The organism is Variovorax raffinosi, from assembly GCF_051216615.1.
In the GTDB taxonomy this organism is placed as follows: domain Bacteria; phylum Pseudomonadota; class Gammaproteobacteria; order Burkholderiales; family Burkholderiaceae_C; genus Variovorax.
This window is the reverse complement of record NZ_JBPJZR010000010.1, coordinates 109,676-222,432: the sequence shown is the minus strand read 5'-3', so window position 1 is coordinate 222,432 and position 112,757 is coordinate 109,676. Positions and strand designations below refer to the sequence as shown.

Here is a 112,757-nt window from a genome sequence, read left to right as displayed (position 1 = left end):
GGAACACGCATCCCGCGAAGCCTGCGAACAAGAGATGGAACGCGCCATCAAGGCCGAAGGCCAGGTGCTGCTGGGCTGGCGAGATGTGCCGGTCAACCGCGACATGCCCATGTCGCCCACCGTGCGCGCCAAGGAACCGCTGCTGCGCCAGGTCTTCATCGGCCGCGGCAACGATGTGATCGTGCAAGACGCGCTGGAACGCAAGCTCTATGTGATCCGCAAGACCGCCAGCGCCAACATCCAGCGCCTGAAGCTCAAGCACAGCAAGGAATACTACGTTCCGAGCATGTCCAGCCGCACTGTCGTCTACAAAGGCCTGCTGCTTGCCGACCAGGTCGGCACGTACTTCATGGACCTGCAGGACAAGCGTTGCGTCTCGGCCCTGGGCCTGGTGCACCAGCGCTTCTCGACCAACACCTTCCCCGAGTGGCCGCTGGCCCATCCGTACCGCTATGTCGCCCACAACGGCGAAATCAACACGGTCAAGGGCAACTACAACTGGATGAAGGCGCGCGAAGGCGTGATGTCTTCGCCCGTGCTTGGCGCCGACCTGCAGAAGCTCTACCCGATCAGCTTCGCCGGCCAGTCCGACACCGCCACCTTCGACAACTGCCTCGAACTGTTGACGATGGCCGGCTACCCCATCAGCCAGGCCGTGATGATGATGATTCCCGAGCCCTGGGAACAGCACGCCACCATGGACCCGCGTCGCCGCGCGTTCTATGAATACCACGCCGCCATGCTCGAGCCGTGGGACGGCCCGGCCTCCATCGTGTTCACCGACGGCCGCCAGATCGGCGCCACGCTCGACCGCAACGGCCTGCGCCCCTCGCGCTACTGCGTGACCGACGACGACCTGGTCATCATGGCTTCCGAATCGGGCGTGCTGCCCGTGCCCGAGCAGAAGATCGTGCGCAAGTGGCGCCTGCAGCCCGGCAAGATGTTCCTGATCGACCTGGAACAGGGCCGCATGATCGACGACGAGGAGGTCAAGGCCACCCTCGCCAACAGCAAGCCCTACAAGCAGTGGATCGAGAACCTGCGCATCAAGCTCGACAGCGTCAAGGCCGAGCCGGTGACCGCACCGCTGAGCCAGGTTGCGTTGCTCGACCGCCAGCAGGCCTTCGGCTACACCCAGGAAGACATCAAGTTCCTGATGAGCCCGATGGCGCAGGCCGGCGAAGAAGGCATCGGCTCCATGGGCAACGACAGCCCGCTGGCCGTGCTCTCGAACAAGAACAAGCTGCTCTACAACTACTTCAAGCAGTTGTTCGCGCAGGTGACCAACCCGCCGATCGACCCGATCCGCGAAGCGATCGTGATGTCGCTGGTCTCCTTCATCGGCCCCAAGCCCAACCTGCTGGACATCAACCAGGTCAACCCGCCGATGCGGCTCGAAGTGAGCCAGCCGATCCTGGACTTCGCCGACATGGCGAAGCTGCGCGACATCGGCAAGTACACGCAGGGCAAGTTCAAGAGCTACGTGCTCGACATCACCTACCCGCTCGCCTGGGGCGACGAAGGCGTCGAAGCCAAGCTGGCCTCGCTGTGCGCCGAAGCGGTGGATGCCATCAAGGGCGGCCACAACATCCTGATCGTCAGCGACCGCGGCGTGAGCCCGACGCAAGTGGCGATTCCGGCTGTGCTGGCCCTCTCGGCCGTGCACCAGTACCTGGTCCGTGAAGGCCTGCGCACCACCGCCGGCCTCGTCGTCGAAACCGGCTCGGCCCGCGAAGTGCATCACTTCGGCGTGCTGGCTGGCTATGGCGCGGAAGCCGTGCACCCGTACCTCGCGATGGAAACCCTGGCGGCCATGCACGCCGACCTGCCGGGTGACCTGAGCGCCGACAAGGCGGTCTACAACTACGTCAAGGCCATCGGCAAGGGCCTGTCGAAGATCATGTCGAAGATGGGTGTCAGCACCTACATGAGCTACTGCGGCGCGCAGCTGTTCGAGGCCATCGGCCTGAACACCGCCACCGTCAACAAGTACTTCACCGGCACGGCCAGCCGCGTGGAAGGCATCGGCGTCTTCGAGATCGCCGAAGAAGCCATCCGCATGCACAAGGCCGCGTTCGGCAACGACCCGGTGCTCGCCAACATGCTCGACGCCGGCGGCGAATACGCCTGGCGCACGCGTGGCGAAGAGCACATGTGGACGCCCGATGCCATCGCCAAGCTGCAGCACAGCACGCGCTCCAACAACTGGAACACGTACAAGGAATACGCGCAGCTCATCAACGACCAGAACCGTCGCCATCTCACGCTGCGTGGCCTGTTCGAGTTCAAGATCGATCCGGCCAAGGCCATTCCCGTGGACGAGGTCGAAGCTGCCGCGGAAATCGTCAAGCGCTTCGCCACCGGCGCGATGTCGCTCGGCTCGATCAGCACCGAGGCGCACGCCACGCTCGCCATTGCCATGAACCGCATCGGCGGAAAGAGCAACACGGGCGAGGGCGGTGAAGACCCGGCTCGCTATCGCAACGAACTCAAGGGTATCCCGATCAAGCAGGGCGACACGCTCAAGAGCGTGATCGGCGCGGCTAACGTCGAAGTCGACCTGCCGCTGAAGGACGGCGACTCGCTGCGTTCGCGCATCAAGCAGGTGGCCTCGGGCCGCTTCGGCGTCACCGCCGAGTACCTGCATTCGGCCGACCAGATCCAGATCAAGATGGCGCAAGGTGCCAAGCCGGGCGAGGGCGGCCAGCTCCCGGGCGGCAAGGTCACCGAGTACATCGGCAAGCAGCGCTACGCGGTGCCGGGCGTCGGCCTGATCTCGCCGCCGCCGCACCATGACATCTACTCGATCGAGGACTTGGCTCAGCTCATCCATGACCTGAAGAACACCGCACCGCACGCCAGCATCAGCGTGAAGCTGGTGAGCGAAATCGGCGTCGGCACCATCGCGGCGGGCGTGGCCAAGTGCAAGAGCGACCACGTCGTGATTGCCGGCCACGACGGCGGCACGGGCGCATCGCCCTGGTCGTCGATCAAGCACGCGGGCAGCCCGTGGGAAATCGGCTTGGCCGAAACGCAGCAGACGCTGGTGCTCAACCGCCTGCGCAGCCGCATCCGCGTGCAGGCCGACGGCCAGATGAAGACCGGCCGCGACGTCGCCATCGGCGCGCTGCTGGGTGCTGACGAGTTCGGCTTTGCGACCGCGCCGCTGGTGGTCGAGGGCTGCATCATGATGCGCAAGTGCCACCTGAACACCTGCCCGGTGGGCGTGGCCACGCAAGACCCGCTGTTGCGCAAGAAGTTCTCGGGTAAGCCCGAGCACGTCGTCAACTACTTCTTCTTCGTTGCGGAAGAGGTGCGCCAGATCATGGCCCAGCTCGGCATCCGCAAGTTCGACGACCTGATCGGCCGCGCCGACCTGCTCGATACGCGCAAGGGCATCGAGCACTGGAAGGCCTCGGGCCTCGATTTCAGCCGCCTGTTCGCGCTGCCGAACGTGCCGGCCGACGTGGCGCGCTTCCATGTCGAGAACCAGGACCACGGCCTCGAACGCGCGCTCGACGTCAAGCTCATCGAGAAGTCGCGTCCCGCCATCGACAAGGGCGAGAAGGTGCAGTTCATCGAGGTGGCGCGCAACGTCAACCGTTCGGTGGGCGCGATGCTCTCGGGCGCGCTGACCAAGGTGCATCCGCAGGGACTGCCCGACGATTCGATCCGCATCCAGCTCGAAGGCACGGGCGGCCAGTCGTTCGGTGCGTTCCTGGCACGCGGCATCACGCTGTACCTGATCGGCGACGCCAACGACTACACCGGCAAGGGCCTCTCGGGCGGCCGCGTCGTGGTGCGCCCCAGCCTCGACTTCCGCGGTGAAGCGGTGCGCAACACCATCGTCGGCAACACCGCGCTGTATGGCGCGACCACCGGCGAGGCTTATCTGTGCGGCGTGGCCGGCGAACGTTTCGCGGTGCGCCTGTCGGGTGCCACAGCGGTCATCGAAGGCACGGGCGACCATGGCTGCGAATACATGACGGGCGGCACGGTCGCGGTGCTCGGCAAGACCGGCCGCAACTTCGCCGCCGGCATGAGCGGTGGCGTGGCTTTCGTCTACGACGAAGACGGCGAGTTCGCCACGCGTTGCAACCTCTCGATGGTGTCGCTCGACAAGGTGCTGACCTCGGCCGAGCAAACCGCGAGCGTGCATCGCAAGATCTGGCACGGCGGCGAGACCGACGAAGCCCAGCTCAAGAAGCTGCTCGAAGAGCACCACCGCTGGACCGGCAGCAAGCGCGCGCGCGAACTGCTCGACACCTGGGCCGTGTCGCGCACGAAGTTCGTGAAAGTGTTCCCGAACGAATACAAGCGTGCACTGGGCGAGCTGCACGACCGCAAGGTCGAGCTGGCCAGCACCGGCAACAACGCGCATGTCGGCCTGGAGCCGCACGCACTGGCCGCCGCACCGCAAGCCGTGCCGGCTTCGGTCTGAGCGCCCACGAGAACGCAGAGAGAACAAAGGAAAGCACGATGGGAAAGATCACCGGCTTCATGGAGCATGAGCGCGTCGAAGAGGGCTACAAGCCCGTGGACGAGCGCGTCAAGCACTACAAGGAATTCGTTGTCGGCCTGAACACCGACCAGGCCAAGGTGCAGGGCGCGCGCTGCATGGACTGCGGCACGCCGTTCTGCAACAGCGGCTGCCCGGTCAACAACATCATTCCGGACTTCAACGACCTCGTGTACCGCAACGATTGGCAAAACGCCTTCGCGGTGCTCGACTCGACCAACAACTTCCCCGAGTTCACCGGCCGCATCTGCCCCGCGCCCTGCGAAGCAGCCTGCGTGCTGAATGTGAACGACGAGGCGGTCGGCATCAAGTCGCTGGAGCACGCGATCATCGACCGCGCCTGGGATGAAGGCTGGGTCGCGCCGCGCATCGCCAAGCACAAGACTGGCAAGAAGGTCGCCGTGGTCGGTGCCGGCCCTGCAGGCATGGCTGCCGCGCAGCAACTGGCGCGCGTCGGCCACGACGTGACGCTGTTCGAGAAGAACGACCGCATCGGCGGGCTGCTGCGCTATGGCATTCCCGACTTCAAGATGGAGAAGACCCACATCGATCGCCGTGTCGAGCAGATGAAGGCCGAGGGCGTGACCTTCCGCACCGGCGTGATGGTCGGTGCCGCGAAAGATCCGCTGGGCAAGGGCTCCAAGGTCACGAACCTGGCCAAGGAAACCGTCACGCCCGAGCAATTGCAGAAAGAGTTCGACGCCGTGCTGCTCACCGGTGGTGCTGAGCAATCGCGCGACCTGCCGGTGCCCGGCCGCGATCTCGACGGCATTCATTTCGCAATGGAGTTCCTGCCGCAGCAGAACCGCGTCAACGCGGGCGACAAGGTCAAGGGCCAACTGCGCGCCGATGGCAAGCACGTGATCGTCATTGGCGGTGGCGACACCGGTTCCGATTGCGTGGGCACCAGCAACCGCCACGGCGCTGCCAGCGTCACGCAGTTCGAGCTGATGCCTCAGCCACCCGAAGAAGAAAACCGCCCGATGACCTGGCCGTACTGGCCGATCAAGCTGCGCACCAGCTCCAGCCATGAAGAAGGTTGCGAGCGCGAGTTTGCGATCTCCACGAAGGAATTCATTGGCGAGAAGGGCAAGGTCACAGGCCTGAAGACGGTTCGCGTCGAATGGAAAGACGGTCGCATGCAGGAAGTGGCCGGCAGCGAGCAGATCCTCAAGGCCGACCTCGTGCTGCTGGCCATGGGTTTCATCAGCCCCGTTGCCACCGTGCTCGACGCCTTCGGTGTCGAGAAGGATGCACGCGGCAATGCCAAGGCCACAGTCGACTTCATCGGCGGCTATGCCACGAACGCGCCAAAGGTGTTTGCCGCTGGCGACATTCGCCGTGGTCAGTCGCTGGTTGTGTGGGCCATTCGCGAGGGCCGTCAAGCCGCGCGTTCAGTGGATGAATTTTTGATGGGTTTCAGCGACTTACCTCGCTGATTTTTGTTTCAATTTGGCGGCCGCTGTCATGGCGCCGGTATCATCCGCTGGAAAACCGCATGCCGGGATGCCCGAAAGGGCGCCCGGCTTTTTTATTGAGATGGACCCAGCCACCCAGCCACATCCCTTCGTAGAGTTTCGAGACGTCACGTTCGGCTACGGCGCGCGCGCGATTCTCGACAACGTTTCGTTCACAGTGCCGCGTGGCAAGGTGACGGCGTTGATGGGAGCCTCGGGTGGTGGCAAGACCACGGTCTTGCGATTGATCGGCGGACAGCAACGTGCACAGCGCGGTGAAGTCCTGTTCGATGGTCAGGACGTCGTCAGGTTTGACGCAAGCGCGCTCTATGCGGCGCGGCGTCGCATGGGCATGCTGTTCCAGTTCGGCGCCCTGTTCACCGACATGAGCGTGTTCGACAACGTGGCCTTTCCGTTGCGCGAGCACACGCAACTGTCCGAAGCGCTGGTGCGCGACATCGTGCTCATGAAGCTCGATGCAGTCGGCCTGCGCGGTGCGCGCGACCTGATGCCCAGCGAGGTGTCGGGCGGCATGGCACGGCGCGTGGCACTGGCGCGTGCCATCGCGCTCGATCCCGACCTCGTGATGTACGACGAACCCTTCGCCGGCCTCGATCCGATTTCGCTGGGCACGGCCGCGCGGCTGATCCGCCAGCTCAACGACACGCTCGGGCTGACCAGCATCATCGTGTCGCACGATGTCGAGGAAACCTTCCGCATCGCCGATCACGTGATCATCCTGGCCAACGGCGGTATCGCGGCGCAGGGCGCGCCCGCCGAAGTGCGCGACAGCGCCGATCCGCTGGTGCATCAGTTCGTGAATGCGCTGCCCGACGGGCCGGTGCGCTTTCACTACCCGGGTGCAAGCATCGAAGACGATTTCGGTCCCGTGGTCGGAGGTCGGTCATGAGCTGGTGGAAGCCTGCCGACATCGGCTATGCGGTGCGCAGCAAGCTGGCCGGCATCGGCTTTGCTGCGAAGCTGTTCATCCGCTTGTCGCTGCAGGGCGCGCAGAGCCTGCGCCGCTTCAGCCTCGTGCGCGACCAGATCCATTTTTTGGGCAACTACTCGCTCGCGATCATCGCGGTGTCGGGCCTGTTCGTCGGCTTCGTGCTTGGCCTGCAGATGTATTACGCGCTGCAGCGCTATGGGTCTTCCGAAGCGCTCGGCCTGCTCGTCACCCTGAGCCTCGTGCGCGAACTCGGGCCTGTTGTCGCAGCGCTGCTTTTCACGGGGCGTGCCGGTACGTCGCTCACTGCGGAGATCGGTCTCATGAAGGCCGGCGAGCAACTGAGCGCGATGGAAATGATGGCGGTCGATCCGGTCCAGCGCATCCTTGCGCCGCGCTTCTGGGCCGGCATCATCACCATGCCGCTGCTGGCGGCAGTGTTCAGCGCGGTCGGCATCATGGGCGGCTACGTGGTGGGCGTGCTGATGCTGGGCGTGGACCCGGGTGCGTTCTGGGGCCAGATGCAGGGTGGCGTCGATGTGTGGCGCGATGTCGGCAACGGCGTCATCAAGAGCATCGTCTTCGGTTTCACCGTGACCTTCATCGCATTGCTGCAGGGCTACGAGGCCCAGCCCACGCCCGAGGGCGTGTCGCGTGCGACCACGCGGACCGTGGTGATGGCGTCGCTGGCGGTGCTGGGTCTGGACTTCCTCCTGACCGCCATGATGTTCAGTATTTAAAGGGGCCAGGGCCTCATCGTTCTAGAGAGTGCAAACCATGCAACGTTCCAACAATGACATCTGGGTCGGCCTGTTCGTGCTGATCGGCGCGGCCGCATTGCTGTTCCTCGCGCTGCAGTCGGCCAACCTGCTGAGCCTGAACTTCCAGAAGACCTACGCGGTCACCGCGCGCTTCGACAACATCGGCGGGCTCAAGCCGCAGACCGCGGTCAAGAGCGCTGGCGTGGTGGTCGGTCGTGTGGAGTCGATCACCTTCGACGACAAGACCTTTCAGGCCAGCGTGACGCTGGCATTGCAAAACCGTTACAGTTTTCCCAAGGACAGCTCGCTCAAGATCCTGACCAGTGGCTTGCTCGGAGAGCAGTACATCGGGATCGAGGCGGGCGCCGAAGAGAAGAACTTGCAAGCCGGCGACACCATCACCGCGACCCAGTCGGCCGTGGTGCTGGAGAACCTGATCAGCCAGTTCCTCTACAGCAAGGCAGCCGAAGGAAATACGGCGCCTGGTACAGCGAATAAAAAATGAAAACACGATCTAATCTGTCAATTGCTATGAAAAATATAGCTAAATACGCCCATTGGACGGGCGCTGCAGCCGCTTTTGCACTCGTGGCCGGATGCGCCACCGGCCCGAATGCCAACCCGGCCGACCCGTTCGAGCCCATGAACCGTGGTGTTTCGCGCTTCAACGAAACTGTCGACGACGCGGTGCTGGTCCCTGTGGCCACCGTCTACCAGAAGGCCTTGCCCTCGATGGTGCGCACGGGCGTGAACAACTTCTTCAGCAACATCGGCGATGTCTGGAGCCTGGCCAACAACGTGGCCCAGCTCAAGCTGCAAGGCAGTGCAGAGACCTTCATGCGGCTCAACGTCAACACCTTCTTCGGGCTCGGCGGCCTGCTCGACGTCGCCAGCGACGCGGGCATCCAGCGCCACGAGGAAGATTTCGGCCAGACGCTCGGCTATTGGGGCGTGGGCCCCGGTCCTTATGTGGTGCTGCCGCTGCTGGGCCCGTCGACCCTGCGCGACACCGTGGCGAAACCGCTCGACTACTACGGCGACCCGCTGGCCCATGTGGAGGACGTCCCATGGCGCAATTCGCTGGTCGTCCTGCGCGTGGTGGACACGCGCGCGCAGTACCTGCGTGCGGGCCGCTTGCTCGGCGACGCAGCGCTCGACAAGTATTCGTTCACGCGCGACGCGTTCCTGCAGCGCCGCCGCAGCCAGGTCTACGACGGCAATCCGCCGGACGACGGCGCCGGAAAGTAAGGACGCGGTGAAGGCGGGTGATGAAGCTGCTTGCATCCGGTTGCAAGGCTTCACCCGCCAGACAGGAACCCGGTCGGCTCCGAGCGGCTCGAATCCGTTTCTGTCTCAGTACTGCGCTTCTTGCGCGTACTTCGTGGATTTTCAAATTTGATTGAGGGACTCACCATGAACAACAAGACCTTGCAACGACGCGATCTCGGCCGCCTGGTGCTGGCCGGTGCCCTGCTGTTCGGCGCCGCCGTTGCCTTTGTCCAGCCCGCGCACGCGGCCGACGAAGCACCCGATGCGCTGGTCAAGCGCCTGTCGACCGACGTGCTGGACACGATCAAGGCCGACTCGTCCATCAAGGCGGGCGACGTCAACAAGATCATGCTGCTGGTCGACAGCAAGATCATGCCCAACGTCAATTTCCAGCGCATGACGGCTTCCGCCGTCGGCCCGGCCTGGCGCCAGGCCACGCCCGAGCAGCAAAAGCGGCTGCAGGACGAATTCAAGACCCTGCTCGTGCGCACCTACGCCGGCGCGCTCGACCAGGTGACCGACCAGACCGTCACGATCCGCCCCTACCGCGGCGCGCCCACCGATACCGACGTGTTGGTGCGCACCGAGGTCAAGGGCCGCGGCGATCCCGTGCAGCTCGACTACCGCCTCGAAAAGACGCCGGGCCAAGGCGCTGGCTGGAAGGTCTACAACCTGAATGTGCTGGGCGTCTGGCTGGTCGACACCTACCGCACCCAGTTCGCGCAGGAGATCAACAAGAGCGGCATCGATGGCCTGATTGCCGCGCTGGCCGCGCGCAACAAGGGCAACAGCAAGGGCTGACGCCATGCTGGTCCTGCCCACCAAGCTCACCCACGACGAGGCCCCCGCCTGCATGCGCATGCTGCAGCAGGGGTTGAAGGGCCAGACGGATTCGTCGTCGACCGTGGTCGACGCCACCGCGCTGGCGCAGTTCGATTCGTCGGCACTGGCGGTGCTGCTCGAATGCCGGCGTGAGTCGAGCGCGCTGGGTCGAGGCTTTGCGGTCAAGGGCCTGTCGCCCCGGCTGCGTGAACTGGCCGCCCTGTACGGCATCGCGGGCCTTTTGCCCGCCGCGCCCTGAAAAAGTAACCGCCCCGTAAAATCACGGGCTCCCATGCCCGCGATCTCATTCCAATCGGTCTCCAAGACCTACCCCCCCTCTAAACAGCAAAAAGCCCAAGGCAAACAAGGGCTGCGCGCGGTCGACGAGGTCAGCTTCCAGATCGAGCCGGGCGAGTTCTTCGGCCTGCTCGGCCCCAACGGCGCTGGCAAGACCACCCTGATCAGCATGCTCGCCGGGCTCGCGCGCCCCACGGCCGGTGCCATCAGCGTCCACGGGTTCGACGTGCAGCGCGACTATGCCGAGGCACGACGCCAGTTGGGCATCGTGCCGCAGGAGCTGGTGTTCGACCCCTTCTTCAATGTGCGCGAGTCGCTGCGCATCCAGTCGGGCTACTTCGGCATCAAGAACAACGACGACTGGATCGACGAACTGCTGCACAGCCTCGGCCTGACGGACAAGGCCACGGCCAACATGCGCCAGCTTTCCGGCGGCATGAAGCGCCGCGTGCTGGTGGCGCAGGCGCTGGTGCACAAGCCGCCCGTGATCGTGCTCGACGAGCCCACGGCCGGCGTCGACGTCGAGTTGCGCCAGACGCTCTGGCAGTTCGTCGCCAAGCTCAACAAGCAGGGCAGCACCGTGTTGCTGACCACCCATTACCTCGAAGAAGCCGAAGCGCTGTGCAGCCGCATCGCGATGCTCAAGCTGGGCCGCGTGATCGCGCTCGACCGCACCAGCGAACTGCTGAAGTCGGCCGCCAGCAACGTGCTGCGCTTCAAGACCGACGCCATGCTGCCCTGGGCCATCGCCCAGCATGCACGCATCACCGGGCGCATCGTGCAGCTGCCGGCGCAGAACGCGCATGAAGTCGAACAACTGCTGGCCGCGATCCGCGAAGCCGGTGTCGCAGTGGAAGACGTGGAAATGCGCAAGGCCGACCTGGAAGACGTGTTCATCGACCTGATGGCGGGCGAGCAGACGCCTTTGGAGGTCGCACGATGATGGCGGTCACTGGCTGGCGCGCGCTGCTCTACAAAGAGACATTGCGCTTCTGGAAGGTCGGCTTCCAGACCGTCGGTGCGCCGGTGCTCACCGCGCTGCTGTACCTCATGGTCTTCGGCCATGTGCTCGAAGGCCGCGTGACGGTCTACGGCACGGTCGGCTACACCGCTTTCCTGGTGCCCGGCCTCGTGATGATGAGCGTGCTGCAGAACGCGTTCGCCAACAGCTCGTCGTCGATCATCCAGAGCAAGATCATGGGCAACCTTGTCTTCGTGCTGCTCACGCCGCTGTCGCACTGGGGCTGGTTCCTCGCCTACGTGGGCTCGTCGATCATCCGCGGGCTGGCCGTGGGGCTGGGCGTGTTCGTGGTCACGATGTTCTTCGCGATGCCGAATTTCGTGGCGCCGGTCTGGATCATCGTCTTCGCGCTGCTGGGCGCCGCGATGCTCGGCACGCTCGGGCTGATCGCCGGCCTGTGGGCCGAGAAGTTCGACCAGATGGCCGTGTTCCAGAACTTCCTGATCATGCCCATGACCTTCCTGTCGGGCGTGTTCTATTCGATCGGCTCGCTGCCGCCGTTCTGGCAGAAGGTGAGCCACCTGAATCCGTTCTTCTACATGATCGACGGCTTTCGCTACGGTTTCTTCGGCGTGAGCGACGCCTCGCCCTGGCTGAGCCTGGGCATCGTCGGCACCGCCTGGCTGGTGGTGAGCGTCATCGCCGTCCATCTCCTTCGCATCGGCTACAAAATCCGGGGCTGAACGCCCCTTTTCCAGACCCCATGACCGCCGAACAACTCCAGTCCCTGATCCAGTCCCACCTCCCCTGCGAGCACATCACGCTCGAAGGCGATGGCCGACATTGGTACGCGACCATCGTCTCGGCCGAATTCGAGGGCAAGCGCGCCATCCAGCGCCACCAACGGGTCTACGCCACCCTCGGTGCGAAAATGCACACCGACGAGGTGCATGCGCTTTCGATGAAGACCTACACGCCGGCCGAATGGGCGGCAGTGGAAAAATGACTTTCCGGCCCCTGCGGGCCCCCTGATTTCGCTGGAACTTCGATGGACAAACTTCTGATTCGCGGCGGGCGGCAGCTTCGCGGCGAAGTACTCATTTCCGGCGCCAAGAACGCCGCGCTGCCCGAGCTGTGCGCCGCGCTGCTGACCGACCAGCCCGTGACGCTGCACAACGTGCCGCGCCTGCAGGACGTGTCGACCATGCTGAAGCTGGTGCGCAACATGGGCGTGACCGCCGAGCGCGACGACAACGGCACGGTGAGCCTGAACGCCAGCGACCTGGCCAACCCCGAGGCGCCCTACGAGCTGGTGAAGACCATGCGCGCTTCGGTGCTGGCCCTGGGCCCGCTGCTGGCCCGCTTCGGCCACGCCAAGGTCTCGCTGCCCGGCGGCTGCGCCATCGGCTCGCGGCCGGTCGATCAGCACATCAAGGGCCTGCAGGCCATGGGCGCCGAGATCGTGGTCGAGCACGGCTACATGATCGCCAGCCTGCCGGCCGGCCGCACCCGCCTGAAGGGCGCGCGCATCCTGACCGACATGGTCACCGTCACCGGCACCGAGAACTTCCTGATGGCCGCCGCGCTGGCCGAGGGCGAGACGCTGCTCGAAAACGCCGCGCAGGAGCCCGAGATCGTCGACCTGGCCGAAATGCTGATCCGCATGGGCGCGAAGATCCAGGGCCACGGCACCAGCCACATCCGCATCCAGGGCGTCGAGAAGCTGCACGGCTGCGAACACGCCGTGGTGGCCGACCGCATCGAGGCCGGCACCTTCCTGTGCGCCGTCGCGGCCACGGGCGGCGACGTGTTCCTGCGCCACGCCCGCGCCGACCACATGGACGCGGTGATCGACAAGCTGCGCGATGCCGGCTGCACGGTCGCGCGGGAAGAGGGCGGCGTGCGCATCAGCTCCAAGGCCCCGGCCAGCGAGCACCTGAAGGCGCAGAGCTTCAGCACCACCGAATACCCGGGCTTTCCGACCGACATGCAGGCCCAGTTCATGGCCCTGAACGTGATTGCGCGCGGCGCCTCGATGGTCACCGAGACCATCTTCGAGAACCGCTTCATGCACGTGAACGAGATGGTCCGCCTGGGCGCGACCATCCACGTCGAAGGCAAGGTCGCGATGGTCGAGGGCGTGACGCAACTGTCGGGCGCCACCGTGATGGCCACCGACCTGCGTGCCTCGGCCAGCCTCGTGATCGCCGGCCTCGTGGCCGAGGGCGAGACGCTGGTCGACCGCATCTATCACCTGGACCGAGGGTACGACCGCATGGAAGCCAAGCTGCGCGGCCTGGGTGCTGACATCGAACGCGTGACCGGAGCCGCCGCATGATCACTTTGGCTCTTTCCAAAGGCCGCATCTTCGAAGAGACGATGCCCCTGCTGGCCGCCGCCGGCATCGAGGTCACCGAAGACCCCGAGAAGTCGCGCAAGCTCATTCTCGAGACCACCCGGCCCGACGTGCGGGTGGTGCTGGTGCGCGCGTCCGACGTGCCCACCTACGTGCAGTACGGCGGCGCCGACCTCGGCGTGACCGGCCTCGACGTGCTGCTCGAAAACGGCAACCAGGGCATGTACCAGCCGCTCGACCTGCGCATCGCGGCCTGCCGTCTGAGCGTGGCCGTGCGCGCCGACTACGACTACGCCTCGGCCGTGCGCCAGGGCTCGCGCCTGCGCGTGGCGACCAAGTACGTCGGCCTGTCGCGCGACTTCTTTGCCAGCAAGGGCGTGCACGTCGACCTGATCAAGCTCTACGGCAGCATGGAGCTGGCGCCGCTCACGGGCCTGGCCGACGCCATCGTCGACCTGGTCTCGACCGGCAACACGCTGAAGGCCAACCACCTCGTTGAGGTGGAGCGCATCATGGACATCAGCGCGCGCCTCGTGGTCAACCAGGCCGCGCTCAAGCTCAAGCGCGAGCCGATCCGCCGCATCATCGACGCGTTTGCGTCGGCCATTCCGTCTTCCTGACTCCCACACGAACCCCATGACTCTGAAAGCAGCCCCCGCCCGACTCTCCACGACTTCAGCCAGCTTCGATGCTGAATTCAAGGCGCGGCTGCATTGGTCTGCGGACGACGACGCGGCCATCGAGAAGGTGGTGGCGGACATCCTGGCCGACGTGCAAAAGCGCGGCGACGAGGCGGTGCTGGAGTACACCAACCGCTTCGACAAGCTGGGCGCTGCCACCTTGCCTGAGCTGGAACTTACGCAGGCTGAACTGAAGGCCGCCTTCGAGTCGCTGCCTGCCGCCCAGCGCGACGCGCTCGAAGCCGCCGCGCGCCGTGTGCGCAGCTACCACGAGGCCCAGAAGAAGGCGAGCGGCGAGAGCTGGAGCTACCGCGACGCCGATGGCACGTTGCTCGGCCAGAAAGTCACGCCGCTCGACCGCGTCGGCATCTACGTGCCGGGTGGCAAGGCCGCCTATCCGTCGAGCGTGCTGATGAATGCCATTCCCGCGCATGTCGCAGGCGTGGCCGAAATCATCATGGTCGTGCCGACGCCGAAGGGCGAGAAGAACCCGCTCGTGCTCGCCGCCGCCTACGTGGCCGGCGTGACGCGCGGCTTCACCATCGGCGGCGCCCAGGCCGTGGCCGCGCTGGCCTACGGCACCGCCACCATCCCCGCCGTCGACAAGATCACCGGCCCCGGCAACGCCTACGTGGCAGCCGCCAAGCGCCGCGTGTTCGGCACCGTGGGCATCGACATGATCGCGGGCCCGAGCGAGATCCTCGTGCTGGCCGACGGCACCACGCCGCCCGACTGGGTGGCGATGGACCTGTTCAGCCAGGCCGAGCACGACGAACTGGCCCAGAGCATCCTGCTGTGCCCCGATGCCGCCTACATCGATCGCGTGCAGGCCGAAATCGACCGCCTGCTGCCCACGATGCCGCGCGCGGAAATCATCGCTGCCTCGCTCAATGGCCGTGGCGCGCTGATCCACACGAAGAACATGGAAGAGGCCTGCGAGATCAGCAACCGCATCGCCCCCGAGCACCTGGAAGTCAGCAGCAGCGAGCCCAACCGCTGGGAGCCGTTGCTGCGCCACGCCGGCGCGATCTTCCTCGGCGCCTTCACCAGCGAAAGCCTGGGCGACTACTGCGCCGGCCCCAACCACGTGCTGCCGACCAGCGGCACGGCGCGTTTTTCGAGTCCGCTGGGTGTCTACGACTTCCAGAAGCGCTCCAGCCTGATCGAGGTCAGCGAAGCCGGCGCCCAGGTGCTCGGCCCGATCGCCGTCACGCTGGCCGAAGGAGAGGGCCTGCAGGCGCATGCGGAAGCTGCCCGCATGCGGCTGCGTAAGATCTGAGGCTCCATAACTCGCTTCGGGAGGAGCCAAGATGATTCATCGTCTCTATCGTTCGCGCCTGTTCAGGTTCGCCACCGGCCTCATCGCGGGTGCTGCCCTGCTCGCTGCCTGCGGCCAGCAGCCGCTTCGCGACCCGCCGGCCACTGCAACGCAGAGCGCTGCTGCACCTGCTCCCGCGCAACTCGGCACCCAATGGGGCGAGGGCATCGAGTCGAAGACCCGCTCGGTCTCGGCCAAGCGCCTGTCCGAACAACCCGACGACGTGGCCTCGCTGGGCTACAACGAAGCGAGCGCCGTGCGCCGCACGGTCGGCAACGATCCCGAGCGACGCCTGAACCTGCAACTGGCGCAGGGCGACATCGAGTGGTCGGTGCTCGACGAAAACGGTCGCCCGCTGCCGCTGCAGCGCGCACGCCGGGCCGAGGACATGTTCCGGCTGGCCGGCGTCGAAGGCTCGCGCTACACGCTGCGCTTTCGCAATCTCAGCGACCGCAGCTACGAGGTGATCGCCACGGTCGACGGCCTCGACGTGCTGAACGGCAAGCCCGGCAGCCTGCGCAACGGCGGCTACGTGCTGAGCCCGCAGCAGTCGCTGACCATCGAAGGCTTCCGCAAGAGCCAGAACGAGGTTGCGGCCTTCCGCTTCGCCGCCCCGGGCCGCGCCTATGCCGCGAACACCGAGGCCGGCGACGTGCGCAACATCGGCGTGATCGGTGCCGCCCTGTTCGAGCTGGAAGAGCCCAATGTGCCGCGCCGTGCCCGCCGCGACGCAACGCCGTCGCAGCCGAGCGCCTTCCCGGCCGATGGCGCCTACGCGCCGGCGCCGCGCTACCGCAAGTGATCCGCCGATGAAACGCACCGCCGTCCAGTTGCTGTTGCCGCGCCTGTCGGTGCTGCTACTCGCACTGGCGGCCGGTGCGGGTGCGCAGGCCATGAGCATCCGCGAGCTGCGCACGCTCGAAGCCGCCGAGAAAGACGGCAAGGCCTACGCCAGCTACTACCTCGTCGGCGTGCTCGAAGGCCTGCGCGAAGGCGTCGAATCGTCGCAGCGCAACGGCCAGAAGCCCTTGTTCTGCGTCGAGGGACGCCGCCTCGAACCCTCGATGGCCCGCTCGCTCTATCAAACCGAACTGACCCGCAACGCCGACAGTTACGAAGCCGACATGCCCGTGCAACTGGTCATGTCCGGCGCTCTACGAAACAGCTACCGCTGCACCCGATGACCACCGCTCCCGATACCGCCCGCCCCCTTCAACGCATCCGCGCCGACGTGCAGTCCATGCATGCCTACGCGGTGCAGGACGCGCGCGGCTTCATCAAGCTCGACGCGATGGAAAACCCCTTCGGCCTGCCGCCCGCGCTGCAGGCCGAACTCGGTGCGCGGCTCGGTGCGCTGGCGCTGAACCGCTACCCGGGCGACCGCGGCGCCGACCTGCAGCGTGCGCTGGCCGCGCATGCGCAGATGCCCGAAGGCTTCAGCCTGATGCTGGGCAACGGCTCCGACGAACTGATCTCGCTGCTGGCCATTGCCTGCGACCTGCCAGGCGCCACCGTGCTGGCACCCGTGCCCGGCTTCGTGATGTACGCCATGAGCGCGCAACTGCAGGGCCTGCGCTTCGTTGGTGTGCCGCTCACGGCCGACTTCGAGCTGGACGAGGCCGCCATGCTGGCTGCCATCGAACGCGAGAAGCCCGCCATCGTCTACCTGGCCTATCCGAACAACCCGACCGCCAATCTCTGGGACGACGCCGTCATCGAGAAGATCGTGCAGGCCCAGGGCGCGCAGGGCGGCCTGGTGGTGATCGACGAGGCCTACGAGCCCTTCGCCGCCCGCAGCTACATCGACCGGCTCGCCGGCCACAGCCACGTGCTGCTGATGCGCACGCTCAGCAAGTTCGGCCTGGCCGGCATCCGCCTGGGCTACCTCATGGGGCCGGCCGCGCTGGTCGCCGAGATCGACAAGGTGCGCCCACCCTACAACATCAGCGTGCTCAATTGCGAGTGTGCGCTGTTCGCGCTGGAGCACACCGAGGTGTTCGAGGCCCAGGCGGCGCAGATCCGCGAGGAGCGCGAGCGCCTGATGATGGGCCTGGGCCGGCTGCCGGGCGTCAAGACCTGGCCCAGCGACGCCAACATGATCCTTTTGCGCGTGCCCGATGCCGCCAAGACCTTCGAGGGCATGAAGGCTCACGGGGTGCTGGTGAAGAACGTTTCTAAAATGCACGAACTGCTTGCAAATTGCCTGCGCCTCACCGTCGGAACGGCCGACGAGAACGCGCGGATGCTGGCGGCACTCGAAGCCTCACTATGACCACCCCCACCACCCCGGGCAACGCCGATCGCACCGCGACGGTCACCCGCAACACCGCCGAGACGAAGATCACCGTCAGCGTGAATCTCGATGGCACCGGCAAGGCCAAGCTTTCCACCGGCATCGGCTTCTTCGACCACATGCTCGACCAGATCGCCCGCCATGGCCTGATCGACCTCGAGATCGACTGCCAGGGCGACCTGCACATCGACGGCCATCACACGGTGGAAGATGTGGGCATCACGCTCGGCCAGGCCGTGGCCCAGGCCATCGGCGACAAGAAGGGCATTCGCCGCTACGGTCATGCCTACGTGCCTCTGGACGAAGCACTGAGCCGCGTGGTCATCGACTTCTCGGGCCGCCCCGGCCTCGTGATGCACGTGCCCTTCACCAGCGGGATGATCGGCACCTTCGACAGCCAGCTCACCTACGAATTTTTCCAGGGCTTCGTGAACCACGCGTTCGTGACGCTGCACATCGACAACCTCAAGGGCGTGAACGCGCACCACCAGTGCGAGACCGTGTTCAAGGCCTTCGCACGCGCCATGCGCGGCGCGCTGGAGCTGGATCCCCGCTCCATCGGCGTCATTCCCTCGACCAAGGGTTCGCTCTGAATTCCTTTAGCGCACAGCCATGAAATCAGCAGCCAACACCGTCGCTGTCGTCGACTACGGCATGGGCAACCTGCGCTCCGTCTCGCAGGCCGTACAGCATGCGGCCGACCAGGTCGGCGTGCAGGTCTTCGTCACCTCCGATCCGGACGTGGTGCGCAAGGCCACCCGCGTGGTGCTGCCGGGGCAGGGCGCCATGCCCGACTGCATGCGCGAGCTGCGCGACTCCGGCCTGCAGGAATCGGTGCTCGAAGCCGCCGCCAGCAAGCCGCTGTTCGGCGTGTGCGTCGGCATGCAGATGCTGCTGTCGCGCAGCGACGAAGGCCCGACCGATGGCCTTGGCCTCATACCGGGTGAGGTCATCAAGTTCGACTTGGCTGGACGCCTGCAGCCCGACGGCAGCCGCTTCAAGGTGCCACAGATGGGCTGGAACCAGGTGCGCCAGGCCCAGCCACACGCGGTGTGGGCGGGCGTGCCCGACCTGAGCTACTTCTATTTCGTGCACAGCTTCTACGCCCGGCCGGCCGACGCCCGCCACAGCGTGGGCGAGGCGGATTACGGTGCGTGCTTTACCGCAGCCGTTGCACGCGATAACATTTTTGCCACCCAGTTCCACCCGGAGAAGAGTGCGGACCACGGGTTGCAGCTCTATCGAAATTTCCTCCACTGGAATCCCTGACCTACCATTCCCGCCCGGGCCGACCTTCCGACAGCCCGGATTTCGCATACTCGCGCCACTTCCATGCTCCTCATTCCCGCCATTGATCTCAAAGACGGCCACTGTGTTCGCCTCAAACAGGGCGACATGGACCAGTCCACTGTCTTCAGCGAAGACCCCGCCGCCATGGCCCGCAAGTGGGTCACCGCAGGCGCGCGCCGGCTGCACCTGGTCGATCTGAATGGCGCCTTCGCCGGCAAGCCGCAGAACCACGCGGCGATCAAGGCAATCCTGAAGGAAGTCGGCGACGACATCCCGGTGCAGCTCGGCGGCGGCATCCGCGACCTGGACACCATCGAGCGCTACATCGACGACGGCCTGCGCTACGTGATCATCGGCACTGCTGCGGTCAAGAACCCGGGCTTCCTGAAGGACGCCTGCAGCGCTTTCGGCGGCCACATCATCGTGGGCCTGGACGCCAAGGACGGCAAGGTCGCCACCGACGGCTGGAGCAAGCTCACGGGCCACGAAGTGGCCGACCTGGGCAAGAAGTTCGAGGACTACGGCGTCGAGTCGATCATCTACACCGACATCGGCCGCGACGGCATGCTCTCGGGCATCAACATCGAAGCCACCGTCAAGCTGGCGCAGGCGCTGACCATTCCGGTGATCGCCTCGGGCGGCCTGTCGAACATGGCCGACATCGACCAGCTCTGCGCGGTCGAGTTCGAAGGCATCGAGGGCGTGATCTGCGGCCGTGCCATCTATTCGGGCGACCTCGATTTCGCCGCCGCGCAAACCCGCGCGGACGAGCTGGCCGGGGCCTGACGCTTTCCTCCAGCAGCGCGTGCTCTCCGCGCTCGCCATCGCCAACTACCGTTCGCTGCGACAGCTGACGGTGCCGCTCGGCCGGCTCACGGTCGTGACCGGCGCCAACGGCAGCGGCAAGTCGAGCGTGTACCGCGCGATGCGGCTGCTGGCCGATATTGCCAACGGCGGCGTGATCCGTTCGCTGGTGCGCGAAGGCGGGCTTTCTTCCACGCTCTGGGCCGGGCCCGAGCGCTTCTCGGCCGCGATGCTGCGTGGTGAGGCGCCGGTACAGGGCACGTCGCGCAGCGAACCCGTCAACCTGCGCCTGGGCTTTGCGGGCGACGGCGCCGAAGACTTCGGCTATGCCATCGACATCGGCCTGCCGACGCCGCGCGACACCGTGTTCGGGCGTGACCCCGAAATCAAGCGCGAAGCCATCTGGAGCGGCCCGTTCTTGCGGCCCGCGACGCAGCTTGTCGACCGCAAGGGCGCCGCGCTGCGCCTGCGTGAAGACAAGAGCTGGCAGGCCGTCGGCCGCCCGATTCCCGCCTTCGCCAGCATGATGACCGAGTACGCCGATCCGCACGCGGCCCCCGAGATGCTCACGCTGCGCGAGCAGATGCGCTCCTGGCGCTTCTACGATCACTTCCGCTCCGACGCCGACGCGCCCGCGCGCCAGCCGCAGCTCGGCACCTACACGCCCGTGCTCGCCAACGACGGCGCCGATCTGGCCGCGGCCTTGCAGACCATCCGCGAGATCGGTGACGACCAGGCGCTCGACCGCGCTGTCGATGACGCCTTCCCCGGCGCCCGCATCGAGATCCGCGTGGCCGAGGACCGCTTCGAGACCCTGATGCATCAGCACGGCCTGCTACGTCCGCTGACGGCCGCCGAGCTTTCAGACGGCACGCTGCGCTACCTGCTCTGGATCGCCGCGCTGCTCACGCCCCGCCCGCCGTCGCTGCTGGTGCTCAACGAGCCCGAAACCAGCCTGCACCCCGACCTGCTGCCCGCGCTCGGGCGCCTCATCGCGCAGGCGGCGCGTGGGTCGCAGGTGATCGTGGTGTCGCATGCCGCGCGCCTGATTGCTGCGCTCGAAGACAGCGAAGACCTGCAATCGGTGGTGCTCGAAAAGCAGTTCGGCGAAACCCGCATCGCGAACCTCGACATGAGCGAGATCCCGCGCTGGGAGTGGCCTGCGCGGTAGCCGGGGGGTGCTGCTGGCCTACTCGGCCTTCACCTTCATCGTCTGGATGATCGTTTCGAGCTGCGCGCTCATCGGCAGGTCGATGCTTGCGCCCGAAGGCAGCTTGCGCAGGAACCAGCGCTTGTACTGCCGGTCGATCTCGCCGTCTTCCGCCAGCACCTGGAAGGTGTCAATGACGACCTTGTTCAGTTGCGCGTCGCCCTTGCGGTACATGATCCCGTAGGGGTCGTAGGAGAGAAAGTCGCCGACCACCTCGTAGTCGGCCTTGGCGGCGTCCTGCGCGATCAAGCCGTAGAGCAGCACGTCGTCGGTGGCAAAGGCGTCGGCCTGGCCGCTCTTCACGAGCCCGAACGATTCGGCGTGGTCGCGCGCCACCTGCAACTGGATGCCGAGCTTGAATTTCTCGGACAGGTCGCGCAGCGTCTTCTCGTTGGTGGTGCCGGCCGTCACTGCCACCTTCTTGCCGGCCAGGTCGCGGAAGGTCTTGATCGGCGAGCCCTTCTTCACCAGCACCTTGGTGCCCGAGACGAACATCGTCGGCGAGAAGCTCACGCGCTTCTGGCGTTCGAGGTTGTTGGTGGTCGAGCCGCATTCCAGGTCGACCTTGCCGCTGGCGACCGCATCGATGCGCGAATCGGAAGTCACGGGCACCCACTTGATCGCGAGGCTCTTGTTCACCGCGTCCTCGATGGCCGTGACCAATGCGCGGCAGAGTTCGATCGAATAGCCGATCGGCTCCTTGCGCGCATTGAGGTACGAGAAGGGCACCGACGATTCGCGGTAGCCGATGGTGATGGCGCCGGTCTCGCGCGCCTTGGCCAGGGTGCCGGTCAGCGTCGTCAGTCCCTGGTCTTGCGCCTGCGCGGGCCCGGCAGCAAGGGCCGCGGCCGCCAGCAGCAAGGCGGCCAGGAAACGCGGCAGCGGGCCTGTGCGCTTCATGGCGTGGCTCATGCGTGGGCCGGGTGGGCGAGGGTGGCGTCGCTTTCCGCGTCCAGGGTGCGGGCGTTGACCTCGGCATCGCTCTCGGAAAGCAGCTCGCCTTCCCACTTGGCGACCACCGCGGTGGCGATGGAGTTGCCCACCGCGTTGGTGGCCGAGCGGCCCATGTCCAGGAAGGTGTCCACGCCCAGGATCAGCAGCAGGCCGGCCTCGGGAATGTCGAAGTGGTTCAGCGTGGCGGCAATCACCACCAGCGAGGCGCGTGGCACGCCGGCCATGCCCTTGGATGTGAGCATCAGGATCAGCAGCATCGTGATCTGGGTGCTGATCGGCATGTGGATGTTGTAGGCCTGCGCGATGAACAGCACGGCGAAGGTGCAATACATCATCGAGCCGTCCAGGTTGAACGAATAGCCCATCGGCATCACGAAGCTGGAGATCTTGCGCTTGACGCCGAAACGGTCGAGCGCCTGCAGGATCTTGGGGTAGGCGGCTTCCGAACTCGCCGTGGCGAAGGACAGCAGGAAGGCTTCCTTGATGAGCACCAGCAGCTTGAACACGCGCGGTCCGAGGAACAGGAAACCCGCCAGCACCAGCACGCCCCACAGCACGAACAGGCCCAGGTAGAAGTCGCCCATGAACACCGCGAACTTGAGCAGGATGCCCAGGCCGTTCACCGCCACCGTGGCGGCCATGGCGGCCATCACGGCCAGCGGCGCGAGCTTCATCACGTAGCCCGTGATCTTCAGCATGGCATGCGAGAGTTCCTCGATGGCCGACACCAGCGTCTTGGCCTTGTCGCCGAGCGAGGCGAGGGCCACGCCGAAGAACATTGAGAACACCACGATCTGCAAAATCTCGTTGTTGGCCAGCGCCTCGACGAAGGACTTGGGCACCGCGTGGTAGACGAAATCCCTGAAGGTGAATTTCGAGGTGGCCAGGTTGGTCGAGGCCCCGATGTCCGGCAGCGGCAGCCCGAGGTTCTCGCCGGGCTTGAGCAGGTTGGCCATGACCAGGCCGATGATCAGCGAGATCAGCGATGCGGTGATGAACCAGCCCAGCGACTTGCCGAACACCCGGCCCACCGACTTGGCATCGCCCATGTGCGCGATGCCCACCACCAGCGTGGAAAACACCAGCGGCCCGATCAGCATCTTGATGAGGCGCAGGAACACATCCGAGACGATGGAGACGTAGTCTGCGATTTCTTTCGCCGAGCTCTTGTTCGGAAAGCTCGTGAAGATCATGTAGCCGATGAAGATGCCAAGCACCATGGCGATCAGGATCCAGGCGGCCATCGGCAGCTTTTTCTTCATACGTATCCCCTTTTGTCGTGTAAGAGTGGTTTTCTCGAATGCACGGGACCGACTTGCATGTTGTCCCCCATGCAAGCAGGCACAGGGTATCCAAGAAGGCCCCGGGCACGCAATGGCTCGATGCCAAATCCATGCCATGAAGCGCCCGCTGCCTACAATTCCTCACATGGAAATCAGCTCGATCGAGTTTCGCGGCCAGCCCGCCTTGCGTGCCGTGGGCGCCGATGGTAGCCACCTCACAGTGGCTTTGCATGGCGCGCAGGTGCTCTCCTGGACCACGGCCGACGCAGTGGAAAGGCTCTATCTGAGCCCGCGCGCCGTGTTCGACGGACAGGCCGCCATTCGTGGCGGCGTGCCCATCTGCTGCCCCCAGTTCAACCAGCGCGGCATGTTGCCCAAGCATGGATTCATGCGCAATTTGCCTTGGGCGCAGGAGCCCGCGGGCGCGCCCGACACGTTGCGGCTGGCGCTGCGTGACAGCGAAGCCACCCGCCAGATCTGGCCGCACGCTTTTGAGGCGCGGCTCGACGTCACGCTGTCCGCAGGCCAACTGCGCACGGCGCTCACGCTGACCAACATCGACCAAGCCCCCTGGACCTTCGCCGCGGCGCTGCACACCTACCTGCGCGTCGACGACATCGCCACGGTTCGCCTCGAAGGCCTGCAGGGTGCCAACCGATGGGATTCGCTGCGCGACGACCGCCATGTGGAAACCGCTACCGCGTTGCAGTTCGATGCCGAGTTCGACAGCGTCTACGCCGCGCCGGCCCAGCCGCTGCGGCTGGTGCAACCCGGCGGCACACTCGAAATTTCGCAAAGCGCGAGCTGCAGCGAAACCGTGGTCTGGAACCCCGGCGCGCTGCTCGGTGCGAAACTCGCCGACATGCCCGAAGACGGCTATCGCCATATGCTGTGCGTTGAAGCGGCGCGCATCGACGAGCCGGTGCTGCTTGCACCCGGCGCCCAATGGCAGGGCTGGCAACAGCTTCGCGTTCTCTGATTTCTTACCGGTCCATTCCCATGCTTGCCAAACGCATCATTCCCTGTCTCGACGTCACCGGTGGTCGTGTCGTCAAAGGTGTCAATTTCCTCGAACTGCGCGATGCCGGTGACCCGGTGGAGATTGCCGCGCGCTACAACGCCCAGGGCGCCGACGAACTCACCTTCCTCGACATCACAGCCACCAGCGACGGCCGCGACCTGATCCTGCCGATCATCGAAGCGGTGGCTTCGCAGGTCTTCATCCCGCTGACCGTGGGCGGCGGCGTGCGCACCGTGGCGGACGTGCGGCGCCTGCTCAATGCGGGCGCCGACAAGACCAGCTTCAATTCGGCCGCCATCGCCGATCCGCGGGTGATCAACGACGCCTCGCAGAAGTACGGCGCGCAGTGCATCGTGGTCGCCATCGATGCCAAGCGCCGCAGCCCCGAAGACGCGGCCACGCGCGGCGCGGGCTGGGATGTGTACAGCCACGGCGGGCGCAAGAACACCGGCCTCGATGCCGTCGAATGGGCCACCGAGATGGTTCGCCGGGGCGCGGGCGAGATCCTGCTGACCAGCATGGACCGCGACGGCACCAAAAGCGGCTTCGACCTGGCGCTGACCCGCGCGGTGAGCGATGCGGTCAATGTGCCGGTGATCGCATCGGGCGGCGTCGGCAATCTCGACGACCTGGCCGACGGCATCCAGACCGGCGGCGCCGATGCGGTGCTGGCCGCCAGCATCTTTCACTATGGCGAATACACGGTCGGGCAAGCCAAGGCCCGAATGGCCGAGCGCGGTATCCCTGTGCGCAGCTGAGCTTCAAGGGTCTTTTTCTATCCCCGACAATATGCCGATGAATTGGCTCGATGAAGTGAAATGGGACGCGAACGGCCTGGTGCCGGTCATCGCGCAGGAACAAGGCAGCAACGACGTGCTGATGTTCGCCTGGATGAACCGCGAGGCGCTCGAAAAGACCGCCGAGCTGGGCCGTGCGGTGTATTTCAGCCGCTCGCGCAACAAGCTGTGGTTCAAGGGCGAGGAGTCGGGCCACGTGCAGACCGTGCACGAGATCCGCCTCGATTGCGACAACGACGTGGTGCTGCTCAAGGTCACCCAGCTGGGCCACGAGCCCGGCATTGCCTGCCACACCGGCCGCCACAGCTGCTTTTTCAGCAAGTACGAGAAGGGCCAGTGGACCGTGGTCGAACCGGTCTTGAAAGACCCGGAGTCGATCTACAAATGACCGCCGTCGTGAACACCTCCGACGCCCTCGCACGCCTGGCCGCGGTCATCGAGACCCGCCTGCCCGCGCGCGGCGGCGATGCCGAGAAAAGCTACGTTGCGCGCCTGCTGCACAAGGGGCCCGACGCCTTCCTCAAGAAGATCGGCGAGGAAGCCACCGAGGTCGTGATGGCCGCCAAGGACGCCGACCACGGCGGCGACCGCTCGAAAATAGTGAACGAAGTGGCCGATCTGTGGTTCCACACCATGGTGGCGCTCGCGCACTACGGTTTCTCGCCGGCCGACGTGGTCGCGGAGCTGGAGCGCCGCGAAGGCACCAGCGGCATCGAGGAAAAAGCCTTGCGCAAGGTGCACGCCCGCGAGGCTGGCAACGACTGAAAGGACCCCTATGGCCAACGACATCGTGAACGTGGAACCCGACGACTCCCTCAAGACCTGGGGCTGGGTCAGCTACATCCTGCACCTGATCGTGGCCATCGGCGCCGTCTTGCCCGGGGCGCAGGCCTCGGTGCTGCTGCTCCTGGTGGCGCTGGTCATCGATTTCGTGAAGCGCGACGACGCAGCCGGCACCTGGCAGGCCTCGCACTTCAGCTGGCGCATCCGCTCGGTGCTCTGGGCCGGCCTGGCCTACCTTCTGACCGCTTGGCTCTGGCTGTTGCTCTTCGTGCCCGGCTGGATCGCCTGGAGCCTGATTTCGCTGTGGTTCCTCTACCGGATCGTGAAAGGCATGATCCGGATGAACGACGGCCGCCCCATGGAACCCAAAGATGTCATCTGATCCGAACTGCGTCTTCTGCAAAATCATCGAAGGCAAGATCCCCTCGCGCAAGGTCTACGAAGACGACGACCTGTTCGGCTTTCACGACATCGCGCCCTGGGCGCCGGTGCATTTCATGTTGGTGCCCAAGAAGCACATCGCCTCGATGGCGCAGCTGACGCCCGACGACGCGGCGCTGATGGGCAAGATCATGACCCTGGCGCCCAAGTTGGCGCTGGAGCAGGGCTGCAGGCCTTATCCGGACGGCGGTTACCGGGTCGTCGTCAACACCGGCGCCGAGGGCGGGCAGGAGGTTCACCATCTCCATGTCCATGTCATGGGCGGTCCCCGGCCATGGCTTCGCGGCTGAGCCGCATTAAGCCAAACTGTCACATTTCGCCCGACTAAAATCGGACACATTCTTAGGAGTCTTCCATGGGTTCTTTCTCTATCTGGCACTGGCTGATCGTGCTGCTCGTCGTGGTCATGATCTTCGGCACCAAGAAGCTGCGGAACATGGGTTCGGACCTTGGTGGCGCCGTCAAGGGCTTCAAGGACGGCATGAAAGAAGGCGGCTCTTCCGCCGATGCTTCCGCCGCCTCGTCGGCCCCCGCCCAGCAAGTGACCGGCCAGCCGGCCAACGGCGACAAGCCGACCATCGACGTCGAAGCGCGTCAGAAGTCCTGAGCACGGGCACAGCAACGTGTTCGACCTGGGCATTGAAAAGCTGGCGCTGATCGGCGTCGTGGCGCTGATCGTCATCGGGCCGGAAAAGCTGCCGCGCGTGGCTCGCACCGTCGGCACCTTGCTCGGCAAGGCACAGCGCTATGTGAGCGACGTCAAGGCCGAGGTCAATCGCTCGATGGAGCTCGAGGAGCTTCGCAAGATGAAGACCACCGTCGAGGATGCGGCGCGCGACGTCGAGCACAGCATCCACACCGGTGCGAGCGACTTCGAAAAGCAGTTCTCCGGCTCGGGCGAAACGCTTTCGGCGCTGGCCGAGCCCGAGGCGTCGGTGCCCGAATACAGGAACCCCCGCAAGAACTGGCGCCTGAAGCAGGGCGCCACGCCGCAGTGGTACAAGGCGCGCAACGGCGTGCGCACCAAGGCGCTGTCGGGTGCGGCGCGGGTTGCCCGCTTCCGCCCCCACAAGATCAATTAGCGCACCCCCACCACCGCGTTGCTCGTGCGCCGCACGCCGGCTGCCGACATCACGCTTTCTTCTTTTCCAATGGCCGATTCCGACAACAAGAACAAAGACAAAGAAGACGAGCTGGCGGGCACCGAACAGCCGTTCGTGGCGCACCTGGTCGAGCTTCGTGATCGCCTGCTTTATTGCGTCTATGGCCTCGTGGTCGCGGGCATCCTGCTGGCCATCTGGCCCGGGCCGGGCGGGCTGATCGACATCATCGCGATGCCGATCAAGGCCCACATGCCGCACGACGCGAAGCTGATCGCGATCGGCGTGTTCTCTCCGTTCTTCGTGCCGCTCAAGGTGCTGATGATGGCGGCCGTGCTGCTGGCATTGCCCTGGCTCATGTACCAGGCCTGGATGTTCGTGGCGCCGGGGCTCTACAGCCATGAAAAGAAATTCGCGCTGCCGCTGATCTTCTTCGGCAGCCTGCTGGCCTACGGCGGCATCGCCTTCGTGCAGCTCTTCGTGCTGGACAAGATGTTCAGCTTCATCCAGCGCTTTGCGCCTGCCGCGGTGCAGGCGACGCCGGACATTTCCTCGTACGTCGAGGCCATCCTGTCGCTCTACATCGCATTCGGCGTTGCCTTCCAGGTGCCCATCGTGGTGATGCTGCTGGTGCGCTTCGAGCTGGTGACCATCGAGAAGCTGAAGTCCTTCCGCGGCTACTTCATCGTGGTGGCCTTCGTGGTGGCCGCCGTGCTGACGCCGCCCGACGTGGTGTCGCAACTTGCGCTGGCTGTGCCGATGTGCCTGCTGTACGAAGTGGGCATCATCGGTGCCCGCTACTTCGCCAGTTCAGGCAAGAAGCCTGAAGAGGAAGAAAGCGCGGATTCGGCTTCCAGCTAACTAAGCCCCGAGGCCACAGCGGGGCGCACTGCAAACCTCGCCCGCCTGTACCGCCCTGAACAGATTCCAGAACACCGAGGAACCGGCTTTGCCGGGCCTCAGGTGTTGCCCCCGGTAGGGGGTTGGAGAAGCGACACGAAGTGCGCGAAGCCTGGGGGCGAACCTATTCTTGTTGGTTGGGTACCTGGCGCACCGGGCTCTTGGGCCGCAGGCCCGGCGTCACATCCAGTTCCATCTTGTCGCTGCCGCGTTGCAGCGCGAACCGCGAGGTGCTGCCGGGCTTCAGGCCGGCCACCGCGGTCAGCAGTGCCTGCACGTTGTCGGTCTTCTTCTCGCCCACCGAGGTGATCACGTCGCCTGGCCGGATGCCGGCCTTGGCGGCGGGGCCGTTCTGCAGCACGCCCGTGATGATCACGCCCGCATCCGCCTTCACGCCGAAGGTCTCGGCCAGTTCGGGCGACAGGTCGCTCGGCTCGACGCCGATCCAGCCGCGGCGCACCTGGCCTTCTTTGACGATGCCTTCGAGCACGATCTTGGCCATCGACACCGGGATCGCGAAGCCGATGCCCATGCTGCCGCCCGAGCGCGAATAGATCGCGGTGTTGATGCCCTGCAGGTTGCCGTTGACGTCGATCAGCGCGCCGCCCGAGTTGCCGGGGTTGATGGCCGCATCGGTCTGGATGAAGTTCTCGAAGTTGTTGATGCCCAGCTGGTTGCGGCCCAGCGCCGAGACGATGCCGCTGGTCACGGTCTGGCCCACGCCGAAGGGGTTGCCGATGGCCAGCACCTGGTCGCCCACCTGCAGTTCGTCGGAGTTGCCCAGAACGATCACCGGCAGCTTGTCGAGTTCGATCTTGAGCACGGCCAGGTCGGTGTCGGGATCGGTGCCGATCACCTTGCCGCGCGCGTGGCGGCTGTCGTTCAGCGTGACCTCGATCTCGTCAGCGCCCTCGACCACGTGGTTGTTGGTGAGGATGTAGCCGTCGGGGCTCACGATCACGCCACTGCCCAGGCCGACTTGCGGCTGGTCGTCCTGGTCACCGAAGAAGAAGCGGAACCACGGGTCGTTGCTGCGCGGATGGCGTTGCGCGGCCTTGCTGGTGTTGATGCTCACGACCGCCGGCGAGGCCTTCTTTGCCGGCACGCTCAGGCTGCCGGGCGTCGCGATGGCCGGGTTGCCGGCCGGCGCCTCGACGATCGACACCACGCCGCCCAACGAGGTCGCGCGCTTGTTGAGCCATTCGGGCTTGAGCGTCGCAACGACGAAGTAGGCCGCCAGCAGGACGGTCACGGCTTGGGCAAAGAGCAGCCAGGTGCGTTTCATGAAACTTGAATGAAAAAGGCGGTGAAGAGCGCCATCTGGCGCGGTACTGGCCGTGATTGTCCCTCAATGGTGCGAGTTGGAAACCATGCCGTCTGGCCGGGCGCGAGGTGGCGCGACAATGTTGCGATGAGCACCACCCGTCACGAACTGCTTCACGCATTCGACCTGCTGCTGGCCTCCGGGCGCTTCAAGGACTATGGACCCAACGGCCTGCAGGTCGAAGGGCGTACCGTGGTGCGCAAGATCGTCTCGGGCGTGACCGCCAGCCGCGCGTTGATCGAAGCGGCGATCCATGCCGAGGCCGATGCCATCTTCGTCCACCACGGCCTGTTCTGGCGTGGGCAGGACGGCTGCGTCACCGGCTGGATGAAGCAGCGCCTGGGCCTCTTGCTTGGCCATGACATCAACCTGTTCGCCTACCACCTGCCGCTCGACGCGCATCCCGAACTGGGCAACAACGCCCAGCTCGGCCTGCAACTGGGGCTCGTGGCCCACGCGGGCTCGACGGGGCGCTTCGGCGAGCAGGAGTTGGGCTTTCTCGGCACGCGCGAGAACGGCGAGAACTTCGCCAACGCGAAGGCGCTCGCCACGCATGTCGAGAAAGTACTGAATCGGCCGGTAACGCTCGTCGATACTGCGCATCGCGCTATTAAAAATATAGCTTGGTGCACGGGTGGCGCCCAAGGCTACTTCGAAGCGGCCATCGCGGCCGGCGCCGACGCCTTCATCACCGGCGAGATCTCGGAGCCCCAGGCCCACTACGCGCGCGAGATGGGCGTGGCCTTTCTGGCCTGCGGCCACCATGCGACCGAGCGCTACGGCGCGCCGGCGGTGGCGGGGCATGTGGCGGCACAGCTCGGCCTGACGCACGAATTCATCGACATCGACAACCCGGCATGAGCGCCGCGCAACCTCCCCATGCAGGCTCGCACCGCGGTGCCGCGCACGAAGGTCATTCATCAATGAGCGAAGCCATCGCCATCACGCTGGGCGATCCCGCGGGCATTGGCCCGGAGATCATCGCCAAGGCTTTTCGCGACGCACCCGATGCGACGCGCGGCACTTTCGTCGCCGGCGATGTGGCCACCATGCGCCGGGCATCGCAGGCGCTGGCCTCGCCGGGGCAACTGGCATGGCCCGTGGTGGAAATCGAATCCGTGGCGGAGGTGGCGACAGTGCCGCCCGGCTGCATTCCCGTGCTGCAGGTGATCGCCGCGCCAGCCCACATCGAGCTTGGCCGCGTGAGCGCCGAGGCCGGTCGTGTGGCGGGTGAATGCGTGGTCTGGGCCGCGCGCGCCGCGTTGCGCGGCGAAATCGCCGCCATCGTGACCGCACCGCTGCACAAGGAGGCGCTGTCGGCCGCCGGCTTCCCGTACCCCGGCCACACCGAGCTGCTGCAGGCCGAAGCGGCCGCGCACCTGGGTCGCAGCGTGGCCGACGTGCCAGTGCGCATGATGCTGGCCAATGACGAACTGCGCACCGTGCTCGTCAGCATCCACATGTCGCTGCGCCATGCTATCGAGGCTGTGCGCTTCGAGGGCGTGCTCGAAACGCTGCGCATCACGCACCGCGCGTTGACCCAGGCGCTGGGCCGCGCGCCGCGTATAGGTGTCGCGGGCCTCAATCCACATGCGGGCGAGGGCGGTCTTTTCGGTTCGGAAGAGCGCGAGATCATCCTGCCGGCCATCGAGGCCGCGCGTGCCGAGGGCATCGATGCCAACGGCCCGCACGCGCCCGACACCGTGTTCATGCGTGCGCGCGCCAAGGCCGGCGTGCCGTCCAGCGGTGAATTCGACGTGGTGATTGCGATGTACCACGACCAAGGCTTGATCCCGGTCAAGTACCTTGGCGTGGAGAAGGGCGTGAACGTGACGCTGGGGCTGCCGCTGGTGCGGACTAGCCCCGATCACGGCACCGCGTTCGACATCGCGGGCAGGGGCCTTGCCGATGCGTCGAGCCTCATCGAGGCGCTGCGCATGGCCAAGACCCTGGCCGGCGCCTGACAGGGTGTGAATAAACCTACTGCGCGCTCCGATCTTGCACCTGCGGTCCTCACCGTACAGAGTACGGCTCCGGTCCTCGATGCAAGCTCGGCGCGCTCGCTACGGTTTCTTCACACCTTGTGAAGCCGCTCAGGGGCGCTTGAGGCTGTCGCGAATTTCGCGCAGCAGCGTGATGTCTTCCGGCGTGGCGGCCGGAGCGGCAGGCGCTTCGGCTTCCGTTTTCCGCAGCTTGTTGATCTGCTTGACCATCATGAAGATGATGAAGGCGAGGATCACGAAGTTGACCGCGATGGTGATGAAGTTGCCATAGGCCAGCACCGGAACGCCGGCCTTCTTGAGGTCTGCCAACGTGTTGGCCACGCCGGCCGGTGCAGTACCCAGCACCACGTAGAGGTTCGAGAAGTCGAGCTTGCCGAACACCACGCCGACCAGCGGCATGATGATGTCGGCCACGAGCGAGTCGACGATCTTGCCGAACGCTGCACCGATGATCACACCGACCGCAAGGTCGATCACATTGCCCTTGACGGCAAATTCCTTGAATTCACTGAGGATGCTCATGATTCAAAAGGCTGCTGGAGCTCTGCTGTTGAAGGAGTGCCGAGTATGCCCGCGATTGCTCACTTCTCCAGCGGGCGCAGCGCAACGCTGACGTGCTCCGCCGGCATCCCTTCACGACTGCGGGCCGCGATGTGCCTGAACCCGTCTTCCAGGTGCCGCACGAAGCGCGGCGTGTCGAAGTAGCCGCGGCGCGCTTCCTTGGCGGCAATGAGCCGTGCGCGCAACGCGGCCAGTTCGTCCGGATGCGTGGCGTAGTGGACGGCCTTCTGCACGTATTCCGCGTGGTTCGTGGCCACCAGTTCCGGCAGGCCGATGGCGCCCAGCAGGCTGCCTGCCATGCGCGAGACCATCGTCGAGCCGGCGAGTGCGAGCAGCGGCACGCCCGACCACAGCACGTCGTTCGCGGTGGCGCCGCTGCTGTAGGGGAAGGTGTCGATGAACAGGTCGGCCAGGCCGATGCGCGCCAGATGCTGGTCGACCGGCATGCGCGGCGACACGATCAGGCGCTCGGGGGCCAGGCCCGCTTTTTCCCAGTGCGCGCGCAGGTTCTGCTCGAAGCCGTTCGGCCCCTGCGCCAGCCACAGCACCGAGTCCGGAATGCCCTGCACGATGCGCACCCACGCATCGAAGGTCTCGGGCTGGATCTTGAAGGACTGCGAGAAGTTGCACAGCACGAACGCGTCTTCCGGCAGGCCATGCCCGGCGCGCGTGGCCTTGTGCGGATTGACGGGCCGCTTCGTGTCGATCACCTGGAAGGTCTCGGGCAGGCGCAGCAGTTTCTCGGTGTAGCAGTCCTCCGTGCCCGGCGGCGAGAGGAAGTTGTCTGACACCAGGTAGTCGTAGTTGGGCGTGCCGCTGGTGCCCATGTAGCCCAGCCACATGAGCTGCGCGGGCGCCGCGTGGTAGGCCATGACCTGCGGCTTGGCGCCGCGCGTGTCGCCGGACAGGTCGATCAGGATGTCGACTTCGTCCTCGCGGATGCGCTCGGCCATCTGCTGGATCGACTGGCCGTGCATGTCGACGAAATGCTCGACCGAGCCCGCGATGCGCGCGCGCGCCGGATGGCCGTCGTCGGGGCCGTAGGAGTACGCGAAGACCTCGAAGTCCTTGCGGTCGTGCAGGGCGAACAGCTCGGCGGTCAGGTGGGCGACCGGGTGGTTGCGGAAGTCGAAGGAGTAGTAGCCGACGCGGATGCGGGGCGAGGTGCGGCGTGCGCCGGCATCTGCAAAGGGCTTGATGTTCACCGTCTTGTCGGTCAACTCGGCGGAGCGCTGTGTCCAGGTCTTGAGCCGCTGCGCATCGTCGTAGCTCGACATCAGGATGAAGGACGACACCGTCTGGTCGTTGCTCGGGTTGTCGAGGTGAGCGGCGATGCGGGCGCGCAGTTCAGGCACGCCTTCCCAGCGCGCGATGTGCGCCCTCTCGCCGAGTTGCCAGACCATGGCAGGCATGAAGTTCGGGTCGTCCCGCAGGCATTGCTCGAATTCGGCAATGGCTGTTTCCGACTGGCCGGCCATCACGTAGGTCACGCCCAGGTTGCATCGCGCGAGCACCTGGCGCGGGTGTACCTCCAGCGCCTTCTTGAGCACCTGGATGGCCTTGTCGTAGTCCCCGAGACGGAAGTTCACCGTGCCCAGGTTGTTCAGCAGCGACTCGTTTTCCGGAAGGCTTTCGAGTGCCAGCTTGTAGAGCTCGGCCGACTCGTTGAATCGCATCGATGCGCCTTCGAGCGTGCCGCAGACGCCATACAGCGCAGCCACGCCTTCGGGGTCCGACAGCGCCTTGTGCCGGTCTTCGGCGGACCAGTTGCGCATGGCGTGCTGCATGGGCGCGATGGCGTCTTCGCCGCGGCCTCCGTTGAGCAAGGCTCTTGCCAGCAGGTACGACGCCTCGAAGTCGAGCGGGTCGGCCGCGGCCCTCTCGAGGGATGTCAATGCGCCTGCCCAGTCTTTCTGGTGTGCGCGGATCTTGCCAATGTTCTTGTGCGCCGTTGCGTAGCCTTGGTCGAGCTTCAGCGCCTGCATGAACTGCTCGACCGCTTCGTCGAAGCGGTTCTGCTCCATGTCGATCGCCCCGGCGTTGTTCCAGGCCGCGGGTACTTGCGGTGCGAGCCGCGTGGCCTCGGCCGCGGCTTCGCGCGCCTGGCGGAATTTCTTCTGCTGGCGGTAGACCGCCGACAGGTTCACGTAGGCCTCGGGGTAGTTGGGCAGCGCCTTGATTGCACGGCGCAAGTCTTGTTGGGCTTCGGCCAGCAAACCCATGTGCATGAAGATCGTCGCGCGGGTATTGAAATAGAAGTGATGCGGCGATTGCGCAATCGCCCGGTTCACGTAGTTCAGCGCGAGCTTGGGTCGGCCTTGCCGGTACAGCGCTTCGCCCGTCAGATGCAGCGCATCGGCGTGTTCCGGGAAGAGGGACAACAGGTTTTCGTAGACCTGCAGGGCTTCAGCGAACCGGCCCACCCGGTGCAACGACAGTCCCTGTTCCAGAAGGCTGGTGGCATCGCTGGCGGAAGTGACGGGGGCGGGCGCAAGTGAAGGTGAGTTCATGGATCCGTGTGATGAACGGGTCAGGAGGTCAGCCGCGGGCGTATCGACCTTGACACTGACACAGGTGAAAAAGGCCGGTCACCCAGTATAGGGGCCGGCCTTCTGTTTCGTTGGCTGTCCTGCCCGTGGTGCGTTGCAGCACCATGGGCAGGCAGGCCGGGTTACCAGGACCAGGAGGCGCCGATGCCGCCGCCGACCTTGCCGCTTTGGCCGGTGCCGACGTTCAATTTGATCTGCGCCGAATCGTTCAAGCGGAAGCTGACTGCCGCGGCAATCGCCGAACGTCCGTCATAGGAGCCCACGCCCACGCCCACGCCGAACTGCTTGCCGGCTTCGAGCGCGGGCACCGAGGCTGCCGCCAATGCGATGGCTGCACCGGTGCTGCCTGTCTTGCGTGCGTCCTGTGCTTCGGCGCGGACCTGGTTCAACTGCTGCATGTTCGCTGCGTCCGTCGGCAGGATGCCGGCCGACACGTTCTGCACGCGTCCGTTCGCGATCACACCGTTGCCCGCCGCAATCGTTCCCCCGGCCGACACGTTGCCTGTGACGTTGACCGTGCCCGCGTTCAACGTCGTGACATTGCCGGTCACCGCGTTGATCGTCGTGATGTTGCCGGTCTGCGTGTTGAGCACCGTGATGTTGCCGTTGGCCGCCGTGATCGTCTGGAAGTTGCCGGTGGTTGCATTGACCGTGCTGGCATTCACGGTGTTCGCGTTGACCGTGCTCGCGTTCACCGTCGTGGCACTCACCGTGTTGGCGGTCAGTGCGTTGATGGTGGCGCTGGCTGCCGACAGGTTGGTGGTGCTGACGTTGGTGGCGTTCAACGTGTTGATCGTGCCGTTGCTGGCGGTCAGGCTGACGGTGCCGACGCTGTTTGCGTGCACGGTGCCGGCAGTGATGCTGGTGGAGCTCAGCGTGTTGATCGTGCCGGTGTTGGCGGTCAGGCTGCCGGCGCTGACGCTGCCGGCGGAGACCGTGGTGGCCGTGATGCTGCTGGCGCTCAGCGTGTTGATCGTGCCAGTGCTGGCAGTCACGCTGCCGGCGCTGACGCTGCCAGCGGAAACCGTGGTGGCGGTGATGCTGCTGGCACTGAGCGTGTTGATCGTGCCGGTGCTGGCAGTCACGCTGCCGGCGCTGACACTGCCGGCGGAGACCGTGGTGGCCGTGATGCTGCTGGCGCTCAACGTGTTGATCGTGCCGGTGCTGGCAGTCACGCTACCGGCGCTGACGCTGCCAGCGGAAACCGTGGTGGCCGTGATGCTGCTGGCGCTCAACGTGTTGATGGTGGCGTCGTTGGCAGTCACGCTGCCGGCGCTGACACTGCCGGCGGAAACCGTGGTGGCAGTGATGCTGCTGGCGCTGAGTGTGTTGATGGTGGCATCGTTGGCGGTCACGCTACCGGCGCTGACACTGCCGGCGGAGACCGTGGTGGCCGTGATGCTGCTGGCGCTCAACGTGTTGATGGTGGCGTCGTTGGCGGTCACGCTGCCGGCGCTGACACTGCCAGCGGAGACCGTAGTGGCCGTGATGCTGCTGGCACTGAGCGTGTTGATGGTGGCGTCGTTGGCAGTCACGCTGCCGGCGCTGACGCTGCCAGCGGAGACCGTGGTGGCCGTGATGCTGCTGGCGCTGAGTGTGTTGATGGTGGCGTCGTTGGCGGTCACGCTACCAGCGCTGACGCTGCCAGCAGAGACTGTAGTGGCCGTGATGCTGCTGGCGCTCAACGTGTTGATCGTGCCGCTGCTGGCGGTCACGCTACCGGCGCTGACGCTGCCGGCGGAGACCGTGGTGGCCGTGATGCTGCTGGCGCTCAACGTGTTGATCGTGCCGCTGCTGGCGGTCACGCTACCGGCGCTGACGCTGCCGGCGGAAACCGTGGTGGCCGTGATGCTGCTGGCGCTCAACGTGTTGATCGTGCCGCTGCTGGCGGTCACGCTACCGGCGCTGACGCTGCCAGCGGAAACCGTGGTGGCCGTGATGCTGCTGGCGCTCAACGTGTTGATCGTGCCGCTGCTGGCGGTCACGCTACCGGCGCTGACGCTGCCGGCGGAGACCGTCGTGGCAGTGATGCTGTTGGCGCTGATGGTGCCTGCTGTCAGCGTGCTCGTGCTGATGTTGGTCGACGTGAGACTCGTGATCGTGCCGGTTGCGCCCGTCAGGACATTCGCGCCAAGGTTTCCGGTGAAGGTCCCGTTGGTTGCCTGAACGCCGCCGGTCGTGACCGTGCCAGTGATGTTTGCGTTGCCTGCGGTCAGCGAGGCGATATTGGCGCCAGCTGCCGTCAGGTTGCCGCTGAGGTTGGCACCGGCTGCGCTCACGTTGCCGCTTACGTTGACGCTTGTTGCGCTCAACGTGTTGATGGTGCCGTTGCTGGCGGTCACGCTGCCGGCGCTGACGCTGCCAGCGGAGACAGTGGTGGAGGTGATGCTGCTGGCGGTGAGTGTGTTTGTGTGGATGCCGCCGGTAGTGGCGAGCAGGACGCCATTGTTGTTGCTGTTGTTGAAGACACTGCCTGCATGAACGTCCTGCCCGCCAATGGTCACCTGCGCCTGCGCAACAGGCAGCGTCATCACATACCCAGCCCCCACAAGAACCGAAGCAAGCAGCCGGCTGACGCCCGCGCGACGTGGGTTGAAAGACGAGCGTGTGGAAGCGCGCTTGGTAGTAGTCATTTGGACCTTTTTCCTTGATCAATCGGTGGCAACTTTTTGGCTTCCAAGCGCTCTTGCGGCGTGAAAGCAGGGTTGGGTTTCATCGCGTTACCCAATGCAACTGATGCTAGGAATGGGGTGCCTTGCTGAACATCACCGGTATCCGTAGTTCTTGATGTGCGCGAAGCATTCGATGCGTGATCGAAAAAATGAAGAGAGGCTCGCGAAGCCAACGCCCATGCGGCTTTGCGGGCATCGCGCAAAACATCGAGCGAGGTCTCGGCATGCGATGTCGAGCGTGTTTCGTGTGGCGCAGTGCTACGTAACACGCGCAGTAACTCGCACGTAACAGCGACGCAAAAACGGCCTTCCGAAGGGCCGTTCAGGGCTGCGCAATACAGCCCGTTTTTGGCAATTTCTTCAACGAAATCAAAGTACTACACGCAACTGCGTGGCTTTTTGCCCGGCGCGTTTTTGCGCGGGCATCGTTCCTGCGACGTCTGAAACGAAAGTCAACATTTCGAGGCTACCCACGGGTAGCAACAGAGTCAGAGGGACGTCGCATGGTCAATTTGTTTTTGAGCATTGCCAGTGCATCCGCGGACACGGTCCGCTGTGCCATTGGGGGAGGGCGGTCATGGACATGAGCATCCATTGCGCCGTTGCACAGCCGGCACTGTCGGCATCGCAGATGTATGGCGGTGTCTTCCATGCGGCGCTGATCGTTGCGGACGATCTCGCGGTGGCCGAACGGATGCGCCGCATCCTTGCCGAGCTCGCGCCGCGCCGGCGCATCGTGATTGCGTCCAGTCGCACCGAAGCCTGCAGCCTGCTGGCTTCGCTGCCTTATGACCTGGTGCTGGTCGACATGCGGTTGCCGTGCCGCGACGGCGTCTCGCTGTTGATGCATGTGCGCCAGGCCTATCCGCGCATCGAAAGCGTCGGCATGTCGGCTACGGACGATCACGAACTGGTGAGCGCCGCGATTGCCGCTGGCGCCATCGGCTATCTGCTGACCGAAGCGGACGAGATCGAACTGGCCTATCTGCTGCGTTCGATCGAGCGCGGTGGCGCGCCGATGGATTCGCGCATCGCGCGGCGCATCCTTTCTTCGATTGCCGCATCGGCGAAGGTGCGGACCATCGCGCCTATCCGCGTTCAGGCGCCGGCCGTGAATGCCGATGCGGCTGCAAAGGTTCCGCCGGGTTTGCTGTCACCGCGCGAACTCAAGGTGCTGCGCCTGATCGCGCAGGGCTGGAGCAACAGGCAGATCGCCGAAGCGGTGTATCTGTCGGTCAACACGATCGAGTTTCACGCCAAGAGCATCTATCGCAAGCTGTCCGTGAAGTCGCGGACGCAGGCGGTTCATGAGGCGATGCAGCACGGTCTTCTGAACTGAAGACCGGACGGCGACGGTCCTCGTCGCCAGTCGGTGCGCGGTCCGTGTGCGCGCCTGTCGTCCACCTGGACGCAGGCCGGGCACATTGCGACCGTTGAATTCTCCCCCACCGCCCCGCTACAATCGCGGGTTGACCCTGTTCAAGCCAAGGGTTGACCCTGCTCCAGCGAAGAAGACAAAGAGGATCCCCATGAGTGACATGACCTCCGGCTCGCCCCGGATCGACACAGGCAAACGGACGTGGTTGATCGCATCCAGCTGTGCCGGCGTAGTGGGCGGCGTGGCCACCGCCATCCCTTTCGTGAGCACATTCCAACCCTCGGAGAAGGCCAAGGCCGCCGGTGCAGCGGTTGAAGTCGATATCTCGGCCCTCAAGGTCGGCGAGAAAATGACCGTCGAATGGCGCGGCAAGCCGGTCTGGATCCTCAAGCGCACCCCCGAGCAGATCGCCGAACTCCCCAAGCTGGACGGGCAACTGGCCGATCCGCTGTCCAAGCGTCACCCCGACGAATTCACCCCCAAGTACGCGCAGAACGAGAACCGCTCGATCAAGCCTGAAGTGCTGGTCGTGGTCGGCATCTGCACCCACCTGGGCTGCTCGCCGAGCGACCGTTTCCAGCCCGGCCCGCAGCCCTCGCTGCCCGCCGACTGGGAAGGTGGCTTCCTCTGTCCCTGCCACGGCTCCACCTTCGACCTGGCCGGCCGTGTCTTCAAGAACAAGCCCGCGCCCGACAACCTCCCGGTGCCTCCTCATATGTACCTGTCTGATACCCGCCTGCTCATCGGCGAAGACAGCAAGAAGGCCTGAGGGAGTCGAAGAACATGGCTGAATTCCACGAAATTTCCCCCAACGCACCCGCCAGCGAAAAGCTGCTCAACTGGGTCGACAACCGTTTCCCGCTGAGCAAGCTCTGGAACGACCAGTGGGGCAAGTACTACGCACCGAAGAATTTCAACTTCTGGTACATCTTCGGCTCGCTGGCGATGCTGGTCCTGGTGATCCAGATCGTCACCGGCATCTTCCTGGTGATGCACTACAAGCCCGATGCGGCCCAGGCTTTCGCCTCGGTCGAATACATCATGCGCGACGTGCCCTGGGGCTGGCTGATCCGCTACATCCACTCGACAGGCGCCTCGGCGTTCTTCATCGTGGTGTACCTGCACATGTTCCGCGGCCTCATGTATGGCAGCTACCGCAAGCCGCGCGAGCTGATCTGGGTGTTCGGCTGCGCGATCTTCCTGTGCCTGATGGCCGAAGCCTTCATGGGTTACCTGCTGCCCTGGGGCCAGATGTCCTATTGGGGCGCCCAGGTGATCGTGAACCTGTTCGCCGCCATCCCGTTCATCGGTCCTGACCTGGCCCTGCTGATCCGCGGCGACTATGTCGTGAGCGACGCCACGCTCAACCGCTTCTTCAGCTTCCACGTGATCGCCGTGCCGCTCGTGCTGCTCGGCCTCGTAGTGGCCCACCTGATCGCGTTGCACGAAGTGGGTTCGAACAACCCCGACGGCATCGAGATCAAGGCCAACCGCGGCCCCGACGGCCATCCGCTCGACGGCATTCCGTCGCATCCGTACTACACGGTGCACGACATCTTCGGCGTGGTGGTGTTCCTCACGATCTTCTCGGCGGTGATCTTCTTCGCGCCCGAAGCCGGTGGGTACTTCCTCGAGTACAACAACTTCATTCCGGCCGATTCGCTGAAGACGCCGAACCACATCGCCCCGGTCTGGTACTTCACGCCGTTCTATTCGATGCTGCGTGCAACCACCGACGACATGGTCAACGTGTTCTCGCTGATCATCGCGGCCGCCGCCATCTGGAACTTCGTCAAGGGCAAGTCGGGCACGGCGCTCAAGGTTGCGATCGTGGTCGTGGCCGCCGTCGCGATCTTCCTGCTCAAGTCCTTCGACGCCAAGTTCTGGGGCGTGGTCATCATGGGCGGCTCGGTCATCATCCTGTTCTTCCTGCCGTGGCTCGACCACAGCGAAGTCAAGTCGATCCGCTACCGTCCGAGCTGGCACAAGTATGTCTACGGCGTGTTCGTGTTCTTCTTCCTGATCCTGGGCTACCTGGGCATCCAGCCGCCGGGCGTCTGGGGCGAACTGGTCATCGGCTCCTTCAAGCTGGACATCGCGCAAACCATCTCGCAGATCGGCACCCTGGTGTATTTCGGCTTCTTCCTGCTGATGCCCTGGTGGAGCCGCAAGGGCGAGTTCAAGACCGTGCCCGAGCGCGTGGTCTTCGCCGCCCATTGAGTAGCGCCAAGAGCTGAGAGAACACACGATGAAGAAAAGCATTTCCGGCTGGCTCGCGGTCCTGGGTCTCGCGCTGGGCCTGACCTTCTGTGCAACGGCATCCGCCGAGTCCGAGGGCATTGCCTGGGACAAGGCGAATACCAAGACCAACGACGTGGTCGCCCTGCAAAACGGCGCCAAGCTGTTCGTCAATTACTGCCTGAACTGCCACTCGGCAGCCTTCATGCGCTACAACCGCCTGCAGGACATCGGCATCACCGAGCAGCAGATCAAGGACAACCTTCTGTTCACGACCGACAAGGTCGGCGAGACCATGAAGGCCAACATCGACCCGCGCCAGGCCAAGGACTGGTTCGGCACCACGCCACCCGACCTCACGCTGGTCGCGCGCTCGCGCGCCGGCCATGGCGGAACCGGCGCCGACTATCTCTACACGTATCTGCGCACCTATTACCGCGACGACACCAAGGCCACCGGCTGGAACAACCTCGCGTTCCCGAGCGTCGCCATGCCGAACCCCTTGTGGGAACTGCAGGGCGAACGCCGGCCGGTCTACACCAAGGTCGAACAGCACGGTCATGAAACCGAAGTGTTCAAGGGCTGGGAGCAAGTCACTCCCGGCACCCTGACATCCGTGCAGTACGACAATGCGGTGGGCGACCTGGTGAGCTACCTGCAATGGATGGCCGAGCCCGCACAGAACACCCGTATTCGTATCGGCGTCTGGGTGCTGCTGTTCCTGGCCATGTCCGTGGTTTTTGTGTGGCGACTGAACGCCTCGTACTGGAAAGACGTCAAGTAGTTCCGTCCACGCCGACCGGGCGCCTCGTGCATCCGGTCCCACAGAGTGGGTTGCCAACGCGACCCACTCTTTTTGATTTTTAGGAGTCTTTCGCCATGATGGTCTTGTATTCAGGAACGACCTGCCCGTTTTCCCACCGCTGCCGCTTCGTCTTGTTCGAAAAGGGCATGGACTTCGAGATCCGCGACGTCGATCTCTACAACAAGCCCGAAGACATCAGCGTGATGAACCCGTACGGCCAGGTGCCGATTCTGGTCGAGCGCGACCTGATCCTGTACGAGTCGAACATCATCAACGAGTACATCGACGAGCGCTTCCCGCATCCGCAACTGATGCCTGGCGACCCGGTCGACCGCGCCCGCGTGCGCCTGTTCCTGCTCAACTTCGAGAAGGAACTCTTCGTGCACGTCTCGACGCTCGAGAACCGCACCGTCAAGGGCAACGACAAGGCGCTCGAAAAGGCCCGTTCGCACATCCGCGACCGCCTCACGCAGCTCGCTCCCGTGTTTCTCAAGAACAAGTACATGCTGGGCGACAACTTCTCGATGCTCGACGTGGCCATCGCGCCGCTGCTCTGGCGCCTCGACTACTACGGCATTGACCTCAGCAAGAACGCGGCTCCGCTTCTGAAGTACGCTGAGCGCATCTTCTCGCGCCCGGCCTACATCGAAGCGCTCACGCCCTCCGAAAAGGTCATGCGCAAGTAAATGAGTTCGCCCCCAGGCTTCGCGCACTTCGTGTCGCTTCGCCAACCCCCTTCCGGGGGCAACACCTGCGGCCCGGCGGAGCCGGTTCCGCGGTGTTTCGCGAAAAGTCCTGGTTGGCGATTGATTGCACGGTAGAAAATTTTCATGATCAACGCGCTCGAGTCGTCTTCCACCCGCCCGTACCTCATCCGGGCCCTGTACGAATGGTGCACCGACAACGGGTTCACGCCCTATGTCGCGGTGCAGGTCGACGACAGTGTCCAGGTTCCGCGCGAGTACGTGAAGAACGGCGAGATCGTGCTCAACATCAGCTTCGACGCGACCAGTTCGCTCAAGCTGGGCAACGATTTCATCGAGTTCAAGGCCCGGTTTGCGGGCAGTGCGCGTGAAATCAGTGTGCCGGTGGGGCGCGTGATCGCGATCTATGCGCGTGAAAACGGGCAAGGCATGGCGTTTCCGGCGCCCGCGCCTGCCGCAGCGGACAACAGCAGCGGCGATGCACCGCCCGTCGTGCCCGCGCACACGGGTCCGGCACGCATGCCCTTGCGCGATGCTTCGCGCGGCACCGAAGGCGATGCAGGCAAGATCGTCCACCTGGTGACGGGCGAGGACGCCGACGAAGCGGTCGAGGCGAGCCAGACCGACCCGGTCGACGAGCCACCGCGCCCGCCGGCCGGTGGCGGTTCCAGGCCATCGCTCAAGCGCGTCAAGTAGACAAGCAACGGCGCCGGTGCCCTGAATTGGGGGCCGCGCCGCGCGGCTAGAATCCCGCAGAGAAAAATACGCCGCTTTAGCTCAATTGGTAGAGCACCCGCCTTGTAAGCGGAAGGTCGTCAGTTCGATTCCGACAAGCGGCACCATCACACTGTCCTCGGCCACCGAGGGCACCCCAATCCCCAGGATTTCCAGAAAATTCGGGGATTTTTATTGAGCGCCACTTTCTCGTGACGCCCGCCGAATGCGCGAACCGAAAACAGCCCTCGACCACGATGCCTACCTGAAGACCTCGTATTTCCCCGCCCTGGACGGGCTGCGGGCGATTTCGGTCTTTCTTGTCTTTGCGGTTCATTTCGGCGGAGAAATGTCGGGCACGCGGACCGGCTGGCTCGGTGTCTATGTTTTCTTCGTGCTCTCCGGCTTTCTGATCACAACGCTGTTGCTGCGCGAGTGGGATGCCACCGGTTTCGTGTCGTTGAAGGCGTTCTACATCCGGCGCAGCACGCGGCTGATGCCCGTCTACTTTCTCGTGTACCTGCTGGTCATGGTCCAGAGTTATTTCTCGCAGGGCCTGGCCTGGACCGAAATGAAGGCGGCAACGCCTTACATGCTCACCTTCCTGAACGAGTTTGCCGGGTCGTCGCCGTTGGCCATTACCTGGTCGCTGGGCGTGGAATGGAAGTACTACCTGGTGTGGCCGCTGCTGTTTGCCCTGTTCGGGCGCACGCCGACGTCGCGCATGGGTCTTGCGCTGCTCTGTCTTGGGGTGACGAGCGTTCTTCTGATCGGCGGCTTCTATCCCGCCTGGTTCACGCCGTGGTTCTATTTCGGGCTGATCCTGGGTTCGCTCATTGCCGTGGCCATGCATTCGCGGGTCGTGTTCGACAAGCTTCGCGTCCTCATGACCAACAAGGCCGCATTCATCATCGCCTTCGTGCTGTTCGTCTGGTACAGGCGAGGTGATCTCTTCGAGTCGCACCTCGGCCATGCGACGCTGATCGTGGTGTTCAGTCTGCTGGTCGGGCTGTTGATGCCGTCCCTCATCGTCAACAGCACCTACCTGAGCCGCGCGCTGGCGTGGCGGCCGCTGGTGTTCATCGGCCAGCGTTCGTACTCGATGTACCTGATCCAGGTCATGGCGGTGCAGGCCGTGATTCTCGTGTTCCCCGGCACGCTCTTCGGCCCATTCCTGTTGTTCAGCGGCTTGGCCGTCGCGCTGCTGGCCGCCGACGTGCTCTATCGGTGGTTTGAGCGGCCGATCGCGGGTTGGGGCCACAGATGGGCCAGGACGGTCAAGGAAAGCGGCGGCAGCGCCCAGGGCGCACCGGGCGTGAAGCCCAGCTAGATCCGTCCGCGCGCCGTTTCTGCCGGCCAAGGGGCCGCTGCGCGGTTTGACACTGTCGCATGGCGGATGCGATGAATCGCCGCTCGTGACAGTGGGCTGCCTGACGCAGTGCTGGCCGCTTCAAGGCCCAGCCGACTGCGCAACCCCCTGCATCAACAGCCCCAGCATCGCCAGTTGCGCCACCAGCGCCGGACGCTGCGCAGACCGCATGTTCTCGAGCACGCCGCCCAGCAGCTTCGCGCTGTGACCCAGGCCCGATTGCTTCAACCGCAGCACCTGCGCCTCGGCCCGCGACAACGCGCCGCCGCCCTGATGACGCAGCCCCTGGCGCAGCCAGAGCGCGAGCAGTTCGAGCGTGTCGCAGGCCAGCGCATTCAGCGCAGGCACCTCCTCGACATCGCTCTGCAGATCCAGCGGCTGCGGCGTTGCAGCTTCTGCCTGCAGCACCACGGCGCGCTGAGCCGTCAGCAGGCTCAACGGTTGCATGACCGCGCGACCACCTTGCAGATGCACAGTGCCGGCCACGGCACGCAGGTCGCCCCATTCGCCTGCGAGCGCGCGTGCCAGTGCGTCGACGGCCCCCGGCGAGACGGCGCGATGCGGCAGCGCGAGGTGCAGCAATCCATCACCGTCGATTTCATCCGCTGCCTGCAGCTCGTCCGGCGCCGCCTGCCGCAGCCTCGCGTGCAGCACCTGTGCCGCCGCATCCCAGTGGCAGGACACCACTTCCATGCGATCGAAGGCCACCACATGCAGTTGCCCCGCCGCACCTGCCGACGCGCCACTCGCGGCCTGGCGCGGCCGCACGAAGTCCGGCGGCGCCTCGCGCAGATGCGCCACCAGCGCGGCCACGCTGTCCTGCCGCAGCGGCGCGACGAGGTCGTCCCATGATTTCGGCGACAGCGGCAGCACGCCGGTTTGCCGTGCGCCCGCCGTGATGTCGACCAGCCCGTTGGCGCGCCGCGTCGCGGTCTTGGTGATGACCTGCCCGCTCGCCAGTTGCCGCAGCGGAAAGCCCGCGACGCGGCGGCCGAGCAGGTTGGGCGCGGCGCCGCCGGCGGCGATGTCCGCCGCGCGCGACCACTGGCGTTCCAGCACCGTTACGTTCTGCGTGTCGGGGTCGGCAAAGAGAATGCTCGCGCCTTCGGCCGTTTCGTCGGACCAGAGTTCGGCGCCGAGCGACACCAGCCGCAGATGGTCGAGCGCGACTTCACCCTTCACGCCGATGCCCAGGATCTGGCTTGCCAGCAACGCGGGCCGAGTCTGCGGGCGCTCGGCATGCGCGGCCGCCTGAAGCCGGGCCCACAGCTCGGCCAGCACGCGCACCAGCCGCAAGGGCTCGAAGCGGCTGCTGCGCGCCTGTTGTGCCTGCAGCAGTTGCCAGAGTTCGTCGAGCGCGTCGTCGACCCAGCTCCAGGTCAGCGCACGCGCCTGGTTGCGCACCGCCTCGAAGCGTGCCGCCAGCGCCATCAATGGCTGGCTCGATCCGTCGAGCCAGAGCGACAGCAGCAGGGCGTCGATCTGCGCGCACAGCGTGCGTGCGGCCTCGCCCTGCATCGCTTGCGGCGAGGCGCTGCCATCGGCCGCATCGGCGCTGGCCGAGGCCGGCGAGCGCACTTCGACCATGACTTCGGCCGCGCCCGGCAGCAACGCACCCGCCTGCCGGAAGGCCCAGAGCGCGATCACCACATGCGCGCAGCCGCTGCCCTGCTTGCAGTCGCAGCGCGCATGCACGAGCGAGCTGCGCGAGAAAAAGCGAACGCTGCACATCGGCAGCCGCGCCACCGGCGGCGCGCTGGCGCTGCGCCACGCCTGCACGCCGACCACGGGCCGCGCCGCGGCGAGCTTGTGGGCCTGTTCGAGCACGGAAGGCGCAAGGCTGGCCGCCAGCGCGGCATCGTCGAATTCGGCGGGGCTCCATGCACCGCCCGGTTCGGTGGGCGCTTCGGCGTCGTCGGTCGACGGTGCCTGTGTGGTGGCCGCAGAAGCCGCCTGCGCCTGGTAGGCCAGCACCAGCATCACCCGGTGCCGGCACATGCCGCTGGCGGGACAACTACATTGCGCATCGCGCAGCGTGCGCCCGGGCGGCAGGCTGGTGCGCACGCCGTCGTCGAAGTGGGCCTGCACCACGCCGTCCGCGCCGGTCTCCAGGCGTGGCAACAGGCCGGCCGCCACATCCTTCTGCGCGCGCTTGACGAAGCCCGCATTGGCCAGCGCGGTCAACGCCTCGGGCGTCAGTTCGAGCAAATCGGTGCGCAGTGCGGAAGAAGTCATCGCGCTCATCCCCGCACCTTCTCGGCCAGCCAGCCCGCGAGTTGCCCCGGCGTCATCGCACCGATCTGCGCGCCTTCGCGCACCAGCCGCGCGGCCATCTCGCGATCAAACGCCGGTTCGGCCTGCGCATCGAGCGCGGCCAGCCCGAGCACCTTGGCGCCCGACTCGACCAACGCCTTCACGCGCCGCACCAGCTCGTGTTCGCTGCCGCCTTCGTAGAAGTCGCTCACCAGCACCACGATGCTCTTGCGCGGATTGGCGATCAGCGACTGCGCATAGGCCACCGCCTTCGCGATGTCGGTGCCGCCGCCCAGTTGCACTTTCATCAGCAGCTCGACCGGGTCCGACACATCGGCCGTGAGGTCGACCACCGCCGTGTCGAAGGCCACCAGCCGCGTGCGCATGCCGGGCAACTGCCACAGGCAGGCAGCCATCACCGCGCTGTGGATCACCGAGTCGACCATCGAGCCGCTCTGGTCGATCAGCAGGATGATGTCCCACGGCTCCGCATGCCGCTTGGTGCGGCTGATGAACACCGGCCGCTCCACATAGAGCTTGCGGCGTTCCGGGTCGTAGCGGTGCAGGTTGGCCGCCAGCGTTTGCTTGAAGTCGAAGTTGCGCGCGATCTTCATGCGCGATCGGCGGCGCCGGTCGCGGCTGCCGCTGAAGGCCTGCCGCACTTCGGTGGCAAGCTTTTCCATGATGCGGCGCACCACCTCGGCCACCAGCTTGCGCGCGGCCGCGAGCACCTGCGGGTTCATCAGGTGCTTGGTGTGCAGCACCGCGCGCAGCAGCGATTCGGAAGGCTCGATGCGCTCCAGCACTTCGAGGTTCGTCACCACCTCGTCGATGCCGTAGCGCTCGACCGCGTCCTGCTCCAGGCGCTCGATCACTTCCTTCGGAAAGAGCGAGTGGATGGTGTTGATCCAGTCCGGCGTGCTGAGCGCCGAGGGGCCGAGGCCCGCGCTGCGTTCACCGCGGCCGGCGCGGTCGCTGTCGCGGCCGTAGAGCCAGTCGAGCGCGGCATCGGCGGCCTTGGCTTCGGCGCCCAGGCTGCCGCAACACGCTTCGGCCGGATCGCCCAGCAGCAGGCGCCAGCGTTGCAGCGGATCGGGAATGTCCAGGCTCATGGGCGGGGGCTCCCGTCGTCGCTGTTGTCGTTGTTGTTGTCGAGCGTGACGCCCCATGCCGCGAGGCGCGCGAGCACGGCGTCTTCCACCATGCGCGCCTGGGCCAGCGCTTCGGGCGCGGCCTCGCCGGTGTGGGTTGCAGTGAGCGCGCGGCGCGACAGGTGCGCGGCGTCGTGCAGCTTCAACACCTGCTCGGCCAGCAGTCCGCGTTCCTGCGGCGGCAGCCAGGCAAAGGCGGCGCGCAGGCTGGGCATGGCGCGCACGAAGTCGGCGTTGTCCAGCGCCTGCACGGTGCGGTCCATGCCGGCGACGAAGGCCGGTTCGGACGACAGCGTTTCGCGTGCCAGGGCGAGCAGGCCGGTGAGCGCATCGCCGAGCACCGGCGCGGGCAGCGAATGCAGCAGCTGCATCGCTTCGTTCACGCCGGCATCGTGCGGCTGCGCATTCGCTGCACGGCCCGCCAGGCTCAGCGTGGCGCCCAGCGCGGCGCCTCGGCTCACGGGCGCGGCACTGGCATCGGCGGCCTTGCGCTGCCACACCGCGAGCGCGCGCGCCGGCTCCACGTCGAGCAGCGTCGGTGCGTTGGCATCGTGCGACGTGTCGGCCGCATGGGCCAGCACGTCGGCCACGATCTGGCGCAGTGCAAGGTGAGCCTGCAGATGCGCCTGCATGTCGGCCGGCATGACGGCGGCGGGCGGCTCCAGCAGCCACAGCGCGCGGTCGAAGCCCGACTCGATCACCACGCGCAGCACCGGCGCATCGGCCATGCCCAGCATCTGGCCGTGGCGCAACAGCGTGTGCAGCACCGACAGGGCAGGGCCCAACGCCTCGAAGCGCGGCTCGTTGGCGATGGCGCCCTGCAGCTCGCGCAGCAGCGAATCGCTGAGCGCCGACAGCCCCGCCCATGCGGCCTGGTTGAGCCCATCGGCCAGTGGCCCGATGCGGCCTTGTGCCTGCCGCAGATCGTCTTCGAGCCGGGCGCGTGCCGCGTCATGCAGGCTCGCGCCCCAGGCACCGGCCTCGATCAGCGCGGCCTGTTGCTCCAGTGGTTCGGCCAGCGACCAGACTTCGGTGCGCTCGCCCGACATTGCCAGCGCCGGCCCCTGCGCGCGTCGCACGCCGGGCAGCCGCAGGATCGACAGCCGGTGCAGCACGCGGCTCTTCGCGCGGTCGGCGTCGAGCAGCAGGTCGATCTTGAGCTGGCCGCGCAGCACGATGCCGTGTGCCGCCAGCTCGGCCGCAACCGCAGCCACCAGCGGCGGCTGCGGCGTGCCGGGCGCGAGGCGGCCGACGGTATCACCGGCCAGCACGTCCATGGCCTGCACCAGCACCGGGTCGGTGCCGGGGCGGATCGCGCCGCGGTAAGTCCAGGGCAGTGGCGCATCGAGTGCGTCTTTCACCAGCGCGCCGGCCAGCGCATCGAGCCAGTCGGAGCGCAGCGGTTTCTCATGACCGCGCAGTCGCGCGAGGCCTTGCGCACGCAAGTGCACGGCCATCAGGTCGGCGGTGGAGGCGGGCAGTTTCTTGTCGCGCAGCCGCTGCATCACGTGCTGCAGCGCGCGGTGCGCTGCCCCTTCGGGGCCGTGCTCCCAGACCCACTGGTAGTAGGCCGGGGAGGGCATGCCCGAGGCATAGCCGGCGAAGGCATCGAGACGCTTGAAGGTGTAGGGCACGAGGTAGGAGCCGAAGCGCAGCGGCGCATCGGCCTTGTCGTCGCGGTCTTCTTCACCGCAGGGTTCAAGCGATGGCTCGGGCGTGGCGGGCAACTCGGCCGGCTGCTTTCGCCAGAGCCGCGCCAGCGCGGGCGCGTGGTAGCCGCCGCAGACCACCAGCGCCTGCACACGGCCGGGCTCGGCGGGCTGTGCCATTGCCCAGGCGATCCAGCGCGCCATCATCTGTTCGCGCGCCTGGTTGCCCAGCGAGCCGGGGTCTTCGCCGCGCAGATGCTCGAAGTAGGTGGCCAGGCGCTGCGCCAGCTCGGTGGCGTCGCAACCGTCTTCGAACAGGTGGTCCCACAGCGCATCGCGGCCCTGCACCGAGAGCTTCTCGGTCAGCGCGCGCTCGTAGGCTTCGGCGCGTTCTTCATGCTGTGCATCGGCCACGTCGGCATAGCGGTTCTCCATGCGCGAGAAGGCGTCGTGCCACGCGGGCAGGTCGATGAAGCGCACCTGCGCGCCCACTTCGCGCGCCACCTGCAGCGCCTGCCATTCGGGCGAGTGCTCGGCAAAGGGCGACCACGAGCCGCGATGCATTTCGTCGCCCGAGAGGTAGCTGTAGATCGCCACCGGCAACTGGTGCGGCAGGTACAGCTCGGCCAGCCGTTCGTTGAAATCGGCTGGCCCTTCGATCAGCACATGCGCGGGGCGCAGCGTGCGGATCCGCTCGGCCACCAGCCGCGCGCAGGCGGGGCTGTGGTGGCGCACGCCGACGATGTGGGGCTGCTGTGTCATGGCCGCGCGCTCAGGGAAGACGATGCCGCGCCTCGTAGTACGCACGCCAGTGCGCGCCGTTGCGCTTGGCCGCCTTCTGCTCGAAGTAGCGGCGCAGCTTGGCGCGGTCGTCCGCGTTGTCTTTCACCACCGTGCCCGCGATGCAATCGACAAGGTCGGCCGGCGAGCCTTCGCGCTGTTCGAGAAACCATGCGCGCACGCCGACCGCATGCGCCACGTTCACTGCTTCGGCGGTGGACATCACGGCGGTGAGCCGGTCCATCGCCGCGTCGCCGCTGTTGCCGCCATTGCCGTTCCCGCTTTCCTTGGCCGGCGCGCCGCGCAGGTCACGGAAGGTGGACACCAGCAGTTCCAGCACCGGCGCGGGAATGGTCTTCGGAATGCCGCTCTGCGCCAGCAGGCGCGCGGACGATTCCTCCACCAGCGCCAGCTCGCGGTCGAAGTCAAGGATGGGGAACACGGTCTCGAAGTCGAAGCGGCGCTTGAGCGCCGCGCTCATCTCGTTCACGCCACGGTCGCGCGTGTTCGCGGTGGCGATGATGTTGAAGCCCTCGCGCGCATAGAGCATGCCGTGCTCGCCCGACAGCTCGGGCACCGCCATCACGCGGTCCGACAGCATGCCGAGCAGGCAGTCCTGCACTTCGAGCGGCGCGCGCGTGATTTCCTCGAAACGCACCACCTGGCCCTGCTGCATGCCCAGGTACAGCGGCGCCGGCACCATCGCGCGCGGGCTCGGGCCTTCGTTGATGAGCAGCGCGTAGTTCCAGCCGTACTTGATCTGGTCTTCGGTGATCGACGCGCCGCCCTGGATGGTGAGCGTCGAGATGCCCGAGATGGCCGTGGCCAGCAGCTCCGACAGCATCGACTTCGCCGTGCCCGGCTCGCCCACCAGCATCAGCCCGCGGCCGGTGGCCAGCGTCACCAGCATGCGTTCGATGCTGGCCACGGGCGCGACGATCTTGGGTGCGATGTCCAGCGACGCATCGCCGAGGATGAAGGCGCGCGCGGCCTTCAGCCCCAGCACCCAGCCGGGCGGGCGCGGGTCCTTGTCCTGCGCCTGCAAGCGCGCGAGCTGCGCGGCGTACTGGATCTCGGCCGGCGGGCGTTGCAGTTGCGTTGGCGTTTGCGGCGCACCGGTGTCTTTGGAGCTTTTGCTGGATGTGGCCATGGTGGGTGCTGATGAAACTAGAGGAGCTTGTACTGGCCGGGCTTGCCGGTCTCGATGGTGATGTCCGAGCTTTCGTGCGAATAGGTGTGGGTGGCACGCAGCCGGATGCGCCCGCCCTGGAAGGTTTCGCGTCGGTTGCCGACGTCGATGACGTTCATGCCGTTCGACAGCTCCTTCACCAGCACGCGCGCCACCCGCCGTGGTGCACCGCGTTCGCCGACCGCCAGCCATTCGATCCACAGCCGCGAGTGCACGTGTTCGAAGCCCTGGTGGACGATCACGATGCGCAGCACGCCGCTGTCGCGGGCCGAGTTCCATTCGCCGCCGGTGGCCACGGTGTCGACCTGCGGCGGCACCTCGGGCGCCGCGGTGCTGCGGGCGGTCGCGGAAGCCATGGCCGCGAGCAGCCCCGCGGCCAGCAGCCAGGGGCGCAGCCGCGCGACGGCGGCATTCATGCCCGCAGCCCTTCCATGTCGCGGATCAGTTCGCTCGCTGAAATCGGATCGAGCAAATGCAATGCTTCGGCATCGCGCATGTCGCCCCAGCCCGAAGGCTGGCCGACCTGCACCTGGCCCAGCGTCTGCTCGGGGTATTCGTCCACCATGCCGACGATGATGCCGGGGTCCAGGCTCAGCTCGATCACGCGGTTCGTGCCCAGCGGCTTGCTGAAGTACCAGATGCAGCCCGCGTCCTGCGCCTGGCCGCGGCGCCAGCCCTTGTTGGCCAGGCCCAGCACGCGGCCGGTGGGCACCTTCACGTCTTTCCAGCGTTCGAGCTTCAGGCTCTTCTTTTCTTCATCGGTCAGCGTGTAGATGTCGCGGCCGATCTGCGCGAAGGGCTGCAGCAGTTCGTAGTCCGCGAACACCTGGCCGAAGGCGGCGGCATCGGCGGGCGACAGGTCCAGCGCATGCGGCACGCCGATGCGGATGTTCTCCCCCTCGGGCAACTCGAAGGCATCGTCTTCGGCCGTGGTGTAGCTGCCGTCCTCGGCCACGCGGAAGCAGGCCTGCAGCGTGCCGCCGTAGTTGCCGCCGCCTTCCACCGCATACACGCCCCAGATCAGCCGCTGCACGATGTGGCGCACCAGCGGATGCTCGACCAGGAAGAGGCGGAACACCTCGGGCGTCCAGCGCCGGCGCGCGCACATCGCCACTTCGAGGCGCAGCAACTGCTGGCTCGCGATGGTGCGCACGTCTTTCTTGAGCAGCTTGAAGCGCTCGACCGCTTCCTTGCCCAGTGCGTCGTCGTCGGTCTTCTTGGGCTTGGGCAGGTCGGGCAGCCGCGCGCCGTCGACACCACCGGTGCTCTCGCGCACATAAGGCTTGAGCGCTTCGTCGAAACCGACCTTGAAGGCGCGCGGGCCGAAGTCGAGCAGCATCGTGCCCTGCTCGTCGAGGCCGAGGTCGGGCGCGAGCCGGTCTTCGAGTTCCTCGGTGCTCAGGCCGCGCGCCTCGGCGATGGCGTCGATCTTCTCGCGCGCCTTGTCCTGCAGGCCCTTGAACTTGACCTTCTGCGCGATGCCGTTGAGCAGCATCAGCGCGACGTCGCTGCCGATGGTGGCCAGCACGTCGAGGCCGGTCACGGCGCGTGCATGCGCCGCCTCGCCGGGCCAGGCGCGAATGAAGGGCGTGAGCTTGCGCGCGGTGTCGTCGTTGCCGAACAGGCCCAGCGAGGTGAGTGCCCAGCCTTCCTTGCTCGGGCCGCTGGCTTCGAGCCAGGCGGTGAAGGCGTCCCATGCGAATTCGGCCAGCGAGTCGGCGTCGCAGGCTTCCTTGACCATGGGGATGCCGCCGTAGATGCCTTCGTTGGTCGGAAAGGTCAGCATCTGGCCGAAGTGGTCGAGCGCATCGTCGGGCAGGGCCTTGCCGTTCCTGAGCGTCGGGCGGCGCCAGCCGCGCGGCTGCCAGAACTCGGGCAGCTTGGCGCGCTTGGTGGGGAAGCGGTCGAGCGGACTTTCGTCGAGCACGGTGCGCAGCGCCTGCACGACGTCGGGCTGGTTGTAGCGGCCGGCCACGTCGAGCAGCAGCGCCTCGTGGCCGTTGGCTTGCAAGAGGCGCAGCGCCGAGCCTGCACAGTCGCGTGCCTCGCCGGCCTTGCCGAGTGCCGGCGCGACCAGGCCGCAGGCGGCGTGCTCGGGGTACTTCAGCAGCCATTCGCGGCCGGCGGCGCGCAAAGTCTTGAGCTTGGCGAAGGCGCGTGCCGCCGGCATGGCCAGGTCGGGCGTGCCGTAGTTGAGCGCGTACGACAGGTTCTCGGAGGGTTTGGAGCGCACCATCGCGATCAGGCCCGGCATCACGGCCTGGCCGTGCGTGGCGAGCACCATGCCGATGTCGTCGCTTTCCGCCTCGCTCGCAATCGCGTTCCAGAACGGCACGCCGACCGCAGCCGGCAGCAGCGTGACGAAGCTCGACGTGAAGCGGAACCAGTTGTAGCGCTCCTTCTTGCGCTCCACCACCATGGCGCGCCAGTTGGCGATCAGCCCCTCGGCATCGCCACTGCGGATCGCGGCTTCGGCGGCCTTGGCGAGCGGCCCGTGCGACTTTTGCTTCTTGATGTCGAAGCCCAGTTCATCGAGCAGCACCGCCATGTTCTGGCGTGCCGACGCATGGCGATTCACCTGCCACGAGTTCAGGCGCAGCGCCTTTTCGCGTTCGCCTTCGTTCCACTGTTCCGCCACGGGCAGCGCGAGCGGCTCCAGCACCAGCGTGGCGGCGGCCTTCTTCTGCACCTTGGCAAGCCACGGCGGTGCGGCCAGCACGGGCGGCAGTTCGTCGGCGGCGGCCACTTCGGCGGGGCCGGACAGCAGCGCGAGTTGCCGGTCGATGGCGGCCTGCGCGCCGGCATCCAGCCAGGGCCGCAGCGCGGGCAGCAGGGCTGCGCCGTGCGCGCGCAGCAGGCGCGTGAGGCTGGGCGTGACGAGGTTGGCGTCTTTTCCGCCAGCGGCCACCAGCCGCGACAGCGCGGCGATGGCGGCGGCCGGCCAGCGGTCGACCGACAGCGCAAGCCGCGCCAGCGCGCCTTTCGATTGGCTCGCCACGCGGGCCAGCGCCTGTACCGCCTCGGGCGTGCCGATGCAGGCGAGCGCATCGCCCGCGTCGTCGTTGGCGGCGCCGCGCTCCAGCACGGGCACGGCCTCGGTGCCGCGCTCCTGCACCAGCGTGCTCGTCATGTGGCTGTCGCCCCAGAACCCGCTCGAATAGCTGAGCTTGACCTTGGCGGCCAGTGCGATGGCGGCAGGGTCGGTGGCTGTCAGCAGCAGCCAGTGCATGGTTTCAGGCGTGTCCTTTTCGGCCGCGAGCGCCAGCACCATCGCATTCGAAATCTCGGGGGCGTCGGGCAGCATCAGGGCCAGCGTGGGCTGGCGGCTGGGGTGCACGCGGGGCAGCGCGGCTTCGATCCTGTCGCGGCAGGCCTGCCAGACCTCGGGTTCGGCGCCGGCCAGGTGCGCGCGCAGCGCCTGCTCGCCTTGCCCCAGCGGGCCGTAGTAGCTGTTGCCCATGGCGCGGCTCACCGCGCTGCCGAAGCTGCTGCGGCGGACCTGGGCTTGCCGGTCGTAATCGGTCTGCACCTGGATCTGCTGCGCCGACAGCAGGATGTCGATGGCACCCGGCAGCCCGTACTGCGCCACCAGGTAGTTCGCCACCATCTCGCCGGGCTCGCTTTCCCCGTAGTAGCCACCGGTGCTCAGCGCCAACGCCAGCAGCACGGTGTCGGACTCGGCATCGGCCGCAGGGGCGGGCAGCGCCACGCGATGGAGCATGCGTTGCACCGCAGGCTGCAGCGCCGCATCGCTGTTGCCGACATCGACCTTCGGATCGAGCTGGCGGCGCACCAGTTGCCAGGTGGCGGCCACCCCCGTGATGGCGATCGGCTTCGGTGGAAAGCGGCGCGAGGGAAAGGCCAGCCGCAGCATCTCGGGCGAGAGCCGCACGGGCGCGCCGCTGGCAAGCCATGGCGGCGTGTCGGCGCTGACGGGCAGCTCGGTGCCGGACGGCGCGGTGGGCGCTTCCGTGGTTGCGTGCGATGCGCTCGCACCCAGTTCCTTTGCCAGTGCCTGTGCATCCTTGACGGGCGTGCAACTGGTGCCCCAGCCGTCCAGCAGCCCCTGCGCCTTGAGCCGCTTGAACGCCAGCGCGGCAGCTTGTTCGCTCACGCCGTGCTGGCGCTTGAGCGTACCGGGCGACAGCGTGTCCTTGCTCGTGAGTTCGCCTGCCTCCATCCTGGCGCGCACCGCTTCGAACACGCGGTCGGCCTGGCTGTCGATGCTTTCGGTGGTTGCGGCGGCCTCTTGCGCGGGCACGCTGGCGTCGGCCGTTGCCGTGGATGTCGCCGCTGCCGGTGCGGCCGCTTTTTCAGCGGTGGCTTCGGCCTTCGGCTTGGCTTCCGTCTTGCCGATGGCCGCGCCAGCCGCCACGCCGACTTCGCCATAACCCTTGCCGGTTTTTTCGGCGGCCAGCTTGGTCAGCGCGGCATCGGCCTTGGTGGCGTCGGCGAAAGACTTGGTCTGGCTCTGGCCTGCGGTGCCGATGCGGCCCCAGCGGATGTTGAGGTCGGTGCCGACCTGTTCCACTTCCCAGAATTTGCTGGCGGTTCCTTCGATCAGTTCAAAACGGCGCATGGAAAAACGTCCTCCTGTGAATCGACGACGCGCCCTGTAGGCGCTGGATGTGGCGAATGAATCGGGGCGATGGCCGCGGCCTGCACATCTGCAGGCCGGCATGCGCGACGGGGCTCACCCAAGCATCTGCGCATGCCGTGTTCACGACCGAGAATACGGGCCCGATGTGAAAGCCCGATCCGTCAGCTACGTGACGGCCGGGCGCGCGATGGTGCTGAAAAAACAGGCAATGGAAATGAAGGAAATTTCATGCCTGAATCATGCACCGGGCCTCATGCGGCGGCAGGTACGAAGAATTCATTCATGCAGTTCATTGGCGAACGCATAGGCCGGCCCCATGCGTTGCTGTTCGCAGTGGCGCAGCGCGCGGTCGGCCGCCTGCACGATGCTTTCCAGCGTGTCGCCATCGACTGGATGGCTGGCAATGCCGAAGTTCAGTTCCCCGCCCGCAAGCAGCCGGCCATCGTGCTCGACCGGCCGCGCGCCGGCGGTCAGCATGCGTATCGCCATCTCCGCGAGCTTGTGCCGCGCCGGCGTGCCGACCAGCAGGATTGCGAACTCGTCGTCGCCGAGCCGGGCCACCATGTCGTCTGCGCGCACCTGCTGGCGCAGGCGCCGGGCCATGGCGGCCAGCACCGCATCGCCGCCCGCGCGTCCGTGCCGTTCGTTCACGCGCCTGAAGCCGTTCAGGTCGGCCAGCATCAGCGAGAACGGTCGGCCCTCGCGCAGCCAGTCGCGGCCACGGCTCTCGAAGCCGGCGCGGCTGGTGGCACCGGTGAGCGCGTCGGTGCCCAGGTCTTCCACCTTCTGCTGCGTGCGGGCTTCGAGCGCGCGGTCGGTCCGCAGCCGCACGCCGATGGCGATGACGAACACCAGCAGCTCCGCAATCACGGCGGCCTGCGCGAAGTTCATGCGGCGGGGTGCCCATGCGGGGTCGAGCCAGATCGACATCGGGGTGGTCGCGATGCCGCCGATCAGCAGCACCGCGCCGGCCAGGAACAACGCCGCCGGCCAGGGCAGGCGGCGCAGCACAGTCACCGCGCCCACCGCGAGGATCACCGTGGAGGCCACCGCCAGCGCCTGCACCGTGCGCAGCGTCCACACGAGCTGTGTTTCGAGGGCGGCATAAAGCGTGGCGATCGCGAAGATGACCAGCGTGGCCCGCGCGATGCGGTCCAGCCGTGGCGCGAAGTCCTTCAGCCGCAGCAGGTGCCGCGCGAACTGCAGCCGGCAGACCGTCCACAGCACCAGCGCCGCCGCCGGCCAATGGACGGATGGGCCGCGCGGCGGCAGGCCGTTCAGGCCGGCGAAGGCGACCAGCGCACAGGCGCAAGCCAATGCGTAGTAACCGTGGATGACGCCACCGAACACCAGCAGCAACACCAGTCCGCAGACCATGAGGCCCGCGAGCAGGCCGTAGCTCACGCCGTCGATCATGGGCGGGGCCCGGCGCAGGGGTGGGGGAAGTGGCTGGAAGGCATCCGGGCGTCTCGAAGTTCTTCTTGTGAAAGGCTGGTAACCGATCGTATCTCCGAAGCCTGGGTGCGCGTGTCCCCCGTGTACCTATGTCCCCCGCATCACTCGCCTTTGCGCAGGCTAGAACTCCGCGCCTTCGACCAGGAAGCGCAGGCGCCGCACGCCCTGCCATTCGTCCGCATCGAGCCGGAACGCCAGCTTGACCTTCGGTGGCAGCGGATCGGTGTGGCTGAACCAGATCGCGTCGATTGGCTGGCCCTGGTGCTTGAGCTTGAGCGCCAGGTGCTTTTCGCCCACCAGCCGTTGCGACACCACCTCGACTTCTTCGCTGAAGGTCGGCGGCGCGAAGCCCTGGCCCCACACCTCCTTGTGCAGCGTGTCGACGAGGTCGATGCGCATGTACTCGCGTGCGATGGGCCCGTCGGTTTCGATCTGCCGCGTGAGCGCGGCGGCGGCCAGCCATTCGCCAGCCACCTGCGCCAGCCCTTGCTCGAAGGTCTTGAAGTGCTCGCGCGCCACGGTGCAGCCCGCAGCCATCGCATGCCCGCCGAAGCGCAGCAGCACGCCCGGGTGGCGCTTGGCCACAAGGTCGAGCGCATCGCGCAGATGAAAGCCCGGGATCGAACGGCCCGAGCCCTTCAGCTCGTGCTCCTTGCCCGGCGCGCCGCTCGCTGCGAACACGAAGGTCGGCCGGTGAAAGCGGTCCTTGATGCGCGAGGCCACGATGCCGACCACGCCTTCATGAAAGCCCGCGTCGAACACGCTGATGGCTGCTGGTGGCGCCTCGATGCCTTCGCCGTCGGTGGCGAACAGCGATTCGGCCAGCAGCAGCGCCTGGTCGCGCATGCCGCCTTCGATGTCGCGCCGCTCGCGGTTGATGCCGTCGAGCATGCGCGCGAGTTCTTCGGCGCGGCCCGTGTCGTCGGTCAGCAGGCATTCGATGCCCAGCGTCATGTCGGCCAGCCGGCCGGCCGCGTTGATGCGCGGGCCGAGGGCAAAGCCGAAGTCGAAGGTGGTGGCGACCGACGCGGTGCGGCCCGCGGCCTTGAACAGCGCCGCCACGCCCGCGGGCATGGCGCCCGCGCGGATGCGGCGCAGGCCCTGCGCCACCAGCCGGCGGTTGTTGGCGTCGAGCTTCACCACGTCGGCGACGGTGCCGAGCGCGACCAGCGGAAGCAGTGCATCGAGCTTGGGCTGCGTCGCCACGTCGAAGATGCCGCGCTTGCGCAGTTCGGAGCGCAGCGCGAGCAGCACATAGAACATGACGCCGACACCGGCGATGCTCTTGCTCTCGAACTCGCAGCCGGGCTGGTTGGGGTTGACCAGCACGTCGGCCACCGGCAGCTCGGGGCCGGGCAAGTGGTGGTCGGTCACCAGCACCTGCAGGCCGCGCGCCTTGGCGGCAGAAACGCCCTCGACGCTGGCGATGCCGTTGTCGACGGTGATCAGCATGTCGGCGCCGCTGTCGGCCACGCGCTCGGCAATCGGTGGCGTCAGGCCATAGCCGTCGACCACGCGATCGGGCACGAGGTAGCTCACGTTTTTTGCGCCCAAGAGGCGCAGGCCGCGCACGCCGACCGCGCAGGCGGTGGCGCCGTCGCAGTCGTAGTCGGCCACGATGCACAGGCGCTTGTCTTGCGCCATCGCGTCGGCCAGCAGCACGGCGGCTTCGCGCGTGCCGCGCAGCGTGTCGGGCGCCAGCAGCCGGGCCAGGCCGTCGTCGAGTTCTTCCTTGGCGCGCACGCCGCGTGCGGCAAAGAGGCGCGCCAGCAGCGGATGCACGCCGGCCTGTTCCAGCGCCCAGACGGTGCGCGGCGGGATTTCTCTGGCGATGATCTTCACAGGGCCTCCAGCACGCTGGATGCGCGTGTGCGGTCGAACAGGCTTTTGGCCCAGCGGGCCAGGCCGCGCTGCTGCACGGTGTAGCGCTGCGCGGCGCGGTCGCCGCAGAGCGTGAGCGTCACGTCGGCGCCGCGTGTGTAGTCGGCCAGCAGCGAAGCGATCTCGCCCGCGTCCAGTGCCTGCCAGGCGGCGGCCCAGGCCGCGCCGTCGTCGCGCAATGCGGCGATGCGCAAGGCGTCGCTGACCTCGGGCGTTGCGGCGGGGCGCGTCGCCTCGTCGTTCTTCAGCACGCCGGTGCCGCTGAGCCAGAAGGAGTTGATGGGCGGCACGCCGCGCGCGGCGCGGTCGTCGTTCACGCGCTGCGTGTACAGCAGCATCTGCATTTCGTTCTGCAGGCGGCGCAGGAGCCGCGACGAATCGCCCAGCGGCGACCACTGCGAGATGGGGTAGCCCACCGCGCGGTCGATGGAGGCGGTGGCCAGTCCGTCGAAGATGGGCGCGCGAGCGAGCCAGCGGCCCGGCGTGTCGGAGGGATACAGCGCGATGCCGTCCTCTTCGAAGAACGGGCCTGCGACGGCCAGCAGCGCCATCGATTCGTCGGCATCGATCTCGATGGCGGACGGATCGCCCAGCGCCACGTCGTCGATGCCGACCTGCCAGTTGCACAGCGTGACCAGGCCCCAGCCTTCGTGGTCGCCAGGTGCGGCCAGGCCGGTTCGCCGGGCTTCGAGCGCGGCCCAGGGGATGCAGCCGTCGGCGGCGGAAATGCCCAGCGCCTGCGCGAGCGCGCGTTCATGCGGAGGCGAGCGCGTGCTTTCGTCCTGCGTGTCGGTGTCCGCCAGGGTCAGTCGCAGCAGCAGGGTTTCGAGGTTGGGAAGCCGCAGGGTGGGCAGTGCGGCGCGGCAAGCCGGGGAACCGCGGCCGGCAAAGGGGATCAACAAGTGACGTGGGGGGTGTTCGGCCATCCCCTTATTGTCCGGGAAGCCCCAAGGGAATCCGGGATGCCACAATTCCGACCCTATGCGACTCCCCTACGAACTGCAGCTTGGCTGGCGCTACACGCGCGCAGGCCGGGCGACGCGGCGCAACGGCTTCATCTCCTTCATCTCCGGTGTCTCGATGCTTGGCATCGCCCTGGGCGTGGCGGCGCTGATCATTGTGCTCAGTGTGATGAACGGCTTCCAGAAAGAGGTGCGCGACCGCATGCTCGGCGTGGTGTCGCACATCGAGATCTTCTCGCGCGACGGCCAGGCACTGCAAAACCTCGACGAGATCATGGCGGCGGCGCGCAAGAACCCCGAGGTGATCGGCGCGGCACCTTTCATCAACACGCAGGCGCTGATTGCGCGCGGCGAAGACATGAAGGGCGCGATCATTCGCGGCATCGACCCCAAGCTCGAACCCGAAGTCACCGACACCAACGGCATCGCCTCCAAGGGCACCTTCGACAAGCTGGTGCCGGGTGAATTCGGCATCGTGCTGGGCATCGAGCTGGCGCGTTCGATGTTCGTGCAGCCGGGCGACCAGGTCACGCTGGTGGCGCCGGGTGGGCAGGTCACGCCGGCCGGCGTGGTGCCCAGGCTCAAGCAGTTCACCGTGGTCGGCACCTTCGATTCGGGCCACTACGAGTACGACTCGGCGCTGGCCATGGTCCACGAGCAGGACGCGGCCAAGGTGTTCCGCCTCGAAGGCCCGACCGGCATCCGCCTGAAGCTGAAGGACCTGAACGAGGCCCGCGGCATTGCCGACCAGCTCGCGGTGAGCCTGCCGGGCGAATTCCTGATCCGCGACTGGACGCGCCAGAACAAGACCTGGTTCGCGGCCGTGCAGGTCGAGAAACGCATGATGTTCATCATCCTCACGCTGATCGTGGCGGTGGCCGCCTTCAACCTCGTCTCGACGCTGGTGATGACGGTGACCGACAAGCGCGCAGACATCGCCATCCTGCGCACGCTGGGCAGTTCGCCGCGCAGCATCATGGGCATCTTCGTGGTGCAGGGCGCGATGGTGGGCGTGATCGGCACCGTGGCCGGCCTGCTGCTGGGCCTGGGCATCGCCTACAACATCGACGTGATCGTGCCTTTTCTCGAACGGCTCTTTCACGCCAGCTTCCTGCCCAAGGACATCTACCTGATCAGCAAGATGCCGAGCGATCCGCAGCGCAGCGACATCATGCCGATTGCCATCATTTCCCTTGTCCTGTCGTTCCTGGCCACGCTGTACCCGAGCTGGCGCGCCAGCCGCGTGAATCCTGCCGAGGCCCTGCGCTATGAGTGAAGTTGTTCTGAAGGCCCGTGGACTGACGAAGCGTTTTCACGAAGGCCGGCTCGATCTCACCGTGCTGCACGGCGTCGACCTCGACGTGCATGCCGGCGAAACGCTGGCCATCGTCGGCGCCTCGGGCTCCGGCAAGAGCACACTGCTGCACCTGATGGGCGGGCTCGATGCGCCTACTTCCGGCAAGGTCGAGCTGCTGGGCAAGGACATCGCGCATGCCGATGCTGCAGAGCAAGGGCGCTTGCGCAACCAGCACCTGGGTTTCGTCTACCAGTTCCATCATTTGCTGCCTGAGTTCAGCGCGCTCGACAACGTGGCGATGCCGCTGAAGATCCGCCGCGTGGAGCCCGCGCAGGCGACGCAGGCGGCTACGAAGATTCTTTCCAGCGTGGGCCTGGCCGAGCGCCTGCACCATCGGCCGGCCGAGCTGTCGGGCGGCGAACGCCAGCGCGTGGCAATCGCGCGTGCGCTGGTCACGCAGCCTGCCTGTGTGCTGGCCGATGAGCCCACGGGCAATCTCGACCGCAGCACCGCCGACACCGTGTTCGCGCTGATGCTCGATCTGGCGCACCGGCATGGCACGGCCTTCGTGATGGTCACGCACGATCAGGATCTGGCGAAGCGCTGCGACCGGGTGTTGCAGCTGGTGGCAGGCCGGTTGGCCGGCTGATCCCGTCTTTCTCCCTCCCCCTCTGGGGGAGGGCAGGGGTGGGGGCTCGGCGGCCTTCGATGCCGCGCAGTCTTTGAGGCCGCGCAGCCCCCATCCCAACCTTCCCCCAGAGGGGGAAGGGGCTAATGCGAAGACAAGGCTTCTTCTTCCGTCTGCCGCGCATCAAGCGGCAGCACGCACAACACCTTCCCGCCCAGCGTCAGCACAAGCCCGATCCGCCCGCCGATCTGCATGACCTGGCAGACCGCGCGCGGCGCACCGGACTTGACAGCAACGGAAGCAGACATCGCAAGGGCTTGCGCAGGCGGCTGCCGCAGCATCGCGAACAGTTGCGTCGCATCGCAGTCATGCAGCGCCTGCCGGTACACGTGAAAGTGCGCTTCCGATCCGCCATCGTCGCGATGTTCGTCCTGCCGCAACCGCAGCAGCGCGCGATGCAGTTGCTGCCTGCAGGCCGACTCGGTCTTGCCGCTGGCCGATGCAATCTCCTTGAAGCTGACCTCGAAGACTTCGCGCAGCAGCACGGCAGCGGCATCCGATGGCGACAGCCTGGCAGCCAGCAGGCGCAATGCCTGTGCCGTCGATTCAGCCACCGCCGCATCGTCCTCCGCCGAAGGCACCGCCTCATGCGAGCTGGCTTGCCGCGCCTCGGCGTCCTGCAGCCAAGCCTGCATCCAGTTGCGCCGCCGCAGCCGGTCGATGGCCAGGTGCTGCATCACCGTGGTCAGCCAGGCCTGCGCCGCGTCGAGTTCGCGGGTGTTGCCCACTTCCAAGGCGCGCAGGTAGGTGTCCTGCACCGCGTCTTCAGCTTCGGCCTTGCCGCCAAGCAGGCGCATGGCAGCACGAACCAGCCGGCCGCGATGCGCCGGGAATTGCGACAGATAGCGTTCATCGAGCATCGCGGCAGCTTGCCACAGCGCAGGCAATGTCACGAAACTGTGGGCTTGTTCGTCAAGACAGTTCAACCACAGGAGCTTTCTCCATGCAGCCGATGTTCTCAATGGAAAACGACGACGACGACACCAAGCCCGCGGCCACCGCCGAACCGCGCAACTCCTACCTGGAGGAAAAGGCATTCAAATCGCGCACGCTGCTGATCTTCGGCACCATCACCGATGCCGTGGCCGCCGACGTGACGCGCCGGCTCATCGCGCTCGACGCGGACAACCAGCAACCCATCGACATCCTCGTGAGTTCGCCGGGCGGCCACCTGGAGTCGGGCGACGCCATCCACGACATCGTGCGTTTCATCGGCGCGCCGGTGAACATGATCGGCACCGGCTGGGTCGGCAGCGCCGCCACCCATCTGTTCCTGTCGGCACCGCGCGAGCGCCGCGTGTGCCTGCCCAACACCCGCTTCCTGATTCACCAGCCCAGCGGCGGCGCGGGTGGCCAGGCCACCGACATCGCCATTCAGGCGCAGGAAATCATCAAGGCCCGCCAGCGCATCGCGCACGAGATCGCGCGGGAAACCGGCAAGCCGATCGACGTGGTGCTGGCCGACATCGAGCGCGACCGCTGGCTGTCGGCCCAGGAGGCGGTCGAATACGGGCTGGTCTCGCGCATCATCCAGCGCAAGACCGAGCTGCAGCAGGCCTGATCGATCAGGCCTTGGGCTTGTAAGCCACCACGTCGATCTCGACGCGCGCATCGATCATCAGCCGTGCCTCGGTGGTCGAGCGTGCCGGCTTGTTTTCGCCGAAATAGCTCATGTAGATGCGGTTGAAGGCACCAAAGTCGCGCGCGTCCTGCAGCCACACGGTGCTCTTGCACACGTCGTCGAGCGTGGCGCCGGCCAGCGCGAGCACGGTCTTGATGTTTTCCATCACCTGGCGCGTCTGCGCCTCGATGCCGCCCACCACCAGCTCGCCGTTCTTGTCGACCGGCACTTGGCCCGACACATAAACGAAGTCGCCGGCACGCACCGCCGGGGAGAAGGGGCGGACCTGGCGGTCGGAAGCAAGGGGCGGGGCGCCGAGGTATTCGAGCGGCATGAAAGATCTCCTGAGGTGGTGGAAAAGGAATGGGAGGGGAGCGCCGAGTATCTGTCGAATTTGAAAATCTATTTCAGATTAACCCTTTAACAAGGGTTAACACGGATGATTTGGCATGAATACTGCTTCAAAGTCCGGGCCGAAAAGAAAATTTCTTTCACAAACTCGCCCGCCCCCATGAAGGAGTTCCCCATGCCCCACGTCGGTCTTGTCCAGCGCCTGCCCCTGCTGTCAAAGCGCAGCCTGCTGGGCGCCTCCCTGTTCGCGATGCTCTGCGCCGCGCTGCCCCACCAGCAAGCGCATGCACAAGGCCCGCGCAACTTCGCCACGCTGGCGATGGTGGCCGAGCCGCAGACGCTCGACCCGATGGCATCGACCGCCGACCTGGTCGGAACCATCATGCAGCACGTGTACGAAACGCTCTACACCTTCGACGCCAAGTGGAACGTGGTGCCGATGCTGGCCGAGGGCATGCCGAAGATCTCGGCCGACGGCAAGACCTACGCCATCACCCTGCGCAAGGGCGTGATGCTGCACAACGGCCGCGAACTCACGGCCGACGACGTGGTCGCCAGCCTGCAGCGCTGGATGGACCAGTCGCCGCGCGGCAAGGCCGTGGGCAAGGAAATCGACAGCCTCAAGGCCAAGGGCCCGCTGGCCATCGAGGTCGTGCTGAAGGAGCCCTATGCGCCGCTGCTCTCGCAGTTCGCGCTGCCCAGCGGCATGGCGGCCATCATGGCGAAGGACTCGATCGCCTCGCCGCTCAAGGAATTCATCGGCACCGGCCCCTACAAGTTCAAGGAGCGCCGCCCCGACCAGTTCGTGCTGCTCACGCGCTTCGACAAATATTCGGCGCGCAAGGAACCGGCCAGCGGCTACGGCGGCAAGCGCGAGGCGGCCATCGAAGAGCTGCGCTTCGTGCCCGTGCCCAACGCCAGCACGCGCGTCGAAGGCGCGCTGGCCGGCCAGTACGACTTTGCCGACCTGCTGCCGGTGGAAGCGCTGCCGCGCCTGGAAGCCTCGGGCGGCAAGACGCTGCCGATCATGACGCCGTCCTTCGGCTTCCCGTACCTCGTGCTCAACACCAAGGAAGGCGTGGCCGCCAACCCGGCCGTGCGCCAGGCGATCCAGACCGCACTGGGCGAAGGCGAGATGCTCGCGGCCGGCTTTGGCGACACGCGCTTCTTCGTGGCCGAGGGCAACCACTTCCCGAAGGGCTCGCCGTTCTTCTCGGCTTCGGGCGTCAACCAGTACAACCAGCGCAACGCACCCAAGGCCAAGGAACTCGCGGCCAAGGCCGGTTACAAGGGCGAGCCGATCCGCGTGCTCACCAGCCGCCAGTACGACTTTCACTACAACATGGCGCTGCTGATGGCAGAGCAGCTCAAGCGCGCCGGCTTCAAGGTCGACCTCAACGTGGTCGACTGGGCCACGCTGGTGCAGCGCCGCAACGACGCCAAGCTGTGGGACGTCTACGTGACCCACTCGGGCCAGTTCCCCGAGCCGATGCTCTCGCCGCCGCAGCTTGGCGACGGCGCACCCGGCTGGTGGGATTCGCCCGCCAAGAAGTCGGCGCTGAATGCCTTCAACACCGAGAGCGATCCGGCCAAGCGCGGCGCGCTGTGGGGCAAGGTGCAGCAGGTCGTCTATGACGAAGTGCCCTACATCAACATCGGCAAGTTCAATGGCCTCTCAGCCAAGAGCCCGGCGCTGGACAACTACACGCCCGCGACCTGGCCGTTCTTCTGGAACGCGAAGATCAAGTAAGGCACAGGGAACACAGCCATGCCATCGCGTCGCCAACTTCTGCAAGCCAGCGCACTGGCCTCCGGCCTCGGAGCCCTTGGCCTCACGGCCTCCACCGTCCAGGCCGCAACGTCCGGCCCGGTCTATGCCTATGTCGGCACCTACAGCGACGGCGGCAAGCCGTGGCGCGGCGGGCGCGGACTGGGCGTGCACCAGTTCGTGCTCGACAGCGCCACCGGTGCGCTCAAGCCCATCCCCGGTGCGCCGCAGGCCGTGGCCAGCACGGGCGACAACGCGAAGCTGCGCAACCCCGCTTCGCTCGCGCGCCATCCGAAGCTGCCGATGCTCTACGCGGCCAACGAGTTCGAGGCCGGCTCGGTCTCGGCCTTTCGCATCGGCGCGAACGGCGCGCTGTCGTTCGTGTCCGAGACGCCCTGCGGCGGCAAGGACCCGGCCTACATCAGCGTGCACCCCGATGGGCGCTTTCTCTTTACCGCCAACTACGCGAGTGGCGACGTCAGCGTGATCGCGCTGCGCGCCGATGGCACGCCTGATGCCAGCGTCCCCGCCGTCGTCTACAAGGACGTCGAGGCCTGCGGCGCATCCACGCCGTGCAACCCCGGCGCCGACGTGGTGCCTGAAGCCGCGCGCTCGCACGAGGGTTTCGCCACCAGCGACCACGACGGCCCGCATGCTCACATGGTGCATGCCGACCCGAAGGGCAACTTCGTGCTGGTGGCCGACCTGGGGCTCGACCGCGTCATCTCGTACCGCTTCGACCGCATCACCGGCGTGCTGAGCCAGCCGAGCACGGTGGCCGTGTCCGAAAGCTCGGGCGCGCGCCATTTCATCTTTCATCCGAACGGCAAGTGGTTCTACCTGGTGAATGAAGAGGCATCGACCATCGCCTTCATGCGCTATGACAACGCCACTGGCGTGCTCACGCTCGTGAGCGAAACCTCGGCGCTGCCAAAGGGCTTCAAGGGCACCAGCTACGCATCGGGCATCCGCATGCTGCCCGACGGCCAGCACTTCGTGTCGCTCAACCGCCTGCACGATTCGATCTCGCTGTTCAAGATCGATGCGCGCACCGGCGCGCCCACGCTGGTGCGCGAGGAATGGACGCGCGGCAACTACCCGCGAAGCTGCACGCTCGACCCGAGCGGCAAGTTCCTCTACGTGTGCCACAACAAGCAGGGCGACAACGTGACGGTCTTCCGCGTGCAGGGCGGCGACATCAAGTTCACCGGCCAGTACGTGGCCGTGGGCAGCGCGGCAGCCATCGAGTTTTCTGCGTGATGAAAAAGTCTTCGCTTCGCTACATCGCCTCGCGCGCCGGCGGCATGCTCGTCGTGCTCGCCATCGTGGCGGTGCTCGTCTTCGTGCTCACGCGCGCGGCATCGGGCGATCCGGTCTCGGTGCTGCTGGGCGACCAGGCCACCGCCGCCGACATCGCCCGCGTGCAGAAGGAATACGGCCTCGACAAACCGCTGCCTGTGCAGTTCGGCTACTGGCTGCGTGAAGTGCTGCAGGGCAACCTCGGCACCTCGATCTTTCTGCAGCGCCCGGTCACGCAGGCGCTGTGGGAGCGCGCCGAGCCCACCACGCTGCTCGCGCTGATGGCCGTGGCCATCGCGGCGCTGATCGGCGTGCCTTGCGGCATCGTCTCGGCCGTGTTCCGTGGGCGCGTGGTCGACCAGCTCTTCACCGGCATCGCGATGCTGGGCGCCAGCATTCCGAGCTTCTGGCTCGGCATCGTGCTCATACAGATATTCGCCGTGTCCTTCGGCTGGTTCCCGGTGTCGGGCTACGGCGCGCCCGATGCGGCGCTGGCCGAGCGGCTGCATTCGCTGGTGCTGCCGGCTGCGGTGCTGGGCCTTTTGAACTCGGCACTCATCATCCGCTTCACGCGCGCTTCGATGCTCGACGTGCTGGGTGAAGACTATGTGCGCACCGCGCGCTCCAAGGGCCTGAGCGAAAGCACGGTGGTGCTCAAGCACGCGCTGCGCAATGCGCTGGTGCCCATCGTCACGGTGATCGGCCTCACGGTCGCGCTGATGATCGGCGGCGCCGTCATCACCGAAACCGTGTTCGGCCTGCCCGGCGTGGGCAACCTGGTGGTGAGCGCGGTGCTGCGCCGCGACTACCCCGTCATTCAGGGCGCGCTGCTGGTGATCGCGGCGATCTACGTGCTGATCAATTTCTCCATCGACCTGCTGTACGCCGTCGTCGATCCGCGCGTGAAGGTCTGAAGAATGCAAATGCCAAGAATGCTCCGCCAACTGATGCATCGCCGCATCGTGATGGTCTCCGCGCTGGTGCTGCTGGTCATCGCGATCATGGCGATCGGCGCGCCGCTGTTCGCCTCCGCCGACCCCAACGACACGGCTGTGCTGCAACGCCTGAAGGCACCGAGCGCCGAGCACCTGCTGGGCACCGACGAACTCGGGCGCGACATGTATTCGCGCATCGTGCACGGCGCGCGCTACTCGCTGGCCATTGCCGCGCTCACCGCATTGGGCTCGGTCATCGCCGGCACCGTGCTGGGCCTGATGGCCGGCTTCTTCCGCCGGCTCGACACGCCGCTGATGCGCGTGGTCGACGCGATGATGTCCTTCCCCGACATCCTGCTGGCCATCGCGCTGGTGGCGATCCTCGGGCCCTCGCTGATGAACACCGTGCTGGCGCTGGTGCTGGTCTACACGCCGCGCGTGGCGCGGGTGGTGCGGGCCTCGACGCTGGTGGTGCGCGAGCTGCTGTTCGTGGAAGCGGTGCGCGCGCTGGGCGTGCGCACCTCGCGCATCTTGTGGCGGCACATCCTGCCGAACCTGATGTCGCCGATCCTCGTGCAGGTGTCGTTCATCTTTGCCTACGCCATCCTGGCCGAAGCGGGCCTGTCGTTCCTCGGTGTCGGCGTGCCGCCCGAGATCCCGACCTGGGGCACCATGGTCGCGGGCAGCCAGCAGTACGCGCACCAGGCCTTCTGGGTGGTGCTGTTCCCGGGGCTCGCGATCATCTTCACGGCACTGTCGCTGCAACTGCTGGGCGATGGCGTGCGCGACCTGCTCGACCCCAAGCTCAAGAAGACATCGTGATGACGAACGCCTCCAACAACACACCGCGTCTCACGGTCAGCAACCTGAGCACGAGCTTCCCCAACGAAGACGGCCTCGTGCGTTCGGTGGCCGACGTGAGCTTTTCGATACAGCCCGGCAAGACCACCGCGCTGGTGGGCGAGTCGGGCTCGGGCAAGTCGGTCACCAGCCTCACGCTGATGCGCCTGTTGCCCAAGACCGCGAACGCGCAGGTCAGCGGCACCGCGTCGTTCGTGACGCGTGAGGGCAAGACGCTCGACCTGCTGCAGATCGGCGAACGCGAGATGCGCTCGCTGCGCGGCAACCAGTTGTCGATGATCTTCCAGGAGCCGATGACCAGCCTGAACCCGGTCTTCACCATCGGCGAGCAGATCGCCGAAAGCGTGCGCCTGCACAAGGGGCTGGACCGCAAGTCGGCGCTGGCCCATGCGCTGCGCATGCTGGAGCTGGTCGAGATACCCGCCGCCGCGCAACGCATTCACGAGTACCCGCACCAGCTTTCGGGCGGCATGCGCCAGCGCGTGATGATCGCGCTGGCCATGGCCTGCGACCCGACGCTGTTGATCGCCGACGAGCCCACCACCGCGCTCGACGTGACCATCCAGGCGCAAATCCTCGAACTCATGCGCCGGCTGCAGGCCGAGACGGGCATGAGCATCCTGTTCATCACCCACAACCTCGGCGTGGTCGCGCACCATGCTGACGACGTGGTGGTGCTGTATGCGGGCCGTGTGGTCGAGAGCGCGCCCGTGCGGCCGTTGTTCGCGCAGCCCGAGCATCCGTACACGCAGGGCCTGCTGGCCTGCCTGCCGGGCAAGGCGCGGCTGCCGGGGCAGCCCAAGCCGAAGCGGCTGTTTGCGATTCGGGGGCAGGTGTCGAGCCCGCTGTCGCCGCCGCCAGGTTGTGCCTTCGAGCCGCGTTGCGATCAGGCACTGGCGGGTTGCAAGGATGCGATGCCGCCGCTGATCGATATCCGGCAAGACCGCCAGGCCCGTTGTATTCGCGTGCAGCCGCAAGCAACGCTCGCGAGGGCCGCATGAGTCGCGTGCCGATCCCGTCTTGCTCCTTCCCCTCCCGGGGGAAGGCTGGGATGGGGGCCAGCGGCGTTCGTTCGGCGCAGTGCTTCATCAAGTGCCGTCGTGCCCCCACCCCAACCCTCCCCCGGAAGGGGAGGGAGCCAAACCCAAAAAGCCCACGATGACCACCGCCGCTCCCCTCATCGAAGTCCGCGGACTCAAGAAATACTTCGGCAGCAGCGACCGCCCCGTGCGCGCGGTCGATGACGTGTCGTTCGCCATCCAGCCCGGCGAAACGCTGGGCCTCGTCGGCGAATCCGGCTCGGGCAAGAGCACCATCGGCCGCACCGTGCTGCGGCTGCTCGAGCGCACCGAAGGGCAGGTGCTCTACCGGGGCGAGGACATCGGCGCGCTCTCGGGCGAGCGCATGCGCAAGCTGCGCAGCAAGCTGCAGATCATCTTTCAGGACCCGTACGCCAGCCTCAACCCGAAGATGCGCATCAGCGCCATCCTGGGCGAGGCGCTGTCCACACACGGCCTGCACAAGGGCGCGGCCGCGCGCGACAAGCGCATCGCCGAGCTGCTCGAAACCGTCGGCCTGCGCGCCGAGCATGCGAGCCGCTTTCCGCACGAGTTCTCGGGCGGCCAGCGCCAGCGCATCGGCGTGGCGCGCGCACTGGCGGTCGAGCCCGAGTTCATCGTGGCCGACGAGCCGCTGTCCGCGCTCGACGTGTCGATCCAGTCGCAGGTCATCAACCTGCTGGCCGACCTGCGCGAGCGCCTCGGCCTCACCATGCTCTTCATCTCCCACGACCTCGACGTGGTCGAGTACCTGTGCGACCGCGTGGTGGTGCTCTACCTGGGCAAGGTGATGGAAGTGGCCACCACCGACGAGCTGTTCGCGCGCCCCTCGCACCCCTACACCCAGGCGCTGCTGGCCGCGAGCCCGAAGCCCGATCCCGAGATGGCCACCGAGCGCATCGCGCTCAAGGGCGACATTCCCAGCCCCATTTCGCCACCCTCGGGCTGCGTGTTTCGCACCCGCTGCCCGCATGCCATCGACATCTGCGCGCAGACTGTGCCCGTGCTCGAAGAAATTTCGGCGGGACACTATCGCGCCTGCCTCCGCAAAGACCTGCTCTCCAACATTGCCGCATGACCATGACCACCACCGACTCCGCCGCCAAGGACTTTCAAGACCCGCTGCTGGGCAGCAACTTCAAGGGCTACCCGCGCACCCAGCCGCCGCGCCGCCGCAGCGAGATCGGCCAGGCAGGCTGGAACGTGCTGGCCGGCGACCTGCCGCTGCCGCTGGCCATGCTCAAGCGCGAGGCGCTCGAACACAACCTGGCGTGGATGCAGGCGCGCGTGCGCGAATGGGGCATCGACCTCGCACCGCACGGCAAGACGACGATGTCGCCGCAGCTCTTCCGGCGCCAGCTCGACGCGGGCGCCTGGGGCCTGACCTTCGCCACCGTCACGCAACTGGCCGTGGGCGTGGCCGCCGGTGCGCGCCGCGCGCTCATCGCCAACCAGGTGGTGAGCGACGAAGATCTGGCGGGCATCCAGATGCTGCTGCGCGCGCACGCCGACCTGCGCATCGTGTTCCTGGTCGATTCGCTCGCGCAACTGGCGCTGATCGAGGACTGGACGAAGCGCCATCCTGCGAGCGTGCCCTTCGACGTGATGATCGAGATCGGTGTCGATGGCGGCCGCACTGGCTGCCGCACGCATGAAGAAGCCATCGCGCTCGCGACCCGGCTGCGCGCCAGCGACGCGGTCAAGCTCGTGGGCATCGAGACTTATGAGGGGCAGGGCGCCACCGGTGCCAGCGAACCCGATACGGCCTACGCCAACACGCTGATGGACCGCGTGGAAGCGGTGGCGCGCCATTGCGACACGAACAAGCTGTTCGAGACCGACGAGGTGCTGGTCTCGGCCGGTGGCTCGGCCATCTTCGACCTCGTGGCCGGGCGCCTGAAGCCTGCATTGGGCGCGCCGGTGCGCGGCCTGCTGCGCTCGGGCTGCTACGTCACGCACGACCATGGCTTCTACAAGCGCATGGTGAACGCGGTGGACCAGCGCTTGGGCTGCGACTGCGGCGAAGGCCTGACACCGGCGATGGAAGTCTGGGCCACCGTGCAGTCGCGTCCCGAACCCGGCCTGGCAATTCTTGCCGTGGGCAAGCGTGACATCTCCTTCGACCTGTCGATGCCCGTGCCGATCGCACGCGCGGCGCGTGGCGCGCTGCAAGCGCAGGCCGTGCCCGCCGGCTGGAAGATCACCGCGCTGAACGACCAGCACGCCTACCTGCGCTGGGATGCCACCGAAGAGGCGCAGGCCCCGGCCGTGGGCGACCGCGTCGGCCTCGGCATCTCGCACCCTTGCACCACCTTCGACAAATGGCACTGGATGCCTGTCGTCGAGAACGACTACCGCGTGAGCGACGCTGTCGCCATGCATTTCTGAACCTGCACCGATGACCCCTTCACTGCTTCAGAAAATCGCGGAGATCCGCAGCAGCGCCCCGGCGACGCGGCGCGCGATTCTCGACCTGATCCTCGAAGACCCCGACCGCGTGCTCGAAGAAAGCTTCGAGCAGTTGGCCGAGCGCTCGCGCAGCTCGGTGCCGACCATCATGCGCACCTGCCGCGACCTCGGCTTTGCCGGGCTGCGCGAGTTCAAACTCGCGCTGGCGCAGGAGCTGGCGCTGGGCGGTTCGCCGCTGCACCGCCGCGTCAACATCGAGGACGCGGCCGACGAAGTGGTCGGCAAGATCGCGCGCAGCGCGGCTGCCTCGGTCTCGGGCGTGCGCGGCCAGCTCGACATGCAGGTGCTCGACGGCGCCGTGGCGGCCATTGCGGCCGCACCGCATGTGGACCTGTACGGCGCGGGCGCGACCTCGTGGTTCATGGCCAACGACCTGCAGGCGCGCTTGTTCCGCCTCGGCATCTCGGCCAACGCCTGGGCCGACTACCACCTGCAGCAGGTGGCCGGCGCGGCGCAGCGGCCGGGCGGCGTGGTGATCGCCATCTCGCACGTGGGCGGCATGCCCTCGCTGCTCGATGCGGTGGACATCGCGCGCGGGCAGGGCGCCAAGGTGGTCGCGCTCACGCGGCCCGGCACGGCGCTCGCGGCCAAGTCCGACTTTCTGCTGGGCCTCTCGGTGCCCGACGACGCGGTGATGCACGTGGGCATCGATGCCTACCTGACGCACCTCACCGCCATTGAAATTCTCACGGTGCTGGTGGCCCAGCGCCGTGGCGAGCCCGCGGTGCAGCGCCTGCAGCGCGCACGCGATGCCTTCCAGCGGCACGGCATCGATGCCGCGACGCATCCGCTGCAAAGCTGGGATGGCGGCGGCATCAACGAAGGAGGACGCGCATCGTGAGCGATCCCGCAAAAGCCATCCTGCTCGAAGCCGGCCTCGTGGTCGACGGATCGGGCGGCCCCTCGTGGCCCGGCGACGTGCTGCTGCAGGGCGACCGCATTCTTGCGCTGGGCGAAGGCCTGCGCGCGCGATTGCCCGAAGGGCTCGCGCTGGCCGACATCGAGATCGTCGATTGCCGCGCCAAGGTGATCGCCCCCGGCTTCATCGACGCGCACACGCACGACGATGCGATCGTGTTGCGCGATCCGCTGTGTCTGCCCAAGGTGTCGCAAGGCATCACTACGGTGGTGACGGGCAACTGCGGCATTTCGCTCGCGCCGTACCGCACGCCGCAGTCGAAGCCGCCGCTCACGCTGCTGGGCGCGGAGTCGTTCAAGCACGCGACCATGGCCGAGTACCGTGCGGCCGTCGATGCGACACAGCCGGCGCTCAACGTGGCCGCGCTGGTCGGCCACACCACGCTGCGCTTCGCGACCATGGAAGCGCTCGAACGGCCTGCAAGCGGTGATGAACTGGCGCGCATGGAAGCGCTGCTCGACAGCTGCATGGCCGATGGTGCGCATGGCATGTCCTCGGGCCTGTTTTATGAAGAAGCCTTTGCCGCGCCGGCCGAAGAAGTGACAGCACTCGCACGCGTCGTGGCGCGCCACGGCGGCGTGTACGCGACCCATCTGCGCAGCGAGATGCAGCAGATCATCGAAGCGCTGCACGAAGCGGGCGACTCGGCCTTCAACGCCGGCGTGCCGCTCGTCATCTCTCACCACAAGTGCGCCGGCCCCGCCAACTGGGGCCGCACCAAGGAAACGCTGCCGCTGATCGAAGCCCTGGCCAAGCGCCAGAAGATCGCGATGGACGTGTACCCCTACGTGGCCGGTTCCACCGTGCTGCGCGAAGACCTGGTCGATGGCGTCATCGACGTGCTGCTGACCTGGTCCGACCCGCACCCCGAGATGACGGGCCGCCTGATCTCCGACATCGCGCGCGAGTGGGGCACCACCGAGCAAGAGGCCTGCCTGCGCCTGAAGCCCGGTGGCGCCTGCTATTTCCAAATGCAGGAAGAAGACGTGGAGCGCGTCATTGCGCACCCGTTCACGATGATCGGCAGCGACGGCCTGCCGCACGACCGCCATCCGCATCCGCGCCTGTGGGGCGCGTTCCCGCGCGTGTTTGCGCGCTACTGGCGCCAGCGCAAGCTGTTCACGCTGGAGCAGGCGGTGCACAAGATGACCGGCATGACCGCACGCAACATGCGCATCGCCGACCGTGGCCTGCTGCGTGCCGGCGCCATGGCCGACGTGGTGGTGTTCGACCCCGAAACCATCGCCGACACCGCCACCTACGACAAGCCGCACGGCGTGAGCCTGGGCGTGGAGCACGTGTTCGTGAACGGCGTGCTGGCCTATCGCGGCGGCGAGCCCGAAGCCCGGGTGATCGCGCGCGCGGGGCGGATGCTCACGCGCGGGAGCTAGCTAAGCACTGCTGCGCATCAGGCAAACACCAGGCACACCGGTGTCGGCACTTGCGCGACCTGCACCGGCTGGTCGAGCTTGCCGTTGGAAGGGTCGATGCGCAGGCGCAGGATGGTGTCGCCCTTCTGGCTGAGTGCGTAGAGATGGCTGCCACCGGGCGCCATCGCCAGCGCGCGCGGAAAGCGCAGGCCTTCGCCCCAGTGCTGCAGCGGTGTCAGCGCGCCGCTGTTCGCGTCGATGCGGAATGCGGCGACGCTGTCGGCCATCGGATGGTCCGACTTCAACCGGCGGTTGCTGGCGTACAGGAATTGTCCCGAGGGATGCATCACCAGCGCCGCCGCATTCTTCTGGCCGGTGAAGCCCTCCGGCACGGTCGAGATGCGTTGGCGCTGTTCCCCGACCTTGCCGCTCGCCGCGTCGTAGCCGAAGCAAGCGACAGTGGCATCGAGTTCGCTCACCACGTACAGGAAGCGTTGCGACGGATGCAGCGCCAGGTGGCGTGGGCCGCTGCCCGGCGACACGGACGTGCGGCCGAGCAAGTTCAACTTGCCATCGGCGACCGAGAAAACGTTGATGCGGTCGCTGCCGAGATCGGTGGCGATCACGCGCTGCCCCGACGCATCGAACAGCACCATGTGCGGATGCGGTGATTCCTGCCGCTCGGCATCGGGCCCGGAGCCGGTTTCCTTTTCAATGCCCGAGACCTTGCCGAGCGTGCCGTCCGCACCGATCGGCAGCACGTTGTAGGCACCGCCGCCATACAACGCGACGACCAATGCGCGCCCATCGGGCGACACGGCCAGGTGCGCCGGGATCACGCCCGACAGCGACAGTGGCTGGCGGTTGATCAGCGTCAGGCGGCCACTGCGCTCATCGATGGCATAGGCCTCGGCGGTTCCGGTGGGCAGGCCTTGGTAGATGTCGATTTCGTTGATTGCGTACAGGAAGCGTCGGTTGGGGTGTACCGCAAGAAACGAGGGGTTCGCACTGCTGACCGTCTGCACTTGCGGCCAGCCACCGTCCGTGACGGCCAGCACATGGATGCCCTTCGACGCAGGCCCTCCGGCCGTGCCGCCGGGCGCATCGCTGGTGTAGGTGCCTACGTAGGCGAAGCGGGGTGTTGGTGTCTCGCTGGCTGCCGTCGCGCCTGTCGCGGTTGCACTCGGGCTTTGGGCGTTGGCGGGAAGCCATGGTGTCAACGTGCCGAGGGCGGAAGCGCCGCCTATCCATTGCATGACGGCGCGGCGTTTCTGGCCGGGTTGACTTGGGCGATGTGTCATCGGGTTCCTCTCTCTTGGTTGAGGGGGTGTGTTCGGGCGCTGCTGTTTTCAGGGCGAGTGCGAATGACACCAGGAGCTCCCCTCCGCGAATGTCCCCCGCTTCGCTCCTCCTTTATTTCGCTGCGGGGAGCACCTGGCGTCATTCGCACATGGACGCGTTGCTGGTGATCGCCGATCAACGACTGCTCTGAGCGCTCACGTCGATACGGGGCTCTTTTTCGCGAAATAAAGGAGGAGCGAAGCGGGGGACATTCGCGAAAAAGAGCACCGTGTCGGCGGGAGTGCCGCCCTGAACAACAGCAGCGCCAAGAACAACGCACTCCAAACAACACCGAAGAGAAAGCATTCATCTCAGGCCCGCACCGACATGGCATGGTGAAAGATGTTGTTCGGGTCATACCGACGCTTCACCTTCTGCAGGAAGCCATAGAGCCCTTGGTCGCCGTAGTAGAGCTGCGACCAGAACGGGTACGCCAGCATGTCGTTGTCCGGGTAGTTGATGTAGCAGCCCTCGTAACGCTCACCGGGGTAGGGCGTACCGGCATAACGTTCTGGCACATCGGGCGTGCCATACACGTCGCGGTAGAAGTCGCTGATCCAGCGCAGATGCCCGGCATCGTCGGCGGCACTGCGCCAGTAGGTCTGGTACTGCAACTTCATGATCGAGGCGCGTTGCGGCACCGCCGTGTCGTTGATGCGCTCGGGCTTGTTGATGGCGCCGCCATACGAGTCCACCTGCACCAAAGATTGGCTGAGATCGACACCGGGCATGACGCGCGTCAGGTGCGTGTAGATGCGCTGGGCCTCGCGTGCGCTGAAGTTCTGCTTCATGTAGGCCGACTTGTATTTGCCGCGCTGGTTGTCGCCCGAACCGTTGAGGTACTGCGTGGCCGTGAGCCAGTCGTAGCGCGTCACTGTGTGCGGCTTGGAGCACAGCAACTGCCCCGCATCGCGCTGCGGGGCAGGGCCCACGCCCGGCGCACGGCCCTTGGCGGGAACCGGTGCGCAGGCCTGGAAGCGGCTCAGGAATTCATTGAGCACCGTCAGGTCGTTGCAGGTGCCGTCGGGGTTGCAGAACTGCGTCAGCATCACGATCTGGCCCGACGAACGATGTGTGAGCTTGAGCAGCGAGAACATGCCCCAGGTGTCGGGCGACTTGCCGCGCGTTTCCCAGTATTCACCGTAGATCGAGAGCAGCGTGGCGAAGCGCTCGGGCGTCATGGTGGCCCAGTCGAACGCGACCACCGCCAGTGCGACTTCGCGCGGCGCTTGCGGCAAGGTGTCGAACACATAGCCGGTGATCGCGCCGAAGTTGCCGCCGCCCGCACCGCGACAGGCACGAAACAGCTCGGGCTCATGGCTCGCATCCACGGTGCGCGGCACCACCTTGCCGTGGTTGTCCACCGTCAGGATGTCCACCGCCGAGAGCCAATCGACCGTCAGCCCCTGCAGGCGCGACAGCAGGCCGTAGCCGCCGCCGCAGATATGCCCGCCTGCGCCGACCGAATAGCAGGAGCCGCCCGGCAGCGTGACGTTGCTGCGCTTGTACAGGTCGAGGTAGCCGTTCCAGTTCTGCGTGCCGGGGCCGATGCGATGGCGCCCGTCGACCTTGGCGGTGCTCGCCTGGGTGAGCAGGCTCAGGTCGAGGATCGCGCCGTCGGGGTTGTTCGACACGAAGTCTTCATAGCAATGGCCGCCGCTGCGCAAGGTGGGCCGAAGGCCCGCATCGACGATGCGCTGCAGGGCGGCAGCGGTGTCGCCGGCGTTCTCCGGCAGCTCGATGCGCGAAGCCGCATCCGATTCCGTTGCAGGCCATCGCAGGTTGAAGCCCTTTTTCAAGGTGTTGTAGCGGGCATCCTGGCGTGTCACGGTGATGGTCATGTGCGCTTTCTGATGGACGTCTTGCGACGATGGAAGGCAGGGAACACAGGGCGTTTGCGCGGCTTCTGTCGAGCTTTCAAACAAGACTCAGGAATGAAAGATTTTTTCTTAATTCCCTCGAATCGAAGTTGAATTCACGGAATGACGCGAATATTGACGCAAATTTGGTGGTTGTTGAAATATGTTTTCACCAAATCGGCAGGCGATCGACAACCGCCGAATACAGGCCAGCGCAACAAGGGTCTTCTAAAGTTCTAACGCTCCCGAAGAAAATCAGTCAAACTGATGAGTGCAGGGAGAAAGGCACGCAGACAGGAGCGCAGATGGACAAGGACGCAGAGGGTCTTGGCGCCGACTTCGAGCTGTGGCAACAGCTCACCGACGACTACGAACAAGCACTGGCCGCCCTGGCCCGTGGAGAGCCCGGCGCGCGTGACCTTGCCATGAAACTCTCGCTCGCTCTGCGGCGACTGCACCCCGAAACACCCCGCCTCGGCACCGCCGACTGAGGCTCTCTCCCCGCAAGAACCACCACAGGCCTTGGCACAGATAGTGCGACGGTGTTGTGTCGTTTGCGAGGGAGGAGTTCATCACCAGACGGGCCGGCCATCAAGCCGCAGCCCGCGGTAGCGTTCGACTTCCGGACATTCAGACACTCGCAGGAGCGCGACCTTCTCGTCACGCGAGTGGCGCGCTCTCGTTGTGCATCGAGAGAGTCAGGGAGAGAAAAATGAATATCGGATGTGCGAAGCGCGTGCCGCAGGCGTGCGCGGTTTTCCTGGTGCTTGTCTTGTTGGCGGGATGTGGCGGAGGAGGCGGAGGCGGGGGCGGCGGAATACCCATCGCTGCAATGCCGCCGGCACCTTCCGGTGGCGTGGCCGAGCCGCCCGCGCAGCCTGCGCCGACGGCCCTGGTCGCGGTCATGCCCAACCCGGCCGACCCTTCCGAAATCACCCGCTATTCGTCGGCCGTGCCCTTCGGTGAAAAGGGCGGCTTCGTGTCTTCCGAGCAGGTGGTCTACCGGCTGGGCAACACGGCGGTGTCCGATGCGCTGAACAAGGACGTGATCTACACGGTGCCTCTGCGCGGCACGGTGAGATACCCGGCCGGCGAGGCCGCTTCGCGGGGCCTGTCGAAGGTGCGGGTCTCGCCTTCGGGTGGCTTCCCGGTGGTCGTGTTCCTGCATGGCATGCACGACTCGACGGAGCTCAACAACGCCAAGGGCTACGACTACCTGCAGAAGAGCCTGGCCGAGCACGGCTACGTGGCGCTTTCCATCGATGCAGGGAAGATCAACGGGCTCAACAACAGCAACGCTTCCGATGCCGGCGCATTGGCACGCGGGCAGTTGCTCATGACGACGCTCGATCTGTTGCGCACGGGCAATGACACGGGTGTCTTCAACGGTGTCGAGCTGGCGGGGCTCAAGGGCAAGCTGGACCTGGATCGCGTCGGCATCCTCGGGCACTCGCGTGGTGCGGAGGCAGTGGCCTATGCGGTGGAATTGAACAAGCAGCGCATCGGCATCAGCTACGAGGATGTCGAGAACGTGCGCTGGCTTCGGTTCGCCGTTGCATTGGCTGCGGCTGCCCAGAAGCGGGTCGATGCAGCCACCACTGCTTTCAACACGGCAGCCACCGAATTGGCCAAGGCAAAGAGCGCACTCGCCGCGCTGCCGGTGGACTCGCCTGCCATCGATGCCTCCACCCAGGCGGTGGCACAGCGCCAGGCAGAGTCGCTGCAGGCACAGGCAAAGCTCGACGCGGAGAAGCTCGAACTGGAAAAAGCCAAGGTCAAGCTCAGGCAGGCCCAGGCGATCACGCCGAAAACCATCAACGCGGAGAGCACGAAATGGCTGGAGCAGACGACTTCGCCGGACGCACTGGCGGCGTCCGGGATCGTGTTGCCGTCCAGCACCGAAGCGCCACACAAGCTCCGCGCGGTTTTCTCGTTGGCGCCGATCAATGCCAGGCAACTGTCGCGCGTGACCCATGTGCCGTTCGCGACCCTGCTGCCCACCTGCGATGGCGACGTCTACAACATGCCGGGCGCGCAGATCTTCGACGACAGCCGCCACACCGCCCATGACGAGAGCGCGCCGAAGTACCAGGTGGTCGTGCGGGGCGCGAACCACAATTTCTACAACAGCCACTGGTCCGAGACCGACGACTCGGCCGGCAGCGCCCCTCTCTATTGCCGCCAACCCGGGCGGATCGAAACGCTGCGCCTGACCGCATCCGACCAGCGGCGCAACGGCGCCTTCCTGATGGAGTCGTTCATGCGCTACTTTGTCGGTGACGAAGTCCAGTTCGCGCCCTACTGGAAAGGGCAGGCACCCACACCCGCGGCGGGATGCCCTGTGGGCGAGGCCACTTGCGACGAGCGCGTGGTCCTGACCATTCACCAGCCGGCGGCGCAGCGCAAGCTGCTCCAGGGCTTTCGCACCGCCGACAGCATTGCGAAGAACCCCAGCGGGTTGCCGACCGTGCTCGAGAAATTCAACCGGATGGTGCAATGCCAGTTTCTGGGAATCCGGGGCTCGCAGATCACACCGGCAAGGCCTGTGGCGTGCACCGATCCTGTGACCAACATCTCCGTTGCGTCCCTGTTCGGGGAAGGTGAGAGGTACAACTGGCGCACCTACGACCCCAGAACCCTGCTGATCTGGTCGGTCACGGACCAGGCCCAACTGCAATGGGACGCGCCCGGCCCGACCATGACCGTCAACACCGGCGACCTCTCGGCCAAGGGTTTCGACACCCTCAGCTTCCGCGTTGCCGTCGAAGCGCCGATCGGGCAGGAGGTCGAGGTCTCCGTGATCGATACGCAAGGCCGCAAGGTGGCACTGAAAGGCAGCGATTTCAGCGATGCGCTCTACGGCATTGCGCGCAAACCCAACGGCACGATTCCGCTGGTCGATGCGCCCGAGGACGCGATCTACGCAGACACCGGCACCACGCGCCCGCTGCTGAACATGGTGGCCGTGCCGCTCAAGGCCTTCGCGCTGCACGAGGTGGATCTTGAACGCATCAAGCAGGTGCAACTGCGCTTTCCGAAGGCCTCGGGCAGCGTGGCCGTCACCGACGTCCAGTTGCAGCGCATGGACTGACAAGCTGCAAATGAACCTGCTGCGCGCCGATCCCGATTCCGCTTCTGCGGCTCTCCACCGAGGCTCCGCCCGCCCGCTGCAGTTTCATAACACTGAGCAAGTCGTCACACGAGCGTCACCTTAAGTTCACAGAATCGGGCCGCTTCCGGCGGTTGCGGGCCAAGCCTGCGCTGGCGTGTGTTCAGCCCCTTTCTGTGGACCTTCATGACGAACTCTCATTGGACCCGCGCGCGCATGGCGGGAATGATCGGCCTCGCGGCCTTGTCGCTGGCGGCCTGTGGCGGCGGCAGTGGTGGTGGCGGATTTTTTCCGGCCGCGGCGCCAGTCGCCGGTAACTCCGACACAACACCGCCCGTGGCGCTGCAGCCGCTCGCGGGTGGCTCGCAGTACGCGGGCACGGCCAGCTTCGGCGACACCGTTTCCATCACGCTCGACCAGCCGGCCGCCGGCCAGCTCACGCTGCGCTTTGTCGACTCGCGCTTCGGCCTGGCCGGCGCACTGAGCGCCAGCTACGCGACCCAGGCCGATGGCTCGCTGCTCGCCACGAAGTTCGCCGCCATCGCAGGCACGGGCGTGCCCGATGCACTCACCGCCGCGCTGCCCAAGCTGAGCCTGCGCTTCCAGCTCGAAGGCGGCCTGCTCAGCGGTTCGCTGGCGCAGGTGCCCAACCTCAAGGCGGCCGACGGTTCGCTGCTGCAAGGCGAGGTCGCTGCTTCCAACCAGGGCGTGGCCGATGTGGCACGACTGGCCGGCGTCTACAGCTTCGTCAAGCGCACGGCCGCCTACAACGCCAAAGGCGTGATGCAGAGCGGTGCCGACGCTGCATTCGGACAACTCAACATCAAGGCCGACGGCACCGTGCGCGCCTGCGTGGGCCAGGCCTATGCCGACAACTGCAGCGCCGGCCAGCCCGGCAAGCTCGCGGCCGAAGCCGACCAGAAGACCTACCCCGGCGCCTTGGCCCTGAGCATCGACGGCCAGCGCATCGGCCGCGTCATGGTCAACGCGCAGTCGGGTGCGGCCACGCTGTTGGCCGATGAATTCACCACCAGTGCCGCCGATGGCAGCTTCCGCACCGGCACCTGGGTGCTGCAGAGTGCGTCGGTGGCATTGCCCGCTACGGCGCTCGACGGCGAATGGCTGTGCGCCCAACCCGAACTCGACGCCACGACCGGCGCGGCCACCGGCCGCACGCAGCGCAACTTCGTCTCGGTGGGCGCGAACCTGCTGCAGACCGACACCATCGACACCGACGTCAAGCTCAGCGCCAATGCCGGCATCGGCGGTGCGTCGACCTCCGCCGTCAGCGGCATGAACGGCCTCGTCGCCGGCCAGTGGAGCGACAACCAGAAGGCCGGACGCGTGCTGCTGCCCGTGGGCAAGCAGACGGCGTACTACATCGGCACCGGCGCCAGCACGGGTGCCGCTGCGCCTACCAACATCTCGGGCGTGTGCCGTGCGTTGCCGGTGCAGCCGGTGATCAATACCTATGCGGCGGCGGCTTTCAATGTTCCCATGGCCATCCGCATCGGCGACGCCCGCCCGACGCAGCCGGCCATCGGCTATGACCAGGTCTATTACAAGCAGGCGCGCTATCGCAACACCGCTGTAGTGAAGGAATGGAAGAAGGAGTTCGCCGACTTTTGCGAGGCTGCGGGCCTGAGCGACGTCGACAACAACACGGTCACCTCGAACAGCGTGTTGAACAACCCCGCGACCTTCACCTGCACCGGCAACGTCAACGCTCCCGACACCACCGCCATGAAGTCGGCAGTGGTCGGCCCGCGCGGCGTGCTGTACCTCACGGACGGCCACCACACTCTCACCAGCTTCTGGGAAGCGCCGAACGGCGGTGGTGCCGACGTCAAGGTGCCTGTGGTGATGAAGGGCAACTTCATGAGCCAGAACAACGCGACCTTCTGGCGCGGCATGCGCGCGAACAAGACGGTGTGGCTCAAGCTGCCCGATGGCCGTGCCATCACGCCGGCCGACCTGCCAGCACAACTGGGTCTGAGCAACGGCCTGCAGGACGACCCGTACCGCGCGCTGCTCTACTTCACGCGCGATCTCGGCTACAAGCAGCCCGCCAACAGCACCGAGTTCCTGGAGTTCTACTGGTCCGAATGGTTGCAGGCGAGCCCGCAGAATGTGAAGCTGTCGGCCTATAACCTGACCAATGCGGCCAGCTATCTGCAAGCCATTGGCGCGGCATCGGACCTGATGAACCGTGCAGATCCCGCCACGATGATCGGCTCGTCGGGGAAGACCGCGAAGGATATGGGGCAGATCACGAAGGCCTATGCCCCGGCCGATCTCACGGCGCTCAACGTGGCTGTCGACCAGGCCAAGCCCGGCAAGCTGGCATACGCCCTGAACTACCGCGCGTCGCTGGCGGCAAAGTAAGCGCCGCGTTTCGCACCAGGCGACGCACAACGGCCGGGCTGATGCCCGGCCGTTTTCATTGGTGCACCGCAAGAACAGGCGCCGGTAGGATGTGCGACCACTGGCGTGCCGCATTTCTTCTCGCCCCAAAAAAAGGACAAACCATGCCCTCCCGAAGAAGCTTCGTTGCCGCAGGCACCGGTGCGCTGCTGGGCGCACCAGTGACCGGCTTTGCCACTTCAAGCGCCGACTGGCAGACCGCCAGCCCCGAGAGCCAGGGCATCGCGAGCGAAGGTCTCCAGAAGGCGCTGGACGCCGGAGGCAAGGTGCCTGCACTGCGCAGCATCGTCGTCGTGCGCAACGGCCTGCTGGTGGGCGAGCGCTACTACGCGGGGGCATCGGCCAACGATTTGCGCGCGATCAATTCGGCCACCAAGAGCGTCTGCTCGGTGCTGGTCGGCCAGGCGCTGCAACAGGGAAAGATCGGCAGCCTCTCGCAGACCGTGGGCGAGCTGCTGCCCGAGCAGGTGTCCAAGGCGCCGGACTCACCAGCCTTGCGCGTCACGCTGCGCCAGATCCTCACCGGCACCACCGGCCTGGCCTACGACTGGCGCACGCAATACGCGCCGCTGTTCACGGCGGCCGACCCGGTGGCCTATGCGATGGACCTGAAGGCTGATGGCAAGGCGCCGGGCACATGGTCTTACAACGATGCCGCCGTGTTCCTCGTGACGCCGATCCTCGAGCGCGCGCACGGCATGCCGCTGGCCGACATCGCCAAGCGCGACCTGTGCGTGCCGCTGGGCATCGACCATGTCGCGTGGCAGCGCGACAAGTCCGGCAACTGGCCGGCCTATACGGGCATTCGCCTGCGCACGCGCGACCTTGCCAAGCTGGCCTGGCTCATGGCCGATGGCGGCCGGTGGAACGGTGCGCAGTGTGCGCCGGCCGACTGGGTGGCCGACAGCACCCGGCGCCACGGGCCGGCGGAGTGGCGCAATCCGCCGGTCACGGACACCGGCTACGGCTACCTCTGGTTCACCGGAACGCTCGCCGGCAGGCCGGTGGCGTGGGCCTGGGGCTATGGCGGGCAGTTCTCGTTGCTGGTTCCGTCGCTCCGGCTCGCCGTGGCCACGGCGGCGACCAATCCACCGCCGCAGGATGTGAGCACGCAGACAGCCGCCGTCGCGCAGGTCGTGGCGCAGATCGTCGAGCTGGCTGCGGCATCGACCTGACGCAGTTCATTCCTTCGCCACCTCTTCCTCCGCCTGCGCCTGAAACATCCGCGTGAAGTCGCAGCACTCCTGCGCCAGCATCACGATGGAAGAGGTGAGGGCGCTGCGGTGCTCGCCCTTGTGCATCGCCACGTAGTTCACCACCGGCAGCGCGGGCGTCACGTCGATCACCGCGAGCATGCCGGCCGCGACCAGCGGCGACAGGCACTCGCGCGGCAGGTAGCTCACGCCCAGCCCCGACACCGTGAGCCCGGTCAGCGCCACGAGGTTGCTCACCACGATCACGTTGGCGGGCTGCACGCCTTGCTCTTTCATCCACGCGTCGTAGGCGCGGCCGGTGCCCGAGTTGTTGCCTTGCACCAGCATGCGATGCCGCGCCAGCTCGTGCAGCCGCATGGTGCCGGCGCCGGCGGCGGCGGGCACCACGCCGGGCTTGCACATCCATGCGCTCTGCACCTGGCCGATGGCCTTGTTCGGCAGGCGCGAGTCGGCAAAAGTGTCGGGCACGATGACAAGGTCCAACTCATCGGCCAGCAGCTTGTCGCGCAGTTGCAGGCTGTCGTCCACGTCGGGTTCAAGGATCACCTTCGGGTAGTGCTGCTGGATCAGCCCGACCAGCCGCGACAGCCATGTCATGGCGGTCAGCTCGGTCACGCCGATGCGGATGCGGCGCTCCACCACACCGGGCTTGCCGAACTGCTCGACGGCCGCATCGCGCTGCTCCAGCAGCTTCTTGGCGAGCACGAACATCTCCTCGCCCTTCTCGGTCAGGCGCGCGGTGCGCTGGCTGCGGTCGAACAGCTCGGTGTCGAACAGCAGCTCCAGTTCATGCACGCGCTTGGACACGGCCGACTGCGAGGTGTGCAACTGGTTCGCCGCCTGCGCGAAGCCGCCCAGCCGGGCGATCCAGTAAAGGGCTTCGAGCTGCTTGAAGGTCATCACGGTGTGGGTTTCCAGTGAAATCGACGCCAAAGAACGCTTTTGTTCATGTGATTCGATCACAAAAAATCGCTTTTAGAAATTCATCGACGCACCGAAGATTCGCGCCAGGCCACCGTCATTGCAAACCAAGGAATACACCATGGACTTCAAACTGCCTCTCGCGTCAGCACTCGCCCTTGTCTTCGCATGCGGCGCCGCCAGCGCCCAGGACGGCGGCACCCTGCAGAAGATCAAGGAAAGCGGCACCGTCCAGATCGGCGCGCGCGACAGCCAGATCCCGTTCTCCTACAAGCTCAGTGCCGACGCCGCGCCCATCGGCTTTACCAACGACATCTGCCTGAAGATCGTCGACGCGATCAAGGCCAAGCTGGGCCTGCCCAAGATCGAGGTGCGCTACACCATGCTCAACTCGACCAACCGTATTCCGCTGCTGCAGAACGGCACGGTCGACCTCGACTGCGCGACCACCACCAACACCACGCAGCGCCAGGCGCAGGTCGACTTCGCGCCCAGCCACTTCGTGACCAACATCACCGCCGCGGTGAAGAAGGCCTCGGGCATCAATTCGCTGGCCGACCTCAACGGCAAGAACGTGGCGACGGTCTCGGGCAGCACCTCGATCCAGTTGCTGCGCGGCGCGCGCAAGAGCGGCACCATCGAAGTGAACGAGATCGCCGGCAAGGACACTTCCGATGGCTTCCTGCTGCTGTCCACCGGCCGCGCCGACGCCTACGTGCTCGACGACGTGCAGCTCGCCGGCATGGTCGCCAGCGCCACCAACCCGGGTGACTACAAGCTGCTGAAGGAGTCGCTGCGCCAGGAGCCCTACGGGATCATGCTGCGCAAGGACGACCCGCAGTTCAAGGCGCTGGTCGACGAGACCGTCACCGGCCTCATGAAGTCGGGCGCCATCGAGCAGCTCTACACCAAGTGGTTCATGTCGCCGATCCCGCCGAAGAACGCGAACCTGAACTTCCCGATGTCGGATGCGGTGCGCGAGATCTACAAGAACCCCAACAACAAGGGCGTCTGAGCGATGGTTTCCAAGCTTTTGAACCGCACCCGTGGCGAGGCCTTTTCCAGCGTGCTGATGCGCGAGGTCAAGCAGCGCTTTCTGCTGGTCGACCATGACCACCACGGCCGCGAGCGGCTGTACTTCGACAACGCCGGCGGCTCGTTCCGCCTGAAGGCGGCGGTCGAGCGCTTCGCGCAGGTCGATGCCATTCCCGACAACGCCGAGCGCATCCACGCCACCGCCGTCGAGCTGCAGGACATCCAGGCCAAGGGCTGTGCCGACCTGCGCACCATCCTCAATGCGCAGGGCGGCAGCGTGTACGCCTCGCTCACCGCATCGGGTGCCATGTTCGACATGGTTCGCGCCATCGCCGAGAACGTGCCGGGCACAAACATGGTCACGACCGTGCTGGAGCATCCGTCGGCCTTCGATGCGATGAGCCTCTATGCCCAGCGGCTCGGCCGCGAGCTGCGCGTGGCGCCGAGCAACCCCGTCACCGGCGGCGTCGATGTCGATGCCATCGTTGCACTGGTCGACCAGGGCACCTGCCTGCTCAATGTGATCTACGCGTCGAACATCTCCGGCGCCAAGCTCGACATCGAAGCAATCGTGCGCCGCGCGCGTGCCATCAAGCCCGACCTGTACATCGTGGTGGACGCGGTGCAGCACGCGCCGCACGGGTTGATCGACCTGCAGAAGACGCCGGTGGACGGCATCAACATCGCGCCCTACAAGTTCTTCGGCTGCCGGGGCTCGGGCCTGACCTGGGTGTCCGACCGCGCGGCCGTGCTGCCGCACCACAAGCTGGCGGGCAAGAAGCCCGACTACTGGGACCTGGGCAGCGCCGCGCCGTGGCAGTTCGCGGTGCTCACCGAGATCGTCGACTACGTGTGCTGGCTCGGCAGCCATTTCACCGATGCCACCGACCGCCGTGCGCTGTTCGTTGCCGGCATCACGCACATCGAGCTGCACGAACGCGCGCTGCTCGCCACGCTGCTCGAAGGCACGCCCGACGCCACCGGCCTGCGCGAGATGGCGGGTGTGAATGTCTTCCTCGACCACGAAGACCTGAGCAAGCGCGACCTGATCCTGGGCATCGGCTTCGACCGCATCGACTGCACGCAGGCGGTGGTCGAGTACGGCAAGCGCGGCGTCACGGTCTACGAGCGCGTGGCGACCAGTATCTACTCGAAGCGCATGCTCGAATCCTTCGGCCTTGCGGGCACCGTGCGCGTGTCGCCGCTGCATTGCAACTCGGTGGCCGACATGGAGAAATTCCTGCGCATCACCGCCGAGATCGCGGCTGACATCGGGCTGTCATAAACCGTCATATTCGGTCGGTAGGATGTTTCTCGCCTCCCGCTCACAGGGAGGTGAGGAGCATGAGATTTGGAAATTCGAAAGCTGATCGCGCCGGTGCTGGCCGTGGTGCTGCTGGCGGCGGTCGCGTCCGGTGTCTGGTATTCCAACACCCGCCTGCACGATGAATCGGCCACCGCCGCCGCCGCGCGGATCGAGCAGGACAAACAGGTCACGCTGCGCGGCCTGATCGGTTCCGAGAAAGAAACCTTCTTCGCCGACCCGCGCGTGCAGAAGGCGCTGGCCGCGCAGGGCATCACCGTCACGGTCGAGAAGGCCGGCTCGCGCGCCATCGCCAGCCGCTATGACGCCAGCAAGTTCGACTTCGGCTTTCCCTCGGGCGCGCCCGCCGCGGCGCAACTGAAGACGCTGGCCAAGGCGCCGAACGTCTTCAACCCGTTCTACACGCCGATCGTGCTGGCGAGCTGGCGGCCGATTGCAGAAATTCTCGTGGCCAATGGCATGGCGCAGAAGCAGGGCGACTTCTACTACGTGGTCGACCTGCCGGGCCTGATGGCCATGATCGAGAAGGGCACGCGCTGGAAGGAGCTGAAGGCCAGCAGCGCCTTTTCCACCAGCAAGTCGCTGCTCATCAACTCGACCGACGTTCGCACCTCCAACTCGGCCGCGATGTACCTCGCGCTCGCAAGCTACCTGGCCAACAGCCAGCAGATCGTGCAGAGCCAGGAAGACGTGGACCGCGTCATGCCGGTGGTCGCGCCGCTGTTCCTGCGGCAGGGCTTCCAGGAGCAGTCGTCGGCCGGTCCGTTCGAGGACTACCTGGCGCTCGGCATGGGCAAGGCGCCGCTGCTGGTGGCCTACGAATCGCAGATGGTCGAGTTCTGGCTGAAGAACCCCGACCGCCTCAAGAGCGACATGGTGCTGCTCTACCCCAAGCCCACCGTCTTCTCCAAGCATGTGCTGGTGCCCTACACGCCGGGCGGCGTGCGGCTCGGCGCCGCGCTCGAGAACGACCCGGCACTGCGCGAGCTGGCGCACGAATACGGCTACCGCACCGGCGGCGACACCAAGGGCCCCGAGACCTGGGCCGCGCGCGGCGTGAAGGTGCCCGAGGTGCTGGTCGACGTGATCGACCCGCCCAGCTTCGAGTGGCTGGAACGAATGACCGTGGGCATCGAAGCCCGCTTCAAGTGAATCAACGAACAAACAACGAACGGACTGAGGATCGACCATGAATGCGCCTGTCACTACGACCACTACCGCAACCGCTCCCATCGACCTGCAGCCCCCACAGGCCTTCACGCTCGAACCGCCAGCCGCCGTCGCGGTGGTGCCGGTGGAATCCGCCAGCGGCAAGGTGCGCCTGAAGCCCGAGGACGTGGCCGAGCTCGATGCGCAGGTGGCGCGCTTCATCGACGACATCACGCAGCACGACAGCCAGCATCCGCAGTTCAAGGAAGCGGTGGAGCGCATCCACTCGATGGGCACCAAGGACATCGAGGCCTCGGCGTCGGTGTCCAACCGCATGCTCGAGCGGCCCGTGGGCTCGCTGCGCAACGGCCTGTTCGACAAGGGCGCGCAGATCGGCCAGTCGCTGATCGACCTGCGCCACCAGGTGGAAGACCTCGACCCCTCGAAGCAGGGCGACCTGTTCTCGGCGCGAAAACTGCTGGGCCTCATTCCGCTGGGCAACAAGCTGATTGCCTACTTCGAGCGCTACCAGTCGTCGCAGACGCACCTGAACGCGATCATCGAATCGCTCAAGCGCGGCAAGGACGAACTGCTGCGCGACAACACCGCCATCGAGCAGGAAAAGGTCAACCTCTGGACGCTGATGGAGCGGCTCGAGAAATACGTGCACATCGGCAAGGCGCTCGACAGCCAGCTCGATGCCAAGGCGCGCGAACTCGAAGTGACCGACCCCGAGAAGGCCCGTGTGGTGCGCGAGGAAATGCTGTTCTATTCGCGCCAGAAGGTCACCGACCTGCTCACGCAACTGGCGGTGAACATCCAGGGCTACCTGGCGCTGGACATGATCCGCAAGAACAACCTGGAGCTGATGAAGGGCGTGGACCGCGCCACCACCACCACCGTGGCCGCGCTGCGCACTGCCGTGATCGTGGCGCAGGCGCTGTCGAACCAGAAGCTGGTGCTCGACCAGATCAGCGCGCTCAACGCCACCACCGGCAACCTGATCGCCAGCACCAGCGAGATGCTGCGCGACCAGAGCAGCGCCATCCACCAGCAGGCGGCATCGAGCACCATCGAGATCGCCAAGCTGCAGCAGGCCTTTGCCAACATCTACCAGACCATGGACACCATCGCCGACTTCAAGAGCCGCGCGCTCGATTCGATGCAGACCACGGTGGACACGCTGACCAACGAAGTCGCCAAGAGCCGCACCTACCTGGACCGCGTGCGCCGCCAAGAGACGACCCAGGCGCTGCAGCAGCCGCGCGGAGAGGTCGCGCTGTGAGTTTGGCGCGCATGCGCTGGCTGTTCGCGATCGCGCTGCTGGCGATGGGCCTTGCGGCTTGCGAGCCGCAACAGGACACGCAGGCCACCAAGGGCGCACCGGCGGTGGCGTCGAACGCCGCCTTCACCATCCTCGCGGGCTCGGAGCTGAAGGACCTCGAAGCGCCCATCGTCGATGCCGCGAGGGCAGCGGGCGTGGAGCTGAGGCTCTCGTACGCCGGCACGCTGGACATCGTCGAGCGCATCAACGCCGGCGAGCGCTTCGACGCGATCCTGCCGCCCAACGGCGCCTACCCCGCGCTCGCATTGCAGACCAAACCGCTGGCGCGCGACAAGCTCTTCTATTCGCGCATCGCGCTCGGCGTGAAGAACGCCAAGGCCGCGCAGCTCGGCTGGAACAAGCGCCCGCCCGGCTGGGCCGAGATCGCCAAGGCCGCGAGCAGCGGCCAGTTGCGCTACGGCATGACCAACGCCACCAGCTCCAACACCGGCATGAGCGCGCTGTTCGCGGTGGCGTCCGCGCTGGCCGGCAAGACCGAAGACCTGAGCGCGCAGGACGTGGATGGCAAGACGCTCAAGGCCTTTCTCTCGGGCCAGAAGCTCACCGCCGGCAGCTCGGGCTGGCTGGCCGAGGCGTACATCAAGGACCCCTCGGCCATCGATGCGATGGTGAACTACGAAGCCGTGATCCTGCGCGCCAACGAGAAGCTGCCCGCCGCCGACCAGCTCACGCTGATCTACCCGCGCGACGGCATGATCTCGGCCGACTACCCGCTGATGCTGCTCAACGCCGACAAGCGCGAGGCCTACACCCAGCTGGTGGCCACGCTCAAGGCCGCGCCGTTCCAGCGCGATGCGCTCTCGGCCGCCTTCCTGCGCCCCGCCAACCCCGAGGTGGCCACCGCCAGCGCGCTGCCCACGGCGGCCGTGGCCGAGCTGGGCTTTCCCAACCGGCTGGAAGTGATCGACGCGGTGCTCGGCACCTACCAGTCGCAATGGCGCAAGCCTGCCACCTCGATCTTCGTGCTCGACCTCAGCGGCTCGATGTCGGGCAAGCGCCTGGAATCGATGCGCGAGGCGCTCAAGCTGCTCTCGGGTGCCGATGCGGGCACGGCCAGCACGCGCTACAGCGCCTTCCAGAGCCGCGAGCGCGTGGTGCTGATTCCTTTTGCCACCCAGGTGTCGGCGCCCGTGTGGGTGCGCTTCGATGCCGACCAGATCGATGCCGCGCGCACCGAGCTGCGCCGCCAGGCCGATGCGATGCAGGCCGATGGCGGCACCGCGATCTACTCGGCGCTCGCGGCCGCCGAAGACCTCGCGCGGCAAGAGCAGCAGCGCGAGCCCGACCGCTTCGTCAGCATCGTGCTGCTGACCGATGGCGAGAACAACTCGGGCCTGAAGCTGCACGAGTTCCGCGAGCGCTATGCGCGCGGCCTGCCGGCGCGCATCTTCCCGATTTTGTTCGGCGAGGGCAACGTGTCCGAGATGCAGCAGATCGCGCAGCTCTCGGGGGGCCGCGAGTTCGACGGCCGCAAGCTGCAACTGGGCCAGGTGTTCAAGGAAATCCGGGGCTACCAGTGATGCCGGAGCGTTCGCTGAAGCTGCGGGCGCTGCTGTTTTTGTACGGCAATGCCAACATCCTGGGCTGCGCGCTGGCGCTGCTCGGGCCGGCCCTGCTGTTCGCCGGCGTCATCGATCGCGGGTGGCTGCTGATCACCGCCGGCCTGTACGTGGCCGGCTGGCTGCTGGGCCGCAAGGCGCCCGAGCTGGAGCGCCGCATCGAAGACAGCCTGAGCGTGGAGCAGACGCTGGAGCGCCTGGACCGCGTGGTGGCACAGGCGCAGCCGCACCTGACCGAGGACATGCGCAAGAGCCTGGACAGCGTGCGCGGCTCGGTGGGCGAGGTGCTGCCGCGGCTGGTGGGCGCGCGCTCGAACGGCGACGACCTGTTCACCGTGCGCGAGACCGTGCTGCGCTACCTGCCCGAGACGCTGGCCAACTACGTCGCGCTGCCGCCCGCCTTTCGCATCACCCATGCGGTGAAGGACGGCAAGACCGCGCGCCAGTTGCTCGGCGAACAACTGGGCCTGCTCGACGGCAAGCTGCGCGAGATCGTGGCCAACGTGGCTTCGAGCGACGCGGCTGCGCTGGTGGCGAACGGGCAGTTCCTGGAGAAGAAATTCAACCAGCCGGATTTTTTGGTGGGATAGGTCGTCGCCACAGGGCATAGGGTTGTTCGCCCGGATCGCGGTGCGCCTCGCGGATAATGCGAGCCATTCTTATTTGGCTCGTTTCCGCGAGCCGCCCCGATCCCTCCCAACCATGGCTCGAAGTGCTGCGTCCGCTGTTCAAGTGATTTCCCGCATCGCCGCGGGCGTGCTGGGCGGCTACGTCTTCAGTTGGGGCTTCATCGCCCTGGGCATCGGCCTGCTGTTCAGTGCGGGCATGCCGTTTCACGATGCCGAGTCGCTCAGCAGCATGCTGGCTTTTCTCGTGTTCCTCGTCGCCTTTCTCTGGGCCTTTGCCGCGGGCAGCGTCACGCGCGTGTGGCTTGTGCTGCTGGGCGGCGGCCTCGTCATGACGGGCGCGGCCTCGCTGGTGCAGCGAGCCCTGCTCTGATTTTTTTTCCTTAGGAACTCCCCCGTGTATCAGAACTTCCGGCTGTCAATGGCCTGGCTGCACACCTGGTTCGGCCTGACGCTCGGCTTCGTTCTGATGGTGGTCTTCTTCTTCGGCTCGCTGTCGGTGTTCGATCGCGAGATCGACCGCTGGGCGATTCCCCAGACGCGTTTCGAGCCGCAGCCGATGCCGTCGTTCGACCGCATGCTGCTGCCCATCTTCCAGGACATCAAGCCCACGGCCGAGAGTATCGAGCAGGCCCGCAGCCGCGTGAACGGGCCGATGGCCGAAAGCTTCAGCCCCAAGCAATGGGCCGCCTACACCACCCACCGCGACCCGGTGCTGAGTCTGTTCGCGAGCTTCACGCTGCCCAATGCCAAGGACCCGGAAGACGGCGTCTTCGGCGAACGGACCATCGACCCGCGCGTGGGCAAGGCCCTGCCGGACGACCGGCTCAAGATCGGCAGCGAGTTCTTCTATCCGCTGCACTACAGCCTGCACCTGGAATGGCTGAGCCTGGGCATGTGGATCGTCGGCTTCGCGGCGCTCGTGATGCTGGCCGCGCTGGTGAGCGGCGTGGTGATGCACCGCAAGATCTTCCGCGAGCTGTTCACCTTCCGCCCGGCCAAGCACACGCAGCGCAGCGCGCTCGACCTGCACAACCTGACGGGCGTGGTGGCGCTGCCCTTCCACTTCATCTTTGCGCTGTCGGGTCTGGTGGTCTTTGCGGGAATCTACTTCCCGGTCTCGCACACGCAGTTGGAGCCGCTGCACGAGATGCACGAGAAACTGGACGCCATGAAGACCGGGCTGCCGCACGACCGCGCGGGCGTTCCCGCCACGCTGGCGTCGGTCGATGCGATGGTGGCCGAGGCCAAGCGCCGCTGGGCCGCGCGGGACGTGGCTGGCGAAGTGGGCCTGCTCGTCGTGCGCCATGTGAACGATGCCAACGCCTATGTCAGCGTCTATCGCGCGGGCAACGATCGCGTCACCCTCACCGGCGAAGGCATTCACTTCAAGGGCGACACCGGCGAGCTGATCCGCGAAGACCCGCCACCAACGGTCGTGGCCGGCATCCTGGACTTTCTGACCGGCCTGCACCTGCAGCATTTCGAGCATTGGCTGCTGCGCTGGCTGTATGTGCTCGGCGGGCTGTCGGGCTGCGTGTGCATTGCCACCGGCTTCATCTTCTTCGTGGAAAAGCGCAAGCGCCAGCACGCGAAACAGGGCGTGAGCGGCGCGCGCTGGGTGGACGCCTGCGCGGTCGCTACGGTGACCGGCCTGCTGGTCGCGACCTTCACCATGCTCATCGGCAATCGACTGCTGCCGGACAACCTGCCGCTGCGCGGCAGTTGGGAAAAAGGCATCTTCCTGGGCGCGTGGCTGCTGGCCCTTGCCCACGGCATCTGGCGCACCGCGCCCACCGCGGAAGGGCGCATGTCACCCGCCTGGGCGGAGCAGTGCTGGGCCGTGGCCGTGCTGGCCGTGGCGGCGGTGCTGCTCAACTGGATCACCACGGGCGATCACCTGCTGCGCACGCTGGGCGCCGGCTACTGGCCGGTGGCGGGTGTCGACCTTTCGTTGCTCGCGAGCGCTGCGATTGCCGTCGTGGCCGCGCGCAAGCTCAAGCGGCGGGCAGACGCAGCGGTCACCGCGTCCGCGCGACCCGCACCCGACAACAACAACACCTCGGCCGCCCGGGCCTGACGCCATGTTCCTGTTCATTGCATGGCTCTTCAGCATTGCCGGTGCGGGCTTTCTGGCGCTGTCGATGGATGTGCACTGGGAGCAGGTGCGCGCCGACGCGCAGTGTTCGCTGCGCGTGGTCCGGCTCCTGCGCGTCCTGGGCGCGGCCTGCCTTGCGGGCTCGCTCGTCCTGTGCCTGCACGTGGACCATGTGTCGATGGCCTCGCTGGTCTGGTTCATGACGCTCGCCAGCGCGGCGCTGGTGGTGGCGTTCACGCTGAGCTGGCGACCGCGCTTGCTCAGTCCGCTGGTGGCGTGGATTCCCGCGGCCACCAGCGCATCGAAAAAGTAGCGCGGGCCCTTGCTCGATGCAGCGCGGCCCGCGTGAGGCCCCGCCTCAGAACGTCAGAACGGGTAGTGGCGCGGCGTGGTCTGCACCGTGATCCAGCGCAGCTCGGTGAAGGCTTCCACGCCGGCCCGTCCGCCGAAGCGCCCATAGCCCGAAGCCTTGACGCCGCCGAAGGGCATCTGCGCCTCGTCGTGCACCGTCGGGCCGTTCACATGGCAGATGCCGGCTTCGATGCGCTGCGCCACGTTCCATGCGCGCGCCACGTCGCGGCCGAACACGGCCGATGAAAGGCCGAACTCGTTGTCGTTGGCAATGGCCACGGCTTCTTCCACGCCGCTGACGCGCACCACGGCCTTCACCGGGCCGAAGGATTCTTCGCGGTAGATCTCCATCGCCGGCGTCACGTGGTCGAGCACGGTGGCGGGCATCAGCGTGTTGGTCGCCTTGCCGCCGCACACCAGCTTGGCGCCCTTGGCCAGCGCATCGTCGATGAGCGCGTTGCAGCGCTTGACCGTGCTCATGTCGACCACCGAGCCGAGCACCACCGGGCCTTCGCGCGGATCGCCCAGCGGCAGGGTCTGCGCGCGCGCCGCGAACTTTGCGACGAATTCATCGGCCACGGCGTTGTCGACCACGATGCGTTCGGTCGACATGCAGATCTGGCCTGAGTTGGCGAAGGAGCCGAAGATCGCGGCGTTGACTGCCGCGTCGATGTCCGCATCGTCCAGCACCACGAACGGCGCCTTGCCGCCGAGTTCGAGCACGGCGGGCTTCAGGTACTTGGCGCAGGTCTGCGCGATCAGCTTGCCGACGCGCGTCGAGCCGGTGAAGTTGACGCGGCGCACGGCCGGGTGCGCCACCATCGCCTCGACCACGGCGCCCGCATCGGCGGGCGCGTTGGTGACGAAATTCACCGTGCCCTTGGGCAGGCCGGCTTCGGCCAGCGCTTCGATGATGAGCGCATGCGTCTCGGGGCACAGCTCCGAGCCCTTGAGCACCACGGTGTTGCCGCAGGCCAGCGGCGTTGCGATGGCGCGCGTGGCCAGGATCACCGGTGCGTTCCACGGCGCAATGCCGATCACCACGCCGGCCGCCTGCCGCACGCCCATGGCCAGGCTGCCCGGCACGTCGGAGGGAATCACCTCGCCGCTGATCTGCGTGGTGAGCGAGGCGGCTTCGGTGAGGATGCCGGCCGCCAGATGCACGTTGAAGCCGGCCCACAGCGCCGAGGCACCGGTCTCGCGCGCCATCGCCTGGATGAAGGCATCGGCACGCGATTCGAGCGCGTGCGCGGCCTTGAGCAGCAGCGCCCGGCGCGCACCGGGGCCGGTCTGAGACCAGGTGGCGAAGGCGCGGTGCGCGGCCTCGACGGCAGCGACCGCATCGGCCGGCGTGCCGGCGGGTGCACGCGTGGCGATGCCGCCGTCCAGCGGATTGCGGCGCTCGAAGGTGGCGCCGCCAGTGGCGGCGCGATGCTCGCCGTCGATGAACATGGAGATGTCGGTCATGAGGTGTCCTTCAGGGAAAAAAGAGGGTGGATGAATGGATGAATGGATCAGGCGACGCCCAGGTAGGCCTGGCGCACCACGTCGGAATGCAGCAGCGCCTGCGCCTCGCCCGAGGCGACGACGCGGCCGCGTTCGAGCACATAGCCACGGTCCGCGGCCTGCAGCGCCTTGCGCACGTTCTGCTCGACCATCAGCACGGTCACGCCTTGCGACGCGATGCGGCGCACGATGGCGAGCAGCTCGTCGACCATGCGCGGCGCAAGGCCGAGCGAGGGCTCGTCGAGCATCAGCAGGCGCGGCCCGCTCATCATGGCGCGCGCCACCGCCACCATCTGCTGTTCGCCGCCGCTCATGGTGCCGGCCAGTTGCGTGGCGCGTTCCTTCAAACGTGGAAAGTCGTCGAAGGCGCGTGCGAGGCGTTCGGCGCGAAGGCGCGCGGGAATGAGCCAGCCGCCGAGTTCGAGGTTCTCGGTCACGGTCATCTGCGGAAAAAGCTGGCGGCCCTCGGCCACCAGCGCAAGGCCGCGCCGCACGCAGGCAGTGGCCTCGCCCGAAGGCAGCGCGGCGCCGTCGAGCAACGCCTCGCCCGAGCGCGGCAGCAACCCGGCCAGTGCCTTCAGCAGCGTGGTCTTGCCCGCGCCGTTGGGCCCGAGCACGACGGTGATGCCGGGCGACACATCGAGGTCCATGCCCTGGATGACTTGGAAGCCGTGGTAGCCGGCGGAGAGGCCGTGCACGTTGAGTTGTGCGGCACTCATGCCGTGGCCTCCATCTCATCGCCCAGATAGGCCTCGACCACCTCGGCATTGCGCACCACTTCGGCCGGCGTGCCATCGGCGATCTTGCGGCCCTGGTGCAGCACCAGCACGCGTTCGACGTACTTCAGCAGCGTGGCGACCGCATGCTCGATCCACACGACCGTGAGGCCGTGCTCGTCGCGCAGCCGGCGGATGCGCCGCGCCATCGCATCGACCTCGATTTCGGTGAGGCCCGCCGCCACCTCGTCGAGCAGCAGCACGCGCGGCCGGGTGCCGAGCGCCATGCCGATCTCCAGCAGGCGTTGCTGCGAGGGCGTCACGTCGGCGGCGATGTTCTTTGCGAGGCCTCCGAGGCCCAGCATGTCGAGAATTTCGCCCGTGCTGCCCAGCCCCGCGATGGGCGCGCGATGGCGCCCCGCGAACTGCATGCCGAAGCGCACGTTGTCTTCGAGCGTCATGTCGGCCATGACGCGCGGCGTCTGGAAGGTGCGCGCGATGCCATGCGCCGCATAGAGGTGCGGCCCGCGCCGCGTGAGGTCGACGTTGCCTTCCACCAGCAGTTGGCCCGAGGTCGGCATGACCACGCCAGAGATGGCGTTGAAGAAGGTCGTCTTGCCCGCGCCGTTCGGCCCGATGATTCCGACCAGTTCGCCCGCATGCAGCGTGGCGCTGACCGCGTCCACGGCCGTGAGGCCGCCGAAGCGCACGGTGAGTTCGCGGGCTTCGAGAAGAGGCTTCATGTCACTCATGGCCGTGCCTCCGCAACGCCGCCGTCTTGCGCTGCCACAGCGACGCCAGGCCATTGGGCAGGTACATCACGCACAGGATCAGCAGCAGCCCCAGCACCATCATGTAGCCGTAGGGCAGTTGCAGCCGCAGCGTTTCCGACAGCAGGCTGAACACGATGGCCGCGGCCACCGGCCCGCCGATGCTGGCTGCGCCGCCGATCATCGCGATCAACACCGTCTGGAAGCCGATGAAGGGGCTGAACACCGCCGGCGGATCGATGTAGGTCCAGCGCACCGCCATCGCCGCGCCGACTGCGCCGGCAAAGGCTGCGGTGAGTGCGAAGCCCATGATCTTCACGCGGCGCGTATCGACGCCCAGCGTCTGCGCCCGTTGCTCGTCGGCGCCGATGCCGGCCAGCGCCAGCCCGAAGCGGCTGCGCTTGACCAGCAATGCCGTCGCAATGGCCGCACCCGCGATCGCCAGCACCGTGAGGTACACCGTCTCGTTCGACGGCACGACGGTCAGCACGCGGCCGACCGTGCCCGACACCTGCTTCTCGACGAAGGTCACGGCGTGGCGGATCAGCTCCGTCATGCCGAAGGTCAGCACCGCGAAGTAGGTGCCGCGCAAATGCAGCACCGCCGCGCCCATCACCACCGCCACCACGCTGGCGATGGCCGCACCGCACAGGATGACCAGCGGCCACGGCAGCACATCGAGCAGCGTGGCACTGGCATAGGCGCCGAGTCCGAAGAAGGCAGAAGTGGCAAGTGACAGGTAGCGCGTGGCACCGCAGAACAGCGACCAGCTCGTGGCCAGCGCGATGTACATCAGGCAGCCCAGCGCCACCGAAGCGACGAACTCCGAGGCGATCCACGGCACGGCGGCCGCCAGCACGAGACCGATGGCCAGCACCCACCACGGCTTGTTTTGAAAGAGGGAAATCATCTGCGGGAGAACAGTCCGTTGGGCCGCCAGATCAGCACGCCGATGAACACGGCATACGACAGCAGCATCTTGAGCGAGGGGCTCGTGTAGTACATGCCCAGCGCTTCCACCACGCCCAGCAGCAGGCCGCCGACGAGGCTGCCCGCGATGCTGCCGAAGCCACCGAGCGTGATGACGATCAGGGCCGTCACCGTGTAGGGCTCGCCCATCGAGGGCGAGATTTCATAGGTCATCGACAGCAGCGCGCCGGCCACGCCCGACAGGCCCAGGCCGATGCCGAACATCAGCGGATGCAGCCGCTTCGTGTTGATGCCCACGAGCTGCGCGCCGGTGGGCGACTGCATCAGCGCGCGCACCGCCTTGCCCAGCAGCGTGAGCTTGAGCAGCGCGATGAGACCGAGGCTCAGCGCCAGCGCCACGCCGAACAGCACCAGCTTGTTGGCGGTGAAGCGCATCTCGCCGAACTGCACAGGATCGGCCAGGTAGTCATAGCCGCGCAGGTCGCCGCCCCAGATCAGCAGCGCGGTGTTCTGCACCAGGAACATCAGGCCGAAACCCACCATCAGGCTGCGCGCTTCGAACACGTCGACGTTCGGTGCGCGCGCCGCCACCTGCCGGAAGCACAGCCAGTGCACCGCCATGCCCAGCACCATCAGCACCGCGAAAGCCACGGGCATGAAGACCAGCGGCGAGATGCCGAAGGCCGTGTGCGCCCACCACGTGAGAAAGGCGCCCAGCATCAGGAACTCGCCGTGCGAGATGTTCATGATGCGCATCAGCCCGTACTGCAGGTTCAGCCCGATCGCGACCAGCGCATAGATGCCACCGGTGATCAATCCGCCGGCCAGAAGCTCGGCCCATCCAGTGAATGACACGCTGTTATTTCCAGGCCGGCTTCGGCATCAGTTGCGCGGTGGCGCGGTCTTTCGGCCAGACCACTTCGAAGTCGCTGCCCTGCCACTGCGCGACGGTGCCGGGAATGGACGCGTTCTCGCTGCCCTCGAAACGGATCGGGCCGAGGATGGTCTTGAACTCGTTCTTTGCGATCTGCTCGCGCAGCGCCTTGCGGTCCAGGCCCACCTTCTCCACCGCCTGCTGAAGAATCTGCAGGCCGGCCCATGCATGGCCGCTGGCCCAGCGGTCGGGTTCCTTGCCGAACTTCTTCGTGTGCGCGTCGAAATACGCCTTGGCCTCGGGGCTGGTCTTGCTGTTCCACGAGCCCATGCCGATCACGCCTTCGGTGTTGGCCGCCATCACGTTCTTGTAGAGCTGGAAGGCGGTGCCCACCGAGGCGTAGAAGTACTTGGGGTTGAAGCCCACCTCGCGCGACTGGCGGCTCGCCAGGATGGTGTCCGGCGGGTAGGTGATGCCGATGAAGGCATCGGGGTTCAGGTCCTTCATGGTGCGCAGCACGGGCGCTAGGTCTTTCACGCCCAGCGGGTAGCTCTTGCGGTCGAGCACCTGGATGCTGGTTTTTTTCAGCGCGGCGTTGAGCGCGGCGAAGTTCTCCAGCCCGAACAGGTCGTCCATGTAGACGATGGTGATGGTCTTCACGTTGTTCGCCACCAGCATGTCGACCAGCGCGCCCATCATCTTGTCTGGCTGCTGCAGCAGCGAGAAGAAGAAGGGCAGGTGCATGTCGATCAGCTTGCGCGACAGGGCCGTGGGCGCCAGCAGCGGATAGCCGAAGCGGTTGGCCAGTGGTGCCACAGCGAAGTTGGCGCCCGAACCCCAGGGCGGCAGCACCAGGTCGACCTTGTCGCTGCCCATGAGTTTTTCGAAGGTGCGCACGCAGGTCTCGGTCTCGCTGCGGTCGTCGTAGCCGATCAGCTCGATGGGGCGCTTCGTGCCCTTCACCGACAGGCCGCCCGCGGCATTGACCTGCTCGGCCCACAGCAGGTAGTTGGGTTCCTGGCTCACCTGCGCGCCGGCCGCCCACGGGCCGGTGCGCGCGATGGCGTAGCCGATGCGCACGGGCCCACTTTGCGCGAACAGTTGCGGCGCGACGGCGGCCGCGCCCAGCGCGGTGGCGGTGCCCTTGATCCAGTGGCGGCGATTGGGGTGAAGCATGGAAGTCTCCTGTGGGCGTCGACATGCGCCCGCTGCCCGGAATCGTAGAAACGCGGGCCTTCGGGTGCTGTGCCCGCCGCGCACAAAGCACTTGACGCAGCGTGCACGCGCCTAGTGGTTAACCCGAAATCCCTTGGGGCTTGAAGGCACTTCACAATGCGCGGCACCCCGGCTCCGTGTTGAAATCTTTCGTTCTCGCTGTCCCCGCCTGCATGACCGCCTCCCTGCTCCTGTCCACCGACCAGATCCCGCCGAAGGAGCGCGGGCCGCTGTGGTGCGAGTGGGTGTGGCGCCACTTCGGCGGCCTGGGCTCCGACCTGTACGACGACAGCGAATTCGACGGCCACCTTGCGGCCTCGCATGCGGGCGACGTGATCCTCACGCGGCTCGAAGCCAATCGGCATCGCGTGCTGCGCACCACACAGATGGCGCGCATGAGCGAAGCGCCCTACCTGAAGATCGTCGCGCCCTGGCAGGGCCTGGCCGAGGTCACGCAGCGCGGCCGCGCCGCTGCCGTGCGTTCAGGCGGATGGACGCTCTACGACACCACCGCCGACTACACCGTGGCCAACCCCGAGCGCAGCGACCACCTGATCGTGATGCTGCCGAAGGACCAGCTCGCCACGCCCGCACTGCCGCTCAATGACCTCGTGGCGCGCCGCATCGGCGGAGGCAGCGGCATCTCGCGCGTGGCGCTGGAGACCATGCGCAGCACCTACCTGGAGCTGCCCTTCATGAGCGAGGCCGCCGCGCGCGGCGCGGGCGAATTGCTGATCCAGTTGGTGCGCCTGTCGCTGATGGAACTCGCGGGACAGGAAACACCGCAGACCCAGCGCGAAGCGCTGAAGGACCGCATCCGCCGCCACGTTGCGCAGAACCTGCACGACCCGGCCCTGTCGATCGACAGCATGGCGCTGGCCCTGCGTTGCAGCAAGCGCCTGCTGCACAGCGCCTTCGCGGGCGACGACGAAACGCTGACCGGCTACATCCAGCACCAGCGGCTGGCCGTCAGCATCCGCGAGCTGCTCGATCCGGCGAACGCGGCGCGTTCCATCACCGACATCGCGCTGGCCGCCGGCTTCGGCAACCTTTCGCACTTCAGCCGCGTGTTCCGCGAGCACACGGGCGGCAGCCCGAGCGAGTTCAGGCGGCAGGCGGCGCAGCGCTGACGCTGCTGCCGGCGTTCTGCGGCGCTTGCATCGCATCGTCCACGCTCCACGGCGCATACACCTCGGCCTTGAGGTCGGGCGAATCGACCTTGGCAAGCAGGTCGCGCACGTTGTCCTTCACGCGCGCCAGCGACAGGCGCGCGCCGCGCACGCGCACGTAGGCAGCAAAGTCGCACATCGCCTCGATGCTGGTGGCATCCAGGTCCGGCGATTCTTCGAGGCTCAGCACCATGCGCTGCAGCCCTGGCGTGGCGTCGATGCGCGCACGGATCGACGCGAACACCGCATCCGCATTGCCGAAGAACAGCGGCACCTCGGGTCGCGCGATCAGCACGCCCGGCGGCACCACGGCCTCGGGGTGGCGGCTGGTGTCTACATAGTCGTGGCTCTGGCCCAGGCGACCGAGCCAGCTCACGGTGGTGCGAGAGAAACCACGCAGCAGCATCAAGAGGCTCACGCCGATGGCGGCCAGCAGCCCGTCGAGCACGCCCAGCAGCAGTACGGCGGCAACAGCCACCAATGCCACCAGCCGGTCGCGCCGCCAATGGAAGTACGGCCGCAGCGACGAAGGGTTCAGCGAGTGGCTCACCGCGTTGATGACGATGGCCGCCAGCAGCGGCTCGGGCGTGTGCGCGATCCACGGCAGCAGCGTGAGCACGGCCACCAGCACCACGAGCCCCGCCACGATGCCCGCCGCGCGGCTCTGCGCGCCTGCCGATTCGTTGGCCGAGGTGGCCGAATAACCCGCGCCCACCGGCATGCCCTGGAACAGCGCCGACAGCAGGTTCGCGCCGCCCAGCGCGAGCAGGTCGCGGTTGGCCGACACGTTGTCGCCGTGGCGCATCGCGAAGGTGCGGATCGAGCCATAGGACTCGGCATAGAGGATCAGCGCCATCGCAAAGGCCAGCTCGCCCAGCCCCAGCCATTGCGCGCGGTCGAGCGAAGGCACGCCCGGGTGCGAGAAGTCGAGCGAGATCGGCCCCACCGCCGCCACGCCCCAGGCATGGCACAGCCCGCTCACGTCGAGCGCGATGCCGCACACGATCACCAACAGCGCCGCCGGCACCGCGCGCCATCGTGCGAGGACGCGCAGCAGCACCAGTGCGGCCAGCGCCATCGCCGCGCCGGCCAGGTTCCAGTGCCGCCACTCGGACACCAGGCCCGCGATGAGCCGGAAGAAATCGCTGTGCGCGGGCTGCACCGCCAGCACCTTCGGCAACTGCTTGATGACGATGGTCAGCGCCAGCCCGAGCGCGAAGCCGCGCAGCACCGGCTTGGCGATCAGGCTCGACACCGCGCCGAGCTTGGCAATGCCGGCAATCACGAAGAAGACCCCCGCCAGCAGCACGATGCCCGCGCCCAGCGCCAGCCGCGTGGCGGTATCGACACCGGGAATCGAGGTGGTGGCCGCGAACAGCACCGCCGCCGACGACGAGGTGGCCGAGACGATCGCGAAGCGGCTGCTGCCGAAGATGCCGTAGACCAGCAGGCCCGCGAAGAGCGCGATCACACCGGCTTGCGGCGGCAGCCCCGCGATGCCTGAATAGGCCACCGCCTCGGGCAGCAGCAGGCCCGCGATGGACACGCCCGCCACAAGGTCGGCGATGCCGGGCCGGCGCGACGTGGTGTTCACGGTGCGGGCTTGTGATGGTGGTCGGCGGTGCGCGCGAGTGCCACGGCCTTGTCGATGCTGATCCGGGTCGGGTGGCGTTCGTCGAGGGCGACGGAGATCAGGTTGGGTTTGGCGGTCATGGCAAGGCCTCTTGTTGTGCTTGTTGAAACCGGTGGCAGCGCGTCGGCGCCATCATCGCCATCGACAGGCCGCGCCACAAGTGGCCCGCACGCTAGCAGCCTCAGACGGACCGGAACCTGACGGCGTGCGCGATGTGCGCGGCCCCTGCGGGCTGGAAGCCGTTGACGCCCTTGGCGTCGTAGCGCGCCAGGGCTTGATGGCCGTCCATGTCCTCTTTCAGCGCGAAGCCCGTTTCCAGCAGCAGTGCCTTCAAGTCCGCCGGGGCAAAGCCGCAAAGGAAAGCCTCGCCCACCGCCGACACCTCGCTCTGCAGCTTGCGGAAGGCCTCGGCGTTCTGGTGGCCGGGGCGCAGGGCGGTTTCGTCGATGTAGGTGAGGACCAGTTCGCTGCCGGCGGGCGCGCAGGCGGCGATGGCCTGCAGGGCGGCAAGGTTGGCCTGCCGCGTGAGGTATACGGTGACGCCGAGCCACGAGAAGAAGCTTGGCTTCGTGGCCTGGAACGGCGATCGCGCGAGCGCGCTGCCGAGGCCTTCGACCGACAGGTCCGCCTCGATGAAATGCACCAGAGGCGATTCGGCAACGCCGCACTCCCGCAGGCGCTGGCGCTTGAGTTGCTGCGTGGCCGGGTGATCGACTTCGTAGATGGTCAGGCCCTCGGCCCACGCAGGGAGGCGGCAGACGAAACTGTCAAAGCCCGCGCCGACGATCACGTATTGGTTGATGCCCCGGGCCACGGCGTCCTTCAGTGCGTCTTCCGTGTAGCGCGAGCGCAGGATGACTTCGGGGTACCCCGCGTTGGCATGCAGTGCCGCGTCAAGCACTTCGTCGGGCGTTGCGTCGGTATCCGAAGGATCTCGTTGCGCCATCGCCCGCTCGCGGAAGGCCGCGCGCACGGTCTCCGGAACGAGACGGTCGCCCCACGGATCGTCCAGCAGCGGGGCCGGGTCGCTGCGCGAATGAAGGGCCCGCATGAGCGAGGTGGCAAGGGCGGTGCGGCTGGCATGTGATGGATTCACTGAAGAGGCTCCGGCGTTGAGAGGGCGCGAAGTGTCGGCCCCCGCGACGCATCTGTACAGGGCTTTGCTCAAGGCGATCCGGTGCCCGTGGTGCGCCAGCAGCGGCGGCCGCGCTTGTCGCGCAGGCACCATGAATGCTTAAGCAGCGGTTGTGCCGAAGTAAGCGCCAAACTTAATTCTTCCTAATTAGCCACTTCTTCGACGCACGTTTTCATTCGCAAAAAGAGACACCGGACGGCCTCTCACGGCCCTTGCGCGACGCATCGCGCTGGTATGGTTGCGCGCACCGTTTTTTGTTCACGCCACCACGCCCGTTGTCGACGCACTGGGCCATTCACATGCCCATTCGTCACGCCCGAATCTTTCCGCGCTACGCGTTCTACTGTGTGCTCGCCGGCCTGGCCGCGATCTATGTCTTCTGCGCCATGATGCTGGTGCCGGCGAAGATCTACATCCTTCCCTACCTGATCACCGCGGACTTCGTTCGCTACAAGGGCGCCTTCTTCGTGCTGGTGCTTGCGATCCCCGCCGCCATCTACCTGATCTTCTGGAAGGGCAGCGACTTCCTTGCATGGTGGCGCACGCCGAAGGTGCTGACGGTCGGCGCGCACGGCATGCAACTGGGCGGCGACATCATCGCCTTCGCCGACGTGACTCGCCTGCGCCATCGCCACAACCGCAACCATGTGCTGATCACCACGCGCAAGGGCAAGACGCTGCGGCTGCGGCTGGACCTGTGGGACAACGCAGCCGCGCTGGTCGCCGAAGTGGAAGAGGCCATCAGCGAAGTGCTGCGGCACGACGTCGACCGGCGCGTGCATGCCGGCGACACCGTGGCCTTCGGCGCGCTCGGTCTGAATGCCGAGGGGCTGGTGCACAAGGGCCAGCTCATTGCATGGTCGAGCATCGACACCATTCGCACGCAGTCCGATGAAGAGGGCATGGACGTGGACGAACACCTCGTGATCGTCGCCAACGGAAAGGCCCGCAAGATCGATCGCTCGAAGATCGACAACGAGCCTGTTCTCATGGCCTGTCTGATGCAGCATCTTCCCTCTGCCTGAGCCATTCTTTTTTTGTCTCTCTTTTCTTCAACCACTCCAACACAAAAGCGAATCAGGAAAAAAATGGAAATCTACAGCTCCACCAGCCAGCAGGAAAAGACCCGCCAGGACCGTCCGGTCTTCTACTCCCGCTCGCGCCTGATCGCCGGTGCCATCCTCTGGGTGGTGGTGGCGTGCGTGCTGGCCGTCCTGTGCATTCGCGCGCAGGACAAGAACATCGGCATCCTCATCGCGGCGGCGTTCGGCCTGCTGGCCGCATGGCTGGCCTTCAAGTGCATCCGGCAACTGGGCAACATCACGACACCCGCGTTCGTGGTGGGCCATCAGGGCCTGACTTTCGAGAACGGCCTGCTGATTCCATGGCAGAACATCGTCGAGAACATCTGGGTCAACCAGAGCTACATGGGCATTCCCATCGGCAAGCAGATCCAGATCAAGACCGACCTGCCCAAGCCGAAGGCGCGTGTGTTGCGCCGCGCGACCGCGCTGCAGATTTCGGGCGACGAATACCTGGCACTGTGCGACGCCTATCGTTGATTCGCAGAGGCTGAAAACCTCTTGGCACCAGGCCGTCAAAACGGGGTTCGATAAACTGCGGGGGTGAAATCCTCTTCAGAGCCTCCCAGTAGGTCGCTGGCCTGCGCCAGCTTTTGTCTGCACCGCTGCGTTGCCCACAACGCCTTCGCAGCGAATCTTCCCCCCGCCTTTTTCCTGTCGCCCGACATGGCTTGCGCCATGCCGGGCTGCACCTGTTGCTCGCGCGCTTTCTTTTCATGATCGAACTTCTTACCGACCCCGCCGCCTGGATCGGCCTCCTGACGCTGGTCGTCCTGGAGATCGTGCTGGGCATCGACAACCTGATCTTCATCGCGATCCTCGCGGAGAAGCTGCCGCCGCATCAGCGCGACAGGGCGCGGCTGATCGGCCTGAGCCTGGCGCTCTTCATGCGGCTGGCGCTGCTGTCGATCGTTTCGTGGCTGGTCACGCTGACCACGCCGCTGTTCAGCGTGTTCGGCCAGGGTTTTTCGGGCCGCGACCTGATCCTGCTGCTGGGCGGCCTGTTCCTGCTGTTCAAGGCCACGTCGGAACTGCACGAGCGGCTGGAGGGCGTGACGCACACGGCCAGCGGCTCGACCGCCTATGCGGGCTTCGCGCTGGTGGTCACGCAGATCGTGGTGCTCGACGCCGTGTTCTCGCTCGACGCGGTGATCACCGCCGTGGGCATGGTGGAGCACCTGCCGGTGATGATGGCGGCCGTCGTCATCTCCATCGGCATCATGCTGTGGGCATCGAAGCCGCTCACGCGTTTCGTCAACGCGCACCCGACCGTGGTGGTGCTGTGCCTGAGCTTCCTGCTGATGATCGGCCTGAGCCTGGTGGCCGAAGGCCTGGGCTTTCATATTCCGAAGGGCTACCTGTATGGTGCCATCGGCTTCTCCGTGATGATCGAGACGCTGAACCAGTGGGCCAAGCGCAATGCGCTGCGGCACGAGGCGCGCCGTCCGCTGCGCGACCGCACGGCCGAATCCATCATCCGGCTGCTCGGTGGCCGCGCGCCCGGCGAGCCGGTGCCTGCGGGCGGCGTATCCGGTGCGGCATCGGCAGCGCAGCCGGCCTTTGCCGTCGAAGAGCGCAACATGGTCAGCGGCGTGCTGTCGCTGGCCGATCGCAATGTGCGCTCGGTGATGACGCCGCGCGCCGACATCTCATGGGTCGACCTGAACGACGACCCCGATGCGGTGCGCGAGCAATTGCTCGACACGCCGCACGGCATCTTCCCCGTGTGCCGCGGCTCGCTCGACGACGTGGTCGGCGTGGCGCGCGCGAAGGACCTGCTGGGCCACCTGCTGCGCGACGGAAAGATCGACGCGCACGGCGGCCTGCGCACGCCGATCTACGTGCCCGAATCGACCACGGTGATCCGGCTCATCGACACGCTGCGCGGTGCGCGCGGGCAGCTCGCGCTGGTCAACGACGAGCACGGCACCCTGACCGGCGTGGTCACGCCCATCGATGTGCTGGAGGCGATTGCCGGCGAGTTCCCCGACGAGGACGAGACCCTGGAGATCCTGCAGACCGCACCCGATGCATGGACCGTGTCCGGCAGCGCCGACCTGCACCTGCTCGAACAGGCGCTGCAGACCCACGGCCTCGTGAGCGACGACGACAGCTACACCTCGGTCGCGGGCTTCCTGCTGGCCCGCTTCGGCGGGCTGCCGCCGGCCAAGGCGACGTGGGTGCACGACGGATACGAGTTCGTGGTGACCGACGTGGACGCGCAGCGCATCCGGACGGTGGCCGTGCGGCGGCTGCCGGCGCCGGAATCCGGCGCCTGACCGGTTGATGGGTTGATGAGGCAAGGGCCGATTTGGTAGTAGGCTGGCGCGCTTCCCATCCCGCAACCACTTTCATCCCACGCGCATGAATGCCTCTCACCGCCGGCCGGTTCCGTTGAACAAGGCCTACCGCCTGCTGAACCACGGCCCCACCGTGCTGGTGAGTGCCGCGCACGGCGGCCAGCGCAACATCATGGCCGCGGCCTGGGCCATGCCGCTGGACTTCGATCCGCCCAAGGTGGCCGTGGTGCTCGACAAGAGCACCTGGACGCGCGTGCTGCTCGAAGGCGCGGGCAGCTTCGCGCTGCAGGTGCCGTCGCGCGCGCAGCTCGATCTGACGGAAGCGCTGGGCAACAGCTCGGGCCGCGAGATCGTCGAGCGCGCGGGGCATGACAAGTTCGCGGCCTACGGCCTGCAGACCTTCGCGGGCGTGGCGACCGATGCGCCGCTGCTCGAAGACTGCGTGGCCTGGCTCGAATGCCGGCTGCTGCCCGAGCCGCCGATCCAGCAGCGCTACGACCTGTTCCTGGGCGAAGTGATCGCGGCGCAGGCCGATGCCCGCGTGTTCGCCGACGGGCGCTGGAACTTCACCGGCCATGACGAACTGCGCACGCTGCACCATGTGGCGGGCGGGCACTTCATCGTCGATGGCGAGGCGGTCGATGCGCGGCCGTTCCCGCCTGTGAACGGCTGAAGCGAGTTGCTAACGCGCGGTGCCGCGCGCGGCAGGCACCACCAGCATCTGCCGCAGGGCCAGCGCGCCGCAGGCGGCCGCCACGGTGGCCAGCAGCAGCATCCACAGCATGCGTTGCGGCGACGCGGCACCGAGCCATTCGCCCAGCAGCAGCGTGGCGGTGTTGTAGGTGGCATGCAGGGCAATGCAGGGAATGAGCGAGCGCGTGCGCTCGTACAGCCACGCCAGCACCACGCCCATGACGAAGCCGACCACGAACTGGTAGATGTTCATGTGCGCCGCGCCGAACAGCAGCGCCGACAGGCAGATGGCCTGCCAGCGCGAATAGCGCTGCAGGAAGCCGCGCAGCACGATGCCGCGAAACAGCATTTCTTCCAGCAGCGGCGCCATGACGCACACCGCCAGCACGGCCGCGATGCTGCCGTCGGCCATGCGACTGAACAATGATTCTTCCCAGGCCGAGAGCGGCATCACCCGCATCAGCAGGTTCAGCATCGACGTGATGGTGAGCAGCAGCGCGGGCACCAGCAGCAGCACCGGCGGCACCACGAACATCAGCGTGGCCCCGGCGGAGGTGGGCGAGCGGTGGAACAGCTCGCGGTAGGTGAGCTGCTGGAAATGCATCACCACCGCGAACACGCAGCCGTTGCCCAGCACGGCCGAGAGCACGCCGATCTGCATGCCGTTCAGCCCGAGCAGTCCGTTGGCGTCCCGCAGCGCGGCGCCGACGACCAGTTCGCACAGGAACAGCGCCAGGAACAGGAGGGCGGCTTGTGCCGCCGAGGGAAAGGCCGCGCTTTTCGGGGAGTGCATGGATCTCGGACGCGTGGCGCTCGGGGGAAGGGGAGGCGCGCATATTACCTACCGCCGCGCCGAGTCACGCCGGCGCTAGGCGATGGCCAGCTCTCCCCGCCCGAAGAGCTGCGACAACGGCGCCAGCGCGATCTGGCCGGGCAGCCCCTGCACCGGGAACGCCAGGCGCCGCAGCGCCGTGTATTCGCGCAACCGGGCCGCCCCGTGCGGGTCGCCCGGCAGGTTGGCGCCGGCGGAGGGGTGGCACATCAGCACATCGCCCGTGCGGCATTCGGAAAGCCACTCGGACAGCCGCGCCTCGTAGCCCTGCGTGTCGCCCGAAAAATCGTAGACGCCCAGCAGGCGGCGGCTCACGGGAATGCCGCGCTTGCGGGCGAGCGCGGCCAGCCGCGCGCCGCCCAGCGCATGGATGACCTGGGCCTTCAGCCGCTCGGGGCCGCCGCGCCAGACCGGTGCGGTGTAGCGGATCCAGGGTGGCGACGCCGGGTAGCGCCGCGCGATTTCCTCGACCAGGAGGTCCCGCACCACCGGAAACTGATGCACGTGCCGGTGCCCGTCGACGAACGCGGGTGCCCGGCCCATGGCGTCCTCGAAGCGGCTGAGCTGGTCGCGGATGTCCGCATAGAGCGCCGGTGTGAACGCGGTGCGCGTGTAGGTCCGCGCGAGCAGCCCGAACAGGCCGGGCTCGAAGCCGTCGGCCGTGTCGGGGCGCGTGAGGTCGAGGTGCAGCCCGGTGTCGAGCCGCGCGGGGTCGACCTGCTTGAGCGCCCTTGCACCCTCGATCCACGCGCCGCGCCGCACCATGCAACTGGTCGCGGAAATCTTCCCCTGTGCGGCGAGGTCGAGCACGGCCGCGTTGATGCCCGCGCTCATGCCGAAGTCGTCCGCGCAGATGCACAGGTAGCGGGTCGTCGTCGGCCCCGAAGGGCCGGAAGTCTCAGTCGTCGCCATTCGTTCCTGTTGCAGGTTGGGGTGTGGGTTGAGGTATGGAAGGTGTGGGCGCGGCGGCCTCGACATCCAGGCAGTGCGGGTCGCTTGTGACGCTGCCCGCGAAGCGCCAGGCCGCGACGGTCTCGTGCGCCGCCACCAACTGCACGTGGGCCAGCCAGGGGTTGTCGAGTTGCGCATTGCTCGGCCCCACCAGCCAGGTGGTGCGGGGCACGCACAGCGTGGTGGCGAGTTGCGTGCGGTCGACCAGCGTGCGGGCGGCGCGCGCGGGTTCGAAGCGGCCGGCGTCCACGACTTCCTTGCGCCAGTTGTCGCGGGTGTCGGTGGCGGCGGCCTTCCAGTCGTCCGAGATCAGCACCGGCTGGCGCAGGTTCCAGTAGAACGGGATCTCATAGGAATAGCTGTCGAGCATCAGCACCTGGTCGCCCTCAGCCACGGCCTGGCCCGCGGGCAGGCGCAGCCGGGCGGCGGGTGGCACTTCGTAGATCGCGACGGCGGCCACGACGGCCACGCACACGGCGGCGGATGCCAGCGCGGTTGCGCGCACCTTGGGCAGCAGCGCTTCCATCGACCGGCCCGCCAGCACGCGCTGCGCGATCAGGTAGGCCAGCGGTGGCAGCGCCGGCAGCACGTAGCCCACGAGCTTGGAGCGCGGCAGCGAGAAGAAGACCACGATCACCGCGAGCCAGATCCACATCAGCCAGTCGACATCGGACAGCCGGGGCCGCGCGTCTTCGTCCTTGTGCCGTGGCACCAGCACCCAGGCGAACCACGGCAGCGTGAAGCCCGCCAGCACCGGCAGGTAGAACCAGAGGCCGTGCTCGTTGTTGAAGCCCGAGGAAGCGAAGCGCCTGAAGTGCTGCGTGATGACGAAGTAGTCGAAGAACTCCGGGTACTTCATCTGCATCGCCACGAACCACGGGCCCGCCACCGCCAGCAGGATCGCCCAGCCGGGCAGCCAGACCGACAGCCGAAGAACCGACGGCCTGCGCGTGGCCACGCACCAGATCAGCAGCACGCCCACGGGCAGCACCACGCCGATCAGCCCCTTGGCCAGCAGCCCGGCGGCAGCGAACAGGTAGGCACCGGCCAGCAGCGCCCGCCAGGGCTCGGCGCGTTCGCGGGCCAGCGCGGCGGCGGCAGCCAGCAGCACGGTGGCCGAGATGCAGCCGGCCACCAGCATGTCGAGGTTCGCGAACTGTGCGCCCAGAAAAAAGAAGGGCGTGGTCACCAGCACCACCGTGGACAGCAGCGCCTGCCGCTCCGTCGACCACCGTCGCAGGAAGAGGAACAGCGCCGAAGCCGCCACGCCGCCGCCCAGCAGCGAGGGCAGCCGCGCGGCCCATTCCACCGGCCCCGTCACCGCCATCGCGGCCGCGCCGATCCAGTAGAACAGCGGCGGCTTGTGGAAGAAGGGCAGGCCGTCGAGCCGGGGCACCAGCCAGTCGCCGGAATGCAGCATCGACAGCGCGACGCTGGCATAGCGGCCTTCGTCGGGCG

General features: G+C 66.6%; 103 protein-coding genes and 1 tRNA gene (2 of these 104 running past the window's edge). 72 read left to right on the top strand and 32 right to left on the bottom strand.

The annotated features are described in order from the left end of the window. From ACSFB7_RS26975 to ACSFB7_RS26875, 21 genes are all read left to right on the top strand, one after another. On the top strand, positions 1 to 4,441 hold the 3' portion of the coding sequence (locus ACSFB7_RS26975; protein WP_435475407.1) for a glutamate synthase-related protein. It extends 314 nt beyond the left edge of the window; 4,441 of the gene's 4,755 nt are visible here — the last part of the coding sequence; its start codon lies off the left edge, out of view; the stop codon is at positions 4,439 to 4,441. Positions 4,442 to 4,479: 38 nt separating this feature from the next. Beyond that, on the top strand, positions 4,480 to 5,958 hold the full coding sequence (locus ACSFB7_RS26970; RefSeq protein WP_435475406.1) for a glutamate synthase subunit beta: 1,479 nt from the start codon (positions 4,480 to 4,482) through the stop codon (positions 5,956 to 5,958). A 67-nt stretch (positions 5,959 to 6,025) separates the two neighbouring features. Continuing rightward, positions 6,026 to 6,886, top strand: coding sequence for an ABC transporter ATP-binding protein (locus ACSFB7_RS26965; protein ID WP_435475405.1), 861 nt, complete (start codon positions 6,026 to 6,028; stop codon positions 6,884 to 6,886). After that, the gene (gene mlaE, locus ACSFB7_RS26960; RefSeq protein WP_435475404.1) at positions 6,883 to 7,665 is read left to right on the top strand and encodes a lipid asymmetry maintenance ABC transporter permease subunit MlaE; all 783 of its coding nucleotides are present in this window, start codon (positions 6,883 to 6,885) and stop codon (positions 7,663 to 7,665) included. Before ACSFB7_RS26965 ends, mlaE begins: the two co-directional genes overlap by 4 nt. A 37-nt stretch (positions 7,666 to 7,702) precedes the next feature. Next, a complete protein-coding gene (gene mlaD / locus ACSFB7_RS26955; RefSeq protein WP_435475403.1) occupies positions 7,703 to 8,191 on the top strand; it encodes an outer membrane lipid asymmetry maintenance protein MlaD in 489 nt (162 codons plus the stop codon). Between the two features lie 26 nt (positions 8,192 to 8,217). Then, positions 8,218 to 8,934, top strand: a complete 717-nt coding sequence (locus ACSFB7_RS26950; RefSeq protein WP_435475402.1) for an MlaA family lipoprotein — start codon at positions 8,218 to 8,220, stop codon at positions 8,932 to 8,934. 165 nt (positions 8,935 to 9,099) lie between these two features. Beyond that, positions 9,100 to 9,756, top strand: coding sequence for an MlaC/ttg2D family ABC transporter substrate-binding protein (locus tag ACSFB7_RS26945; RefSeq protein ID WP_435475401.1), 657 nt, complete (start codon positions 9,100 to 9,102; stop codon positions 9,754 to 9,756). A 4-nt stretch (positions 9,757 to 9,760) separates the two neighbouring features. Beyond that, a complete protein-coding gene (locus tag ACSFB7_RS26940; protein WP_187108040.1) occupies positions 9,761 to 10,036 on the top strand; it encodes an STAS domain-containing protein in 276 nt (91 codons plus the stop codon). A gap of 33 nt (positions 10,037 to 10,069) precedes the next feature. Then, positions 10,070 to 11,017, top strand: a complete 948-nt coding sequence (locus ACSFB7_RS26935) for an ABC transporter ATP-binding protein (RefSeq protein ID WP_187108041.1) — start codon at positions 10,070 to 10,072, stop codon at positions 11,015 to 11,017. Continuing rightward, entirely contained in the window at positions 11,014 to 11,778 is a 765-nt protein-coding gene (locus tag ACSFB7_RS26930; RefSeq protein WP_435475400.1) for an ABC transporter permease, read from the top strand. The genes ACSFB7_RS26935 and ACSFB7_RS26930 overlap by 4 nt, the downstream gene beginning before the upstream one ends. A gap of 20 nt (positions 11,779 to 11,798) precedes the next feature. Further along, on the top strand, positions 11,799 to 12,041 hold the full coding sequence (locus ACSFB7_RS26925) for a BolA family protein (RefSeq protein ID WP_435475399.1): 243 nt from the start codon (positions 11,799 to 11,801) through the stop codon (positions 12,039 to 12,041). Positions 12,042 to 12,083: 42 nt separating this feature from the next. Further along, on the top strand, positions 12,084 to 13,373 hold the full coding sequence (gene murA / locus ACSFB7_RS26920) for a UDP-N-acetylglucosamine 1-carboxyvinyltransferase (RefSeq protein ID WP_435475398.1): 1,290 nt from the start codon (positions 12,084 to 12,086) through the stop codon (positions 13,371 to 13,373). Then, complete coding sequence (gene hisG / locus ACSFB7_RS26915) at positions 13,370 to 14,011, top strand: ATP phosphoribosyltransferase (RefSeq protein ID WP_435475397.1); 642 nt, start codon at positions 13,370 to 13,372, stop codon at positions 14,009 to 14,011. The genes murA and hisG overlap by 4 nt, the downstream gene beginning before the upstream one ends. 16 nt (positions 14,012 to 14,027) lie before the next feature. Beyond that, entirely contained in the window at positions 14,028 to 15,350 is a 1,323-nt protein-coding gene (gene hisD, locus ACSFB7_RS26910; protein ID WP_435475396.1) for a histidinol dehydrogenase, read from the top strand. 31 nt (positions 15,351 to 15,381) lie between these two features. Then, positions 15,382 to 16,191, top strand: a complete 810-nt coding sequence (locus ACSFB7_RS26905) for a hypothetical protein (protein WP_435475395.1) — start codon at positions 15,382 to 15,384, stop codon at positions 16,189 to 16,191. A 7-nt stretch (positions 16,192 to 16,198) separates the two neighbouring features. After that, positions 16,199 to 16,573 (top strand): hypothetical protein, encoded by a 375-nt coding sequence (locus tag ACSFB7_RS26900; RefSeq protein ID WP_435475394.1) that lies wholly within the window; start codon positions 16,199 to 16,201, stop codon positions 16,571 to 16,573. Continuing rightward, positions 16,570 to 17,661, top strand: a complete 1,092-nt coding sequence (gene hisC, locus ACSFB7_RS26895) for a histidinol-phosphate transaminase (RefSeq protein ID WP_435475393.1) — start codon at positions 16,570 to 16,572, stop codon at positions 17,659 to 17,661. The genes ACSFB7_RS26900 and hisC overlap by 4 nt, the downstream gene beginning before the upstream one ends. Continuing rightward, positions 17,658 to 18,275: an imidazoleglycerol-phosphate dehydratase HisB gene (gene hisB, locus ACSFB7_RS26890; protein WP_435475392.1), complete on the top strand. Its 618-nt coding sequence runs from the start codon at positions 17,658 to 17,660 to the stop codon at positions 18,273 to 18,275. Before hisC ends, hisB begins: the two co-directional genes overlap by 4 nt. A 19-nt stretch (positions 18,276 to 18,294) precedes the next feature. Continuing rightward, positions 18,295 to 18,951, top strand: a complete 657-nt coding sequence (gene hisH, locus ACSFB7_RS26885; protein ID WP_187108050.1) for an imidazole glycerol phosphate synthase subunit HisH — start codon at positions 18,295 to 18,297, stop codon at positions 18,949 to 18,951. Between the two features lie 63 nt (positions 18,952 to 19,014). Continuing rightward, on the top strand, positions 19,015 to 19,758 hold the full coding sequence (gene hisA, locus ACSFB7_RS26880) for a 1-(5-phosphoribosyl)-5-[(5-phosphoribosylamino)methylideneamino]imidazole-4-carboxamide isomerase (RefSeq protein WP_435475391.1): 744 nt from the start codon (positions 19,015 to 19,017) through the stop codon (positions 19,756 to 19,758). A 19-nt stretch (positions 19,759 to 19,777) separates the two neighbouring features. After that, positions 19,778 to 20,947, top strand: coding sequence for an AAA family ATPase (locus ACSFB7_RS26875; protein ID WP_435475390.1), 1,170 nt, complete (start codon positions 19,778 to 19,780; stop codon positions 20,945 to 20,947). Between the two features lie 18 nt (positions 20,948 to 20,965). Here ACSFB7_RS26875 and ACSFB7_RS26870 read toward each other — a convergent pair whose 3' ends face one another. Beyond that, on the bottom strand, positions 20,966 to 21,886 hold the full coding sequence (locus ACSFB7_RS26870; protein WP_435475389.1) for an amino acid ABC transporter substrate-binding protein: 921 nt from the start codon (positions 21,884 to 21,886) through the stop codon (positions 20,966 to 20,968). Positions 21,887 to 21,894: 8 nt separating this feature from the next. Then, positions 21,895 to 23,202, bottom strand: a complete 1,308-nt coding sequence (locus ACSFB7_RS26865; protein ID WP_435475388.1) for a dicarboxylate/amino acid:cation symporter — start codon at positions 23,200 to 23,202, stop codon at positions 21,895 to 21,897. A gap of 166 nt (positions 23,203 to 23,368) precedes the next feature. Here ACSFB7_RS26865 and ACSFB7_RS26860 point away from each other — a divergent pair, with 166 nt between their 5' ends. The 9 genes from ACSFB7_RS26860 (at position 23,369) to tatC (ending at position 28,226) form a co-directional block, all read left to right on the top strand. Next, complete coding sequence (locus ACSFB7_RS26860; protein ID WP_435475387.1) at positions 23,369 to 24,202, top strand: D-hexose-6-phosphate mutarotase; 834 nt, start codon at positions 23,369 to 23,371, stop codon at positions 24,200 to 24,202. Positions 24,203 to 24,222: 20 nt separating this feature from the next. Then, positions 24,223 to 25,002: an imidazole glycerol phosphate synthase subunit HisF gene (gene hisF, locus ACSFB7_RS26855; protein ID WP_187108055.1), complete on the top strand. Its 780-nt coding sequence runs from the start codon at positions 24,223 to 24,225 to the stop codon at positions 25,000 to 25,002. Between the two features lie 37 nt (positions 25,003 to 25,039). Continuing rightward, complete coding sequence (hisI, locus tag ACSFB7_RS26850; protein WP_013539725.1) at positions 25,040 to 25,429, top strand: phosphoribosyl-AMP cyclohydrolase; 390 nt, start codon at positions 25,040 to 25,042, stop codon at positions 25,427 to 25,429. Then, on the top strand, positions 25,426 to 25,806 hold the full coding sequence (locus ACSFB7_RS26845; protein ID WP_435475386.1) for a phosphoribosyl-ATP diphosphatase: 381 nt from the start codon (positions 25,426 to 25,428) through the stop codon (positions 25,804 to 25,806). The genes hisI and ACSFB7_RS26845 overlap by 4 nt, the downstream gene beginning before the upstream one ends. 10 nt (positions 25,807 to 25,816) lie before the next feature. Then, a complete protein-coding gene (locus tag ACSFB7_RS26840; RefSeq protein WP_435475385.1) occupies positions 25,817 to 26,206 on the top strand; it encodes a DUF4870 family protein in 390 nt (129 codons plus the stop codon). Beyond that, complete coding sequence (locus tag ACSFB7_RS26835) at positions 26,196 to 26,555, top strand: histidine triad nucleotide-binding protein (RefSeq protein WP_093246050.1); 360 nt, start codon at positions 26,196 to 26,198, stop codon at positions 26,553 to 26,555. Before ACSFB7_RS26840 ends, ACSFB7_RS26835 begins: the two co-directional genes overlap by 11 nt. Positions 26,556 to 26,620: 65 nt before the next feature. Further along, a complete protein-coding gene (gene tatA, locus ACSFB7_RS26830) occupies positions 26,621 to 26,872 on the top strand; it encodes a Sec-independent protein translocase subunit TatA (protein ID WP_435475384.1) in 252 nt (83 codons plus the stop codon). Positions 26,873 to 26,888: 16 nt separating this feature from the next. Continuing rightward, positions 26,889 to 27,347, top strand: coding sequence for a Sec-independent protein translocase protein TatB (gene tatB / locus ACSFB7_RS26825; protein ID WP_435475383.1), 459 nt, complete (start codon positions 26,889 to 26,891; stop codon positions 27,345 to 27,347). Positions 27,348 to 27,416: 69 nt separating this feature from the next. Beyond that, positions 27,417 to 28,226, top strand: coding sequence for a twin-arginine translocase subunit TatC (gene tatC, locus ACSFB7_RS26820; protein ID WP_435475382.1), 810 nt, complete (start codon positions 27,417 to 27,419; stop codon positions 28,224 to 28,226). Between the two features lie 163 nt (positions 28,227 to 28,389). Here the strand turns inward: tatC and ACSFB7_RS26815 are convergent, their stop codons facing one another. Next, positions 28,390 to 29,550, bottom strand: a complete 1,161-nt coding sequence (locus tag ACSFB7_RS26815; RefSeq protein WP_435475381.1) for a trypsin-like peptidase domain-containing protein — start codon at positions 29,548 to 29,550, stop codon at positions 28,390 to 28,392. A gap of 126 nt (positions 29,551 to 29,676) precedes the next feature. Between ACSFB7_RS26815 and ACSFB7_RS26810 the strand changes: the two genes are divergently transcribed. Both ACSFB7_RS26810 and pdxA read left to right on the top strand, forming a co-directional pair. Next, a complete protein-coding gene (locus ACSFB7_RS26810) occupies positions 29,677 to 30,450 on the top strand; it encodes a Nif3-like dinuclear metal center hexameric protein (protein WP_435475380.1) in 774 nt (257 codons plus the stop codon). A gap of 62 nt (positions 30,451 to 30,512) precedes the next feature. Beyond that, entirely contained in the window at positions 30,513 to 31,553 is a 1,041-nt protein-coding gene (pdxA, locus tag ACSFB7_RS26805; protein ID WP_435475379.1) for a 4-hydroxythreonine-4-phosphate dehydrogenase PdxA, read from the top strand. A 129-nt stretch (positions 31,554 to 31,682) separates the two neighbouring features. Here pdxA and mscL read toward each other — a convergent pair whose 3' ends face one another. The 3 genes from mscL to ACSFB7_RS26790 all read right to left on the bottom strand — a co-directional run bounded on the left by mscL (position 31,683) and on the right by ACSFB7_RS26790 (position 35,367). After that, positions 31,683 to 32,114, bottom strand: coding sequence for a large conductance mechanosensitive channel protein MscL (mscL, locus tag ACSFB7_RS26800; RefSeq protein WP_435475378.1), 432 nt, complete (start codon positions 32,112 to 32,114; stop codon positions 31,683 to 31,685). 59 nt (positions 32,115 to 32,173) lie between these two features. After that, a complete protein-coding gene (locus ACSFB7_RS26795; protein WP_435475377.1) occupies positions 32,174 to 34,663 on the bottom strand; it encodes a tetratricopeptide repeat protein in 2,490 nt (829 codons plus the stop codon). A 161-nt stretch (positions 34,664 to 34,824) separates the two neighbouring features. Continuing rightward, entirely contained in the window at positions 34,825 to 35,367 is a 543-nt protein-coding gene (locus ACSFB7_RS26790; RefSeq protein ID WP_435475376.1) for a YadA C-terminal domain-containing protein, read from the bottom strand. Here ACSFB7_RS26790 and ACSFB7_RS26785 point away from each other — a divergent pair. From ACSFB7_RS26785 to ACSFB7_RS26740, 10 genes are all read left to right on the top strand, one after another. Beyond that, positions 35,339 to 36,868 carry a hypothetical protein gene (locus ACSFB7_RS26785; RefSeq protein ID WP_435475375.1) on the top strand — a complete coding sequence of 510 codons (1,530 nt, stop codon included), beginning with the start codon at positions 35,339 to 35,341 and terminating at the stop codon, positions 36,866 to 36,868. The two genes, ACSFB7_RS26790 and ACSFB7_RS26785, sit on opposite strands and share 29 nt — an antisense overlap. Before the next feature lie 12 nt (positions 36,869 to 36,880). After that, the gene (locus ACSFB7_RS26780) at positions 36,881 to 37,183 is read left to right on the top strand and encodes a hypothetical protein (RefSeq protein WP_435475374.1); all 303 of its coding nucleotides are present in this window, start codon (positions 36,881 to 36,883) and stop codon (positions 37,181 to 37,183) included. Positions 37,184 to 37,951: 768 nt separating this feature from the next. Next, complete coding sequence (locus ACSFB7_RS26775; RefSeq protein WP_435475373.1) at positions 37,952 to 38,713, top strand: LuxR C-terminal-related transcriptional regulator; 762 nt, start codon at positions 37,952 to 37,954, stop codon at positions 38,711 to 38,713. Between the two features lie 190 nt (positions 38,714 to 38,903). Next, positions 38,904 to 39,521, top strand: coding sequence for a ubiquinol-cytochrome c reductase iron-sulfur subunit (petA, locus tag ACSFB7_RS26770; protein ID WP_187108068.1), 618 nt, complete (start codon positions 38,904 to 38,906; stop codon positions 39,519 to 39,521). Between the two features lie 14 nt (positions 39,522 to 39,535). Then, the gene (locus ACSFB7_RS26765) at positions 39,536 to 40,972 is read left to right on the top strand and encodes a cytochrome b (RefSeq protein ID WP_435475372.1); all 1,437 of its coding nucleotides are present in this window, start codon (positions 39,536 to 39,538) and stop codon (positions 40,970 to 40,972) included. Positions 40,973 to 41,000: 28 nt separating this feature from the next. Continuing rightward, entirely contained in the window at positions 41,001 to 41,774 is a 774-nt protein-coding gene (locus ACSFB7_RS26760) for a cytochrome c1 (RefSeq protein WP_435475371.1), read from the top strand. A 95-nt stretch (positions 41,775 to 41,869) separates the two neighbouring features. Next, positions 41,870 to 42,481: a glutathione S-transferase N-terminal domain-containing protein gene (locus ACSFB7_RS26755; protein WP_187108071.1), complete on the top strand. Its 612-nt coding sequence runs from the start codon at positions 41,870 to 41,872 to the stop codon at positions 42,479 to 42,481. A gap of 144 nt (positions 42,482 to 42,625) precedes the next feature. Continuing rightward, entirely contained in the window at positions 42,626 to 43,195 is a 570-nt protein-coding gene (locus ACSFB7_RS26750) for a ClpXP protease specificity-enhancing factor (protein WP_435475370.1), read from the top strand. 70 nt (positions 43,196 to 43,265) lie between these two features. Then, positions 43,266 to 43,341 (top strand) — tRNA-Thr (locus ACSFB7_RS26745). 98 nt (positions 43,342 to 43,439) lie between these two features. After that, positions 43,440 to 44,543 carry an acyltransferase family protein gene (locus tag ACSFB7_RS26740; protein WP_435475369.1) on the top strand — a complete coding sequence of 368 codons (1,104 nt, stop codon included), beginning with the start codon at positions 43,440 to 43,442 and terminating at the stop codon, positions 44,541 to 44,543. A 120-nt stretch (positions 44,544 to 44,663) separates the two neighbouring features. Here the strand turns inward: ACSFB7_RS26740 and ACSFB7_RS26735 are convergent, their stop codons facing one another. The 9 genes from ACSFB7_RS26735 to ACSFB7_RS26695 form a co-directional block, all read right to left on the bottom strand. After that, the gene (locus tag ACSFB7_RS26735) at positions 44,664 to 46,817 is read right to left on the bottom strand and encodes an SWIM zinc finger family protein (protein ID WP_435475368.1); all 2,154 of its coding nucleotides are present in this window, start codon (positions 46,815 to 46,817) and stop codon (positions 44,664 to 44,666) included. A 5-nt stretch (positions 46,818 to 46,822) separates the two neighbouring features. Further along, positions 46,823 to 47,947, bottom strand: a complete 1,125-nt coding sequence (locus ACSFB7_RS26730; RefSeq protein WP_435475367.1) for a VWA domain-containing protein — start codon at positions 47,945 to 47,947, stop codon at positions 46,823 to 46,825. After that, positions 47,944 to 50,397, bottom strand: a complete 2,454-nt coding sequence (locus tag ACSFB7_RS26725; protein ID WP_435475366.1) for a DUF5682 family protein — start codon at positions 50,395 to 50,397, stop codon at positions 47,944 to 47,946. The genes ACSFB7_RS26730 and ACSFB7_RS26725 overlap by 4 nt, the downstream gene beginning before the upstream one ends. Before the next feature lie 10 nt (positions 50,398 to 50,407). Next, a complete protein-coding gene (locus ACSFB7_RS26720; RefSeq protein WP_435475365.1) occupies positions 50,408 to 51,565 on the bottom strand; it encodes an ATP-binding protein in 1,158 nt (385 codons plus the stop codon). A gap of 17 nt (positions 51,566 to 51,582) precedes the next feature. After that, the gene (locus ACSFB7_RS26715) at positions 51,583 to 52,020 is read right to left on the bottom strand and encodes a hypothetical protein (RefSeq protein ID WP_435475364.1); all 438 of its coding nucleotides are present in this window, start codon (positions 52,018 to 52,020) and stop codon (positions 51,583 to 51,585) included. Then, entirely contained in the window at positions 52,017 to 56,183 is a 4,167-nt protein-coding gene (locus ACSFB7_RS26710) for a DUF4132 domain-containing protein (protein ID WP_435475363.1), read from the bottom strand. The genes ACSFB7_RS26715 and ACSFB7_RS26710 overlap by 4 nt, the downstream gene beginning before the upstream one ends. A gap of 297 nt (positions 56,184 to 56,480) precedes the next feature. Then, a complete protein-coding gene (locus ACSFB7_RS26705; RefSeq protein ID WP_435475362.1) occupies positions 56,481 to 57,620 on the bottom strand; it encodes a sensor domain-containing diguanylate cyclase in 1,140 nt (379 codons plus the stop codon). Between the two features lie 159 nt (positions 57,621 to 57,779). Further along, positions 57,780 to 59,501, bottom strand: coding sequence for a single-stranded-DNA-specific exonuclease RecJ (recJ, locus tag ACSFB7_RS26700; RefSeq protein ID WP_435475361.1), 1,722 nt, complete (start codon positions 59,499 to 59,501; stop codon positions 57,780 to 57,782). Further along, positions 59,498 to 60,442, bottom strand: coding sequence for a hypothetical protein (locus tag ACSFB7_RS26695; protein WP_435475360.1), 945 nt, complete (start codon positions 60,440 to 60,442; stop codon positions 59,498 to 59,500). The genes recJ and ACSFB7_RS26695 overlap by 4 nt, the downstream gene beginning before the upstream one ends. Positions 60,443 to 60,521: 79 nt before the next feature. Here ACSFB7_RS26695 and ACSFB7_RS26690 point away from each other — a divergent pair, with 79 nt between their 5' ends. Both ACSFB7_RS26690 and lolD read left to right on the top strand, forming a co-directional pair. After that, complete coding sequence (locus ACSFB7_RS26690; protein WP_435475359.1) at positions 60,522 to 61,778, top strand: lipoprotein-releasing ABC transporter permease subunit; 1,257 nt, start codon at positions 60,522 to 60,524, stop codon at positions 61,776 to 61,778. Then, a complete protein-coding gene (lolD, locus tag ACSFB7_RS26685) occupies positions 61,771 to 62,448 on the top strand; it encodes a lipoprotein-releasing ABC transporter ATP-binding protein LolD (RefSeq protein ID WP_435475358.1) in 678 nt (225 codons plus the stop codon). The genes ACSFB7_RS26690 and lolD overlap by 8 nt, the downstream gene beginning before the upstream one ends. Positions 62,449 to 62,570: 122 nt before the next feature. Here the strand turns inward: lolD and ACSFB7_RS26680 are convergent, their stop codons facing one another. Continuing rightward, the gene (locus ACSFB7_RS26680) at positions 62,571 to 63,380 is read right to left on the bottom strand and encodes an RNA polymerase sigma factor (RefSeq protein WP_435475357.1); all 810 of its coding nucleotides are present in this window, start codon (positions 63,378 to 63,380) and stop codon (positions 62,571 to 62,573) included. A 50-nt stretch (positions 63,381 to 63,430) separates the two neighbouring features. Between ACSFB7_RS26680 and ACSFB7_RS26675 the strand changes: the two genes are divergently transcribed. Next, entirely contained in the window at positions 63,431 to 64,048 is a 618-nt protein-coding gene (locus ACSFB7_RS26675; RefSeq protein WP_435475356.1) for an ATP-dependent Clp protease proteolytic subunit, read from the top strand. Positions 64,049 to 64,052: 4 nt separating this feature from the next. Here ACSFB7_RS26675 and ACSFB7_RS26670 read toward each other — a convergent pair whose 3' ends face one another. Continuing rightward, positions 64,053 to 64,442, bottom strand: coding sequence for a RidA family protein (locus ACSFB7_RS26670; protein ID WP_081266413.1), 390 nt, complete (start codon positions 64,440 to 64,442; stop codon positions 64,053 to 64,055). Positions 64,443 to 64,634: 192 nt separating this feature from the next. Here ACSFB7_RS26670 and ACSFB7_RS26665 point away from each other — a divergent pair, with 192 nt between their 5' ends. From ACSFB7_RS26665 to ACSFB7_RS26625, 9 genes are all read left to right on the top strand, one after another. Beyond that, positions 64,635 to 66,209: an ABC transporter substrate-binding protein gene (locus ACSFB7_RS26665; RefSeq protein ID WP_435475355.1), complete on the top strand. Its 1,575-nt coding sequence runs from the start codon at positions 64,635 to 64,637 to the stop codon at positions 66,207 to 66,209. A gap of 18 nt (positions 66,210 to 66,227) precedes the next feature. Then, positions 66,228 to 67,487 carry a lactonase family protein gene (locus ACSFB7_RS26660; RefSeq protein WP_435475354.1) on the top strand — a complete coding sequence of 420 codons (1,260 nt, stop codon included), beginning with the start codon at positions 66,228 to 66,230 and terminating at the stop codon, positions 67,485 to 67,487. Next, complete coding sequence (locus ACSFB7_RS26655) at positions 67,487 to 68,440, top strand: ABC transporter permease (protein WP_435475353.1); 954 nt, start codon at positions 67,487 to 67,489, stop codon at positions 68,438 to 68,440. Before ACSFB7_RS26660 ends, ACSFB7_RS26655 begins: the two co-directional genes overlap by 1 nt. 3 nt (positions 68,441 to 68,443) lie before the next feature. Then, entirely contained in the window at positions 68,444 to 69,283 is an 840-nt protein-coding gene (locus ACSFB7_RS26650) for an ABC transporter permease (RefSeq protein ID WP_187108090.1), read from the top strand. Beyond that, complete coding sequence (locus tag ACSFB7_RS26645) at positions 69,283 to 70,323, top strand: ABC transporter ATP-binding protein (RefSeq protein WP_435475352.1); 1,041 nt, start codon at positions 69,283 to 69,285, stop codon at positions 70,321 to 70,323. Before ACSFB7_RS26650 ends, ACSFB7_RS26645 begins: the two co-directional genes overlap by 1 nt. Positions 70,324 to 70,480: 157 nt before the next feature. After that, entirely contained in the window at positions 70,481 to 71,458 is a 978-nt protein-coding gene (locus tag ACSFB7_RS26640; RefSeq protein ID WP_435475351.1) for an ABC transporter ATP-binding protein, read from the top strand. Next, positions 71,455 to 72,768, top strand: a complete 1,314-nt coding sequence (locus ACSFB7_RS26635; protein WP_435475350.1) for an amino acid deaminase — start codon at positions 71,455 to 71,457, stop codon at positions 72,766 to 72,768. The genes ACSFB7_RS26640 and ACSFB7_RS26635 overlap by 4 nt, the downstream gene beginning before the upstream one ends. Positions 72,769 to 72,778: 10 nt before the next feature. Further along, positions 72,779 to 73,690, top strand: coding sequence for a MurR/RpiR family transcriptional regulator (locus ACSFB7_RS26630; protein ID WP_435475349.1), 912 nt, complete (start codon positions 72,779 to 72,781; stop codon positions 73,688 to 73,690). Beyond that, positions 73,687 to 75,159: an N-acyl-D-amino-acid deacylase family protein gene (locus tag ACSFB7_RS26625; protein ID WP_435475348.1), complete on the top strand. Its 1,473-nt coding sequence runs from the start codon at positions 73,687 to 73,689 to the stop codon at positions 75,157 to 75,159. The genes ACSFB7_RS26630 and ACSFB7_RS26625 overlap by 4 nt, the downstream gene beginning before the upstream one ends. Positions 75,160 to 75,176: 17 nt before the next feature. Here ACSFB7_RS26625 and ACSFB7_RS26620 read toward each other — a convergent pair whose 3' ends face one another. After that, positions 75,177 to 76,439 (bottom strand): lactonase family protein, encoded by a 1,263-nt coding sequence (locus tag ACSFB7_RS26620; RefSeq protein WP_435475347.1) that lies wholly within the window; start codon positions 76,437 to 76,439, stop codon positions 75,177 to 75,179. Positions 76,440 to 76,790: 351 nt separating this feature from the next. Then, complete coding sequence (locus tag ACSFB7_RS26615; protein ID WP_435475346.1) at positions 76,791 to 78,320, bottom strand: FAD-binding oxidoreductase; 1,530 nt, start codon at positions 78,318 to 78,320, stop codon at positions 76,791 to 76,793. A gap of 323 nt (positions 78,321 to 78,643) precedes the next feature. On the opposite strand from ACSFB7_RS26615, the gene ACSFB7_RS26610 reads away from it, so the two are divergent. The 4 genes from ACSFB7_RS26610 to ACSFB7_RS26595 all read left to right on the top strand — a co-directional run bounded on the left by ACSFB7_RS26610 (position 78,644) and on the right by ACSFB7_RS26595 (position 85,046). Then, the gene (locus ACSFB7_RS26610) at positions 78,644 to 78,829 is read left to right on the top strand and encodes a hypothetical protein (protein ID WP_435475345.1); all 186 of its coding nucleotides are present in this window, start codon (positions 78,644 to 78,646) and stop codon (positions 78,827 to 78,829) included. 341 nt (positions 78,830 to 79,170) lie between these two features. Further along, positions 79,171 to 81,429 (top strand): alpha/beta hydrolase, encoded by a 2,259-nt coding sequence (locus ACSFB7_RS26605; RefSeq protein WP_435475344.1) that lies wholly within the window; start codon positions 79,171 to 79,173, stop codon positions 81,427 to 81,429. Between the two features lie 204 nt (positions 81,430 to 81,633). Beyond that, positions 81,634 to 83,832, top strand: coding sequence for a ParB/Srx family N-terminal domain-containing protein (locus ACSFB7_RS26600; RefSeq protein WP_435475343.1), 2,199 nt, complete (start codon positions 81,634 to 81,636; stop codon positions 83,830 to 83,832). A gap of 143 nt (positions 83,833 to 83,975) precedes the next feature. Further along, positions 83,976 to 85,046: a serine hydrolase domain-containing protein gene (locus tag ACSFB7_RS26595; protein ID WP_435475342.1), complete on the top strand. Its 1,071-nt coding sequence runs from the start codon at positions 83,976 to 83,978 to the stop codon at positions 85,044 to 85,046. A 6-nt stretch (positions 85,047 to 85,052) separates the two neighbouring features. Here the strand turns inward: ACSFB7_RS26595 and ACSFB7_RS26590 are convergent, their stop codons facing one another. Continuing rightward, entirely contained in the window at positions 85,053 to 85,985 is a 933-nt protein-coding gene (locus ACSFB7_RS26590; protein WP_435475462.1) for a LysR family transcriptional regulator, read from the bottom strand. 142 nt (positions 85,986 to 86,127) lie between these two features. Here ACSFB7_RS26590 and ACSFB7_RS26585 point away from each other — a divergent pair, with 142 nt between their 5' ends. From ACSFB7_RS26585 to ACSFB7_RS26545, 9 genes are all read left to right on the top strand, one after another. Then, on the top strand, positions 86,128 to 87,021 hold the full coding sequence (locus ACSFB7_RS26585) for an amino acid ABC transporter substrate-binding protein (protein ID WP_435475341.1): 894 nt from the start codon (positions 86,128 to 86,130) through the stop codon (positions 87,019 to 87,021). A gap of 3 nt (positions 87,022 to 87,024) precedes the next feature. Continuing rightward, positions 87,025 to 88,326, top strand: a complete 1,302-nt coding sequence (locus ACSFB7_RS26580) for an aminotransferase class V-fold PLP-dependent enzyme (RefSeq protein ID WP_435475340.1) — start codon at positions 87,025 to 87,027, stop codon at positions 88,324 to 88,326. Positions 88,327 to 88,392: 66 nt separating this feature from the next. Beyond that, positions 88,393 to 89,517 (top strand): hypothetical protein, encoded by a 1,125-nt coding sequence (locus ACSFB7_RS26575; protein ID WP_435475339.1) that lies wholly within the window; start codon positions 88,393 to 88,395, stop codon positions 89,515 to 89,517. 37 nt (positions 89,518 to 89,554) lie between these two features. After that, positions 89,555 to 90,799 (top strand): toxic anion resistance protein, encoded by a 1,245-nt coding sequence (locus ACSFB7_RS26570; protein WP_435475338.1) that lies wholly within the window; start codon positions 89,555 to 89,557, stop codon positions 90,797 to 90,799. Next, entirely contained in the window at positions 90,796 to 92,379 is a 1,584-nt protein-coding gene (locus ACSFB7_RS26565) for a vWA domain-containing protein (protein ID WP_435475337.1), read from the top strand. The genes ACSFB7_RS26570 and ACSFB7_RS26565 overlap by 4 nt, the downstream gene beginning before the upstream one ends. Next, entirely contained in the window at positions 92,379 to 93,008 is a 630-nt protein-coding gene (locus ACSFB7_RS26560; protein WP_435475336.1) for a hypothetical protein, read from the top strand. The genes ACSFB7_RS26565 and ACSFB7_RS26560 overlap by 1 nt, the downstream gene beginning before the upstream one ends. 112 nt (positions 93,009 to 93,120) lie before the next feature. Further along, a complete protein-coding gene (locus ACSFB7_RS26555) occupies positions 93,121 to 93,417 on the top strand; it encodes an iron uptake protein (protein WP_435475335.1) in 297 nt (98 codons plus the stop codon). A 24-nt stretch (positions 93,418 to 93,441) separates the two neighbouring features. After that, positions 93,442 to 95,124, top strand: a complete 1,683-nt coding sequence (locus ACSFB7_RS26550) for a PepSY-associated TM helix domain-containing protein (RefSeq protein WP_435475334.1) — start codon at positions 93,442 to 93,444, stop codon at positions 95,122 to 95,124. A 4-nt stretch (positions 95,125 to 95,128) separates the two neighbouring features. Continuing rightward, a complete protein-coding gene (locus ACSFB7_RS26545; RefSeq protein WP_435475333.1) occupies positions 95,129 to 95,455 on the top strand; it encodes a DUF3325 domain-containing protein in 327 nt (108 codons plus the stop codon). Between the two features lie 53 nt (positions 95,456 to 95,508). On the opposite strand, the gene ACSFB7_RS26540 is transcribed toward ACSFB7_RS26545, so the two are convergent. The 6 genes from ACSFB7_RS26540 to ACSFB7_RS26515 are packed head-to-tail and all read right to left on the bottom strand — an operon-like array spanning position 95,509 to position 101,465. Then, positions 95,509 to 96,960, bottom strand: a complete 1,452-nt coding sequence (locus ACSFB7_RS26540) for an aldehyde dehydrogenase (protein WP_435475332.1) — start codon at positions 96,958 to 96,960, stop codon at positions 95,509 to 95,511. A 47-nt stretch (positions 96,961 to 97,007) separates the two neighbouring features. After that, complete coding sequence (locus ACSFB7_RS26535; RefSeq protein ID WP_435475331.1) at positions 97,008 to 97,718, bottom strand: ABC transporter ATP-binding protein; 711 nt, start codon at positions 97,716 to 97,718, stop codon at positions 97,008 to 97,010. Further along, the gene (locus ACSFB7_RS26530; protein ID WP_435475330.1) at positions 97,715 to 98,467 is read right to left on the bottom strand and encodes an ABC transporter ATP-binding protein; all 753 of its coding nucleotides are present in this window, start codon (positions 98,465 to 98,467) and stop codon (positions 97,715 to 97,717) included. Before ACSFB7_RS26530 ends, ACSFB7_RS26535 begins: the two co-directional genes overlap by 4 nt. Continuing rightward, positions 98,460 to 99,395, bottom strand: a complete 936-nt coding sequence (locus tag ACSFB7_RS26525; RefSeq protein ID WP_435475329.1) for a branched-chain amino acid ABC transporter permease — start codon at positions 99,393 to 99,395, stop codon at positions 98,460 to 98,462. The genes ACSFB7_RS26530 and ACSFB7_RS26525 overlap by 8 nt, the downstream gene beginning before the upstream one ends. Beyond that, complete coding sequence (locus tag ACSFB7_RS26520; RefSeq protein WP_435475328.1) at positions 99,392 to 100,270, bottom strand: branched-chain amino acid ABC transporter permease; 879 nt, start codon at positions 100,268 to 100,270, stop codon at positions 99,392 to 99,394. The genes ACSFB7_RS26525 and ACSFB7_RS26520 overlap by 4 nt, the downstream gene beginning before the upstream one ends. Before the next feature lie 4 nt (positions 100,271 to 100,274). Beyond that, positions 100,275 to 101,465: an amino acid ABC transporter substrate-binding protein gene (locus ACSFB7_RS26515; RefSeq protein ID WP_435475327.1), complete on the bottom strand. Its 1,191-nt coding sequence runs from the start codon at positions 101,463 to 101,465 to the stop codon at positions 100,275 to 100,277. A 212-nt stretch (positions 101,466 to 101,677) separates the two neighbouring features. On the opposite strand from ACSFB7_RS26515, the gene ACSFB7_RS26510 reads away from it, so the two are divergent. Next, entirely contained in the window at positions 101,678 to 102,634 is a 957-nt protein-coding gene (locus ACSFB7_RS26510; RefSeq protein ID WP_435475326.1) for an AraC-like ligand-binding domain-containing protein, read from the top strand. On the opposite strand, the gene ACSFB7_RS26505 is transcribed toward ACSFB7_RS26510, so the two are convergent. The 3 genes from ACSFB7_RS26505 to ACSFB7_RS26495 form a co-directional block, all read right to left on the bottom strand. Continuing rightward, the gene (locus tag ACSFB7_RS26505) at positions 102,609 to 104,267 is read right to left on the bottom strand and encodes a SulP family inorganic anion transporter (protein WP_435475325.1); all 1,659 of its coding nucleotides are present in this window, start codon (positions 104,265 to 104,267) and stop codon (positions 102,609 to 102,611) included. The two genes, ACSFB7_RS26510 and ACSFB7_RS26505, sit on opposite strands and share 26 nt — an antisense overlap. Beyond that, entirely contained in the window at positions 104,264 to 104,386 is a 123-nt protein-coding gene (locus ACSFB7_RS26500) for a hypothetical protein (RefSeq protein ID WP_435475324.1), read from the bottom strand. Before ACSFB7_RS26500 ends, ACSFB7_RS26505 begins: the two co-directional genes overlap by 4 nt. Positions 104,387 to 104,487: 101 nt before the next feature. Next, positions 104,488 to 105,402: a class I SAM-dependent methyltransferase gene (locus ACSFB7_RS26495; RefSeq protein WP_435475323.1), complete on the bottom strand. Its 915-nt coding sequence runs from the start codon at positions 105,400 to 105,402 to the stop codon at positions 104,488 to 104,490. A 338-nt stretch (positions 105,403 to 105,740) separates the two neighbouring features. Here ACSFB7_RS26495 and ACSFB7_RS26490 point away from each other — a divergent pair, with 338 nt between their 5' ends. From ACSFB7_RS26490 to ACSFB7_RS26475, 4 genes are all read left to right on the top strand, one after another. After that, positions 105,741 to 106,466 carry a hypothetical protein gene (locus tag ACSFB7_RS26490; RefSeq protein WP_435475322.1) on the top strand — a complete coding sequence of 242 codons (726 nt, stop codon included), beginning with the start codon at positions 105,741 to 105,743 and terminating at the stop codon, positions 106,464 to 106,466. Positions 106,467 to 106,529: 63 nt separating this feature from the next. Next, positions 106,530 to 107,003 carry a hypothetical protein gene (locus tag ACSFB7_RS26485; RefSeq protein ID WP_435475321.1) on the top strand — a complete coding sequence of 158 codons (474 nt, stop codon included), beginning with the start codon at positions 106,530 to 106,532 and terminating at the stop codon, positions 107,001 to 107,003. A gap of 239 nt (positions 107,004 to 107,242) precedes the next feature. Further along, complete coding sequence (locus ACSFB7_RS26480) at positions 107,243 to 108,802, top strand: TerC family protein (protein ID WP_435475461.1); 1,560 nt, start codon at positions 107,243 to 107,245, stop codon at positions 108,800 to 108,802. Between the two features lie 85 nt (positions 108,803 to 108,887). After that, on the top strand, positions 108,888 to 109,496 hold the full coding sequence (locus ACSFB7_RS26475) for a flavin reductase family protein (RefSeq protein ID WP_435475320.1): 609 nt from the start codon (positions 108,888 to 108,890) through the stop codon (positions 109,494 to 109,496). Positions 109,497 to 109,505: 9 nt separating this feature from the next. Here the strand turns inward: ACSFB7_RS26475 and ACSFB7_RS26470 are convergent, their stop codons facing one another. The 3 genes from ACSFB7_RS26470 to ACSFB7_RS26460 form a co-directional block, all read right to left on the bottom strand. Beyond that, positions 109,506 to 110,309 (bottom strand): CPBP family intramembrane glutamic endopeptidase, encoded by an 804-nt coding sequence (locus ACSFB7_RS26470; protein WP_435475319.1) that lies wholly within the window; start codon positions 110,307 to 110,309, stop codon positions 109,506 to 109,508. 75 nt (positions 110,310 to 110,384) lie between these two features. After that, positions 110,385 to 111,260 carry a ChbG/HpnK family deacetylase gene (locus tag ACSFB7_RS26465; RefSeq protein WP_435475318.1) on the bottom strand — a complete coding sequence of 292 codons (876 nt, stop codon included), beginning with the start codon at positions 111,258 to 111,260 and terminating at the stop codon, positions 110,385 to 110,387. Then, on the bottom strand, positions 111,247 to 112,757 hold the 3' portion of the coding sequence (locus tag ACSFB7_RS26460) for an ArnT family glycosyltransferase (protein ID WP_435475317.1). It continues 106 nt past the right edge of the window; 1,511 of the gene's 1,617 nt are visible here — the last part of the coding sequence; its start codon lies beyond the right edge, outside the window; the stop codon is at positions 111,247 to 111,249. The genes ACSFB7_RS26465 and ACSFB7_RS26460 overlap by 14 nt, the downstream gene beginning before the upstream one ends.

Excerpts from the sequence above, each read along its gene's own strand:
- ACSFB7_RS26470 (WP_435475319.1), bottom strand. The coding sequence starts at position 110,309 with ATGCACTCCCCGAAAAGCGCGGCCTTTCCCTCGGCGGCACAAGCCGCC.
- ACSFB7_RS26525 (WP_435475329.1), bottom strand. The coding sequence starts at position 99,395 with ATGATTTCCCTCTTTCAAAACAAGCCGTGGTGGGTGCTGGCCATCGGT.
- ACSFB7_RS26815 (WP_435475381.1), bottom strand. The coding sequence starts at position 29,550 with ATGAAACGCACCTGGCTGCTCTTTGCCCAAGCCGTGACCGTCCTGCTG.
- ACSFB7_RS26935 (WP_187108041.1), top strand. The coding sequence starts at position 10,070 with ATGCCCGCGATCTCATTCCAATCGGTCTCCAAGACCTACCCCCCCTCT.
- ACSFB7_RS26535 (WP_435475331.1), bottom strand. The coding sequence starts at position 97,718 with ATGAGTGCCGCACAACTCAACGTGCACGGCCTCTCCGCCGGCTACCAC.
- ACSFB7_RS26865 (WP_435475388.1), bottom strand. The coding sequence starts at position 23,202 with ATGAAGAAAAAGCTGCCGATGGCCGCCTGGATCCTGATCGCCATGGTG.
- ACSFB7_RS26530 (WP_435475330.1), bottom strand. The coding sequence starts at position 98,467 with ATGAGTGACATGAAGCCTCTTCTCGAAGCCCGCGAACTCACCGTGCGC.
- hisI (WP_013539725.1), top strand. The coding sequence starts at position 25,040 with ATGAATTGGCTCGATGAAGTGAAATGGGACGCGAACGGCCTGGTGCCG.
- ACSFB7_RS26755 (WP_187108071.1), top strand. The coding sequence starts at position 41,870 with ATGATGGTCTTGTATTCAGGAACGACCTGCCCGTTTTCCCACCGCTGC.
- ACSFB7_RS26925 (WP_435475399.1), top strand. The coding sequence starts at position 11,799 with ATGACCGCCGAACAACTCCAGTCCCTGATCCAGTCCCACCTCCCCTGC.
- ACSFB7_RS26600 (WP_435475343.1), top strand. The coding sequence starts at position 81,634 with ATGACGAACTCTCATTGGACCCGCGCGCGCATGGCGGGAATGATCGGC.
- ACSFB7_RS26640 (WP_435475351.1), top strand. The coding sequence starts at position 70,481 with ATGACCACCGCCGCTCCCCTCATCGAAGTCCGCGGACTCAAGAAATAC.
- ACSFB7_RS26475 (WP_435475320.1), top strand. The coding sequence starts at position 108,888 with ATGAATGCCTCTCACCGCCGGCCGGTTCCGTTGAACAAGGCCTACCGC.
- ACSFB7_RS26670 (WP_081266413.1), bottom strand. The coding sequence starts at position 64,442 with ATGCCGCTCGAATACCTCGGCGCCCCGCCCCTTGCTTCCGACCGCCAG.
- ACSFB7_RS26775 (WP_435475373.1), top strand. The coding sequence starts at position 37,952 with ATGGACATGAGCATCCATTGCGCCGTTGCACAGCCGGCACTGTCGGCA.
- ACSFB7_RS26710 (WP_435475363.1), bottom strand. The coding sequence starts at position 56,183 with ATGCGCCGTTTTGAACTGATCGAAGGAACCGCCAGCAAATTCTGGGAA.
- ACSFB7_RS26740 (WP_435475369.1), top strand. The coding sequence starts at position 43,440 with ATGCGCGAACCGAAAACAGCCCTCGACCACGATGCCTACCTGAAGACC.
- ACSFB7_RS26545 (WP_435475333.1), top strand. The coding sequence starts at position 95,129 with ATGTTCCTGTTCATTGCATGGCTCTTCAGCATTGCCGGTGCGGGCTTT.
- ACSFB7_RS26835 (WP_093246050.1), top strand. The coding sequence starts at position 26,196 with ATGTCATCTGATCCGAACTGCGTCTTCTGCAAAATCATCGAAGGCAAG.
- ACSFB7_RS26970 (WP_435475406.1), top strand. The coding sequence starts at position 4,480 with ATGGGAAAGATCACCGGCTTCATGGAGCATGAGCGCGTCGAAGAGGGC.
- hisC (WP_435475393.1), top strand. The coding sequence starts at position 16,570 with ATGACCACCGCTCCCGATACCGCCCGCCCCCTTCAACGCATCCGCGCC.
- ACSFB7_RS26465 (WP_435475318.1), bottom strand. The coding sequence starts at position 111,260 with ATGGCGACGACTGAGACTTCCGGCCCTTCGGGGCCGACGACGACCCGC.
- ACSFB7_RS26795 (WP_435475377.1), bottom strand. The coding sequence starts at position 34,663 with ATGAACTCACCTTCACTTGCGCCCGCCCCCGTCACTTCCGCCAGCGAT.
- ACSFB7_RS26950 (WP_435475402.1), top strand. The coding sequence starts at position 8,218 with ATGAAAAATATAGCTAAATACGCCCATTGGACGGGCGCTGCAGCCGCT.
- ACSFB7_RS26690 (WP_435475359.1), top strand. The coding sequence starts at position 60,522 with ATGCGACTCCCCTACGAACTGCAGCTTGGCTGGCGCTACACGCGCGCA.
- ACSFB7_RS26845 (WP_435475386.1), top strand. The coding sequence starts at position 25,426 with ATGACCGCCGTCGTGAACACCTCCGACGCCCTCGCACGCCTGGCCGCG.
- ACSFB7_RS26645 (WP_435475352.1), top strand. The coding sequence starts at position 69,283 with ATGACGAACGCCTCCAACAACACACCGCGTCTCACGGTCAGCAACCTG.
- ACSFB7_RS26760 (WP_435475371.1), top strand. The coding sequence starts at position 41,001 with ATGAAGAAAAGCATTTCCGGCTGGCTCGCGGTCCTGGGTCTCGCGCTG.
- ACSFB7_RS26725 (WP_435475366.1), bottom strand. The coding sequence starts at position 50,397 with ATGACACAGCAGCCCCACATCGTCGGCGTGCGCCACCACAGCCCCGCC.
- hisF (WP_187108055.1), top strand. The coding sequence starts at position 24,223 with ATGCTTGCCAAACGCATCATTCCCTGTCTCGACGTCACCGGTGGTCGT.
- ACSFB7_RS26705 (WP_435475362.1), bottom strand. The coding sequence starts at position 57,620 with ATGATCGACGGCGTGAGCTACGGCCTGCTCGCGGGCCTCATGGTCTGC.
- ACSFB7_RS26675 (WP_435475356.1), top strand. The coding sequence starts at position 63,431 with ATGCAGCCGATGTTCTCAATGGAAAACGACGACGACGACACCAAGCCC.
- hisG (WP_435475397.1), top strand. The coding sequence starts at position 13,370 with ATGATCACTTTGGCTCTTTCCAAAGGCCGCATCTTCGAAGAGACGATG.
- ACSFB7_RS26730 (WP_435475367.1), bottom strand. The coding sequence starts at position 47,947 with ATGAGCCTGGACATTCCCGATCCGCTGCAACGCTGGCGCCTGCTGCTG.
- ACSFB7_RS26930 (WP_435475400.1), top strand. The coding sequence starts at position 11,014 with ATGATGGCGGTCACTGGCTGGCGCGCGCTGCTCTACAAAGAGACATTG.
- ACSFB7_RS26650 (WP_187108090.1), top strand. The coding sequence starts at position 68,444 with ATGCAAATGCCAAGAATGCTCCGCCAACTGATGCATCGCCGCATCGTG.
- ACSFB7_RS26735 (WP_435475368.1), bottom strand. The coding sequence starts at position 46,817 with ATGACTTCTTCCGCACTGCGCACCGATTTGCTCGAACTGACGCCCGAG.
- hisA (WP_435475391.1), top strand. The coding sequence starts at position 19,015 with ATGCTCCTCATTCCCGCCATTGATCTCAAAGACGGCCACTGTGTTCGC.
- ACSFB7_RS26860 (WP_435475387.1), top strand. The coding sequence starts at position 23,369 with ATGGAAATCAGCTCGATCGAGTTTCGCGGCCAGCCCGCCTTGCGTGCC.
- ACSFB7_RS26610 (WP_435475345.1), top strand. The coding sequence starts at position 78,644 with ATGGACAAGGACGCAGAGGGTCTTGGCGCCGACTTCGAGCTGTGGCAA.
- ACSFB7_RS26945 (WP_435475401.1), top strand. The coding sequence starts at position 9,100 with ATGAACAACAAGACCTTGCAACGACGCGATCTCGGCCGCCTGGTGCTG.
- ACSFB7_RS26655 (WP_435475353.1), top strand. The coding sequence starts at position 67,487 with ATGAAAAAGTCTTCGCTTCGCTACATCGCCTCGCGCGCCGGCGGCATG.
- ACSFB7_RS26580 (WP_435475340.1), top strand. The coding sequence starts at position 87,025 with ATGGTTTCCAAGCTTTTGAACCGCACCCGTGGCGAGGCCTTTTCCAGC.
- pdxA (WP_435475379.1), top strand. The coding sequence starts at position 30,513 with ATGAGCGAAGCCATCGCCATCACGCTGGGCGATCCCGCGGGCATTGGC.
- ACSFB7_RS26840 (WP_435475385.1), top strand. The coding sequence starts at position 25,817 with ATGGCCAACGACATCGTGAACGTGGAACCCGACGACTCCCTCAAGACC.
- ACSFB7_RS26605 (WP_435475344.1), top strand. The coding sequence starts at position 79,171 with ATGCCGCCGGCACCTTCCGGTGGCGTGGCCGAGCCGCCCGCGCAGCCT.
- ACSFB7_RS26720 (WP_435475365.1), bottom strand. The coding sequence starts at position 51,565 with ATGGCCACATCCAGCAAAAGCTCCAAAGACACCGGTGCGCCGCAAACG.
- ACSFB7_RS26585 (WP_435475341.1), top strand. The coding sequence starts at position 86,128 with ATGGACTTCAAACTGCCTCTCGCGTCAGCACTCGCCCTTGTCTTCGCA.
- hisD (WP_435475396.1), top strand. The coding sequence starts at position 14,028 with ATGACTCTGAAAGCAGCCCCCGCCCGACTCTCCACGACTTCAGCCAGC.
- mscL (WP_435475378.1), bottom strand. The coding sequence starts at position 32,114 with ATGAGCATCCTCAGTGAATTCAAGGAATTTGCCGTCAAGGGCAATGTG.
- ACSFB7_RS26635 (WP_435475350.1), top strand. The coding sequence starts at position 71,455 with ATGACCATGACCACCACCGACTCCGCCGCCAAGGACTTTCAAGACCCG.
- tatA (WP_435475384.1), top strand. The coding sequence starts at position 26,621 with ATGGGTTCTTTCTCTATCTGGCACTGGCTGATCGTGCTGCTCGTCGTG.
- lolD (WP_435475358.1), top strand. The coding sequence starts at position 61,771 with ATGAGTGAAGTTGTTCTGAAGGCCCGTGGACTGACGAAGCGTTTTCAC.
- ACSFB7_RS26590 (WP_435475462.1), bottom strand. The coding sequence starts at position 85,985 with ATGACCTTCAAGCAGCTCGAAGCCCTTTACTGGATCGCCCGGCTGGGC.
- ACSFB7_RS26510 (WP_435475326.1), top strand. The coding sequence starts at position 101,678 with ATGACCGCCTCCCTGCTCCTGTCCACCGACCAGATCCCGCCGAAGGAG.
- ACSFB7_RS26620 (WP_435475347.1), bottom strand. The coding sequence starts at position 76,439 with ATGACACATCGCCCAAGTCAACCCGGCCAGAAACGCCGCGCCGTCATG.
- hisH (WP_187108050.1), top strand. The coding sequence starts at position 18,295 with ATGAAATCAGCAGCCAACACCGTCGCTGTCGTCGACTACGGCATGGGC.
- ACSFB7_RS26965 (WP_435475405.1), top strand. The coding sequence starts at position 6,026 with ATGCCCGAAAGGGCGCCCGGCTTTTTTATTGAGATGGACCCAGCCACC.
- ACSFB7_RS26540 (WP_435475332.1), bottom strand. The coding sequence starts at position 96,960 with ATGACCGACATCTCCATGTTCATCGACGGCGAGCATCGCGCCGCCACT.
- ACSFB7_RS26665 (WP_435475355.1), top strand. The coding sequence starts at position 64,635 with ATGCCCCACGTCGGTCTTGTCCAGCGCCTGCCCCTGCTGTCAAAGCGC.
- ACSFB7_RS26595 (WP_435475342.1), top strand. The coding sequence starts at position 83,976 with ATGCCCTCCCGAAGAAGCTTCGTTGCCGCAGGCACCGGTGCGCTGCTG.
- ACSFB7_RS26570 (WP_435475338.1), top strand. The coding sequence starts at position 89,555 with ATGAATGCGCCTGTCACTACGACCACTACCGCAACCGCTCCCATCGAC.
- ACSFB7_RS26810 (WP_435475380.1), top strand. The coding sequence starts at position 29,677 with ATGAGCACCACCCGTCACGAACTGCTTCACGCATTCGACCTGCTGCTG.
- ACSFB7_RS26500 (WP_435475324.1), bottom strand. The coding sequence starts at position 104,386 with ATGACCGCCAAACCCAACCTGATCTCCGTCGCCCTCGACGAACGCCAC.
- ACSFB7_RS26870 (WP_435475389.1), bottom strand. The coding sequence starts at position 21,886 with ATGAAGCGCACAGGCCCGCTGCCGCGTTTCCTGGCCGCCTTGCTGCTG.
- ACSFB7_RS26750 (WP_435475370.1), top strand. The coding sequence starts at position 42,626 with ATGATCAACGCGCTCGAGTCGTCTTCCACCCGCCCGTACCTCATCCGG.
- ACSFB7_RS26560 (WP_435475336.1), top strand. The coding sequence starts at position 92,379 with ATGCCGGAGCGTTCGCTGAAGCTGCGGGCGCTGCTGTTTTTGTACGGC.
- ACSFB7_RS26660 (WP_435475354.1), top strand. The coding sequence starts at position 66,228 with ATGCCATCGCGTCGCCAACTTCTGCAAGCCAGCGCACTGGCCTCCGGC.
- ACSFB7_RS26490 (WP_435475322.1), top strand. The coding sequence starts at position 105,741 with ATGCCCATTCGTCACGCCCGAATCTTTCCGCGCTACGCGTTCTACTGT.
- ACSFB7_RS26555 (WP_435475335.1), top strand. The coding sequence starts at position 93,121 with ATGGCTCGAAGTGCTGCGTCCGCTGTTCAAGTGATTTCCCGCATCGCC.
- ACSFB7_RS26630 (WP_435475349.1), top strand. The coding sequence starts at position 72,779 with ATGACCCCTTCACTGCTTCAGAAAATCGCGGAGATCCGCAGCAGCGCC.
- tatC (WP_435475382.1), top strand. The coding sequence starts at position 27,417 with ATGGCCGATTCCGACAACAAGAACAAAGACAAAGAAGACGAGCTGGCG.
- mlaD (WP_435475403.1), top strand. The coding sequence starts at position 7,703 with ATGCAACGTTCCAACAATGACATCTGGGTCGGCCTGTTCGTGCTGATC.
- ACSFB7_RS26905 (WP_435475395.1), top strand. The coding sequence starts at position 15,382 with ATGATTCATCGTCTCTATCGTTCGCGCCTGTTCAGGTTCGCCACCGGC.
- mlaE (WP_435475404.1), top strand. The coding sequence starts at position 6,883 with ATGAGCTGGTGGAAGCCTGCCGACATCGGCTATGCGGTGCGCAGCAAG.
- hisB (WP_435475392.1), top strand. The coding sequence starts at position 17,658 with ATGACCACCCCCACCACCCCGGGCAACGCCGATCGCACCGCGACGGTC.
- petA (WP_187108068.1), top strand. The coding sequence starts at position 38,904 with ATGAGTGACATGACCTCCGGCTCGCCCCGGATCGACACAGGCAAACGG.
- ACSFB7_RS26515 (WP_435475327.1), bottom strand. The coding sequence starts at position 101,465 with ATGCTTCACCCCAATCGCCGCCACTGGATCAAGGGCACCGCCACCGCG.
- ACSFB7_RS26615 (WP_435475346.1), bottom strand. The coding sequence starts at position 78,320 with ATGACCATCACCGTGACACGCCAGGATGCCCGCTACAACACCTTGAAA.
- ACSFB7_RS26900 (WP_435475394.1), top strand. The coding sequence starts at position 16,199 with ATGAAACGCACCGCCGTCCAGTTGCTGTTGCCGCGCCTGTCGGTGCTG.
- ACSFB7_RS26940 (WP_187108040.1), top strand. The coding sequence starts at position 9,761 with ATGCTGGTCCTGCCCACCAAGCTCACCCACGACGAGGCCCCCGCCTGC.
- ACSFB7_RS26485 (WP_435475321.1), top strand. The coding sequence starts at position 106,530 with ATGGAAATCTACAGCTCCACCAGCCAGCAGGAAAAGACCCGCCAGGAC.
- ACSFB7_RS26715 (WP_435475364.1), bottom strand. The coding sequence starts at position 52,020 with ATGAATGCCGCCGTCGCGCGGCTGCGCCCCTGGCTGCTGGCCGCGGGG.
- ACSFB7_RS26765 (WP_435475372.1), top strand. The coding sequence starts at position 39,536 with ATGGCTGAATTCCACGAAATTTCCCCCAACGCACCCGCCAGCGAAAAG.
- murA (WP_435475398.1), top strand. The coding sequence starts at position 12,084 with ATGGACAAACTTCTGATTCGCGGCGGGCGGCAGCTTCGCGGCGAAGTA.